Genomic DNA, 113,316 nt, shown 5'->3' with positions numbered 1-113,316 from the left:
CCCACCGGGGTAGTAGGTAGCGACAAAAAGACCCTCGCGGGTCTTGATTGTCGGTTAGCCCTGCTACCGCTAGGTTAACGCAAAGTCAGTTAATCACTCTCTGGGAATTCCCACCAAAATTTAAGATGGCAAACGGCAGTTTGGTTTATACTGAACTGTCGTTCTTTTTTCATCCTTCGCCGAACCCCTCAAAAGTTAACCCAAGGCTCCAACAGGCCGATCGTCCATCTTCTCACACGCTGTACTCGATCCTCATGCCCGTTTTGTCCCCCGAACTGCAACAACGCCTCTCGACTCCCTTAAAAATTGGCTCCGTTGAAGTCACCAGTCGCGTCCTGCAATCACCTCTTTCCGGCGTCACCGACCTGGTATTCCGGCGCCTGGTGCGTCGCTACGCCCCGGAATCGATGCTCTACACCGAAATGGTTCACGCAAGCGGCTTGAAATACGCCCGGGAGTTGCCGAAAATCATGGAAGTCGATCCCCGAGAACGGCCCATCAGCGTGCAGTTGTTCGACTGTCGCCCCCATTTTTTAGCGGAGGCGGCGGTGATGGCGGTGGCGGAGGGCGCCGATACGATCGATATCAATATGGGCTGTCCGGTGAATAAAATCACTAAAAATGGCGGCGGTTCGTCCCTGTTGCGCGACCCGGACACGGCGGCGGCGATCGTGCGGGAGGTCTCCCAAGCTGTTTCTGTCCCGGTCACGGTGAAAACCCGGATCGGTTGGTCCGACGACGAGATTAATATTCTCGATTTTGCCCGCCGTTTGGAAGATGCGGGGGCCCGAATGCTGACCCTGCACGGTCGCACTCGCGCTCAAGGGTATAACGGTCAGGCAAATTGGGAGTGGATTGCTAAGGTGAAGGAGATCCTCTCGATTCCCGTGATTGCCAACGGCGATATTTTTTCTGTAGAGGCGGCGGTACGCTGCTTGCAGTTGACTGGGGCCGATGGGGTGATGTGTTCGCGCGCGACGTTGGGTTATCCGTTTTTGGTCGGGGAAATCGACTATTTTTTAAAAACAGGTCGCGAACGTCCCGCGCCGACGTCGATCGAACGGCTGCAATGTGCGAAAGAGCATTTAATCGCACTAGGAGAGTATAAAGGTGAGCGCGGCGTCTACCAAGCGCGCAAGCACATGACCTGGTATTGCAAGGGCTTTCCCCATTCGGGCCCATTGCGCGATCGCCTCGCCCGGATTGATAGTGTAGAGGAAGGGTGCGCCCTCCTCGACGGCGCGATCGCCCAGTTGCAAGAACGGGGGCGAACGGGGGCGATCGCCAGTTAAGGGAATAACCCGTGGCGCGGGCATCTTGCCCGCTTTTAGAGCATAACTGCCAATCTAAAATCTAACATTTAAAATCCCTTGCGAGTCATCTTAATTCATTTATTCGTCTATTTTTTCATTAATTTGTTCATCTTCAACCATCGCGAAGTTCATGAGTGAATCCGAACGATCGACCGATGCCATCATTGCTCGAAACTCAAATCAAACCGCCAATAAAAAAGATGCCGGATTGGCTTCTTTAGTGCTTACCCTGGTCGAACTGATTCGCCAGTTGATGGAAGCTCAAATTATCCGCAGAATGGATGAAGATTTACTCACCGAAGAAGAACTCGATCGCGCGGGAACGAGCTTGCAAAAACTCGAAGAGCAAATTCTCAATCTCTGTGAAATTTTTGAAATTGACCCCCAAGATTTAAACTTAGACTTGAACGAATTGGGAACTTTATTACCAAAAGAAGGAGGCTATTATCCCGGACAAAAAAGCGATAATCCTTCTATTTTAGAAGTTTTAGACCGCTTACTTTATAAAGGAGTTGTCCTCGAAGGAAGTGTCGATCTCGGTTTGGCCGATTTAGACTTAATCCAGGCAAAATTACGCCTCGTCCTCACCTCGCGATCGCTGTCGGGTCACTCTTAAACACGGGGCTTAATCCTCTGTAACGCCGTAGTCTACCTCATAAAATGGTTCGTCAGATTCCAAACAGTTTCTGAGAATTTCGGGTTCCGATTCTGGGATTTCATAATCCGCTTTGTAGGACAGTGAACTACCGCTATTGAATCAAAGATTACAATAGCGGCTTCCCTCTTCACTGGGGACTGCGCTAGATAGAACTGAAGTTCTACCACCTCGTCTTACATCCCCTCCAAGGGCAGTAGAGCGAGTTCCTAACTCTAATATCCGTAAGCCTTCATTTTTGAGATTGATGGCGGCATTGATATCCCTGTCATGATGGGTTTGGCAATGTTCGCAAGTCCAGCTTCTCGCATCAAGAGACAAGCTTTTGATTTGATTGAGACATACATGGCAGGTTTTAGAAGAAGGAAAAAATCGATCGACTTCTAGATAAACTTTTCCTTCTGATTCAGCCTTGTACTTTAACATCGTACAAAACATTCCCCAACCGACATCACTAATCGCTTTGGCGAGTTTGTGATGGCGAACCATGCCTTTAACATTGAGATTCTCGACCACAATCACTTGGTTTTCGTTCACTATCTTACGGGATAGCTTGTGGAGAAAATCTTCACGACAGCGACTTATTTTGGCGTGAATCTTGGCAACTTTTACCCGCGATTTATTGCGGTTGTTGCTGCCTTTCCTTTTTCGAGCGTGTTTTTGCTGTTTTCTTTTGAGGTTTCGCGCGTGTTTATTAAAATGCTTGGGATTATTATATTTCGACCCCTCACTGGTAATCGCAAAATCGGTCAGCCCTAAATCAATGCCAATGGCTTTTCCTTCAGTTGAGAGAAGGGGAGGTTCTTTTTTACCCTCTACCAAAACTGAAGCATAATATTTACCATCTGGATTTTTGGAGAGGGTTACAGTTTTGATTTTTCCCTCAAAACTTCGATGCTGACGACAACGCACTAACCCAACTTTAGGCAGTTTGATGTAATTTCCCTCAACCTTAACATTTTGAGGATAACTGATAGATTGCCTTCCCTGCTTGGATTTGAATCGGGGTAATTTTGCCCGGTTCTCAAAGAAGTTTCGATAAGCGGTTGATAAGTTCAACGCCACGACTTGCAAGCATTGGGAATAGACATCTTCTTTAAGCCAAGGGTATTCCTTTTTGAGGGCAGGTAATAATCCCTGAAGATAACCCCTCGATCGACCTTTTCCGGTCGATCGATAAGTCTCTTGGCACAAATTTAACGCATAGTTCCAATACCAACGACAGCAACCAAAGCTCTTGGCTAAAGTCGCTTGTTGCTCGTGGGTTGGATAGATGCGGTATTTGTACGCCTTGAACATTATCGCCGATATAGCCAGACGATCGGATTATAACTGATTTGCCGAAGAGTCGCTTTCATCCCACGATTCACCTTCGGTAGAATCGGGGAATTCCCGCTCCCATTGTTAAATTATCCGGCATTCCGAATAATAAGGTTTCCGAATCTGGCTGACTGACGACAATTCCTTGAAAACCATTGACGCGATAAAACCCTTCTCGGGTCGAATCCGGTTCGAGGGAAGCCACTGCGGAACCATTGGAGGAAGACCCCATATAACAGGCGCGATCGCCGCGAACGGTAATTTGGATATAACGAGAACCGCCACCCCAATACAACCCATCTTGTAATGGAATCGTTCCTAATGATTTAGGGATGAATGTAAGCGTACCGAGTAGGGTCATTGCGAACGTGAAACTTATACGCAAGAAGCGATCGCCTTTCATCGTCGAAACTCCTTAGATAAACTCAAATGAACTCAAGAAAATGAACTCAAAACGATCGATTGAGAACCGATCGCCCCTTTAGAAATCAAAGTAGATATACGGCAAACTTCCTTCGGGGGCAAACAACCAAACTACGTACAAACAGACCGGAACCAAAGCAATTTTAAGCGGCCAATTAATTTGCAAGCGCAAACCACGTTCGATAAAATAACTTAAGAACATCAACAGCCACAAACTACCGAGAACTAACGCCAATTCGAGGCGATCGATTCCCAAAGTTTCCAGATACACTTTTTCGCTAAATTGTACGTCCGGTGCATGACCCCATAAATGGGAAATTGCCCACCCCGAATCTTTCAGTTGGGGAAGACGGAAGAAAATCCAAGAGAAAAACACCATCAATTGAGTTGAGAACCAGGCGACGACGATTCCAGGGATAGTTTTCCACCATTTAGCGATCGCCCCAACCTGTTTTGATAGGGATTCACTCAAGCGATGCACCACCAAAGCTGCCCCATGCAATCCCCCCCAAACGATAAAGCCCCAGGCGGCGCCGTGCCAAATTCCGGCGACTAACATCACGATCGCCAAATTCAAACAAGTACGCGCCAAACCGACCCGAGAACCGCCGAGAGGGAAATACAAATAATTGCGTAACCAGTCTCCTAAAGACATGTGCCAGCGACGCCAAAAATCGGCAATACTGGTACTTAAATAAGGAAAATTAAAATTAGGAGGCAAGTTAAACCCGAGAAGCACGGCACTGCCTCGGGCAATATCGACATAACCGCTAAAATCTAAATAAAGTTGCAAACCGTAGGCGATCGTTGCCAACCATAAATCCTCGCTTCCGGCGCGTTGTAAGTTTTGAAAACTTAAATCGACATAAATCCCGAGGCGATCGGCGATTAAGCCTTTTTTAACAGCCCCACAAGCAATCCACCACAACCCCTCAACCCATTGGTGTGCTTGGGGAAAAATTAAGGTTTTCAGTTGTTTTGCAAATTGATGGTAGCGGGTAATCGGTCCGGAAATCAGTTTTGGAAAAAATAACTTATAAGTGGTGAATTGTAATAACTTTTGGCTGGCAGGTGCGCCGCGATATACGTCAACGAGATAAGCAATACATTCAAAACTAAAAAAGCTCAAACCCAAGGGGGCGGCAATGTTGGAAGCTACCCAGGTTGCAGCTTCTCCCGCTTGTTGGATCCCGAACAGATCGCGGACGATCGTTAAGAAAAAGGGAATATATTTAAAGCTGAGTAATAAAAAGACATTAAAGATAATGCCGATCGCCAATAAGAGCGATCGCCGTTGGTTCCAATGAGTTTGAGCAAAATACTCTTGTTCCGTGGAAATTTTGACCGGCCCGATCTGAATGGGTGTGGGAGTATTTTGGGCGATCGCCAATCCCAAGCGATAGTTAATCCAAATGCCGATTAAAAGTAAAGGAATATATTGAACTTGTAAAGACGCATAGAAAATCAAACTCGCCAGAGAAAGCAGTAACAAGCGCGATCGTTGTTTGTTCGCCGTCCAATAAATCGCCAAAAGGCTCGATAAAAATAGGGCGTAAACAATGGAGATGAAAGTCATCTGATTTTAGAGTTTAGATTTTAGAGTTTAGATTTTACAGCACTCGGGCGTCTGATGAGGTACAGTGCCGATCGCTCTATCCCCCCCAACCCCCCTTTGAAAGGGGGGTTGGGGGGATTTCGGGGGGAACGAGCAAAGTAGGGGTTTGGTCACCAAACCCCTACCTGGCGAGGGGGATTTAGAGGGATCTAAATGTCTTACATAGCAGAGGAAAATGCTGTAGATTGAAACCACTAAAAAAGCCTGTAGGGCGGGCAAACTAACATCTAAATGCCCGCCTCCAGGGAACCCCTTCAACTGCCCTCTCCCAAGGACCTAAAACGACTGAATTTGTGCGTCCAAAGTCTTATCAATACGGGCGCGGGTTTCTTGTAAATGCGCTTTGCTAGCCGTCTCTAAATGTTTGCCGCGTTTGTCCAGAGTTCGATCGATCGCCTCGCGCAGTTGTTGTAACTGATACCAGGCTAACGTCCGGGCCTCTTCGGGAACGGGCGATCGCCGCAACACCATATTCATCAACAAACCGAGATCCTCCCGTTGTAACGAACGGCGCACGCTCGAAATTTCCGTCAAACCGTCGCGATTGTCAAGCACTTCCGTCCAAATCCCCCGTTGGAGGGTATCGAACAACTCCGTTAACGTCAGGATTTCTCCCGGTTGCGCCTTCAACTCCAAATCGTGCAGGCGCGTCAGGCGTTGGTCGGACAGCAGAGCCCGCAAAACCAGACGCTGCAACAGCAAAATTCGTTGGTGAATCGGGTAATCCAGGGGGAACACAATCGGCAGACTGCCCCAGTGATACCAGCGATCGGGGGCTAATTTATTGAGCAATTGGGGCGGAAATTGGAGGGCGTTGTCGTCAAAGACGTATTCTTGCAGCAATGCCAAACTTTCTCGTTGTTTTTCGATCGCCACAGGTTCAAAAGGCAAGCGTCCTTCCCGATCCCCCGCGTGGTTGCGATTGAACCACTGACCGCCGACGTACAAAGTCGCATTCATGACATTGCGGATGTAGAAAAAATACACCATGTCAAAAATTTCGCGCACCTCGCTGTAACTTTCCCCGGAGACCGGATAGCGCTTGTCCAGACGTTCCCACATCTCGCGGGCGTTGTCGAGTTGCCATCGGGAAAATTGCAGCATATCGCCACTCATGTCGAACAAATTCGCCCCCGGATTGAGGATATCCATCGTATCCTCATCCGGTGCGTAAGCGAGTTCCGGGTCGCCAGCGCGACGGGCGATCGCCTCTAAATCCCGGCGTTCTAACGCCGTAGACATCGCCTCAAGCGGCTTGTAACCGTATTCGATCGCCCATTCGTCGTAAGGTCCGACCACCACCGGATAAAAATCCCCTTGTTCCACCCCCGGCGGCGCCAAATTCACCGGAACGTAATCCATCACCGAAGCGACCAAGCCTTTGCTGCGGGTAATGCTCAGATCGTGCAACTGTTCCGGCGCCAGCATCGTACTGCCGTGGAAATTATGCCGCAATCCCAACGTATGACCGACCTCGTGGGCCACCAAAAAGGTCAGGTACTGATTGAGATACGTTTCCATTTCCGGGCCACTGGGTAAGGCATTGTGGAACATCGACAGCCCCAGGGACCCGATCGCGAACTGCTGGGGCGCTTCCATGCCGTAGCACAAATCGTAACGCTCCATCATGTCGGCGACAAAAGCTTTGAGAGGCGTGGGAACCGGCGTAGCGCGGCGATCGGTTGCCCCCTCACCCGTCGCGATCTCCATATCCCCGGTAATTCCGGGCAAACAAAGCAGGTCGTTGCCCAACGTTTTACCTAAAAACTGGGTGCTGGCGGTCGGTTCTTCCCCGACCCAATTGCGAAATTCTTTCTGAATCAAGCGGATAATATTGCCGTCAATTAAAATATCCGCATCTAAAATCTCTCCCGTGAGTGGATTGACCCGAGACGGGCCGATTCCGGCAAACCACGGATCGAACGAATTCATCCAGCGAATCGTGTTATAGCGCACGTCGGCGGGGTTCCATTCCGCATCGTCGGGCATTTCCCGCGCTTCGATCGCATCGATAAATCCCGCTTTTTCAAATGCTTTATTCCACGCCAAAATCCCCTCGCGGATCGCGTCGCGATATTCCACGGGAACCGTATTCTCGATCCAGAAGACGATCGGTTGTTTGGGAGGGGAAAGGGGGGCATCGGGATTTTGTTTTTCTAAATGCCAGCGATTGATATAGCGGGTAAAGGCTTCTTTACGGTTTTCGTCGGCGTAATCGCGATAGGCGGTGATGAAATAACCGATGCGATTGTCGGCGAGGCGGGGACGGTAGCCGTTGTTTTCCGGTAAGGCGGAAATACTGTAGTTGAGGCGCAGGGTAAAGCCGCGATTGTCGGGGAGGGCTTCTAAGTTGGTAAAGCTATCTTCACCGCCTGTATAGCCGTAAACGGTTTCGATTTCGACATTGAGGGGAAAGGTTTGCACCCGGGAGAAGCGGGACTGTTCCGGGTCGCGGACGTAGGACCCGCGCAGCATAAACGGAATCATCGCACTCAACCCACTGAGGTCGCGACCGTCTAAGAGGAGGGTGTTTAAGTCAACGAGGAGGCTTTGGCGGTCGGGATGAATGCTTTTGATGGGGAGAACGGCGAGAACGGAATCGCTGAAGGAGCGATCGATCGATCGCGCCATCGGATCGCCGGGACGGGTGCGAAAGTAAACGTTACGCACGACAAATTCGATTTTGTCGTTGACCCGATGGAAGTAAAAGAGCAAGTTTTGCAAGGGCATCCCGTCGAACAATCCCCGTTCGCCAATTCCGGACGCCAGGGAGATCGCGCAGAGGAAGTTTTTATCGAGTTGTTGGGGTTGGAGTTCGAGGAAGAGGGCGTTTTTCTTGTCGTTGCGATACAGGGAAAACAATCCTTCTTGTGGTTCGGTATCGGCGATCGCCTCGTCGAATTTTTCGAGGTTGTCTTCTAGGTCGTTAGTTTCGGAATCGTCGTCGGCGGCGGATTCCGGGCTTTCTACGGTTGGGGGTTCGGTCTCGGTCTGTCCGGTGACTTTAAAGGGAACCAAACTCCAGGCGATCGGTAGGATAACAAAGGCCAAAAATAAAAGTAGAAATTGCCTGAATCGATGTGGCCATCGAGACTGGACCGGGGTGCGATCGCGCGGGCGAATCCCCCGGACAAACTTTCGTAAGTATGCGAAATAAGACCCCAATGTTCTGATCATTTGCGGTTTGAGTATACAAATAGCTTTTCGATCGCTCGTTGGTGGTTTCGACCCCTCGGGGGCGATCGGACGGCAACGAGCGATCGAACGACGAGGGAAAGATATCACTTAAAACCAAAAAGAGGATGACCTGTCGAAATGTGTTAAACATTATCCCCTCAACGGATCCTCGCAGGGCGAAATCTTTCAGTTCGAGGAAGGCGACGCACCCGAGCTAGCAAACCTCGATTTTCTTAACCTTATTGTAAAGATTTTCGGAGGCGATCGCCCGTCCCTCGTCCGATCCTACTGAGTTCGCGGCCAGGGAATCATCGGATCTTGCGACAGGTGAACCGAGACTTCGTAAGCGCCGTAGCGGTTGAGGTGACTCGGATCGGAAAAATGCTCGTTTTGTGACGGCCACAAATCGCTCAAGTCCCGGAAGCTAAACCCTTGATTTTCAATCGACAAGCGCAGCATGTAGGTTTGAAATTGGTCTTCGTATTCCTGGCGCACCGGATCGAGATATTCCTCGGTGAGGGGTAAATTAATAAAGACCACGGGAATTTGTTGCGCTTGGGTTAACTCCAGCAAATTTTTCAGCGCTGCGGTTTGAATCCCGTTGAGTTGGAACGATTCGTAATCCGCATCGTAATCCCCAGAGACCCGAGCGTGTTTTTCGTAATAGGTATTGGGATCGAAGCGAATCGATAAGGGTAAAAAGCCGTTGGGTTGGGTACCGAGTAACAAGTCCGAACTCGATCGCGCCAAGGCTTGACGCCGTTCTGGGTCGATCTCGTCCCCGGCGGCTATTTCCGGCGTTTCCGCCACCGTCGCGGCGGCGCCGTCGTCGTTCGAGGGGGCGGCGAGGTGGGAAAGCATCTCGGTAGCGGCGGCGTGGAGGCGATCGCGTCGGGCGTAAATGGCCGATCGCCGCGCCAGGGCTTCGTTCAGCCAGTCGTTCAAGTTCTCGTAACTATGTTTGAGTGAGAGTTGGCCTTTGGCCGTCGCCGCCAGGGCCTCACTGAGGGACGCCAGGGAGCGATCGCCGCGATCGTCCGCACTTTCGGGCATGGCGGGACGGACCCCGCGCTGGATTTCCCGGTAACCTTCGGAAGCGACGATTGCCTCGAAGGTGCGATCGTCCCGTCCGCTATTAAACGCCCGGGCGCCGTCGGCCCATAAAATTAATTTCGGTAACTGTTCCACGGGAATCAATTCGCGCACGATGAAATCCACCACTTGCGCCGTGGCGCCGTTGACGCCGAAATTAAACACTTTCAAGTCGGGATAGCGATCGGCCAATTCTTTTTCTAAATTCACCGGATCCACCCCGCGCAAGGCGCGCGAACTGCCCACGATCAACACGTCCGGCGTTCCTTCCCGGGCGACAAATTCTAAATAACTGGCGATTTGTCGGTCTAACTGGTCGCTATTGAACGAGGGAAACTCGTAACTGAAGCCCTCATCTGTCACCGTTTGCGCGCGGGTAAACCCGGACTCGTCGAAGACCGCATTCTCGGCGTTGGCGTCGGTTCCGGCGGGGGAGGCTTCCGGCGAGCTGACCTCGAGAGATCGCCCCTCCGTCGCTTCTCCCTCGGTTTGGGTCAGGGCGATCGCGCCGTCGCTGCTTTCCGGTTGCGGCCACGACTGGCGCCCGAGGAAGCGGTCCGCTTGTACCACCAACAGCAAGCCCAAGGCGCCCCAAACCAGGGCGATCGGCGTCCGGTTGGTATTTCCCGTGGGAATTGCCTTTTGGGTGACGAACAGGCCCGTTTTCAGCAGCGCCCGCGCCAGACCCTTGCGTTTCGATCGCGGTTTGCCGCTCGCGGGGGTGGGGGTTTTAGTCAGGCAGGCTTGCAAGTCGTCTTGGGTAAAGTCCGGATGCAGGATCAGCCCGCCGGGTTCCGGGAGCAAGTCATTACTGTCGGTTTCGCTGACGGCAAACTCCGGCGCTGTTTCGGTTCCAGCCGATCCGGCGCTGAAGTCGGTAGCGTGGCGCCATTGGGGGTGTTTTTGTCCGGCGCGGCGTCCGTAGAGGCGCACTCCGGCGATCGCCGCGATATCGAGTTGGCGCAGGAACTTGGCAATTTTCGGGGCCAATTCGCTTTGTTGCGGACAAATCGGAGCGTCGAGCATCACGTGGAGGATGTCCCCTTTTTGGCGCAGGGAAACGCGAATGCCTCCGGTGGCCAATTTGCTATCGAGATCCGGGTTGAGCAGGCGATCGAGTAAAAATTGGAGGGCGTCGATATTGCCCTGACGGGCCAGTTCCATCGACGAGAGGGACAAGTCGGGATCCCGAGCTGCCCCGATCTCGATCCAGTCCACCCACAGGGGCGGAGCTTGGGAGTGCTGCGCACTTTGCAAGGGGTCGCGACAGCCGTAGAGAGTCGCGGCGTGGATGCCTTGGGGGGCGATCGCCTCCAGCACGGGAGTAATGGCGGCGATCGTCGTTTCTTTGTGAGTTTTGAGGCTTTGCGAGTCGAAATTCTCGACCTGGTCGGAATTGGCGTAACCGCAGAACAAGTGCAAGGTGGACTCTTTGAGGACGCCGGAGACCCGTCCCCCAGTTTTGAGCAAGGCGCGATCGAGCAGTCGGGCGATCGCCTGCACGTCCCCCCATTTTGCCCAGGATTGCAACATCGTCGTCGCCGGAGTCAGATCCACGCGCAGGATCCATTCCGGCGTGTTTTCGCCACGGACTTGTCCGAGAATCACCGCATCTTGGAAGCCGTCGAGTTCCAGGTCGCGCACTTGTTCCGCCACGGGTTCGGCGAGCAGGGACGGCTCGGGAATGTACGCCGACTGACAGAAGATCCAGAGGCGTTGGGGCGCCCGCGCCGCTTCCGGGGCTTCGGACTTGCGGGTTTTCACGTCCGAGATCGTGACTTTGACCGAGACGCCGAAGACGCTGAGGGTTTCGCTCAAATAGCGTTCGACCACCTGCACCAAGGCTTCGCGCCCGTCACGATCGCCCCGGCGAGAAAGTTGGCGCGCCCAACGTTGGAGGCGATCCGGGGCGGGTGGCGCTCCTGCCTCTTCCGAGGGCGGTGTGGGGGTGGCGCTGGGGTCGTCCACGCGATCGCGGACTTCCGGATTTTGGGGATCCAGACGCACGGTCCACAGGGGTCGTTTTTGGCCGAAAGCGCGCCCGTAGAGAAAGACCTCGTAAATTTGGGGTCGGTCCGGAGGCAGCAACGTTTGAAGCGCAGTCGTTTGCAACCCCCGAGCGAAATTCGACTCGACGATCGCCCTCGGCGGACAAACCGGGCCTTCACAGAGTAGGTGTAAATTGTTGCCGCGAATTTGCACCTGAAGCTTTAAGCCCGGAAGCCCCAAGGTTTTAGCGGCCCATTGGATTAACATTGACCGACTGTGTGTTTCCACCCCTTCGTGAGTCTTTAACATTGTCGGTGTCGATTCCCCGATCTGCATCATCTGCTCCTTAGAGATAGCATATCTCAGACCGAAGTTGACAGCGAAGGCGGGGTCAGCCCGGCGATCGATCTTCTACAGCACAGAAGCGATCGCCACCGGGAAAATTCGACCGGAAATTTACTCGGAATTGACTCAGTTGTATCGGAGGTCACTTCGAGAGGACAACCTGCCAATTTTACAATGAGATCGGTACCTTTCTAGAAGCTGCCCGCACTCGACGATCGGGCGATCGCCCGTCTCTCTATATTAGATGTAAAGGCCGTCGCGATCGCGACGGGCGCTTTTGCCCCTTCGACCTCATTTATTGGTTAGGACTTTTTTCATGAGCGAGACTCCACCCCCCTCTCCCTTCGATCCCGTAGCAGATCTTCCCGGCGTCGAATTATCTTCCTCGGTTCTCGTCAGTCTGGCCACCCCATCGGTTTTGTTGGCCATTTTGGGAACCCAGGCGATCGGCGAAATGTTACAATCCCTCGGTCAAGCCAGTGAAGAAATCTTTCGCGGCGATCGTCTGCCCGTGCTTCACTTTCCCCCGCGAAACTCGGAAAACTCCTGATGTTTTGCGACCCTTTATTGCTTTTTAAGCCTGATGCTTCCTCTTTGTGGTTGGGGATTGCACCGTTTCGCCCTCGCCCTCAGATGGCCGATCGAGGAGTTGAGTTCAATTTGTCAACAAACCCAGGTTTTTTCTGTTCCAAATCGCAAAAAACGGGCCGGATTTTGACCCGACAATGCCCGCCCCTTTATCCATCAAAAACGATTTACCGCATCATCGCTCGGCCTCAATCCACTGGGGCCAAGCTTCAAAAACATCGTGAATTCCGCCTAAAATTGTGGAATCTCCTCCCTCATCTGGCATAGGATCTAGACTCATGCGACTCCAATCCTCAAACCCACTCATGACGGTCAATTCATCCGACCTATTTCTGCGCCATCGCCTCAAAGTAGTGGAGGACTTATGGGAGTCCGTACTCTGCTCGGAGTGCGGTCAGGAATTGGTGGATTTACTTGGCAAACTACGTTTGCTCTCTTCCCCTGAAGGACAAGCGCCCGATTCGTCGGAATCGGCGGCGATCAAACTGATCGAACGACTGGAAATTAATGATGCGATTCGAGCTGCGCGGGCCTTTGCTCTCTATTTCCAACTAATTAATATCGTCGAGCAACATTACGAACAGCGCAATCAATTGCTCGGCTTTGTCCCCAGTCTCTCGACGACCGAAACCAACGGCAATCGCTCGTCTCAAGCGAGTTTCGATCGCGCCGCTTCGGCTACCCTGAGTGCGCCCCCCGCGCCGACCTCGGAGGGTTCGCGACGGGATTCGGCGACCTTCGAGGGGCTGTTTCCCAAATTGCGCCGTCTCAACGTCCCGCCGCAACAAATCCAGAGGTTGATGGAAAATCTGGATATTCGGTTGGTGTTTACGGCCCACCCGACGGAAATCGTGCGCCATACCCTGCGCTCCAAACAACGGCGGGTAGCCAAAATCCTGCAACAACTCGATTACGTCGAACAGCGCCTCCATGCGGGGGGACTCGAATCGTCCTGGGAATCGGAAGCGCTCACCGCTCAACTGACCGAAGAAATTCGTCTTTGGTGGCGCACCGACGAGCTGCACCAGTTCAAACCGAGCGTTCTCGACGAAGTAGACTATACCCTGCACTATTTTAAAGAAGTGCTCTTCGATGCGGTGCCGGAACTGTACAAACGGCTGACGCGATCGCTCCATCACTCTTTCACCCATCTACAAGCCCCCAATAAAAATTTCTGCAAGTTCGGTTCTTGGGTCGGCGCCGACCGCGACGGCAACCCCTCGTGTACTCCGGACGTCACCTGGAAAACCGCTTGCTACCAGCGCCATCTGGTTTTGGAAAAATACATTACTTCGATCCAAAACCTGATTTCGATTCTCAGTTTGTCCTTACATTGGAGTGACGTCCTGCCGGAGTTGCTCGAATCGTTGGAACAGGACCGCTTGCAAATGGGCGGTCTTTACGAACAACTGGCGATCCGCTACCGTCACGAACCCTACCGCTTGAAACTGTCCTACGTCCTCAAGCGTCTGGAAAATACCCGCGATCGCAACTGGCAACTCTACGAAGAGGAAGACTGGCAACGCCACCTCCCCGAAGTTAAAACGGCGGCGATGTACACCTCCGGCGGCCAATTCCTCGACGAACTGCGCCTGATCGAGCGCAACTTAGCCGCGACGGGGTTTAGTTGCACCGAACTAGAAAAACTGATCTGCCAAGTTGAAATCTACGGCTTTAATTTAGCCCATCTCGACATCCGTCAGGAATCCTCCCGTCACAGCGATACCGTCGGTGAAATTGCAGATTACTTGCAGGTTTTACCCAAGCCCTACGACGAACTCAGCGAAGAGGAACGGGTCGAGTGGTTGGTCTCCGAACTGCAAACCCGACGGCCTCTGATTCCGGCAAAATTGCAATTTTCCGAAAAAACCTGCGAGACGATCGCCACCTTGCGGATGGTGCGCACCTTGCAAGAAGAATTCGGCCCGGAAATCTGCCAGACTTACGTGATCAGCATGAGCCACGAAGTCAGCGACTTGCTCGAAGTGCTGCTACTAGCCAAAGAAGCGGGATTGTACGACCCGGGAAGTGGCATCGGCACCGTGCAAGTGGTTCCCCTCTTTGAAACCGTCGAAGACCTCAAACGCGCTCCCCGGGTGATGGAATCCTTATTCTCCCTCCCCCTGTATCGAGTCATGCTCGAAGGCGGCTATCAGGCGAGCGAGTTGCTCGCGGCGGCCCAAGAACGGGAGAACGGCGATCGCCCCGGTCGCGGCAATCTCAAAAGCGACGCCCACGTGCTCAAATTACAGGAAGTCATGCTCGGCTACTCCGACAGCAACAAAGATTCCGGCTTCCTCAGCAGCAACTGGGAAATTCACAAAGCCCAAAAAGCCCTGCAAAAAATTGCCGAAGCTCACGGGGTCACCTTGCGGATCTTCCACGGTCGCGGCGGTTCCGTCGGTCGCGGCGGCGGTCCGGCTTACGAGGCGATTTTGGCCCAACCGGGGCGCAGTATCAACGGACGCATTAAAATCACCGAGCAAGGGGAAGTGCTCGCGAGTAAGTACACCCTGCCGGAATTGGCCTTGTTTAATTTAGAAACAATTTCGACGGCGGTGATCGAGTCGAGTTTGCTCGGTACCGGATTCGACAATATCGAACCGTGGAATCAGATCATGGAAGAACTGGCGGTGCGATCGCGCAAGCACTACCGTTCCCTGATCTACGAACAACCGGACTTTCTCGATTTCTTCCTCGAAATTACCCCGATCGACGAAATCAGCAAACTGCAAATCTCCTCCCGTCCGGCGCGCCGCAGTTCTGGCAAGCGCGATTTAAGCTCCCTACGGGCCATTCCCTGGGTGTTTAGCTGGACTCAAACCCGCTTCCTCCTCCCGGCGTGGTACGGGGTGGGAACGGCCCTGCAAGAGTTCTTACAACAAGAACCGGAAGAACATCTCAAGCTGTTCCGCTATTTCTATCTGAAATGGCCGTTTTTCAAAATGGTGATTTCTAAGGTGGAAATGACCCTTTCCAAGGTGGATTTGGAAATCGCCCACCATTACGTGCGCGAACTGAGTCAACCCCAGAACCGCGATCGCTTTGAGGCGGTATTCGACCAAATCGCCAACGAATACGCTCTCACCCGGAATTTGGTCTTGCAAATTACCGAACACCAACGCCTGCTAGACGGCGATCCGGATTTGCAACGGTCGGTGCAGTTACGCAACGGCACGATCGTTCCCCTCGGCTTTTTGCAAGTCTCCTTACTCAAGCGCCTGCGCGAACACCAAACGCATTCGGTTCCCGGGGTGATTCACTCGCGCTACAGTAAGGGTGAACTGCTGCGCGGGGCGTTGTTAACCATCAACGGAATCGCTGCGGGAATGCGAAACACGGGTTAATCCCGTTCTCGACGTGGTGGCTTGTCGCCCGATCGCCCCGGAGAGGGGCTTAACACCATGAGCGAACACGGTAACGGCGATCGCCCCGGTCCGGTCAAACACCGGGTTTGGATCTGTACGGCGATCGCCCTCATTTCCGGTCTGTTCGGCGCCTATGTGGGCGGTCAGATGACCTGGCTGGCGCGGACTCAAACCTGCGGCGATCGCCCGGAAGCCCTCAGCGCCCTCTGTCGCGCCTGGATGACGCCGGGATCGGTGTGGGAGGGCAGTATCGCGGGCTTGTGGACCGGAACGATTTCCGGCGCCTTTTTCGCCGGACTGGCGACCCGCCGCCGTTCGCCCTCCCCACCGGAGGGCTCCGCAGCCGACCCCGGGGCCGACGAACAACTGCGCCGGGTGCATCAGCTCGTCGATGCTTTAGCTAAATCCACTCAACTGACCGACGCCGACGCCGACGCGCGCCCCCTGTCCCTGCCCCAACTGCTCTACGGGATCGGCGTCGTCGTGGCGGATTCCCCCGATAGCCCTCGGTTCAACCGCGATCGCGTCCTCGAACTGTGCCGCGCCTCGGGCTATCCTCCCGAAACCGTCGAGGCGGCGTGGCGCGCGATCGGCGATCGGGATTCGGCAGTCCTTCCCCCCTCCCCGTCGGAATCGAGTTCCGAAAATTTCTAACCTTGCTTATTATGATTGAAAAATAGGGTCGAACCGTCGGTTCGCCCCGATCTCGATTCCGGGATTCCACTCCAGCCCGCCGCCGGCTGAGAGGTCTAACTCCTTTCCCGGAGTTTTCGTATCTCCGAGATCGGGCAGCATCTTCGTCAGTCTGGGGAATATATTTATTTTTTTGTTACGGCCTGCCTAAATTCCCAAACCACCTGGATATGTATAGCGCCACCCAACTCCTGATTGCCGACTTCGTTGAAAAACTCCGCGAGGCTTACCATCGCATGTACGGAGGGCTTAAGCCCGACTACGCCGACATTTTAGCCTGGGCGGGGGGTATGGCTTTAGAAAATATCGCCAACAGTGACGCCCTCTACCACAACGTCGAACATACGATCCTCGTTACCCTCGTCGGTCAAGAAATTCTGCGCGGCAAACACATTCGCGAAGGCGGCGTTTCCTGTGAAGATTGGCTACACTTTATTATTTCCCTCCTCTGTCACGATATCGGTTACGTTAAAGGGGTCTGCCGCGACGATGGCAAGGGCTGGTACGCTACGGGAATGGATGGAACGAAGGTCTCTCTTCCCATCGGTCGCACCGATGCCAGTCTGACTCCCTATCACGTCGATCGCGGTAAATTGTTCATCGAGGAACGCTTCGGCGGTCACAAGCTGATCGACGCCGAACAAATCAAGCGCAATATCGAACTCACCCGCTTCCCGGTTCCCAGCGCCGCCGACCATCAAGATACGATTCATTATCCCGGCTTAGTGCGCGCGGCGGATCTGATCGGACAGTTGAGCGACCCGCGTTATTTAAAGAAAATTGCCGCTTTATTCTACGAATTTGAAGAAACCGGATTCAATCAAAAAGTCGGCTATAAAGACCCCGGCGACCTGCGCAAAAACTATCCTACGTTTTATTGGACTGGGGTTTTCCCCTACATAAAAGATGCCTTGGTTTATTTGGAGTTGACCCAACAAGGCAAACAGGCGATCGCCAATCTCTACGCTAATGTCTTTGTGGTCGAACACGAAATCCCCGACGACACCTGTACTCCCTCGGCAGTCTCGTCGTGACCGTTTAGATTTTGACGCGATCGCGTCGCGACAATTGCGTATAATCGGGTGATGTCCGCCTCAGAATGACTCCCACTGGCCGTCATTTTTGAGGATTTTTACGCTCGTTTTCTCCAACGTCTTATGTCTAGAAACGTCACTCATGCTTTGCGCGAAGGACTTCAGGAAATTTTGCATCGAGGAGTGACGGTTCCCGTCGGCGATCGCCCCATTCGTGAAGTGCGATCGTACTCCTTTCACCTCACCCATCCCGGCGAACGGGTCGGCGCGATCGCCGTTTCTCCCCCTTCCATTTTTGCCGATCTGGTGCAAACTATCGGGGCAATTTCCGGACGCCAAGACGATCGCCTCGTCCGCCACTATCGGAGTTCGGAAACTACGACCCGTCCCCTTGCTTTTCCCTCTATCAGTTTGCGCGATCGCGACGGGATCGATCCGCTTAAAGACGTTCTTTTAAAATTGAATCACCCGGAAGATGGCGATCGCGCGACGGCGATCGCTCTCAACTCCACGACGCCCATTTTACAGGGGTTAATTCGCGACGATCGCCTGCATTTTAATCTCTTTGTAGACCGCGCCGATCTCTCCAGTTCCTCCCTCCCTTCGTTCCACTTCACTTGTAGCGTTTTGCAAGGGGCGATCGCCGCCTGGACTGACACCGAAATTGGAGAGTGTTATTATTCGATCGGTTCGGCATTTATTGAGGAAAGCAAGACCGAATCGATCCGCCATAATTTGACTCATTTTAAAACAAAAACCGTTTATGAATTCGGTTTAAAACCCTCTCAACTGACCGCTGAATTTAGCCAACTCGATCGCCATTTAGATCGATGGTTTATCCTCGAAGAAAAGATGAGATCCGGCGATCTCGACCTGGACGGAGAGCTTCTCGACTTTCCCGATCCCTTCCTCTCCGAAAGTTTGCAACTGCTTTACATTTACAACCGCTACCGCCACGGCGACGGCGATCGCGCGATCGCCCGACGACTCGAAACCTTACCCACAACTGATTTAAAAATAGCGGCGATCGACTATTTCAGCCAGATCTTTCAAGGGCAAGATCGATGGGAAAAGAGCTTAAATTTCACTGCCCGAGAACGAGAATATTTTGAATATCTCTGGAAACCGGAACCCGCCGTCGAAACCTATTCTTTTGCGGATATTTTTAACTTGCTCGGCATTCTCCATTACAAAAAAACCCTGGTTTATAAAAATAGCTGGAAAAAACACGGGGAAGCCCTCGGCGTATTTGCGGGAATTTCGCGAAAATACGATCGCCTCGAAACTATGTTCACGGAGAATGTCAAACCGACCGCCGACGAATCCATTTTAGATACATTTGCCGATTTGGCGGTCTATTCCACTAAATATTTAACCTATTTGGCGGAACATTATCCCGAGATTTTCCGAGGCTTTCTCCAGCCTTACGAAAAGGCCGAACCTTTAGAAACCTATTGGTATAATGAAGGCTTCGATCCGATGCAGCAAATTTTGATCGAACGTTACGGGCGATCGCCGGAAATTCGTTCGCTAGAAACCTATCGAGACTGTTACGAACGGATTAAAATAGCCTATCAAGAACTCGAAAACATGTTTGTCAATCGAGATTGGCGCGTCGGCGACCCGCGTAAGTGTAGTTTAGCCGCCGATTTAGCGATGACTTCGATTCACTATTTAGTATTAGCCTCCCATCGAGAACCGGAGAGTATGGCTCAATTTGCAATGGCGATCGAAAATTTATAGCAGTCCTAAGAAACTGTCGATCGAAAAAACATAAAATCTAGTAGGGGTTTGGTTCCCAAACCCAAAAGTTACCCAACCCGAGACAAGTAGGGGTTTGGTTCCCAAACCCAAAAGTTACTGTCGATCGAAAAAACATAAAATCTAGTAGGGGTTTGGTTCCCAAACCCAAAAGTTACCCAACCCGAGACAAGTAGGGGTTTGGTTTCCAAACCCAAAAGTTACCCAACCCGAGACAAGTAGGGGTTTGGTTCCCAAACCCAAAAGTCACCCAACCTGAGACAAGTAGGGGTTTGGTTCCCAAACCCAAAAGTCACCCAACCCGAGACTTACCCAACTCTAGAGTTACTCCGGTGATTGCCTCCTCTCAAACAGGACTGTTCATGTTTATTTGATAAACAATCTCTCAATTGAATCTGAGATCGACCTAGTCAAGTCACCACATCCCCGCAAGGACACGGCAATACCTCGTCCCTACAAACCACGAATTTTATAACAAGATTGAGGAGAGCTTTAATACGATCGCCGCCGTGTGGAAAGTAGCCTCGGATACAGCGAGATCCTGTCAGATTTCGCGAAATTTTCTATACTGACGGGTGTTTGAAACTAACCTGTTTACCCGATTTCTTAACTTATGGAGTTCCTCCACGACACCGTGGCACTCTCGCGGATGCAATTCGCGTTGACTGCCATTTTTCACATGCTGTGGCCCGTTCTGACTACCGGAATGGCCATTTATCTCGTCGTCGTCGAGGGATTGTGGCTGAAAACCCGCAATCCCGACTACTACCACCACGCCCGATTTTGGGCGAAACTCTACGTCCTCAACTTCGGGATTGGCGTAGCTTCCGGCGTTCCGATGGAATTTCAATTCGGTACGAACTGGGCTCCATTTTCCGAAGCGGTGGGCGACTTTTTCGGCAGCGTCCTCGGGTTTGAAGCATCGATGGCGTTCATGTTAGAAGCCGGATTTCTGGGGATCATGCTGTTCGGTTGGGAACGAGTTCCCCCCGTGGTCCACTATATTGCGACGATTTTAGTGGCATTCGGCGCAAATTTGTCCACGTTCTGGATTTTAACCGCCAATTCTTGGCTGCAAACCCCTGCAGGCGGCGAGTTGGTCGATGGGAAATTCATCGTCAGCGATTATTTCGAGGCGATTTTCAATCCGTTCATGGTCAACAGCGTCATGCACATGTTCCTGGCGACGTTGGAAACTTCGTTATTCGTAATTGGCGGGATTGCGGCGTGGTACATTCTCAATAAGCGCCATAGTGCCTTTTTCGCTAAAGCGTTAAAAATTGTCCTGGCGGTGGCGATCGCAGTGGCGCCCCTGCAAATCTACGTGGGACACCTCAGTGGCGAGCAAGTGTACCACCACCAACCCGCGAAACTCGCCGCAATGGAGGCGCAGTGGGAAACCATTCCCGCCGGACAACCTGCGGATTGGAGTTTGGTAGCGCTTCCCAATGACGAATTGGAACAAAATGACTGGGAATTGAAGATCCCGAACGGATTGGGTTACATTCTCGAACTCAAACCGATCTTGTCCGAACCCGTGCTCGGGTTGAAAGAGTGGAAACCGGAAGATCGCCCGCATTTATTGGGGTTAATTTACTATTCTTTCCGGGTGATGGTCGCGATTGGCTTTTTCTTCGCCGGGTTGATGCTGTGGACTGTGCTGCAGTGGGTACGGGGTAAGTTATCGGATAAGGAAATTGACCGTCAGCGATGGTTGATGCGCGCTTGGATTTTCGCGGCGCCTCTCGGTTACATCGCGGTAGAGGCGGGTTGGATCGTGCGATGTGTGGGGCGCCAGCCGTGGACGTTGTACGGACAAATTCGTACCGCCGATGCGGCAAGTTCGCTTCCTCCCGAGGACGTGTTGGTGTCTTTGTGTGGATTTGCGATCGTTTATAGTTTGCTGTTCTTGTGTGCCCTTTATTTCGGCAGTCGAATTATTCGCAAAGGACCCGATCTCGACATTCCGGTGCCGATTTTCGATCGCGCCACCAGCCTCCCGGTGAAGCATTCTCCGGATCGCCGTCCTCTGGAAACCTAAGCCGCAAGAGGTCTCATGGAAAGTTTACAGTATTTTTTGCCTCAAGTTTGGTTTGCGATTCTCGCCTTATTTCTGTTCCTGTACGTGATGCTCGACGGATTCGATCTCGGCGTGGGGATTTTGTCGATTACCTCATCCGACGAGGAACGCCGAGGGATTTTGATGACGAGTTTGAGCAATGTTTGGGATGCCAACGAAACTTGGTTGGTGTTGATGGGGGGTGCGTTGTTCGGTGCGTTTCCGTTGGCGTACAGCACGATTCTCAATGCTTTGTACATCCCGATTTTTATGATGATTTTCGGGTTTATTTTTCGTGCGGTAGCCTTCGAGTTTCGCGAACATTCCAATCGTAAGTTTTTCTGGAATTATGCGTTTGGGGTCGGTAGTTTTCTCGCCGCTTTAGGTCAGGGATTTGCCCTCGGTGGCGTTTTGGCGGGGATTAAAGTCGATGAAAGCGGCCATTTTATCGGTTCGACGTTGGACTGGTTGAATTTGCCGTCGCTGTTAGTGGCGTTGACGTTGATTCAGGGGTACGTGTTAATCGGTTCGACGTATTTGATTATGAAGACCGAGGGGGAGTTGCAAAAAACCCACTATCGCACGGCGAAACTGGCGGCGGCGACGACATTGTTGGGGGCGATTTTGATTACGATCGCCACTCCGATTTTTTACGAGTCGGCGCGATCGCGTTTGTTTGACGTGCCGCAAGTGTACTTTTTTAGCGCCCTGCCTCTAGTGGGGGTGTTGCTGGTCGGCTTGTTGTGGCGCAGTCTCTCCCGGGAGGAAGAACGGGGGCCGTTTATTTGGACGATCGGGATTTTTTTGCTAACTTTTTTGGGGTTGGCGGCGATCGTTTTCCCGTATATTATTCCGATGCAGATCACGATTTATGAGGGTTCGGCTTCGGCGAGTTCTCTGGTGTTTATGTTGGTGTTTATCGGGTTTTTAATTCCGATTATGCTGGCGTACAATATCTATCAGTATGTGGTCTTCCGAGGGAAGGTAACGGGGGATGGTTACGGTTAAGTTGGGTTGAGGGGGAGGCGATCGTCCGTGAAGGGCGATCGGGTGACCTCTTTTTACCCTGTAGGGACACAGCAGTGCTGTGTCCTTATTTATTGTTGTAAGTTCAATGAATACCGACAACGGGATTGAAACTCCTGTATCTTCGATTCCCAACCCAGCACCCCATTGCCGCCACTTCAATCTATCCGGGCAACGGGATCGAAACAAAATGCTCAATAATAGAGACGGTCCTCTCTATCGTCCGCATCCAACACCGATGAGCGAAAGGCACGATCGCCACGAATCCAACCGACCCGAGGCCGAACCGTCAAAATCCCTCGGGAAAGACTCCCTCAACCGCCTCAGCAGCCTCTGGAACCAAGCCACGGCGCGGCTGAAGCAGTCCCTGCCGATCGATCGCGCCGCCCAAACCGTGGTCAATTGGTTTAACGTCAGCGACGATCGCGTGGCGGAAATTTTAGAAGCGGTTCGCGCCGAACTCCCCACCACCGAAGCCCTGTTAATCGGCAAACCCCAAGCGGGTAAAAGCTCGATCGTGCGGGGTCTGACCGGGGTTTCGGCGGCGATCGTCGGCCAGGGGTTTCGCCCCCACACCCAAAATACCCAACGCTACGCCTATCCTTCCGAAGACCTGCCCTTACTGATTTTTACCGATACCGTCGGACTCGGCGACGCCAATCGAGACACCCAGGCGATCGTCGAGGAGTTGGCCGCCGACCTGCAAAAGGAGCAAGGACGCGCCAAAATCTTGATTTTGACGGTGAAAATTAACGATTTCGCCACGGAAACCCTGCGAACGGTGGCGCAACAACTGCGATCGCGCTATCCGGATGTTCCTTGCTTGCTGGCGGTTACTTGCTTGCACGAGGTTTACCCGCCCCACACCGCCGACCACCCGGACTATCCCCCCCATTTCGAGGAGCTCAAACGGGCGTTCGAGCAGTTACAAGGGGCATTCGCGCCGTTGTGCGATCGGGCCGTGGCGATCGACTTCACCTTAGAAGAAGATGACTATACTCCCGTGTTCTACGGCCTGGAAACATTGCGAGATACCCTGGCCGAACTGCTCCCGGAAGCGGAAGCCCGCGCCATTTACGAATTACTCGACGAAAAAGCCGGAAAACAACTGGGTGATTTATACAGAGATGTGGGACGTCGTTATATTTTAGCCTTCGCGATCGCAGCGGCGACCTTGGCGGCGGTTCCCCTGCCCTTCGCCACGATGCCCGTCCTGACCGCCTTACAGGTGTCGATGGTCGGACTCCTGGGGCGTTTGTACGGCCAAACCCTCAGCCCTTCCCAAGCGGGGGGCGTGGTCAGCGCGATCGCGGGGGGCTTTCTCGCACAAGTCATCGGACGCGAATTGATCAAATTTATCCCCATTCTGGGCAGCGCGATCGCCGCCTCCTGGGCCGCCGCTTATACATGGGCTCTCGGCGAAGGCGCTTGCGTCTATTTCGGCGATCTCATGGGCGGTAAAAAACCCGACCCCGAAAAAATTCAAGCTGCCATGAAAGAAGCTTTTGAAGCCGCCAAAGAACGATTTAAAGGCATCGAACGCTAAAGATCGGCCAATTTGTTTCTGATTTTCAAGATTGCGGCGATTGAAATTACCCGTTATACTTAAACTTTTTAATCAACAAAACTCAACCGGAACTCAACCAGCATTAACAAAACCGATGATTCACAGCTTGCTCGATACGAGGACAACAAACTTTGGCGATCTAATAAGCAATGGTAAAATCTACCGAGTTCCTCCATTTCAAAGAGATTACTCGTGGAATGAAGAAAATTGGGAGGATCTTTGGCAAGATATAGAAAGTTTATTAACCGAACAAACCCCCATTCATTATATGGGCGCGATCGTCCTTCAAAGCTCTCTAGAATCGGATAAATATTTTACAATTATTGACGGTCAACAACGTTTGGCCACTCTGAGTATTTTAACCACGGTTGTCATCGATCGATTAGAGACATTAATTGCCAACAATATCGATCCGGAACCCAATCGAGAAAGACAAGAAATTTTAAGACGAACTTATTTAGGAGATAAAGATCCTCGTTCTCTCCGCTATTCTAGTAAACTCATTTTAAACAACAACAATAATGATTTTTATAAAAGTAATTTAATTAACCTAAGAGAACCTCGAAATATTCGTAAACTTACAAAATCCAATCAACTATTGTGGAAAGCTTTTGAATATTTCCGCGATCGCCTCAACTCGTTGACGGATATCATTCAGTTTGGCGATCGCCTTGCAGAATTTTTAGCCGATACGATCGCCCGAAAACTTCTTTTTATTCAAATCACCGTTGAAGACGAATTCAATGCGTATACTGTTTTTGAAACCTTAAATGCTAGAGGAATTGAATTAACCTCGACAGATTTGTTGAAGAACTATTTGTTTTCATTATTTCAAGGTCCAGATGATTTAGAAAGCGCTCAATCCCAATGGAATCGGATTATTAATACAGTTCGCATGGAAAAATTCCCTGAATTTCTCCGTTATTATCTTAGTTTAAAATATCGAAGAGTACGTCGAGAACGACTATTTAAACGAATTAAAGAATCGGTTAATAATGCGGAAGATGCTTTTAACCTGCTGGATAGTTTAGAAAGTTATAGCGATTTATTTTTAGCTCTGGGAGATCCTAACGATGACTTCTGGAGCGATCGTCACGAAACGAGAATTTACATCCTAGAACTCAATTTATTTCGGGTAAAACAAGCATATCCGGCGCTCTTTGCTGCATATTTTTGCTTTTCTAAAGAAAACTTTGTCAAAATGCTAAAATTAACGACAACCATCGCCTTTCGCTATACGGTTGTCGGTCATTTAAATCCTAATGAATTAGAAAGGATTTACAATCAAGTTGCCATTGATATCGCTTCAGAACAAATCGATCGCCCCCGAGAAGTTTTTGAGAGATTACGCTCGGTTTATGTGAGTGATGAAAAATTTGAACGTGATTTTTCTGTATTGAAGATTGAAACTAAGGGACAAAAGAAAAAGCTAGTTCGCTATATTTTGGCAAAGCTTGAAAATCATGTATCGGGCAAACCCATTAATGAGGAAACTCCATCCATAGAACATATTTTACCAGAATCACCCGATCGTCAATGGGAACAAGAGTTTACAAATGAACAGATGGCTGATATGCGTTATCGCCTCGGCAATCTAACTTTTTTGGAGCCTTCTTTTAATCGAGAAATTGGGCAAAAAAAATACAATATAAAACGCCAAAAATACCAAGAAAGTAGTTATATTTTGACGCAACAAATTACTAATGATGATTGGACTCCCGATTCGATCGCGCGCCGCCAACAGGAGTTAGCTAAACAAGCCGTTCGTGTTTGGAGATCGGATTTTGTATGATTGCGAACAGAGATCGAGAGGTTTGCTGTTCTAAAGTATAGTATTCTTAAATGAGTTGAATCTGAGATCGATCTTGGAAAGTTGCCAAATCCCCGTACGGACAAGGCATTCCCGTGTCCATAGAATCCCTAAATTTTACAACCGATTAAAGATGGCTATATAGTCATCATTAATTTTTTCAAATATCTAAACTGCGCTAAATAAAAAATATATCCATTACTTCCCCAATTATGAAATTTAACTTAGGGTGTCAACTCAGCTATCAAGTAGACTCTTGGAGTACCTTTATCTTTAACTTGCGGGTGGTGGAAACCAACTATCAAAAACTCCTCAACGAGTTACTGGAAATTTCACCGGATATCGAGATCGACGAATACTATTCTCCCTTTTCAGAAAATCGCTATTTTCGCCTCAACGTTCCGGCAAATACGCACTTGCAATTGTCCTACTGGGCGAAGGTAGAAATGTCTCATTATTATGGCGATCCGGGAACGATCGCCGAAGTCGCCCCGGCGGATTTGCCTGTAGAAATGCTGCACTATCTCTATCCGAGTCGTTACTGTCAGTCCGATCGCCTCTTGCGGTTAGCCGATTCCGAGTTCGGGCATTTAGAACCGGGATACTCGCGGGTGACGGCAATTTGTAACTGGATTTACGAGAAAGTGATCTATCTTTACGGGTCGAGTAACCCCCATACTTCTGCTTACGATACGGCGACGGAACGCCAAGGAGTCTGTCGGGATTTTGCTCATTTGGGGATTGCCTTTTGTCGCGCCCTCAATATTCCGGCGCGGTTCGTTTCCGCTTACGCCTACGGGTTGGAACCGCCGGACTTTCATGCATGTTTTGAAGCCTATTTAGGCGATCGCTGGTACTTGTTCGACGCGACCCGCCGCGCCCCCCAAAATGGCTTAATCCGGATTGGAACCGGACAAGACGCCTCCGATGTCTCTCTCGCAACGATTTTCGGGGCGGTTCAGATGCAGGAAATGAAAGTATTTGTAGAATACCTGCCCGCATCGACGGCGACCTCCGACGAAATCCCGCAATTGACGACCAAGGCGATCGCGATTTCCTGAATCTCTATTTGTGAACTCCCTCGGCGACCGGGCGCGAACGAATAGGGGGTTTTGCCCCTCACTCGATAGAAAAACGTGGCATACTCGAAAAGAAGCGCGCGATCGCCGCCTTGCGGTTGAAAAAGCGATGGCGCGATCGCGTGCTGGCGACGAGTTCGACGCCGCCGCGATCGCGCCGACAGGGGGGAATTTTTCGAGACAGCATCCCGTTAGGAGCGATCGATCTATGGTGCAAAATAGAAAATGGACGATCCAAAAACATCCCTGCACGCCCGCCAGTTCATCCATCACGTTCGCAACGCCGGAACATTCAACCGTTTTAGGAGATTCGTGTTTTCTAACTTGTGGAAGCGAATTAGCAAACAATTGCCGGACTTAACGCCGATGGGCGTCGTGGCGATTGCCGCCCTGTGTACTACGAGTCTCCTCGTCGGCGTGCGATCGCTCGGTGCCTTACAACGTTGGGAACTGCTAGTTTTCGATTGGATGATTCGCCTGCGTCCCGACGATCCCCCAGACCCGCGCTTGCTAGTGGTCGGCATTACCGAAGACGACCTCAGTCGTTTCGGCTGGCCCTTGAGCGATCGTACCTTAGCCCAAGCCTTAAACCAACTGCAACAGCACGATCCGGCGGCGATCGGTCTCGATCTTTACCGTAACTTGTCCCAACCTCCCGGTTACGACGAACTGGTCGCCGAACTGAACGCCCCCAACCTGATCGGGATCGAAAACGACAACGTAGATCCGCCGCCGACCCTTCCCGCAGACCGCATCGGCTTTAACGATTTAGTCAGCGACCCAGACGGTCCGATTCGCCGCAACTTGATGACCTTCGAGATCGAGGGTCAAACCCGCTATTCGTTCTCCTTGCGCCTCGCCTTGCATTACCTCCAACTCAAAGGCTTCGCGCCGGAAGTGAGTCCGACCGGGGCGATCGTCTGGGGCAAAGCGGTGTTTGAACCGCTCACTTCGACCTCTGGCGGCTACGCCACGATCGACGCCAAAGGCTATCAAATCTTACTCAACTATCGTGCTGAAGATCGAGCGGTCGAAACGGTCACCCTGTCCCAAGTATTGGATCGTCAAGTACCGCCGGAGTGGATCGAAGATAAAATCATCTCGATCGGCACGATCGCCCCGAGTATCGGCGACGTACACTATACTCCCTACAGCTCCACCAGCAGCCATCCCTTCATGGCGGGGGTCGTGATTCACGCCCAGATGCTCAGTCAACTCCTCAGTGCGGTTATCGACGGGCGACCCTTGTTCTGGTTTTGGTCGGAAGGGGCGGAAATCGCTTGGATCCTGGCGTGGACCGTCGGTGGCGGGGCGATCGCCTGGTGCTGTCGCCATCCGTTTCTGTTAGTCGCGGTCAGCGCCGGAGGCATCGGGGTCTTAGCTTTAACCACCTGGGGCATTTTCCTAGCGGCGGGTTGGGTGCCGTTCGTGGCCCCGGTATTGGGGTGGGCGATCGCCGGATCGGGAGTGGTCGCCTACCGCGCCTACCAGTCCGGACGCCAGCAGCAAATCGTGATGAAACTGCTCGGACAAAGTACCTCGCCGGAAGTCGCCGATGCCTTGTGGAGTAGTCGAGACCACTTGCTCAAAAATGGCAAACTCCCCGGTAAAAAGCTGGTTGCGACGATGTTGTTTACCGACCTCAAAGACTTCAGCACGATTTCGGAGCAAATGCCCCCGGAAGCCCTGCTCGAATGGCTTAACGAATATTTAGAAATGCTTACCCAAGTGGTGCAAGAGCATCACGGGATTATTAATAAGTTTACCGGGGATGGGATTATGGCGGCGTTTGGGGTGCCGATCGCCCGCCAGCAACCCGAAGAAATTGCCGAAGATGCCTATAATGCGGTGTCTTGCGGCTTGACGATGAGCGATCGCCTGCAACTCCTCAATCGCGAGTGGCAACAGCGCGGGTTGCCCGTGATTCAGATGCGCGTCGGCATTTATACCGGACCGATCGTCGCCGGAAGTTTGGGGGGGAAAGAACGGCTCGAATACGGCATGATCGGCGATAGCGTCAACATCGCCTCGCGGTTGGAAAGTTGCGAAAAAGATCGTCAGTCGAGTATTTGCCGGGTATTGATCGCCCGGGAAACTTTGACCCTGATTCGCGAGCAGTTTGTGGTGGAACATTGGGGACCGCTCGCCTTGAAAGGGAAACATCAGATGGTTGACGTTTACCGGGTTTTGGCCCGCCAGCAGAAAACTGGGGAAGTCTCGGTCGAACCTCCGGTGGATTTTCCCCAACCGAAGCGGTAACCGACGATCGCCGCCGGGGATCCGTATCGCGATCGCACGAAAGTAGTGGCCGCGATCGCACCGACCTGCCCCAAGTTCAGGTTAACAATAAAGTGGTGCGTTCCGTTCCCCCCACCCTCGGGCCACCCGTTCCGCCGACGGCTCAAGATCGATCCCGAGCGGGACAAGCTGGCGTGGCGAAGGCTTCGCGAAAGTCCCCGGGGCGATCGCCGACATCGGAAACGAGGCGACCGTCATCTACTCTATCTCCCAAGGAGAACGTCATCATGTGTTGCCAACCGATCGTTAAACTATCGATCCTAGCGGTCTCGATCGCCGGTTTGAGTGCGGTGGGAGCTGCCTTTCCCGTCCGGGCAGTAGAATTCAATCCCCCGGATGTGGGAACCCCGGAACGCCGGGTCGGAGGCGGAACCCGCAGTGGGTCGTCTTCGGAAATCGACACTCAAGTCGGTATTTTTCAACCGCGCCAACCCGGCGCCCCCGATCGCCGCATCGGTGGAGGCAGTCGCGGCTGTAGCGTCGGCGATAACGGCGCTGCCAGTCTACCCCTGACGGCGATCGTGCCGGAAAGTTTGGTCAGCTTGACCGTTTCCCAAGCCCCTACCTTTTTCTGGTACGTCCCCGAACACGACGCCCCGGCGGTCGAATTTGCCTTGCTCGACGAAGAACGAAAAGCCGTCATTTACGAAAGCATCTTTCAAACTCGGGGACAAGCGGGATTGATTAGCCTGCAACTCCCGGAAAATGCCAATTTAATTCCCTTGGAACTCAATAAAAAATATCGCTGGTATTTTTCGATCGTCTGCGATCCTGAAGATCGGGCCGGAGATATTGCCGTCGAAGGGTGGATTCAACGGGTCGAACCGAGTGCGCAACTGCAAGAGCGACTCGCCGCCGCCCAATCGGACGGCGATCGCGCCGCCATCTACGCCCAAGAAGGGATCTGGCACGAAACGATCGCCTTACTCGTCCAACAGCGTCTCGCCGATCCCGACAATCCCCAGCTAGAACGGGAGTGGAATCAACTTTTACAATCGATCGGCCTCGACCATCTCGCCCAACTGTCTCTCTGGGAAATCTCCGAGGCGCGCCTTCCCTAACTCAGAGCAGTACGAGACCGTCGCGATCGCTTCGCGACGCCAACGGCGTATCGCGACTTCGGCTTTTTTGTTGACAAATTTATAAAAATATGATACTAAGCCGAGGGAGCGCGAACGGCTGACCCTCGACCTTCCCTGACTTAACGAAGCTCTTCGAGCAGAGCATCGACTTTTTCGACTCCTTCGCTCGTCCCTTGGGCTTCGTAAAGAGAGCGAGCTTTCGTCAAGATTTCGATCGCCTCGGCGCCGCGATCGCGTCCCTGGAGGGCGACGGCTAAATAATAGTAATAATCGGGATTATCCCCATCGAGTTCGGTCAACTGACGGTAAGCGACGATCGCTTGCAGAAAATCTTTTTCCGCCAAATGAATCGCGGCGATCGCCTCGTGAGCTTCCGTCAGTTGCGGGTCGATGCTTACCGCCCGTTGGTAGCTTTGGAACGCCTCGTCCATTTGCTCGCGATCGCGTAAAATCCGAGCGATCTGCAAGTGAATTTGAGCGTTGCGCGGTTCGAGTTGCGCGGCAGTTTTAAACCGCTCCAACGCCTCATCCACCTTACCCTGAGCCAGGAACGCCGCCGCCAAATTAATCTGAACGCTGCTCTTGCGCGGCGCCAACGACTCCGCCTGTTCGAGGGCTTCCATCGCTTCCTCAATGCGTCCTTGCTGCAGCAGCGCCGCCCCAATCGACTCGTAAGCCTGCCAGTAGCGCGCATCTCGTGTAGTCACCTGCTGGTAAGCGCGCAAAGCCCCTTCGTAGTCTCCCTCGCGCAACAGCACCACCCCCAGCCCGATATAGGCATTCAAATTCTCCGGATCCAACTGGGCCGCGCGACGATAGGCCAGTTGGGCGCCTTCATTATCTCCTAAATGAGCCAGAGAAAATCCCAACGCATATTGAAAATCCGCGTTATTCGGTTCCAACGCCACCGCCTGACGGTACGCATTCGCCGCCGCTTGGTAATTTTCCCGGCGAGCTTGTAAATAGCCGATCCCCGAAAAAATACGGGGATTTTCCCGGTCTAAGACCACCGCTTCTTGATAGATAGCCAGCGCCCTTTCAAACTCCCCAGAATCGACCAACTCTCGACCCTGACGCAACAGTTCTTTGAGTTTTTGGTTATTTTGGGTATTGTTTTGTGCGATGTTCACCCCGTCGTCAGCGCGGACAACGGCGGGATTGACAGTAGCAAGACCTCCTAATAACAGGAGACTGACGACAAACAAGGTCTGCTTTTGCACGGCCTATTTTCTCTCGTGTTGCTATGATTGCTCAGTATTACAGTTGAGGTGTGCTGACAACCGGGAAAGCCCGGATTTGAAAGCACCTCGTCGATCGCAGTGGCACGGATCCGTTGACTGATCGCCATCAATGTATGGCAACTTCACTGCGATCCGAGCGGGTGGCAAAACGCCAGTAGGGGAGTGGATGGGAGGAGCGGACTTCCACGAGTTTTCCCCCGACCGACAAGGGGAGACGATCGCGTCTCGATCCTTCTCGGTGATGCCAAGCAACCGCTATCCCCTGCAACCCAGCTATTTGGTTGACTTAAGCCTCTAGGTTTTGGCCTCCCCTCTAAAAAAGGGCGGCGAAAACGGCTTGAGTTAACTTGTCCTCTCCAGACTGAAGTCTGGGGGTTTGCAAGCTTACAGAGGTTCTCATGATTTTATCAACAACTGACGTGATTCAAGGGGCCGTCGTCAAATCTTATTTGGGAGTGGTCACCGCCGAAGTGGTGTATGGGAGTAACGCCCTGCGTGACTTTTTTGCGGGCATTCGCGATATGATTGGCGGACGCACGGGCAGCTATGAAAAAGTCTTCAAACAGGGTCAAGAAGAAGCGATCGCCGAACTCGAACAACGGGCGCGCGCTTTGGGCGCCAATGCGGTGATCGGTATTGAAATCGATACGGGAACGATTAATATCGACGATCGCGGCGCCTTACTGCTGATTACGGCTTCGGGGACGGCGGTTTCCCTCGAACAGTGAATCCGTGGGTGTTTAGCGCTGGCGCGCGTACCGTCCGACCAGTTCCGCCTCGGCTAAAATATGGCCGTCGATCGCCTGAAGCAGTTGAGCTTTCGTGGCGCCCGGTTTGAGGTCGAGGACGCGATCGAGGGCGTAAAGCTTGAAAAAATAACGGTGGGTTCCACTGGGGGGACAAGGCCCACCATAACCGATTTTGCCAAAATCATTTTTGCCCTGAACCCCCCCAGAAGCGAGCCGATCTCCGAGGGGAACCCCTTCCGGGAGGTCGCGCGTTTCCGGGGGTAAATTGTACGCCACCCAGTGAACGAAGGTGCGCCCCGGGGCGTCGGGGTCGTCGGTAACGATCGCAAAACTGCGCGTTTCCGGTGGCGGGTCGTCCCAAGATAACGGCGGCGAGACATCGACCCCGTCACAGGTATATCGAGGGGGAATCGAGGCGTTCGCTTCAAACGCACGACTTTGAAATTTCATGATTTTATCCTTTTTCAAATTAGATTTGAATGAATGGGGGGCGGGGCGACAACCCTCGATCGGTAACAGATTGACCCCAATAACGATCGCCGCCCCCCCGCAAAAGCTTCGACGATTCACGAGCAGTTCCTCTGTGGTGGCGATCGCCTTCGATTGTAGCGTTCGGGTCGTGGTGCGAGTGAGGTTTACCCCGTCGGCGTCGTTCTCGGCGCTGCTCGACGGTGGACCGCTCCGACGGCGCTGTTATTTTAGATTTTAGAGGAAGTTTCGATCGAGATGGCTCGTAGGATTCGCGATCGCGTTCCCTCGAACTTCCGCGTCGTGACCCCCATCCCCCAACTGCGATCGCCAGGGTAGCTGCTACATCGGGCTGAATGCATCTTAATTGAGAGGAAGATATGTCGCCATTAAATCCGATTGAGGAAGTGGTCCGCGATTTAGAACGCGATCCGAATTTAATCCGCATTAAAAAATTATTGGTTTGTGTTTGTGAGGGAAAATGGGAAAACAATCGCGAAACCCTCGACGATCTCGATCTGGTCGAACTGCTCGAAACCGTGAAAGATCGCGCGCCCAATTTAGTCCAACTGCGCTCGATCCTGGGGGAAATTGTCCGTAAACTCAACAAACCCAAACCTTACAGCGTTTTGGCGCAAGCGCTGATTAAAAAGGTGGGAAAAATCTATCCGGACTCTCCCGACGACGAGCGATCGCGCGATCCCCAACAGGAACTCAAACCCGACTTGTTCAAAGACGGAGATACCGGACAGCGTAGCGACTTCAATCGTACCCTCGACAGCGATCGCAAAATTGCCCCGGAAACCCTGTACAACCTCAAATATAAAATTGTCCGGCATACCAGCCCCCTACGCGCCAAAATCCTGATTTTCTCCACCCTTTACCATCCTTTCAGTTTCAGCGATCGCGACTGGATCGCCCTCAAACAAAAACCCCTCGACCTGCTCTTAACTCAATTATTTGCGAGTTGTAAAAACCTCACCGAACTCGAAGCCGAACTCTACATTACCGCCCGGGCGATCGATAATTCCGACGAAAACTTGCAAACCGCCAGCGTCATCGTTCAATATCTCATTCCCCTCTACGACGACCTCCCCGACACCGACGAAGACGATTCCGGCGTACTCGACGGTGAAGACCTCTCCGCAGCCACCAACGGAGACGGCGATGACGACTGTCTCGAACTGCAAGCCTCTCGCCTGATGACCCCCACAGGGCCTTCAGAGCCGCTAGAAGCCCGCGATCGCCCCGAAGACTCCGAGACGAACCCCGAAGCGCCGCCGACGCCTACTCCCGAGCCTATCAGTGCCTCCTCAGCGCCCTCGGAAAGCGTACCTGCACCCCCCGCCCCGGTCGAAGCGATCGCCCCGACCCCAGGCGATCGTCCGGCGGAAGACCCAAACAGCAGCAGTCCGGGTAAATTTTCCCTTCAAAACTTAGACGGCGATGACCCCTCCGAACTGCATAAAAAACGGGTCGCCGAACAAATTCAAAGAATGGTGACTTACAGCGTCAATGATGTCACCAGCTTTATCGAAAATCAATTACACCAATTAGAATTAAAATTAGAAACCCGCTTGCTCGGTCGGGATTTAGAAGAATCCCTTTCCTTAAAATACGAAGCGTTAGGAGATTTTATCGTTCGCGTCAAATCCAGCACCCTACAGTTTTTAGAAGTTTTAAGTCAACTAGAAGAAGGGGAAAGAAAGCAATTTCTCGATCGCGTTTCCGACTCAAATAAGCGCGAACAGCCCTGACGACGCTATTTTCCGAGTCAGACAAAGACAGGCACAATAGGATCGGGCGTTTTAGGGGAAAATAGACCACAATGGATGCTGAGGAAATTCTCAGGCGATACAATGCAGGCGAAACGGACTTTAGAGGCGCCAACCTGCGATCGGCTCATCTCCAAGGCGCGGATCTCATTGGCGCGAACCTCCGCAGTGCCGACCTTCAGGGGGCTAATTTAATTCTCGCTTACCTCAGTCGCGTCAACTTGAGTGCGGCTTATCTCGTTACTACCCGATTGTGCGGCGCCATTCTCAATCAAGCCAACCTCATCGGGGCGAACTTGAGCGATGTAGACCTGCACGGGGCCAGCTTGCAAGGGGCGGACTTGCGCCGCGCCAATCTCACTTTAGCCAATTTACTCGATGCCAACCTCAGCGATGCGGACCTTCGCAGCAGCAACCTCAGTGGGGCTTGTCTGCGCGGCGCCTGTTTGCGCGGGGCGAACTTACGCCACGAAAAACGAATTTACGATCCGGCGAACTTGCGCGGGGCCGACCTGTCCGGCGCCGACCTGCGCGGGGTTAATTTGGTGGGGGCGGATTTGACTAAAGCGGATTTATCTTATGCCAATTTGACGGAAACGAACTTGCGCGGGGTCAATTTAAACCAGGCGAATTTGTATAGCAGTTTGCTCAAAGGGGCGATCTTGTCCGATGCCAATCTCGCCGAAGCGAATTTGCGCTGTGCAGATCTCACTCACGGTAAACTCGAACGGGTTCACCTGACCCGAGCGGATTTGAGTGGGGCCGTGGTGACGATGGCGATTTTAGCCGATGCTCGTCTGGATAAGGCCAATTTGCAAGGATGTAACCTGACGGCGGTCAATTTCACCCGGGCAGACCTCAGCCGCAGCGACTTGTCGTTTGCGACTTTGGAAGAGGCGAATTTATGTGAGGCGTATTTGGCGCGCACGAATTTGACGGCGGCGAATTTGACCCGGGCGAATTTGATTCGGGCGGAAATGAGCAGTGCGAATTTAACCGGGGTGAATTTTAAGGGAACGACGATGCCGGACGGGGAAGTGCGATCGCGCTAAACTGGCTAAACTGCTGGATATTGGGGTTAGGGCGGGGCAGAACCTCGTAAATTCCCGGTAAAGATAAACTAAAAAGATAGATAGTGAGCAGAGGGAGATGTGTGACTGAGTACGAGGCGATCGCGATTGGCAGTGGGATCGGTGGTTTGGTTGCCGCGGCCTTGCTGTCGCACTACGGCAAGCGGGTGTTAGTGTGTGAGAGTCACTCGATTCCCGGCGGGGCCGCTCACAGTTTTCAGCGCCAGGGGTTTGAGTTCGATAGCGGACCGTCGTTTTACTGCGGTTTGAAGGCGGCGGACAGTCTCAATCCGTTGCAACAAGTGCTGACCCGATTGGGGGAATCGGTGGAGACGATCGCCTACGACCCCCTGGGCCATTATTATTTCGGCGATCGCGTCCTCCCGGTTTATGCCAGCAGCGAGGCGTATTTGGCCGAAATCGCGCGGATAACGCCGACGGGGGCGAAACAACTCGAACGGTTTCAACGGCGCTTGCTGGGGCTGTACGACGGGCTGAAGGGGATTCCGGCGATCGCCTTAAGCGCCGATTGGCGGGTGATTCCGGCTTTATTGCGCTATCCCGGGGCTTTGCTCAACTTGTTGCCTCACGTCGGGACGATTTCGGGTTCCGTCGGTCGCCTGCTCGATTGCGATGTGAGCGATCCTTTCGTGCGTCGGCTGGTAGAGTTGGAATGTTTCTTACTGTCGGGATTGAGTGCCCACGAGACGATCGCGGCGGAAGTGGCGTTTATGTTTGGCGAGCGCGATCGCACGGCGATCGAATATCCGGTGGGGGGCAGTGGGGCGATCGTGGCGGCGCTGGTACGCGGTTTGCAGCGCTGGGGGGGTGAATTGCGGCTGAATGCCCATGTAGATAAGATTTTAGTCGAAAATCGGCGAGTTTGCGGAGTACGCTTGCGCGGTGGCGAGGAGATCGCGGCGCCGATTGTTATCTCGAATGCGACGATTTGGGATACGTACACGCAGTTACTCGACCCCGGAGATTTGCCGGAAGCGGATCGCCGAGAAGCCTTGCAAACTCCGGCGATCGCCAGTTTTATGCACTTACACTTGGGCATTCGAGCCGACGGACTCGACCCCTTGACGGGACATCACGTGGTGGTGGCGGACGGCGATCGCGATCTGGCGGAACCGGGGAACACCTGCATGATTTCGATTCCGACGGTATGGGATCCGAGTTTAGCCCCGTCGGGACATCATGCCATTCATGCTTATACATTGGAGCCGTATTTGGGGTGGAAGAAAGGTAACTTATATAAAAAACGTAAGCGATCGCGGGCGGAAAGCTTGTATCGGGCGTTAGAGAGAGTGATTCCGGACGTGCGATCCCGGGTCGTCGTCGAGGCGATCGGAACCCCCCTCACTCATGCCCGCTTTTTGCGTCGATATCGCGGAACTTACGGTCCGGCGATCGCCGTCGAAGAGCGATCGTTCCCGAGTACCTACACCCCCATTCGCGGGCTGTATCGGGTCGGCGACAGTACCTTACCCGGCATTGGCGTGCCTGCCGTCGCCGCCTCCGGAATCTTATGTGCGAATAGTTTGCGTTGAAACCACAGGCAAGAAAGGGAGAAAATTGATTTAAAATCAAACAGTATAACTCAGACCTCATCGCACCTTCTTGTCCCCCCCCGTCGCCGTCGGCAAAGCGGCGGGCGCCGTCACCTGTGGATGCGCAACCCCCATCGCCGTCCCCTCCAACCGGGGATGCACCACCACCAGCAACCCAAAAACCATCAGAGACAGCAAAACCGGACACTGGCGCCGCCCGTCTCCCCGTTCCTGCTGCCAAGACAGCAACAACAGCAACAGACTCAATCCAAAACCTAAATAAGCATTGCCCAAACCCAGCACATTGGGGATGAGACAATCCAGCAATTGATACAGTTTGTCCTTATTTAAGGTGAATTTTTGAGATGTCATCGTACTCATCCAAACCTTTGACATCTCCATTAATAATTAGAACAAAAATTAGTGAAAATAGCCCTAAAATACTTATTTTATAAACCTAATATTCAAGCAAAATTAAAAATCATTAAAAATTTCATAACATCAAATAAAATTATCCACAATAAACACAAAAAATCTAAAATAAATCAAAATAATGATCCTCTTTCTTTGAGGATTATAATTGTAAGCAAACCGCATATAGCATGACCAAATTAGATGATTGAAGATTGCCCCCCGACCCCTTTGGGAGTCGGAGGATCTTGCTCCCTAATTGGATTACAAATCATTTAAAATTGCTATATCCATCTTCAATGCCTTTCCTATCAAAAGCCCCCCTTACCAAGGGGGGTTGGGGGGATCCTCCACCCCCTTACCAACCGCTCGAAAGCCCCCCTTACCAAGGGGAATTGGGGGGATCCTCCACCCCCTTACCAACCGCTCGAAAGCCCCCCTTACCAAGGGGGGTTGGGGGGATCCTCCACCCTCTTCACCCCGGCGCCCACAGACCATTTATCCCTAACTCCTAATGCTACCTTAAACAAAGTCAGACCCCTCAACTCAACCCTCTATTTCCCTCAAAAAAGAACATGAACAACACAATCTCTTTCCCGCAAAACAACACCGGACAACCACAAACCTTACAAGAAGTCTTTTTGCAAGACTTTATCGACACCGTTTTATGGCAAGGCAACAGCGAAAACCAATATTGGTGTTGTCAGCTTCGCTATCACCCCAAAAACGTGAAGCAGACAAATACTCAAATCGCCAACCAGATGAACAAACAAGTCAACGGCGGCTTTCCCGTCACGAATATGCCCGGAACCCTCCAGGGTAAGCTCATCTAATTTTGTAGCCAATTTACTTGACAAAAACAACAAAATGTCCATCAAGCTGGATTAAATGAATTTGGTTAAGATCGAGATGCATCGAAATTGAGAGTGTTTTGAATTCAAGATTATGGCTAAAGGTTTTGCCCCCACGGTTGAAGCGAAAAACAAAAAGACCGGGAGTCAAGTTCAATCCATCCCCTCTATCTCTGAAGTACAAGACAATTTATTGAGTTATGTGGAAGAAATTAAAGACCCTCACTCACCCCGAACTCAAAAACATTTATTGAAAGATATTTTAGCGATCGCGATTTTAGCCGTTATTGCGGGTGCGGAAGGATGGGAAGACATGGAAAATTACGGGCTGAGCAAATATGTTTGGTTAAAAGAGTTCTTAGCCTTACCCAATGGCATTCCTTCTGATGATACGTTCCGGCGAGTTTTTGAACGAATAAACCCCCTGGAGTTAGAGCGAATATTAGCCCGATGGCTTCAAAGTATTATGGGGTCTTTAGTGGGAGAAGTCGTCTCGATAGATGGGAAATGTCTGCGAGGCTCTTATGACCGAGAAAAGGGGATTAAAGCGTTAAGTTTACTGACCGCTTGGGCGGGGAAACAACAACTAATTTTAGGACAAGTCAAGGTAGAGGATAAGTCCAATGAAATTCCGGCAATTCCCACTTTGTTAAAGTTATTAGATCTTCAAGGAGCTGTCGTCACGATTGATGCTCTAGGGACTCAAGTTAAAATTGTTCAACAAATTCAAGCCCAAAAAGCTGATTATGTCCTCGCCTTAAAAAAGAATCATTCCACCCTTTACACCCAAATTGAAGAAGAGTTTGAATCCTTAAGAAAATCTCCGAGCAACTCCAGTGAAGTGAGCTACGAACAACGCCTTGAAAAAGGACATCATCGGGTTGAGAAACGACGAGTTTGGGCGATTCCCATTTCCCAATTTACCCATCTTCATCATCAAGAACAATGGTGCGGAGTTCAAACAATTGTTGTGGTCGAACGAATTCGTCATCTCTCGAATAAAACGACTCGGGAAGTTCAGTTTTATCTGTCTTCTCTTCCAGCTAATGCTTCCCTTTTAGGCAAGATTATTCGACAGCACTGGGGAATTGAGAACCAAGTTCATTGGGTTTTAGATGTGACTTTTAATGAAGATTCCTGTCGGATTCGTTCCGGTCATAGTCCTCACAATTTATCTTTACTCCGGCGCTGGGCTTTGAATGTTCTTCGTCAAGAAACCACTCTTCGGCTTTGCGACAAAAACAGAAACGAGCCGCGATGAATAACGACTACATGACCACTGTTCTCAAAGCCTTTTGTCAAGCCTGATTGAGATGCTCTTACCCTGGGAAAGTGCCGGATATTCCGACAGCAATTTTAATGGAAAGATTCTATCAGAATTTGTTACAGACTCAACGGGGTCGCGCGGAATGTTTACAGGAGGCGCAAGATTTTTTAAAAACTCTAACGATTGGTGACATCCGCGACGAGTGGCTGACGAGGGGGAGGTTCGCACAGGTCGAGCGAGTGAGTAAGGCGAGTGCTTTTTTTCTCAAGAGATTGAAACATAAGGCGGATGAGTTCATGCCTTTTTCTGCGCCGTTTTACTGGGCGGCGTTTATCTGCATCGGCGACCCCCGCCCGATGAAATGGAATGTAGAAGATCCCCCTAAATCTCCCTTGGAAAGGGGGACTTTCAGAGATGGTACGATCTAGGTTTGTTGAAGTTGATGGAGGGGGGAGATCCCCCTAAATTCCCCTTGCGAAGGGGGACTTTCAAGAGATGATTTATAGTTTTTTTTGAGTAAGGATTGGTATAAAAAGGAGGGGGATAAAATGGGGGATGATTTGCTTATTCATTAGCAATCAAATTAACATAAAAATCATTTATATAGCATTCCCAAATCAGTCGAGTGAGGAATGCTATAGGATTGCTATAGTAGGGGTTTGGTTTCCAAACCCCTACAGGACACAATAGAAATGTCGAGAGAGTGGGGGTAAGCAGATGGCTGCTATTTGTATGTTTATTTTATAAACAGTCTCTTCATCAAATTGTTGCGTAACGGGTGAATTAATGCAGAAAATTGTGGTATCTTAAATAGGTTTGTCGATCGCAGGTACTTTTGAGGATTGCATGGATAAATTTAGAGTCGAAGTCATTACGAAAACACCTCAACCGCAGCAAACGATTTATGCTGCCATGCATCAAGATTATAGCGAAAATTTCGTGATAGACGATCGCGAGAAATGGTTGGATGAAACGAAAGCTGGGGAAACGGTGGTCAAGCGTTTGTTGGCGGGGGAACGCGGGCATTATGGCCCCTTAGAACACGTGTCAATCGTGTTTAATTGTGGCTTTTTTCCCCACAGTGTCATGCAGCAAGTCAGAACACATCGTGTGGGGATTTCCTTTGACGTGCAATGTCTGGCTGGAAATACTGAGGTGACATTTGTCAATGCTAGGGGCAGTTTACGCAAAATCAAAATTGCGGAACTTTACGAGTTGTGGACAAACGGGGAAAAAGCGATTCGCCAACGATTAAAAAGAGGCAGAAAAAAAGAACTTCCTGGGGACTATTGTCTCGATGGCAAAAGTCGCATCAAAAAAATGCGGTTAAGGGTTCTGAATGAAACCAATGGTTTTTTTGAGGTCGGACAGATTAAGGATGTAATGGCTAAAGGGATTCAACCTGTTTATCGCCTAACTTTGGAAGATGGTAAAACTTTAGATTGTACGACCAATCACCGCTTATTGACTTCAGAAGGCTGGCAAACAATGGGAGAAGCGGTTGGTTTAGTTACCGCCGATAACGGAGCAGGTCAGGTAATGAAGATGACTAAAAATTGCTCGGTCTTATGTAATGGGATGGCAGTGGCAGGCAATAGACTTTATAGAAATAAAGAGTTTCTAGAACAAAACAATAATAAAGAGGCGGAGTTTGCCAAACAGGATTCTCCTCCACAGATGCTACGCGAACGGGATAAAGAGGCAGCTCAACCGAAATCATTAGGGAATAAACTACGAACGCATCCAGTTAAAGTAAAAGGGGTGGAATTCTTGGGACTTGCAATGACCTATGACCTCGAAGTAGAAGGGCCTTGGCATAATTTTGTGGCGAATGGTATGGTGGTGCATAATTCTAACCGCTATACAGGAGCGAGAATCGTACAGGCGGCGGAAGGAAAGCGGAATCTCGAAGATGTTTTTTATCTGCGTCCGGTGGGCTTTTATCACGATCGCCAGGGCAAGCGTTACGAGTATAGCCAACAACAGCGCGATCGGGATTTAGCTTGGTGTTTGGAAGCGGCGAAACGGTACGCCCAATTCATCGAAGAAGGGGCGGCGGAGGAACACGCCCGGGGGATTATTCCCTTTGACGTTCGCCAGCATTGGGTAATGTCTTTGAATGGGCGATCGCTGATGCATTTATTAGATTTACGCTTTAAATCTGACGCTCAATTAGAATGTCAAAAACTCTGCGAGAAAATCTGGCCGCATTTTCAAGAATGGATGCCGGAAATTGCAGCGTGGTATGAGAAAACACGCTTGAAAAAAGCGCGATTGTCGCCGTAGGGAACAGGCGAAAAATAAGAGGGGGCGGGTATTTTGCCCGCCGCCAGGATTACACCCCCGTGGAACCGAAACCGCCGTTTCCTCGGGTGGTTTCGACTAATTCTCCCCGGAAAACTTCGATGGGGGGACGAACGACGGGGGCGATGACCATTTGAGCAATTCGCATTCCTTTGGTGACGTCGAAGGGTTGCGAAGAATGATTGATGAGGATGACTTTAATTTCTCCTTGATACCCTTCGTCAATCGTCCCGGGACTATTGAGAACGGTGATGCCGTGTTTGGAGGCTAAGCCGCTACGGGGGCGGATTTGGGCTTCAGTTAAGGGGGATAATTCGATCGCAATTCCCGTTCCGATTAACCGCCATTCCCCGGGAGGGATGAGGGCGTCTTCATGGGAGATCAAATCCATGCCGGAATCGGTCTCGTGGGCGTAGGTGGGCAGGGTGGAATCGGGATAGAGTAGGCGAATTTTCATCGAAAACTATCGAGTGAGCAAAGCTCCGATCCTATCAGACAAAAGCCCTTCACAGATCGCCGCGATCGCCTCAGAATGGAAACTGCACCTTTAGCCGCAATCAAACCCCGTGAATGAGAGCCATAACCCCGACGAGGGGGTAATCCGACCGAGTTGGGATGAATATTTCCTAATGTTAGCCAAATTGGCGGCGACGCGATCGACCTGTTTGGCGTTTCCGGTGGGGGCGACGATTGTCAAAAATAAACAAGTGTTGGCGACGGGATATAACGGACCGCCTGCGGGGTCGCCTCACTGCACCGAGCAAGGATACTGCTATCCGGGGGTCGTCAGTTGTAGCGAGAGTGACTTACCCTCGCGGGCGGTTCATGCGGAAGCGAATGCGATCGCCCAAGCGGCGAAACACGGGATCGCCACGGACGGGGCCTCGATTTACGTCACCTTAGAACCGTGTTTGTCTTGTTTGAAACTGATTATTTCGGCGGGAATTCGGGAAGTTTTTTACGAAACGCCGTTTAAAAGCAAACAGAATAAATGCGTGCGCGATTCCTTCGTCGAGGAAGGTCTGGTCACCTTAAAACAAATTCAACTCTCCGAGGCGATCGCCCGACAAGCATCTGATTTTCTCTTAAATCCGACCTCGATCGCCCGCCAAACTTCTAAAAAATAAACTCTCGGCGAGGGTCAAACACGGGACATTCCCAACAGCGTAGTTTAGGATCGGATCGGGTCATAAAAAGTCACTCGGTCATTCGCCCGCTTCATTTGGGGGATCGCCATTGTCAACGATCCAGTGCACAAGCGTTACACAGGGGACAAATGCGCCTGGAAGTCAATTAGAGTGCTTGGCATCGCGTATACATGAACTGCCATTTCCTCCCCTACCTTCACGGTTTCTCGGTGGCGGGGACACTCCTACTCGGGAGTAGCTTCGCCACAGCTCAGATCGTGCCGGACGATACGTTACCCCAACCTAGCCGGGTCGATCTCCAAGGAGATCGGCTCACGATCGACGGGGGAACGCGCCAGGGAACTAACCTTTTTCACAGTTTTGACAAATTTTCCGTTCCCACGGGAATGCAAGCCTCGTTCGACAATCCGGGGGCGATCGAGAACATCATCACCCGGGTGACCGGAGCCGAAATCTCGGAAATCGACGGCTTAATTCGCGCCAACGGGAGCGCTAACTTATTTTTCCTCAATCCCAACGGGATCGAATTCGGGCCGAATGCGCGCTTGCAATTGGGGGGCAGCTTTTTCGCCTCCACCGCCGACGCGATCGCCCTGTCCGACGGCAGTCTCTACAGTGCTACCGAACCGCAAGCCCCTTCCTTACTTACCGTTAGCGTTCCCGTGGGTTTGCAATTCGATCGCGTTGGGTCTGCGCCTGAGAATCCCCCGCCCGGGGCGATCGCGGAGCCTCTCCAAAGGAGAATCGTCGTGCGCGGGTCCGGTCACCGCCTCAGTACCGCCGACTCCCTGTTGAGTCCCTTATTCAAAACCGGGATCGAAAATGCCTTGCAAGTCAATCCCGGTCGAACCCTCGCCCTGATCGGCAGTCCGGTCGCTCTCGAAGGCGGCGTTGTAATCGCCGAAGGCGGTCAGATCGAACTCGGCGGCGTCAGCGAGGGTCGCGTCACCTGGCAGAACACCCCAGAAGGCTGGAGCTTCGATTACACCGACGCCACCGAATTTGCCGATTTATCCCTATCCCGCCAATCCCTCCTCGACGCCAGTGGGGCGATCGCGGGGGAGATCGCCCTAGTCGGTCGTCGTCTCACCTTGACCGAGGGGTCCCTCGCCTGGGTGCAAAATCGCGGCTCTCAAGCCAGTGGCGGCATTCGCGCCCGAGCGAGGGAGTCGCTGATCGTCAACGGAGCGAGTTCGGACGCCACCGTTTCTAGTGGCTTCTTCTCGGAAACGATCGATCGCGGATCCGGAGGCGACCTGGAGATCTCCGCCCAATCGATCGCCCTGTCCGGCGGCGGTCGTCTGTTCAGCCGCAGTTTCGGGGACGGTCCGGGCGGTCACCTGAGTTTGCGCGTCACCGATTCGATCCAGTTAACCCAAGTCGGCACGATCTCGCCCAATCTATTTACCTCCATTTACGCCTATACCCTCGGCTCCGGACGGGCAGGCGATCTTTCCCTAGTGACCCGACATCTGAGCTTAATTGACGGGACGGCGATTTCCTCGGGAACCCAAGGGCCGGGAAATGGCGGCAATCTCGTCATCGAAGCCGCCGAATCGATCTCCGTGAGCGGCGTGCTGCCGATTTTACTGGTTCCCAGTTCGATCAACACCGTGACCACCGGATCGGGCAATGCAGGGGCGGCGATCGTCGAAACGGGAACTCTGAGTATTCGTCAGGGCGGTCGCATCGGTTCGACGGCCTTGGGAAGTGGCGCGGCGGGCAGGGTGCAGATCGAGGCGACGGAGGAAATTACCATCAGCGATCGGGTTCCCGGTGCTTTGGGACGCAGCACGATCGCGTCGAGTGCGAATATCGTCGATCTGGTCTTGCAAGAAGCCTTTGGCTTTCCGGCGCGACCGTCCGGCGGTTCGGGCAATATCACGATCGCCGCTCCCCTGGTGCGGGTTCTCGACGGCGCCGAAATTGCAGTGGAAAACGAAGGGGTTGGCGACGGCGGCAGCTTGTTCGTGCGCGCCGATTCAGTGATCCTCGATCGCGGCGGACGACTGAATGCGGCGACGACTTCGGGAACCGGGGGCAATATTACCTTACAAGTGCGCAATCAGCTCTCGGCCCGAGGGGGCAGCCAAATTAACGCCCAAGGGGGCGAAACGGGGAACGGGGGCAACATCCGCCTCGATGTCAATACGATTGTGGCCTTGGAAAATAGCGATTTAGTCGCCAATGCGGTACGGGGACAGGGCGGCAATATCGAAATCCGCACTCAGGGGATTTTCGGGCCGCAATTCCGCGATCGCCTCACCCCGGACAGCGATATTACGGCGAGTTCTCAATTTGGCGTCAACGGCATCGTCAACATCAAAAGTCCCGAAATTGACGCCAGTTCGGCCCTATCTCAGTTATCCGTCGAGCTGGCCGACCCGAGCACCCAAATCGTTACCGGATGTTCGACCGACGAGCGCAGCAGCTTCGCCCTCGTCGGTCGCGGCGGCTTGCCGACCGGGCCGAGTACCCGCCTGAGAAGTCAGCGCCTCTGGGAAGACTTGCGGGACTTGTCCCCCTTCCGGTCTGCCAACGGAGACGGAGAATCGCGCAGGGTCTCCCGAGGAGAATCCCACGGCGTCTCTCCCGCAGAAAAGCCCGTCTCTAACTCACAAAGTTCTGTCCCCGTCGAGGCGGAGGGCTGGCGGACGACGGCGGCAGGTGAGATCGAATTGGTCGGACCGTCGGCAGTGCCGGAACAATGGGCGGCAAATCGGCCCGAGGATTGCAACCTGCTCGGTTCGGTTCGAGAGTGGTGAGGTGGACGATGGCGAAGGGACTCGCGAGATTTAACTTTGGCCTGTGGGCGGCGATCGCGGTGTCGCTGGCGATTCTGCTTGGGCGACGCTTCGCGATCGCCGCGCCGGATCTCGCCCAGACGAACCCCATCCCTAACTTGCTGCGCTCCGTTCCTGCATGGCGGCAGCGCCAAGGGGAAAATTCCCTCGATCGCGGTCGCCGACTCTATCGCGCCGGATATTTTGCCGACGCTGCCGAAGCCTGGGAACGCGCTGCCGCCGAAGCGGGCGATCGCGGCGATCGGGCCAGCCAAGCCCTGAGCTGGAGTTACCGCTCCCTCGCCTACCAACGGCTCAGCCAGTGGGACCGCGCCCGAGACGCCAGCGATCGCGCCCTCACCTTACTCGCCAACTCCCCCGACCGCGAGCCGATTTTCCTCGCCCAAGCTACCAATACCCAAGCCAACTTACTGCTAGCCACGGGACAACCCCGCGCCGCTCTCGAAACCTGGGAACGAGCCGAACGACTGTACCGACAAGGGGGCGACGACATCGGCGCGATCGGCAGCCAGATCGACCAAGCCTATGCCTTGCAACATTTGGGCTTTTACCGTCAGGCGCGCGATCGCCTGGAAAAACTCAACCGACAACTCGGCACCCTCGACCAAGGCGGACTCAAAGTTCAAGCCTTGCACGCCTTGGGAATTGGCTTGCAACTGGTCGGGGATTTAGACGCCAGTCGCGAGGTGCTCGAACGCTGTTTGGCGATCGCCCGCCAACAGCGCGACCTGGACGAAATCGGCGCCATTTATCTGAGTATGGGCAATACCGCCGTTAATTTAGAAGATTTCGACAGCGCCGCCTTCTACTTTGCCAAAGCGGAAACTACGGCTCAATCGGACCTCGAACGCCTCGACGCCCGCCTCAACCAGCTCGACGTTGCCGTGCGATCGCGCCAGTGGCACCAAGCCACCGCTCTCGTCGAACCCCTCTACCACGAATTACGCCAAATTGCGCCGTCTCGCGCTTGGATTTACAGCGTCCTCAACTTTACCGACGCCGGAATCAAACTCGACGACCGCCAGAAAAATGTCAGCCTCGCCCAAATTAACGAATTACTCGCCCAGGCGGTCGCGGCGGCGCGATCGCTGCGCGACCCGCGCGCCGAAGCTCACGCCTTAGTCCGTTGGGGGCGCCTGTACGAGCGCAACCAACAACTCGAGATCGCCCAGCGCCTCACCCGAGACGCCCTCCAAATCGCTCAAGGGATCGTTGCCACGGATATCGTCTCTCAAGGCGCTTGGCAACTCGGGCGGATTTTGAGGAGCCAAGGCGATCGCAGAGGGGCGATCGCCGCTTATCGAGAAGCGGTCAAAGCCCTCGAATCCCTCCGCATCGACCTGGTGGCGATCGATCGCGAAGTTCAATTTTCCTTCCGCGACAGCATCGAACCCGTCTATCGAGAATTGGTGAGTTTGTTGCTCGACGGCGACCCGAGTCCCCCTCGCTTACTCGAAGCGCGCCAGTTAATCGAAGCCCTCCAATTAGCCGAACTCGATAACTTTTTACGCGAAGCCTGTCTCGACATGCAGCCCGTCAAAATTGAGGAGATCGACCCGGAGGCGGCAGTGATTTATCCGATCGTCCTCGAAGACCGTCTGGCGACGATTGTCTCCTCTCCAGGCCATCCCCTGCGCTATTACGACATTCCCATCCCCCAAACCTTTGTCAATCAAACTGTCGAGGAATTATTACAAGCCCTCAGTCCCGCTTACGACAATTTGGAACGCTTGCGCCTGTCGAAAATTCTCTACAACTGGTTAGTTTTACCCGCCCGCAGCGACGGCACCTTAGAGGGGGTAAAAACGTTAGTTTTCGTCCTCGATGGAGCTTTGAGAAACGTACCGATGGCGGCGTTGTACGACGGGGATAACTATCTGGTGGAAGATTACAATATCGCTTTTTCTCAAGGGTTGCAGTTGCTGCCGGGGCGACCGTTGCGCAAGGGACGTTTGCAGGCGATCGCGGCGGGCTTGAGCGAAGCGCGTCAGGGGTTTAATTCCTTACCTGCGGTCAAGTCGGAACTCGATCGCCTCAGCGAAGAATTTCCCACGGCGGTGTTGCTCGACGAAGGGTTTACAACGGCGAGTTTGGAGCGTAAAGTCAATCAAAATTCTGCCGAAGTCATTCACTTGGCCACTCACGGTCAGTTCAGTTCCAAACTCGAAGATACTTTTTTATTGACTTGGGACGGACGACTGGGGATCGACGAATTAGACCGCTTGCTCGCGGAGCAATCGATCCGAGGAGAAACGGCGATCGAGTTGTTAGTTTTGAGTGCGTGCGAAACGGCGGTCGGCGACGATCGCGCCGCCTTGGGATTGGCGGGTCTGGCGCTCAAATCCGGCGCCAGAGCGACCTTGGCGACCTTATGGACCGTGCGCGATCGCTCGACGGCTATTTTCATGAGCGAGTTTTACACTCAGCTCGGAAAACCGGGGGTTTCTAAAGCCCAAGCGGTCCGTCAAGCCCAGCTCAAATTATTGGCGGATCCGGCGACCGACGATCCGTTCTTTTGGGCGCCATTCGTGTTAGTCGGTAACTGGTTGTAGGAGGTGGAAGACGCAAAAGTTAACCGTCACGACTGACGGATTCAAATTTAACTCGAACCGAGTAAAAATCGGAGAATCTAGAAGCTAAATTCAGCATCGGACGAGAAAAACTATTGATTGTTAAGTTCGTCGAAATCGATCGATGCCTGGAAGTCGTGCGATCGCCCTTGTTTCTAGTGCAGTTTTCGCTTTGAAGTTCTCGAAAAAACCACAGTAATACCCGCGACAAACTGGAGAAAAAGGCTCATCAAATCTTTAAAAATTTAGATATTGTTTTTAATGAAATTTTATTAGTTTTACAACCGTTCGTTGATAAAATCATTGCATCCCCTGAATCTTTGACAGGAGAAGACTATCGATGCTAAGCCAACGTTTATTAGCGGCGATCGCCACGATCGCCATGACCACTGGGGTAAGTGCGATCGCCGTCAGTCCGGCGAAAGCGGTCACCTTCACCCCCCCGAGTGACAACCAAGCCCCTCGGGAAAGTACCGGAGGCGCCTCCCGGGGTCAAACCGTGTTCACCCCCCCGGCAGATGGAGCCGCACCCCAACGCACCAGTGGCGGGGCGTCTCGGGGAGAGGCGACCTTTACGCCGCCGACGGACGCCCAAGCGCCCCAGCGCAGTAGTGGCGGGGCGTCCCGTCACGGGGAAAGTGGACTGGCTCTCACCAGCGACTCGCCAACGGCGATCGCCAACGGAATCGCGGGGTTGATTCCCCAGAGCAACTACGGACTGACCCTCTCCGAACGCCCGACAATTTTGGTTTACCTGCCCCAAACCGGAGTTAACCAAGCCTTTTTTAGTATTAAAGACGAAGAGAAAAACCTGCATTATCAAACCACGATCCCGATTTCGCCCAATGGCGGCATCGTGGCGATCGCCCTGCCGGAAGATGCGCCGCCCTTACAAAGCGATCGCCCCTATCAATGGTTTTTCGCCCTCAAATTAGACGAGAAACTGCGCCCCAGTTCGCCGTTAATCGACGGTTGGATTAAACGGGTCGAACCCGACAGCCTCGATTTAGCCGACCTCGAACCGGGAGACCGGATCGAGAACGTCTCCGCCTTAGCCTCTGCCGGAGTCTGGTACGACAGCGCCGCGATCTTGTGGCGAATGAGACGCCAAGATCCCCAAAACGCCCAACTGAGCCAACATTGGCACGAACTCCTCGGTTCGGTGGGATTGGGCGAACTCGCCGACGCGACGCTGCCTTAATCTCCTCGAACCCTTTTTGTTTGGGATCTGCTGAAAGTCACTCAATCGAGCCATGCCGGAGGCTACCACCCACCCAATGACTCAATGGCGCAGTATGTTATCGATCTCGGGGATCGTGACGGTGGCGATCGCGACAGGGAGCTTTTTCGGCTGGTTCAAATTTCTGGAATGGGCCGTGCGCGACGAATTTTTTCGCCTGCGCCCGCGAGAATCCCGCGAAGAGCGGATCGTCCTGGTGACTATCGACGAAGATGATATTACGGCGGTCGGTGCCTGGCCGATTCCCGACCGGGTTTTAGCCGAACTGATCGAAAAGATCGACGCCCAACAACCGCGCGCCATCGGTTTAGATATTTATCGCAATTTTCCTGAAGAACCCGGTTACGATCGCCGGGTCGAAGTCTTTCGGGAAACGCCTAATTTAATCGGCGTTGAAAAAATTATCGGCGATCGCGTGGCGCCGCCTCCCATTCTCAAGGCGAGCGATCGCGTCGCCCTGGCGGATCTGATCCTCGACAGAGATCGCACGGTTCGCCGGGGTCTGCTTTCCGCTACCGACTTTCAGGATGGCAACACGATCAAACTCGGGCTGGGCGTTCGCCTGGCCCTGAGTTATCTCGAAAGCGAGGGCATCCACTTGGAGGCGATCGACCCCGAACGGCAAATCTTCCACTTAGGAAACGCCGTCTTCAAACCCTTGCGCCCCCGAGAAGCGGGCTACAGCAACAGCGACGACCTCGGCGGCTATCAAATTTTGATGAACTGGCGGGGCAAAGAAATGACGTTCCCGCAAATCTCGATGAGCGAAGTGTTGCGCGGCGAGATTCCCCCGGAGTTGATGCGCGATCGCATCGTGGCGATCGGTTCGACCGCCACCAGCACCAACGACTTTTTCGAGACCCCCTACAGTCGTTCCTGGATCGACGACGATCCGCCGATGGCGGGGGTCGCCATTCACGCCAATTTAGCCAGTCAAATTCTCAATGCAGCCCTACACGGACGCCCGCTTCTACAAGCCTGGGCCTCCATCGAGGAGTGGCTGTGGATTTTTCTGTGGGCCAGCATCGGAACTGGGGGCAGTTGGTTTCTGCAACGGGCTGGCGAGCGATCGTCTGCCCTTCCCGGCGGTCTGACCCTATGGGGCATCGGCGCCGGGGGACTCGTCCTGATCGGCGGCAGTTATCTCGCCTTTATCGCAGGTTGGGTGATTCCCGTCGTCTCTCCGTTTCTGGCGATGGGAGTCGCGGCGATCTCCACGACCAATCACTACAAACAATGGCAACTCGCCCAAACCAACCGCCAACTGGAAACCGCCAACAGCCAACTGCGCGATTATTCCCAAACCCTGGAACTGCGCGTCGAGGAACGCACCCAAGAATTAGAACGGGCTAAAGTTGCCGCCGACGCCGCCAATCAAGCCAAAAGCGAATTTTTGGCCAATATGAGCCACGAATTGCGAACCCCCCTCAACGGCATTCTCGGTTACGCTCAAATTCTCCAACAGTCTCCCTCTTTATCGAACAAAGATCGCAAAGGTATCGAGATTATCTATCAATGCGGCTCTCATTTACTGACCTTAATTAACGACGTTCTCGACTTATCAAAAATCGAAGCGCGCAAGTTAGAACTGTATAATAGCGATTTTCATTTCCCCTCTTTCTTGACCGGAGTCGCCGAAATTTGTCGCATTAAAGCGGAACAGAAAGGGATTGGCTTCGATTTCGCGATCGCCAGCGATTTGCCCCCGGGAGTTCGCAGCGACGAAAAACGCTTGCGACAAGTGTTAATTAATTTACTCGGTAATGCGATTAAGTTTACCGATCGCGGTCGCGTGACGTTTAAGGTGACCTCCCTCGGCGATACTCAAGGGAGAAAAACCGTTCGTTTTGAGATTGAAGATACGGGAATTGGCATGAGTCCCGACCAATTAGAAAAGATTTTTCAGCCGTTCGAGCAAGTGGGAGACAACCACCGCAAAGCCGAAGGAACCGGGCTGGGATTGGCGATCGGCCAGCAAATTGTCAATCTGATGGGCGCTCAATTACAGGTAAAAAGTCAGTTGGGAACGGGAACGATCTTTTGGTTCGATCTCGACCTAGAAATTGCCCGGGATTGGGTGGAACGGCGATCGACTGCGCAGTTCGGTAAAATTATTGGCATTAAACATAAAAAACCGACGATCGAGATCGTGGACGATCGCCCGGAAAATCGCGGGGTTTTAGTGATGGTTCTCGAAGCGATCGGCTGTCAGGCGATCGAAGCCAATTGCGGACGCGACGGACTCGATCTCGCCCGCAAACATTCGCCGGATTTAATTATTACCGATTTAACGATGCCGACGGTCGATGGGTTTGAATTGATTCGCGAACTGCGCGCCGATTCAAACTTAAAGAAAATTCCGATCGTCGTCGCCAGCGCCAGTGTTTTTGAACGCGATCGCGCCAAGAGTTTTGAAATGGGCGCCGATGAGTTTTTACCCAAGCCCGTCGAAATGGATCGCCTCTTCGAGATTTTGCAAAACTATTTGGAATTGGAGTGGATTTATGAAACAGTAGACGCCGCCAGTCCCGCTCCCGAGGAGGACTCCGGCACCCCTTCGGTCGTACCGGATAGCGCACAGCTCGAACAGCTTTACGATTTAGCCATGATGGGCAATTTACAAGGTATTGAAGAGGCGATCGAGCAATTGGTGAGCGACGATCGCGCCCTCGAACCCTTTGCCCGCGAAATTTTGCAATTAACCGAAAGCTTTCAGGTCAAAAAAGTCAAAGAACTCCTGCGATCGTTCCTCCCAGAAAACCGATCGGCTTAGTCGATCCGAACTTGTTTTATTTTTCTCCTGCAAACTCAGATTCTGGGTTACAATTAACTTCATCCATCCAATCAAAATCTATTTTTTTGACAGCTTCGTTTGGGTTTTTAGATACAGTTAACAAGCAAACATCACACAAAAATGATACTCGATCCGATTGGGGAATCCGCTCGTATTTTAATCGTCGATGATAATCCCACCAATTTAAAAGTTTTATGCGACTCGATTAAAGGTTCGGGATGGACGATTCTGGTCGCAACCGATGGCGAAACCGCGATCGAGCAGACCGAATATGCCAGTCCCGATCTGATTTTACTCGATGTCATGATGCCGGGAATTGATGGTTTTGAAACCTGCAAGCGGTTAAAAGCCAATCCAAATACTGCCGAAATTCCGATTATTTTTATGACCGCTTTAGCGGATACCGTCGATAAAGTCAAAGGCTTGGAACTCGGCGCCGTAGACTATATTACCAAACCTTTTCAAACGGAAGAAGCGATCGCCCGGGTTAAGGTTCATTTAAAATTACGCTGGCTCAGTCAAACCTTAGAAGAACAAGTCAAACAACGCACCTTAGAGCTTCAAAATGCTTTGGAAGAACTCAAGACATCCCAACTGCAATTAGTTCACAGTGAAAAGATGTCTACTTTGGGTCAACTGGTCGCCGGAGTCGCTCACGAAATTAATAACCCCATTAATTTTATTGACGGCAATCTGCGCTACATTCAAGATTATGGGAAAGTCTTAATCGAACATTTGCAATTGTATCGAGAAACTTTTCCCAATCCGGGAGACGGGATCGCCGACCACGCCGAAAACATTGATTTACCCTATATTTTAGAAGATTTTCCCAAAACAATTCAGTCGATGAAACTCGGAAGCGAACGCATCCGCAGCATCAGCCGTTCCCTCACGACTTTTTCGCGCAATGACTTATCAAATCGCGTTTTATTTGACATTCATTCCGGGATTGACAGTACCTTAGTGATTCTCAGACATCGGCTGAAAGGTAATCCCGATCGCCCGGAAATTAAAATTATTAAAAATTACGGCAATATCCCTGAAGTAAGCTGTTATCCGAGCCAACTCAATCAAGTTTTTATGAATATTTTATCTAACGCGATCGATGCCTTGGAAGAAGGCGATCGCGATCGCAGCTACGAAGACATCGAAGCCAATCCCAACGAAATTCGCATTTACACCGCTTGCAAAGATGGCTATATTTCCGTGTCGTTTAAAGATAACGGCGTCGGAATGCCGCAAGAGGTGCAAACTTGTGTCTTTGACTATTTATTTACGACCAAACCCGTCGGCAAAGGGACGGGTTTGGGACTGTCAATTAGTCGGACAATTGTTGAGGAAAAACATCGAGGACGATTGTGTTGTTATAGTTCTCCCGGTTGCGGGACGGAGTTTACCGTAGAAATTCCGATTTCCGAACCGGAATAAGCCCGTTTAAGGGGCGAAAAATGCCTCTAATTGAGGGGCGATCGCCGCCGTCGTGTCGATGCTTCTCACGTAAGCTCGCTCCCGTTCGGTAAAAGATTCTGCCGCTTGCTGCTGACTGGCGAGTAAATCGGCGGTCGCGTCGGCGATATCTCCTCGACGCTGGTGCAGGCGATCGCGCAAGACCTCCATCGGCGCCGTGCAGTGGGCGATCGTTAACGGAATCTCGCGTTTTTCGGCGACGGCGATCGCCGCTTCGCGATGGTTCCGAGTGTCGTATTTCGCATCTAAAATGACGGTAAACCCTTGCAACACCAGCAGTTCGCCCAATTCCAACAGGCGCCCGTAGGTTTTGCGGCTCATTTCGGGGGTGTAAATGGCGTCAGTCCCGCGATCGTGCAAGGCAATTCCCGCTAAATGCTTGCGAACCGCATCGGAACGAATGTGAATCGCCCCCGTCGGTTTCGCCAACTGTCGCGCTACCGTGCTTTTCCCCGATCCCGACAACCCGGACATCAAAATTAGGCGCCCGCGATCGCGCCGCGCGTACTGCCACGCCAACTCGTAATAATGGGCCGCCGTGTCGCGCGCCCGTTCTTTCTCCGTCTCGTCCACCGTCGGATCGTCGAGCAGAAAAGAGGTAACTTTTGCTCTCACGTAAGCTTGCCGACTCAGGTATAAGGGTAGCACTTGCACCCCTTCCCAGTCCCCCGTTCGTTCCAAATACTCGTTTAAAAACACCGTCGCCAGGACGTGACTCCCCCGCGATTCCAAATCCATCACCGCAAAGGCGATATCGTACATGACATCGACAAAGCGAAAAGATTCGTTAAATTCGATGCAGTCAAATAGAATGATGCGATCGTCGTAGAGGGCGATATTTCTTAAGTGCAGGTCGCCGTGACATTCGCGAATTTTTTCTCGTTCGATCCGGGTCTTAAATAAGTCTTTGTGTTCGGCAAAAAAGCGATCGCTGTAAGCTTTCGTTTCTTCAAACTGCTGGCGCGTTTGCGGTCCGCCGATGTATTTTTCGGTTTGGTGGTAATTTTCATCGATCGCCTGCCGGATTTGTGCGATTTCTCCAAATTTGAGAATGCGATCGTCAGTTTCCGTTTTTCCGTGAAATTCGGCAACGACGCGCCCTAATTCTTTCATGCGATCTTCGCTCAATTCTCCCGCTTGAAATAAGGAACTAAACAAGCACTCTTGCGGAAATTGTCGCATTTTAACCGCATATTCTATCGGGTCGCCCGTTCCGTCGAATTCGAGGCGATCGCGTAGAGTCACTCCAGGACTATCCCCCGTTTCGGTCAGCGCGACAACCCCTAAGTAAATTTCCGGCGCGCTGCGTCGATTCATGCGGACTTCTTCTTGGCAAAAATGCCGCCGTTTCTCTAAGGTCGAATAGTCGAGAAAGCCAAAATTGACGCTTTTTTTGATTTTATAAACGTAATCCCCAGTTAGCAATACGAATGAAGCATGGGTTTGAATCAGTTGGATCGGTTCTTTAACTGGGTGGGGATAAATGTTTGGATCTAGTAAAGCTTGGATGGGTTTTGGTAATTGATGTTCGGTCATGGCTTTGTTATTGATGGTTTACCAAAAAGGAGATCGAAGTTTGGATGAATAGGAAATAAGATAGCGGTTTGACAATTAATATTGTATTGAATGAGATTTGCTAGAAAAATTATAGCGGTTTTGAGGGGGCGATCGCTGTAGTGCAGGCAACGCGATCGGTTTGATTTGCTCTGGCTCATTTCTACGAACGATTAACAGGGAAGGGATGGTTATTTTTTCGAGGGATTAATATATTTGGGTAAAAGTTGTTCAAAAACAAAGCAAAATTCTTTCAGTTGGCCAGTCGAACGATCCGGTTGACCAAGTTTTCCTAAAATATTTTTGGCTTCTTTCTTTGTCAGTGGTTTTTTCGATCCAAAACCAAAGAAGCCCTTAATTGCCTTTCTACGTCGCTCTCTTAAACGCCGTGCGTCGAGTCCTAAGTTTTCAATAGTTGTCATCGCCGCGCGATCGTTTTCATCCGTAGGACAGATCTTTCCACTCCATTGATAAGAAAATTTTCGTTCGCAATCTTCCTGACAAGGCGAAATAAATTCTTCTTCATCCCACCATCCGGCCTTGATGGGTGCACCATAACCGTAAGAGGTATCTCCACCATCTTTTGGGAAGCAAGCAACCATATTGCGATACTCGACATCTTCTAAATAGTCAAAATTCCCGGGATTGGGGACATTTCTACAAAGCGATTGAGGCTTTAAATGTTCGATGTGGGATTCTTCCACTGATATTGAAATTCCCGTATAAGCACACAAATATCCTTGTTCTTTGAGAAGATGAAGTTTCAACGCCGAGTGAGCCTCTTTTCCTTGAAGCGCGCCGTAGCTACAGTCTAAACCTTTATTCACTTGAAGCCAGTCTAAAAATTCTTTGGGTGGATGGGTTTTTCTAATCCGTCTCATCTTGTTTTAAAAGTTCTAGTCGATCTAAAAATGAAGTGGCCTCCTGTAGATCGGGAAAATCTCCAACTTTATTGTGTAGATTTTCGATCGCTTGTCTGGCTTCAGAATAGTTCTCTCGATCGATTTCATCGAATATTTTATCGAGATCGGCTTCGATGTTAATATCTCTTGCATCTGCTCCCATAAGATTTTGCAAAATCCAGGAGCTATCCATTCCCCAAGATTGTGGAGGGGTAATAACGTGCGGCGTACCTTCCCTATCTTCATAAAGAATCCGAAGGTTTTTTGCTTGAATTTGGCCGATGACTTGAGGGGAATGAGTCGTACAAACAAATTGGATTGAGGGGAATGTACTTTTTAAATCGTCGATAACGCGCCGTTGCCATTTAGGATGTAAGTGAACGTCTATTTCATCGATCAAAACTAAACCGGGTGTTTTCTCTAAGATGGAGGGTAATAAGGTTGGATCGGGATCGATGAATTCTGGTAAAAACCTTGCATTTTGAGTCACTGATTTAATCGCTATATCGGCGATCGAAGCAACCATCATTTTTTGTCCTGCACTGAGGTTGCTAAAAGGAATTACGTAACCTTCAATAGAGATTGCTATTTCGGCGCGATCTGCATCGAACCAGAGATTATCGGCACCGGGAATACATCGTAAAATTGCCCATTTGACAACCTCATAAGTCGAGCGTGTTTTGCCGTTTCGCTGGAGCGTTGCCAGTGCTTCTTTTTGGAACCAAGTTTGCAGATCCGAGAGGCGGATACGCTCTTCAAAACAATCATAAAAAGCATTCCAACGCCTAGAAAGATCGCGATCTAATTTTGCTTTCTTGTGACTTGCATTAGAAGGTAGCCAAGTTCGACCTGCTCCATAATATGCAAGAACAGGAAACCAAATCTTTTCTCCTTGTCGATCGCGGTTAAAAAGTTCGGTAATACAGGCGATCGCTTCTTTGGCATCTGTATTAGAGGTTCTGGAGCCATTTAAAGAGATTTTTCGGCACCAGGTATAATATTGACGATCGATCCAACCTTCAGCTCGAATTTCAACGGGCTTACATTCTCTAAACTGCGTAATTCCCGATGAATTGACAGCTTCTAGACGAATTTCACTTGTTAAAATATTGCGCTTGCTAGTAGAAAGGCTACTATCGGGTTCGTTGACAAGCCATACCCCGGCGCTAATTGCCAGTGCATCGAGTAGAGTCGTTTTACCTGTACTGTTATCACCGATGAGTAAGGTAAATTGAGGATCTAAGTCTAGATGATATTCTGAAAATTTCTTAAAATTTTTAAGAGTAAGAGAATCAATTCTCATAAGAGGATATTTATTATTGATACGATTGCAATTATATTTTATATTAAACGATCGATTTGTTGCTCAATCTAGAATCTAGATTTGTGAATACTTATAGAACTAAAAACGATCGGATAATATAGCCAAATTATAAATATATTCTAAATGACGATCGCCAAAAAAACCAGAGACAAAAATCTCTGGTTTTCTCGATTGAGAATAAGAGGCGATCGCCTCTTATTTTATGGGTCTTTAACTTAACAGGGCTTTGGTTTCTTCCGCCGACAGTCGCGGACCGTAGGAGGTGACGATCTTGGATGCGGCGCGAGAGGCGAGATGACCCGCTTTCTCGTAACTCATGCCGTGAGTGATGCCGTAGAGGAAGGCTCCGGCGTACATATCTCCGGCGCCGACGGTATCGATCGCCTCGACTTTTTGGGCGGGAATTTCGAGCAGTTGTTCGCCGTCGAAAATGACGGAACCTTTGGGACCGATGGTGATCGCAAAGCCTTTAGCTAAGGTTTTGAAATGGGCGATCGCCCCTTGCAAATTATCGGTATCGGCCATTTGCAACGCTTCACTTTCGTTGGCAAAAATGAAATCTAAACCGGAGCCGATTACTTCGATCAAACCTTCTTTAAAAAACTTGACCATGTTGGGATCGGAGAGGGAAAGAGCGGTTTTAACCCCCGCTTTTTGGGCGATATCGCGAGCGACGATCGCCGCTTCTTTGCCGTTCGTATCCCCGAGTAAATAACCTTCGATGTAGAGATATTGGGAATCTTCGATCGCGTGGGGAACCAGTTCGTCTTTAGAAAAAGTAGCGCTGACCCCGAGATAAGTATTCATGGTGCGATCGGCATCGGGGGTCACGAAAACCAAACATTTTCCGGTAATCCCTTCGCCGGGTTCGTGGTGTTGCAAGTTGGTTTCGATCCCGCAACTGACCAGATCTTTCATGTAAAATTCGCCACTTTCATCGTCGGCGACCTTACAAGAATAGAAGCATTTGCCGCCCAATTGCCCGATCGCGACGAGGGTGTTAGCGGCGGACCCTCCCGAAATCATTTTAGACGGGCGATCGCTCAGTGTTTCGATCAGTTCTCGTTCTCGTGATTCGTCGATTAACGTCATGACGCCTTTATCGATACTGAGCTGTTGTAGCAACTCTGGGGAAAGTTGAAATTCCATGTCCACCAAAGCATTGCCAATCCCGTAAACGTGATATTTGCTCATTAACTTGTCTCTTCTGTTTCGTCTTCACTGCGAGACCGTGGCGCGAACAGGCGTCAAGTCCGCTACGCTACGGTCCTCGGCCTATATCCTAACCCATGTTGGCTCGGGGTAAAAACGGGCGAGGACGGTGGAGGCGAGAAGCTTTTCCCGTGGCAGATGTGGGAATTTCGAGACTTAAATTTCCAATTTGGTACTAAAATGCAGCAACAGTTCTGCAAAGATCTGCAAAAATCCGGGAAACATTCGGGTCGATCGCAGGCCAGACGAGCATATCAGAGGAAAGGAGAGGTCGCATGGGAGATTCAACACGAGTCAAAGTTGGTATTGTCGGGGCATCCGGTTACGGAGGCGTGCAGTTAGTTCGTTTGATTGCCGACCATCCCCACTTGGAGTTAGTTTACGTGGGTGGAGAAAGCAGCGCGGGGAAAGCTTTTTCGGATTTATACCCTCACATGGATCTCGCCACGAATTTAACGATTGAAACGGTCGATCCCGAGACCGTCGGCGATCGCTGTGACGTGGTTTTTCTCTCGTTACCGAACGGATTGGCGTGGAAGATGACGCCGACCTTGCTGGATAAAGGCTGCAAGGTTCTCGATTTGTCCGCCGATTACCGTTTTAGCAATTTAGATACTTATCAAGCCTGGTATGGGGGCGATCGCACCGATAAAGAGGTGGCGGCGACGGCGGTTTACGGCTTGCCGGAATTGTACCGCGATCGCATTAAAGAAGCCCAACTCGTCGGCTGTCCCGGTTGCTATCCCACCGCCAGTTTGCTCGCTCTGGCGCCCTTGCTCAAACAAGGGATGATCGTGCCGGAAAGTGCCATTATTGACGCGAAATCGGGAACCTCTGGCGGCGGTCGCCAAGCGAAAGTGAATTTGTTATTAGCGGAAGCCGATAATTCTTTTGCCGCTTACGGCGTTGCCAGCCACCGCCACACGCCGGAAATCGAGCAAATTTGCAGCGATTTGGCCGGACACGAGGTTTTAGTTCAGTTTACACCCCACTTAATCCCGATGGTGCGGGGGATTTTGTCCACGGTCTACGCCAATTTACGCGATCCCGGCTTGGTTCGGGAGGATTTGGTGACGATTTACACGGCGTTTTACCGCAATTGCCCGTGGGTGAAGGTGCTTCCGGCGGGAGTTTATCCGCAGACCAAATGGGCGATGGGCAGTAATATGTGTTACATCGGCGTCGAAATCGACCAACGCACCGATCGCGCGATCGTCATGTCAGCGATTGATAACTTGCTCAAAGGTCAAGCGGGGCAGGCGATTCAATGTCTCAATTTGATGATGGATTGGGACGAAACCCTCGGGTTGCCGCAGTTGGGCTTTTATCCGTAGGACGGGCGATCGTCTCCTCTCTACCGCCATTATTTATATATAACACCTTGTTTGGCAGGGACACGGCATTGCCGTGTCCCTCCGCAGGTTCGAGATGCTGGCGCTACGAATTCCTAACGACGCGGACCTAAGCCGATCGTCCCGGCGTAGACCGCGCGATCTCCCAACTCGTCCTCGATCCGCAGTAAGCGATTGTACTTCGCCACCCGTTCGCTACGGCAGAGGGAACCCGTTTTAATTTGTCCGGCGCGAGTCGCGACGGCCAGATCGGCGATCGTCGTATCTTCCGTTTCGCCGGAACGGTGGCTGATCACCGAAGTATAACCGTTGCGGTTTGCCATATCGATCGTGTCGAGGGTTTCGGTTAGGGAACCGATTTGATTGAGTTTGATCAAGATCGAATTCCCCGCCTTGCTGTCAATCCCTTTCTTCAAGCGGATGGGATTGGTCACGAATAAATCGTCGCCGACTAACTGCACCTTGTCGCCCAATTTCTGGGTCAACAGTTGCCAGTTGGGCCAATCTTCCTCGTGTAAACCGTCTTCAATCGAAACGATCGGGTATTCGGCGACCAAGCGTTCCAAATAGGCGATCGCCTCCGCCGGAGAGTGGGCGCTGCCTTCGTAAATATACTGACCGTCCTTATAAAATTCACTCGCCGCCACGTCTAACGCCAACGCCACTTGTTCGCCGGGTTTGTAACCCGCCTTAGAAATGGCTGCCATCAAGATTTCGAGCGCTTCTTGGTTGGAACCGAGGTTCGGCGCAAAACCGCCCTCGTCGCCGACCCCGGTGAGCAACCCTTTCTCGTCGAGAACCGTACTCAAAGAGGCGAACACTTCCGCCCCCCAGCGCAAGGCTTCGCGGAACGTCGGCGCCCCGACCGGAACGATCATAAATTCTTGAAAATCGATATTGTTGGCGGCGTGGGCGCCCCCGTTAATCACGTTCATCAACGGAACGGGCAGCACGTTAGAGATCGGACCGCCTAAGTAACGGTAGAGCGGAATTCCCAGGGCGTCCGCGCCCGCTTTCGCCGTGGCCAGAGACACGGCTAAAATCGCATTGGCGCCGAGATTAGCTTTGTTGGGGGAACCGTCGAGGGCGATCGCCGTATGGTCTACCGTGGCTTGATCTAAACCGTCCAACCCTTCGAGATTAGGGGCGAGTTTGTGGATGACATTATCCACCGCCGTTTGAACCCCTTTACCGCCATAACGATTTTTGTCGCCGTCGCGCAGTTCGTGAGCTTCAAACGAGCCCGTGGAAGCGCCGCTAGGAACTTGAGCTAGACCCCGGGCGCCATTGGCCAAGATTACCTCGGCTTCAATGGTCGGACGTCCGCGAGAATCGAGAATTTCGCGGGCGTTAATCATGTCAATCGCCGTATTATCTAACATACTGATGATTCCCTCTTCTGCTTGCAGGATTTGGAGTGCAACTCGCCAATCGTGGACTGTTCGAGCGATCGCCCCTCCCCATAGCCGGACAGGACCGGAGGGGCGATCGAGGCAAACTCTCAAACAAACTCTCAAAAGTTTACCGGATTTACTTCCCCGATAGCGTTAGCCTAGCTACGATGCGCTAACCCAGTCCCCAACGCGATCGAAATCTAAACTCCAAACTCTAAACTCCAAACTCCAAACTCCCCAAAACCCCTCCCTTTACAATAAAAAAGAAATTCGCAACAGGAGGGTCTCGATGCGACTGTTACACACCATGCTGCGCGTCGGCAATTTAGACAAATCCCTAGATTTTTACTGCAACATCCTCGGGATGAACTTGCTGCGCCAAAAAGACTATCCCGGCGGTGAATTCACCCTCGCCTTCGTCGGATACGGCGACGAGTCCGAAACTGCCGTCATCGAGTTGACCTATAACTGGGGGAAAGACCATTACGACCTCGGCGACGGTTACGGTCACATCGCCCTCGGCGTAGATGACATTTACGGCGTTTGCGAACAAATCAAAGCCAAAGGCGGCACCGTCACCCGCGAACCCGGACCGATGAAACACGGATCTACCGTGATCGCTTTCGTCCAAGATCCCGACGGCTATAAAATCGAGTTAATTCAACTGGGAACCCAGGGATCGGCCACGGAAAAAGAGAAAGCGACTGCAGCGAGTTAAATCAGGCTCGACGGCGGGCGTCGGTACGCCCGCCTCGATCGCGACAGCAAAGCCGTTCGGGCGAAAATCTGAGATAGACTACAGGTGTTCGTTTCCCGTGATTTTGAGTTTCAATAGAAACGAACTGTCGGCCTAACGACCCAGCACCTTTTGGAGGCACCGAGCATTTAAAACATGCAGCCCACTGACGCCAGTAAGTTTACCGATCGCGCTTGGGAAGCGATTGTCAAATCCCAAGATGTCGCGCGCCGTTACCAACACCAACAGCTCGAAGTCGAACACGTGGCGATCGCCTTGCTCGAACAAGACGGACTCGCCAGTCGGATCCTGCCGCGCGCCGGGATCCTGCCCGAAAAACTCCTGCAACAACTCAATGCATTTGCGGCCCGTCAGGCGAAAGTCGCCAACACGAGCCAGCTTTATCTCGGGCGCGGTTTGGACTTGCTACTCGACAAAGCCGAAGCTGCCCGCGAATCCTGGCAAGATAGTTATATCTCCATCGAGCATTTACTGATCGCCTTGTGGGACGACGAGCGCGTGGGTCGTCGCGTCATCAAAGCATCCACCGCCGACCCGCGCACGCCGTTCGACCCGCAACTATTGGAAACGGCGATTAAGGAAACGCGCGGTAAAGCCAAAGTCCAAGACCAAAACCCGGAAAGTCAGTACGAAGCGTTAGAAAAATACGGACGCGACCTCACCGAACAGGCGAAAGCCGGAAAGTTAGACCCGGTGATCGGTCGCGATGAAGAAATTCGCCGGGTGATCCAAGTGCTATCGCGGCGCACCAAAAACAATCCCGTTTTAATCGGGGAACCGGGGGTCGGTAAAACGGCGATCGCCGAAGGACTCGCCCAGCGCATCGTCAACGGCGACGTGCCCGAATCGCTCAAAAACCGCCAGCTCATCTCCCTGGACATGGGCAGTTTGATCGCCGGAGCCAAATTCCGAGGTGAATTTGAAGAACGCTTGCGGGCCGTCTTGCGCGAAGTCACCCAATCGGAAGGTCAAATCGTCCTGTTTATCGACGAACTGCATACGGTCGTCGGGACGGGCGCCGGACAGGGAACGATGGATGCGGGCAATTTACTCAAACCGATGCTCGCCCGAGGTGAGCTACGGTGTATCGGCGCCACGACTTTAGACGAGTTTCGCAAGCATATCGAAAAAGATGCGGCCCTAGAGCGGCGTTTTCAACAGGTTCTCGTCGATCAGCCGACGGTGGACGATACGATTTCGATTTTACGCGGCTTGAAAGAGCGCTACGAAGTTCACCACGGGGTTAAAATTCTCGATTCGGCCCTGGTGGCGGCGGCGAATTTGTCTCACCGCTACATCAGCGATCGCTTCCTCCCGGATAAGGCGATCGACTTGGTAGACGAAGCCGCCGCGAAATTAAAAATGGAGATTACCTCCAAACCCGACGAACTCGAAGATGTAGAACGCCGGGTCATGCAGTTGGAGATGGAAAAACTCTCCCTGGAAGGGGAAGGCAATACGAGCGTTCCCCTCCCGACCGGAAGCGCCTACAGTTCTTCAAAGGAGCGCTTGGAGCGGATCGAAGCGGAAATTAAGGAGTTAAAAGGGCAACAGCAGACCCTCAGCGATCGCTGGAAAGCGGAGAAGCAGTTACTCGACGCTATCAATACCCTCAAAGAGGAAGAAGACCAACTGCGGGTTAAAATCGAGCGCGCCGAGCGTCATTACGACCTCAACACTGCCGCTCAGTTAAAATACGGACGCTTGGAAGTGGTCCAGCGCGATCGTGAAGCGAAAGAAGCGGAACTGGTCAAACTGCAATCCCAAGGCTCCTCTCTCCTGCGCGAACAAGTCACCGACGCCGACATCGCCGAAATCGTCGCCAAATGGACCGGAATTCCCCTCAATCGGCTGTTGGAATCCGAGCGCCAAAAATTGCTCAAACTCGAATCTTACCTGCACCAGCGCGTGATCGGCCAAGAAGAGGCAGTTTCCGCCGTCGCTGCCGCCATTCGTCGCGCTCGCGCCGGAATGAAAGACCCCGGGCGACCGATCGGCTCGTTCCTGTTTATGGGACCGACGGGAGTGGGGAAAACTGAGCTGGCGCGCACCTTAGCGGCGGCCCTGTTCGACACCGAAGACGCCCTCGTGCGCATCGACATGTCCGAGTATATGGAGAAACACTCGGTCTCGCGCTTGGTCGGCGCCCCTCCCGGTTATGTCGGCTACGACCAAGGCGGACAACTCTCCGAAAGCGTCCGCCGTCATCCTTACGCGGTGATTCTGTTCGACGAAGTGGAGAAGGCTCACCCCGACGTATTTAACATTTTGTTGCAAGTGCTTGACGACGGGCGGATCACCGATGCCCAAGGTCGCGGGATCGATTTTAGAAATACGGCGATCGTCATGACTAGCAATATCGGCAGCGATTACATTCTCGACGTCGCTGGAGATGACAGCCAATATGAAGAAATGCGAAAACGGGTGGTCAACGCCCTGCGATCGCATTTCCGCCCGGAATTTCTCAACCGCGTGGACGATATCATCCTCTTCCACCCGCTTTCTCGCTCCGAACTGCGCCAAATCGTCGGGATTCAACTCAAGCGCATCGAACGCCTACTCGCCGACCAGAAAATCCGCCTGGAAATGACCCCGCAAGCGCAAGACTATATCGCCGAAGTGGGTTACGATCCGGTCTATGGGGCCAGACCCCTGAAACGGGCCATCCAACGGGAATTAGAAAACCCCCTGGCTACGTTATTATTGGAGCAGAAGTTTGTCAGTGGCGACACGGTTTATATCGATCGCGCCGAAAGCACTTTAGTTTTCGACAACCAACCCCTGACTGAAGCAGCATCATCGAGCCGCCATGGGGAAAAAGAGCCGATTTCTAAAGCTAAGGTGGAGGAAGCTTCGATGACCGAAGAACTCCAACCAGTGAAAGAAGAAATTGAAGGCGAATCCAAACAAGAACCGGAACGAGAACTCAAAGATGCATGGCGAAATGAGGGAGAAGAAGCGCAAACGCGCCGGGAAGTTTCTACCTTCAGCAGCGAACCGACCATCGATATTACGGGAGAGGAAGTGAATTAAGCTAAAGGACGGCGATCGTCAAATTTACTAACTAAAACGACAAAACCAAAACGAGGCGGGTTATGGTCGATTTTACAGTAGCTATCTGTACCTACAATGGTGCAAATCGCTTGCCCGAAGTGTTGGAAAGCTTGAAAAAACAAGTCAATACCGAGGGCTTTTCGTGGGAAGTTATTGTCATCGATAATAACAGCAATGACGATACGCCCCAGGCAATCGCGATCGCCCGAGAAACCTGGCCCGCCTCGATTCCCTTCTACGCCTATTTTGAAAGTCAACAAGGGGCAGGGTTCGCCCGTAAAAAAGCGATTTGCGAAGCGCGATCGCCGTTAATTGGCTTTCTCGACGACGACAATTTACCCGAACCCAATTGGGTCGCGGCGGCGGTACAATTTGCCCGCGAACACCCGCAAGCTGGAGCCTACGGCAGTCAAATTCACGGCGCTTTTGAAGCCGAACCGCCGCCAAATTTCAGACGCATTCAATCGTTATTTGCCATTATCGAACGAGGATCGCAACCGCTTTGTTACGATCCCAAAAGTAATTTACTGCCCCCTTCGGCGGGATTAGTCGTTCGTAAGCAAGCATGGCTCGATAACGTTCCCGAACGCTGCATTTTAAGTGGCAGAATTCCCGGCAGTATGCTCACCAGTGAAGATTTAGAAGTGTTATCCTACATTCAAAAATCGGACTGGGAAATTTGGTACAACCCGGCGATGGAGATTTATCATAAAATCGGGCGATCGCGTCTCCAACGAGCCTATTTATTGCCCTTTTTACGCGGAATTGGCTTAAGTCGCTACGTCACCCGCATGGTTCGCATTCCGCCATCGTTGAGACCGCTAGCGGCGATCGTCTACATGGTCAACGACCTGCGAAAAATCTTCCAATACTTATTAAAATACCGCACTAAAATCAAAAATGATTTAATAACAGAGGGCGAATTTGAGTTATTGACGAGTAGTTTTATCAGTCCTTTTTATCTCTGGAAACATGGTTATTTAAAGAAGGAATCAAGCATCCCGTAGCGTGCAGACTTTGCCCGCGTTTTAATCCGGAATCAAGGGATTTAACCGTTTACCTATTCCCCCCTCATCATGCTAGATTTTACCGTCGCGATTCCCACTTATAATGGAGCTGAAAGACTCCCACAAGTTTTGGAGAAGGTGCGATCGCAAATCCAAACTGAATCGCTCAAGTGGGAAGTTATTGTAATCGACAACAATAGCAGCGACAACACCGAAGAAATTATCGAAAACTATCAAGAAACCTGGCCGCGATCGATTCCATTAAGATATTGGTTTGAAAAAAAACAAGGACTTGCCTTTGCAAGACAACGAGCGATTCAAGAAGCACGAGGAACTTATGTTGCCTTTCTCGATGACGATAACTTACCCAACTCCGACTGGGTAAAATCTGCCCATTCTTTTGCCGAACAACATCCCCATGCTGGCGCCATTAGCGGTCAAATTCACGCCCAATTTGAAGTAGAACCCCCAGCAGATTTTAAAAGAATTCAAGCCTTTCTTGCCATTCGAGAACATGGATCGCAACCCTTTCTCTTTAAACCGCAAGATTTAAGACTTCCTCCCGGTGCTGGATTAGTCATCCGCAAGCAAGCATGGATTGAAAGTGTTCCTAAAAATCCTGGAGTAATTGGTAATACAGGTCAATCGTTAGCCCGAGGAGATGATTACGAACCCTTACTCTACATGCACAAGGAAGGTTGGGAAATTTGGTACAATCCTGACATGCATTTAGATCATGTCATTCCTCACTGGCGACTTGAAAAAGACTATTTATTTTCTCTCGCTCGCTGCTGTGGATTGGCGACCTGCAAACTCCTAATGATTAATGCCAAACCCTGGCAAAAACCATGGCTTATTACTCGAACAATTTTAGGGAATTCACACCGAATTGTCCGACATTTATGGAAATACAAAGGTCAGCTTAAAACTGATTTAATTCCAGCTTTTGAGTATCAATTTTATTGGGCAAGTTTGAATAGTCCTTTCTTGTTATTTTCTGGCTCTAAAACAAAATCATAAATATTGTATTTGTATTATCTTTACGGTTTATATACATTTTATATAAGTTTTGACATTTATTGAACAGTAGCGATCCCTTAGCGATCGTTTTTCTCAATGAACTCACTCAACCTGTCATTCCCGTGGAAACGGGAATCCACCCAGCGACCTCGGAATTTAAACACTGTAGAATTGGATTGCAATACTATTCTCTTAAGATTCTAATTGATTTAGGATGACTATATAGAAATTAATAAAAATATTAACATGCCCAAAATATCAGTCGTTATTCCAGTCTATAATGCCACAACAACAATTCAAGAAACCATTAGCTCAGTCCTCAATCAAAGCTTTACGGATTACGAATTAATTATTGTTAATGACGGATCTACAGACGAAACTTTAGAAAAAATTGAAAGCTTTAAAGATCCTCGAATTCGTGTATTTTCTTATACTAACGCTGGTGCAGCCATCAGCCGAAATCGAGGGTTATCTCAAGCAAAAGGCGAATACATCGCCTTTTTAGATGCTGACGATCTGTGGACTCCAGATAAACTTGAAGCACAATTAGCTATCCTCGAAAAAAATCCTCAAGCCTCTATAGCTTATAGCTGGAGTGATTGCATTGATGAATCCAGTCAGTTTTTGCGGCGTGGAGGTCATATCAGTGTTAATGGTAATGTTTACGATCGCCTCTTACTCGTCGATTTTTTAGAAAATGGTTCTAATCCCTTGATTCGTCGCCATGCTTTGATAGAAATTGGAGGTTTTGACGAATCCTTACCCGCCGGACAAGATTGGGATTTGTATTTACGTTTAGCGGAGAAAAGTAATTTTGTTGTAGTCGAAAAATCACAAATCCGCTATCGAATTTCTGCAAATTCTTTATCGAGTAATATCTTTAAATTAGAATCGGCTTGCTTGCACGTGTTGAATCGTGCTTTCGATCGCGCTCCGCAATCCTTGCAATACCTCAAACGCCACAGTTTTGGCAATCTCTATAAATATTTAATTGTGAAAGCCTTAGAAGGAGAACCAGAACCCAAAAAAGGACGAGCAGCATTGCGTTTTTTAACCCGCGCGATCGCCTACGATCCGTCATTATTACAACATCGATTAATTGTTAAAATTTTACTCAAAGGAATGGCGATCGCCGTCTTTTCACCGGAAATAATTAAAGAGACGATCGGCAATCTCAAATTTTTCAAAAACATCAGTGCCGTACTGATGTACTTAAAAATAGAACCTTAAACTTTATGATTTTTTAGTGTTAATTTTACCATGGCTCTCATTTCAGTAATCATTCCAGCTTACAATGCTGAAAATACGATTCAAGAAACTCTGAAATCGGTTTTCAAGCAGACATTTACAGACTTTGAAGTTATTGTCATTGATGATGGTTCTCAGGATGCAACTGTCGAGCTTATTTCTAACATTAACGATCCGCGTTTTCGATTTTTTTCTTATTCAAATTCAGGACAGGGAGCCAGTCGCAATCGCGGACTTTCTCATGCTAACGGGGAATATATCGCCTTTTTAGATGCCGATGACTTGTGGACTTACGATAAACTCGAAGCTCAATTAGCCGCACTTCAAGCGCACCCAGAAGCTGGAGTCGCTTATAGTTGGAGTGATTGTATTGATGAAAACAGCGAATTTTTACGGCGTGGCGGACATTTAACCGTTAATGGTAATGTTTATACTAATCTTTTACTGGTTAACTTTTTAGAGAATGGTTCAAATCCCTTAATTCGTAGATCGGCGATCGATGAAGTCGGTGATTTTGATGAATCTTTGCCTCCGGCTGAAGATTGGGATTTGTATTTACGTTTAGCGGCTCGTTATTCATTTGTTGCTGTCGATCGTCCTCAAGTCTTATATCGAGTCAGCGATCGTTCGATGTCTGCCAACGTTAAAAAACTAGAAAAAGTCAGTCTGCAAGTTTTAGATCGTGCCTTTAATTGTGCGCCATCTTCTCTCCAATATCTTAAAAACTTTAGTCTGGGAAATGTTTACAAGTATTTAACTTTTAAAGCATTAGAAGGGAAACCCGAACGTCATCAAGCTTTGATTGCACTTCGTTTGTTTGGACTTGCTTTAAAATACGACAAGAATTTATTGAAAACCCGAGTATTTTGGAAAGTTTTATATAAAATTGCAATCTTATCTACCTTATCAAAACACTCTATTAATTCTATAGAAAAGCACTTTTTAAACCTACAGAGCTTAACTCCTTTATTAGGATACATTACTACAGATATTCCAAATCCTCAAAACTCCTATCTAAAAATATGAGCTTTTTCAAGCCTTTATTGCTATGCCTTTAATTTCTGTAATCATTCCAATTTATAATGGTCAAAAGACCATTCAAGAAACAATAACATCTGTTATTAATCAAACCTTTAAGGATTTTGACATTTTAATTATTAACGACGGTTCGCAAGATTCAACCTTAGATATTCTCTCTGAAATAGATGACCCACGCCTTCATGTCTTTTCTTATCCCAATGCAGGTTTGGCGGTCAGTCGTAATCGAGGGATTGAGAAAGCTCAAGGAAAATTCATCGCCTTTTTAGATGCAGACGATCTGTGGACAGCAGATAAATTAGAGAAACAACTTGCTGCGTTGCAAGAGCATCCAGATGCAGCAGCGGCATATAGTTGGACAGATTATATTGATGAATCTAGCCAATTTTTATATCCCGGCAGTCATTTGAGTGAAAATGGTAAAATTCACGACAAATTATTCGTTAGAAACTTTATAGAAAATGGTTCAAATCCTTTAATTCGTCGGCAAGCATTAACAGAAATCGGCAGTTTCGACCCAGAAATGGAAAGTGCAGCCGATTGGGATATGTGGTTACGTCTCGCCAATCGCTATTCCTTTATTTGTATCCCTGAGGTACAAGTTTTATATCGCATTACAGTGAACTCGATGTCCGCTAATATTCTTCGTCAAGAAGCGGATTGTTTGAAAGCGATCGATCGCGCATCTCAGCAACTCCCTAAAAATCAAGAATATTTGCGAAAAAAAAGCTTGAGCAATGTTTATCAATATCTAATGTTTCGTTCTCTGGAAAGCCATCCCAGGCGATCGGAATATTTCCAAACCTTGCGCTGTTTTTGGTATGCAATTTATAACGACCCTTCTCTTTTACTCAAAAGACATAAATTAATGTCGATTGCTTTTCTAAAAGTCATGGCTGGCCTTTTGTTACCACGATCGGTAATGGGGAACGCTTAGAGTCTTTTTTAAAACGATAAAACCATAAATCATCTAAATTAAGAGTTAGATCTTTTAGCTTTATGTCAGTCAGTTTTATTAGGGGTTTATTCGGTCTTTTTATTGTTTCAGTCTTTCTCGTTATTCCGGGTTCGCGATCGATGTCTATTAAACTTTTCATTCTTGCCGGACAATCGAATATGGTCGGCTATCAATCCAATATCAAAGAGTTACCCGATCGCCTCAAACAACCTCAAAATAATGTGTTTTGGTACAGTCGCGAACGACAATGGCTTCCGTTAACGCCTCCCACCGAACCCTTACCATCAACTAATTGGATGCCGCATCAAGTTGGTTTCGGACCTGAAATCACCTTGGGTCGAGAAATTGCAGAAACGCTTAACAATCGCGTCGCCTTAGTCAAATATGCAGTCAACGGCAGTAATTTAGCCGAAGATTGGAATCCAGAAAATAACGGATCCCTTTACTATAAAATGCGCGATCGCGTCAGTCAGGCGATCGCCGCTTTAGAGACGTCAGGATATCTCGTCGATTTAGCTGGTTTTTTCTGGATGCAAGGAGAAGGAGATGCCAGCCACGAAAAGTTAGCACCCCATTACGAAGCGAATTTAATCCAATTTATCCAAAAAGTTAGGGATGATTTCAATTATCAAAAATTACCATTTATTTATGGAATGGTTCACTTTGGCAATAATCATTCTAAACCCAACGGGATCGCCAACTGTTGCGGTAACATTGTCAGAGAAGCGCAAATGAGAGTCAGCGAAAAAGTCGCTTTTACTCGTCCTGTAGAAACCAAATTACTCCCTCTCGATCGTGATTTATTACACTTTAACTCCCAAGGATTAATTCAACTCGGTCAACTATTTGCGCAAAGCTGGATCGATCTTTATCAAAGCCATTCACCTTAAATTTCTAGAGTGCGATCGCTCTCAAAAGTATAGAAATTAAATTTTATGGAAACGGATCCCTAATAATTGGGGTTACGATCGCGTGTCTTCAATTTTTCAAGAGACTGCAATTATCATTATTTCTTTAAATCTTCAACCATTTTAACCCATTCAGGATTATCTTTAGCCCATTGTTCTCGTTGCGATCGCATCTCCATCAAATGGCGATCGATATTATCCTCAGTCACCCAGACTCCAAAACCTTGAGGAACTTCTTCGATATTCACTTCAAACATCCGGTTCAATACTAAATCGCCTACTTCTTTTCGATAATGAGAACTATCAAAATAGTTCTTCATCTTTCTACTAATCGGTTCGGATGTAATGCTGTTATAGCCAGAAAAATCCCAAACCGGAGTAATTTCAACCACTTCTCGTTTCCACTCTTCAAAGGTAGCCCACATTCCACCGACTCGGATTGATTCCCACTGCGTTACATGGGAAGGTGAAATAAAAACCGTACAATCTATTTTATTAATTTTGCAGCTTTCAATGAGTTCAGAAAAAGCCTGCAAAAAATCATCCGAGAGATCGTAAACTTTCTCGGAGTCATTGGGACTTAAAAAATCGTTCCTTCTTAAAACTGTTCTAAATAAATCTTTTCCTGAAGCACTTTGATAAATCTGTTTTATATAAAAATCGGCGTTTCGTCTACCATCAGCATAGAAATAACCCACTTCATTGGGATTTTCTGAACTAGTTTTAATCGTATTAATACTTTCCTGAAAATTATTGATAGAGAATAAAATATTGACCCAATCAGTCGGTATAATATAGTCTTTTTCTAACCTTTCTTCTCGAAAATCCTGAGCATTTTTTTTGAGGGTATTAAACATAAAAAAATCAATCCCTATAACCGCTTTTTCGAGTTCGGGATTCAACGCTAAAGCGTGGTCAAAATAACGCTTTGCTTCATACATATTCGCCCCCGTGATAGCCAAGTTATATGCAGGTCTGCTACGGTTAAAAATTTCATGACTCGGATCGATCCCGAATTCAGTTCTAGAAGATCCGACAACGATCGCCCTCGGTTGTATTTGAGCAACAGCAACAGTTTTAAATAATCTAACTTGCTTTTCTTTAGCCGTTTTAACATTATTAACTCCCTCAATCGTCGAACTGGTCGTCACTCCCGCCGGATCGATAAACCAGTTAAATAGAGAAATCCCCAAACCTTCAAACAGTAACAGGATGAAAAACGAAACAATGTAGCGTCGATAATCTTTCATAGAAACTCTAAAACTGGAAATAAAGAAACTCAGAGACTCGATTGAGAGATAAGAGCGAGAAAATTGCTACAGCACTCACCAATCCAGCCACCCACCATTTAGGCTGGAATTTATTCATGAGTTCTTGAGTATTCGGGAAGAAAATTACAACTCCGAGTAAACCGAATAACACTAAAATTGAGTTTTTTCCACCAATCTCGGGTAAATAAATTAGTTCTTTCCATCCTTGGAACAGTCCACCAATGGGTAACTCTCCCAAAATTCCTTGAAAAGAATCGGGTAACCAAATTCCTTTAAACCCTAACATCGCTTGGACGATCGCGATCGCATCCGACCAGGTACTTGCTCTAAATAAAACCCAACCAAATACGACGCCGATAAACGTAATTCCCCAAGCGATAATCTTCGGTAACTTCATCCCCAAATTACGCCAAAGTTGATGAATCACTAAAAAGATGCCGTGTAATCCGCCCCAAAATACATAAGTCCAGCCAGCTCCATGCCACAATCCACCTAACAACATTGTCACCAGTAAATTGATATAGCGACGGAGTTTCCCTAAACGATTCCCACCCAATGGAATGTAGAGATAGTCTCTCAAAAAGTTAGATAAAGTAATATGCCACCGTCGCCAAAAATCGGTAATTGAAACAGCTTTATAAGGCGAATTAAAATTGATCGGCAAATTAATATTTGTCATCCATCCCAAACCGATCGCCATATCCGAGTAACCAGAAAAATCAAAATACAATTGAAAGGTATAACTCAACGACCCGATCCAAGCTTCTAAAAAGGTGACGGAATCTGCGTGATTGAAAACCGCAGACACCCACGGAGATAGATTATCCGCAATTAGAACCTTTTTGGCTAAACCCAGGAAAAATAAGCTCAGTCCTAGGGCAAAATTTTGGTGTGAAAAGTGAAAAATACGAGCTTGACGAAGTTGGGGAATCAATTCGTCATGTCTTAAGATCGGTCCAGCAATAAGTTGGGGGAAAAATGAAACAAATAGGGTGTAAGTGGGTAAATCGTAATTGGTTTCTTTGGTTTCTCCGCGATAGGCATCTACGAGATAGGCAATTTGGGTAAAAGTATAAAAAGAAATCGCCAGAGGTAAAATAACATTAGGAACTGGAAAATGAGTTCCTGTAAATTGATTGATAGAAGTTGTAAAAAAACGGGCGTACTTGTAATAACCCAATACAATTAAGTTAAAGCCAACTCCTAATATTAATAAAAGTTGAGAGCGGCGACTCTTAAGTGGAGCAAACTCGATCTGCTTACCAACATAAAAATTGACTCCAATTGAAAGTAATAATAGAAATAAATAGACGAACTTCCAATAGGCGTAAAAGAATAAAGAAGCGAGGCTCATCCAGAAAATCGCCGATCGCGCCGATCGCCACTTCGCCAAGGCAAAAAAAAGACCCAGGGCGATCGGGAGAAATACAAAAATAAAGATATAAGAGTTGAATAACACGAACGTTCTTTGTGTTAAGTGCAAATCCAGCTTAACTTCAAGATCGACGAAGTAGGGAAATCCGAATCCCCATCGGGGGGTCATCCCGGATCCGAGATCGCCCAAATTCTCGCAGAATCTATACTTGAGAGTCTAAGCCAAATTAAACTAACCACCATGACTGTACTCGAAAAAGGCACGATCGCCATCCATACTGAAAATATTTTTCCCATTATCAAGAAATCTCTCTACTCCGACCACGAAGTATTTTTCCGCGAACTGATCTCCAACGCCGTAGACGCCATCTCCAAACTCAAAATGGTCTCCCTCTCCGGCGAAATCAACGGCGAACTCGGCGACCCCGAAATCGTCATCAGCGTCGATAAAGACAAAAAAACCCTCTCCATCTCCGACAACGGCATCGGCATGACCGCCGACGAGATCAAAAAATACATCAACCAAGTCGCCTTCTCCAGCGCCGAAGAATTCATCGAAAAATACAAAAGCGCCTCCGACAACCAAATCATCGGACACTTCGGACTCGGTTTTTACTCCTCCTTCATGGTCGCCAGCCAAGTCGAAATCGATACCCTCTCCTACCAAGAAGGCGCCCAAGCCATCCACTGGACCTGCGACGGTTCCCCCGAATTTCAACTCGAAGACTCCTCTCGAACCACCCGAGGCACCACCATCATCCTCACCCTACCCGACGAAGAAAAAGAATATCTCGAAACCCCCCGCCTCAAACAACTCATCAAAACCTATTGCGACTTCATGCCCGTTCCCATCAAACTCGATGGCGAAGTCGTCAACCGCCAAAAAGCCCTCTGGCGCGAATCTCCCAGCAACCTCAAAGACGAAGACTACCTCGAACTCTACCGCTACCTCTACCCCTTCCAAGACGAACCCCTCCTCTGGGTTCACCTCAAAACCGACTACCCCTTCCTCGTCAACGGCATCCTCTACTTCCCCAAACTGCGCCCGGACGTCGATGTCAGCAAAGGCAACATCAAACTATTCTGTAACCAAGTCTTCGTCAGCGACCACTGCGAAGAAATCATCCCGAAATTCCTGCTGCCGATGCGTGGCATCCTCGACAGCCCCGATATTCCCCTCAACGTTTCCCGCAGTGCCCTACAGATGGACCGCACCGTGCGGAAAATTGCCGACTTCATCGCCAAAAAAGTAGGCGATCGCCTCAAAGCACTCTACAACGAAAACCGCCAAGAATACATCCGGTGCTGGAAAGACCTCGGCACCTTCGTTAAATTCGGCTGCCTCAACGACGACAAATTTAAAAAACAAGTCGAAGATCTCGTCATTTACCGTACCACCGCCGACCTCAGCCCCGCCCAACCCGACACCCCCGCCGTCGAAGTCCAAGGCGAAGAAGGCGACGCCTGGAAAGAAATTCAAAGCGACAGCACACCCGAAGGCCCCTCCTACACCACCCTCGACGAATACCTCCAACGCAACCAAGACCGTCACGAAAATCGCGTCTTCTACTGCACCGACGAAGTCTCCCAAGCCACCTACGTCCAACTGCACAAAAGTCAGGGCTTAGAAGTCCTCTTTATGGACTCCTTCATCGACCCCCACTTCATCAGCTTCCTCGAACGCGAACATCAAGACGTTAAATTCTCCCGCGTTGACGCCGAAATCGACGAAAAACTGCTCGACAAAGACAAAAGCACCGAAATCGTCGATCCGACCACCAACAAAACCCGAGGGGAGCAAATCAAAGAACTCTTCCAAAACGCCCTCAACAAACCCAAACTCAACATCCGCACCGAAGCCCTCAAAGGCGAAGACGCCAAAGCCACACCCCCCGCAATGGTATTGCTGCCCGAATTCCTACGCCGCCTGCGCGACATGAACGCCCTCGTCGCCCAAGAAAACGTCGAATTCCCCGAAGAACACATCTTACTCGTTAACACCGCCCATCCCTTAATTCAGAACTTGGCGCAAATGACCCAAGGCAACATCATTCAACCCGGCGACGCCCAATCCCCCTCCGCCGAACTTGCCGAACAAATTTGCCGCCACGTCTACGACCTCGCCCTCATGGCGCAAAAAGGCTTCGACGCCGACGGGATGAAATCCTTCGTCGAACGGTCCAATGACATATTGACCAACTTGACTCAAAAAGCCTTCGGGAGTTAGGGAATCCGTAGCGCGGGCATCTTGCCCGCCAGCATTGTTGCCCACTGTTGCCCACTCCCCCTATTCCCCGATCCGAACCAAAACTAGGTACAATTAGAGATCGTGTCTGAAATAGCGAAACCGTACCGGGAGAAATCTTATGTCGCGTAAATGCCAATTGACCGGGAAAAAGGCGAATAACGCCATGTCCGTTTCCCACTCGCACCGCCGCACCCACCGCCTGCAACACGCCAACATCCAAGATAAAAGAGTCTGGTGGCCCCAAGGGAATCGCTGGGTGAAATTGCGTCTGTCTACCAAAGCAATTAAAACTTTGGATCGTAAAGGCTTGCAAGCTTTCGCCAAAGAAGCCGGGATTGACCTCAACAAACTCTAAACAAAATTGCCTGAATTTGATTAAATTCGGTCAAAAAAAGGGAGACTAGCCGTTTGCTAGCCTCCTCTTTTTTATTCTTTTTGATGTTATCGCAGCTTTTATCGATCCTTCAGTTTTCACCAATTTTTGAGAAAGCAACGATCGCTCCCGTCGCGACTCCCGACTCCCCCCTCCCAACTCCCCGCTCCCGAAATTTCCACCAGCAATTGATAACTTTTCGAGCCAACCTGGGTATGCTTGAACTTAGATATTACGCTAGTTCTACTGGTTTGTCCGGAAATGTACCGATTGTCAAGTGCCGGACAAATAAGTTAACACGGAAACGAAAGTCTATCTTATCCATCCGTCAGATCGCCACCTAGGGAGCAGCTATGCCTCAGCAACGCAAAATCCAAAAGGCTCTAAATCGGCTCGTCCAGTCGATGACCCGTTGCGTCCAACAGGCCACTAGCCGAGAAGCCTACCAACTGATGCGCGCCGCCTTACTCAGCAAGCGGCAGTCGCAATCTGGCTTTGTCTTGCCTACCACCACTTTGCTCATTGTGGTCATGCTTTTGGTAGCGGGGGCGCTGATTTTCCGATCTTACCAGCGATCGACCGACGTGATTGGTGACTATCAGCAACAGAGTGTCCAAAATGCCGCGACTCCGGCGATCGAACGCGCAAAAGCGAAGCTAGAGTTATTATTTAGCGATCTTGGACCCCAAGAGCTAGCTGAAAATAATATAGAAGGAAAATTAGCCGATCCCGATATTTATGACTTTACCGATGAAACACGCATTACCATACCCGATGTAGTGGGTGATGCAATTCCCAATCTAGCATGGACTTATCAAACAGATACGGATGGAAATGACACCCCAGATACAACCACCGTCTACTCTATTGTTTTAAGAAGTACGATTGGTGAAGAAGGGAGTCAGAAGACTATCGATCCAGAATTACCCAATGCCGACCTGATCACCAAAGATAAAGACAAAGCCAATTATCTGTTAGTTCGCAATGGGCCTATTATCGAACAGCGTGACTCTAGCGACAATCAAATTTGTAGAGTTACGGTCGATCCGGATTCTACAGGGGTTTTAGGTTGGTTTCCAATTGGAACCGCATTATTTAGGAAAAACTTTCAAGTTTATGCACTGACTGTCCCGAATTCCGTGCTTCAGGGAACGGGCGGGAACTTTTCACTCTCCACACTTCAATATCAGCAAGATAGAACCTTTGAAGGGTTAAACAAGTGGGGAGCATGGTTCCGGACGGACTTAGAAGTCACCCCTGGACCTGCATTTAATTGGAATGGGGCAATCCATACTGAAGGAAACTTATTCGCAGCACCAGAAAATTCCTTCAGATCCTATTTGATCAGTGATGAAGAGTCTTGTTTTTATAAGCCCGAACTCAACTCCGAGTTAAGTGCATGGGGTCATTTGGTCTATGGGTCAATTGCTAATACTAGCGCAAGTACGGTAAAAATTGACACCTATGACGAGCATAACAACCCGCCTCAACTGAACGGCAATACCGATTCCTTTAACGATGGAGCCGATCTAATTGATATTACCCTCGACCCAACAGAAGTTTTAACAAGAAATGCCTCCATTCCTAGAGGTGCAGATCTGGATAATATCGAGGATATCAATGGGTTAGAAGACGATCCGTGGGATGGTAGTCAGGGGTGGGCTAACGGCCCGATCTCTACACGAGTCAATCGCGGGCAAAGCCAAGCCCCACCCTATGTGGACGATACTTATCGGGCGGATAATATTTACGGTCCGAAACCTGGATATCAACCTCCAGAAATCGATCAAGCAACAGGTCTCTACCAAGTCAACCCAGTTTGTCCCGTGGGTGAGGATATTGTAGATGGCGGAAACTGCGACGTCAGCAGTCTTGACGATCTGACAAAAAATGAACCTTCCAATCCCTCTATCGATCCAAATGATTATGGTTTGGATGGGTATTGGGAACGTCGTGCAACTGGACAAGGCTTGCGAATCATTGTCGGTCAGCGTCTGGAACTCGGTAATCCATTTGGGTGGGTCAGAGATGCAGATAGAAACGGTACTTATCTGAACAACCCCAATGATAAGAATTATGGCGAAGATCCCCTCAATCCCCAAGATTTAGGTTTTACAACGCCGACTCAAAAAGGATCTCATGAGTTTCGGCAACAGAAAACCTTACGAGACAATTTGGCTGCCGTGCAAGCAACCGCCGTTTATCACCATAGTCAAGCGAATGGTTTAACCCCGGTGGCTTGTGTGGCAACGACCGTTCACCCCGGAACTGTTGAAACGCTTAAAAACAGTGCAACGTTTCGAGAGTTAGCAATTAATGGGGATAATACCTTAATCACTGATTTCTTTTACGGCCACGGAACCAATGGCTGGGAATTCAACGTCCCCGATCCTGAAAATGCAGAATTGAGAAAAGCGTTGGCGAATTTAGCCAATTTTGCAGGAGATCCTGACGGTGCTTTTCCACCCAAACAAGAGGCTGGGATAGTTCATCCCAATCCTTTACTGACGATGTGGGGCAATTTTTCTAACTTACTGCGCGCTAATGGCAGTTTAGCTGACAACACGACTCGGCAAACCGCCGCTTGTACGTTAGGGATGCTGGCTTACAATCTCAACTATCTCCAGCAATATGATTATACCAACAGTGGTAGTCAAAGCCAATTAACCGCTCTCGATGCTGACCTGCAAGCACTCTCAGATGGCGGCGATGGCAATGGTGAAATCCGACTGGATGGCAGTGAGATCAAAATCTTTGATAGCAATGGCTCTGAAATTGCACAGATGCCGACGAATCAGATTTTACCCCCCGATGCCTATATTGCAGCGCTACCAGAAGAACGGCAAAGTTTGGCGCGCTTGCTGCACTTGAAAGAGCAGGTGAAACGCGATCGCAAGTATGGTTTTGAACAATCGCCAATCGCCGGAAGCAACGCTAAGTATACTTATAACGTTCAGTTTGCTGATTTTGACTATGCTGGTAAAAGCTATGCAGTAAACGATCCTATAGAAATTGGGTGTGACTTCAGCGACAGTACGGGGAATGATTACTTTGGTTTTGGAGAGCCACAAGATGCTGATGACGAACAGAAATTTATTCGCCTCACCAAACTAATCTGTTCCCCAGATCCAAAATTTCCTGCTTTGTATTACATTTTCCCCGCAGACAATCACCCACATGATGGAACGGGTGGGGTGGAACAGCCCGAGGATGAACCTTATATCGATGAACTAAATGTTACCTATAGCTATCAAGCACTGAGTGAAAACGATATCGAAGCCATTGCCAATCTCTCCAAACCGAAAGCCAAGGCAGACTGGGCATTACCGCAAACTACCCCGGACAGCTCTACCTTCAATGCAACTGCTGCTCCCAATAATAGCCGACAAGAGTTAGTCAAATATGTAGATAGCGGCGGTGATGAGCAGGATATTCGGGTCGCGATTAAGGATTCAGCTCTTTTCAATCCCCGCGAACAAATGAACGTGCGGGTCTTGAATTTAGACCTTGACTTACTGAGAAGTAATAGTGCGGCGGGTGCTGAAAGTTGGTTGTCGGAGAGTGGCATTGTTTATGCTTTCCGGGAAGATGCACTACGTGAAGACGGAATTGCCCGACCTTCGGGGCCTCAAATGAATGCGTTTACGCCAAGCGATCCCAACTTAATCAATGGCATTAGTCCAAAACCTGTAGACTACTACGCCGATCCCGATCGCCGTCCCCATGCGTTCCGCCTCAAAAATGGCGCAGATATCAGTCGCGAAGAAACGATTCGAGGCATGACATTTGTTTCCGACCAACCCGTCTACAGTCAAGGAAACTTCAATTTACATGGCAATGACAATGCAATTGAAGAGTTTACCACCGCACTGAATGACGATTTTGGTAACTTCTACAATCGCAATAATCTCAATCCTAATTTTGCCAACCCCGACAACGATACCTGGCGTCCTGTAGAAGTCTTGGCTGATGCCATTACCATTCTTTCTGGAAATTTCTGTGATGGCAGTCTTGAAGATGGATTTGTAAATGAAAATGTTGGCAACCCCAATATCAATACTGCCAATGAATATGGCTGTCCTAACGGGATTCGCTATACCTCTTACATCAACCAAAACCGTCCTAAAAATAATAATGATGTGAATTGGGCCAGGGAAAATCCGTTCGATGGGGGCAGTCCGGTTCTCATTTCCCATAATGCGGAGCCTATGGTCGCTACAGGCAACGCGGGCGTTCCTCCCACTTCGTACAATGGGAGTTACTACCGATTCAATGCTTTACCTTGGAATGACGGACGCAAGCAGATTCCAGCACCCGATAAAACCTGGGTCAATATGGTCATGGTGAACGGTGTCGTTCCCCTACGGCAAGGTCAAAGTAATGGGGGTTTGCATAACTTCCCGCGATTGATTGAAGCCTGGAATGGCAAAAATCTCTACATTCGTGGATCGTTTATTCAGTTAAACTTCAGCACTTATGCAACTGGGCCTTACGAACACGATGCTTGGGAACCGGGAACCCCAGCCAAAACCGGAAAAACAAGTAACTATACTAGTAATAATGGCGAACAAGAGAATATTTTCTACTACTGGGCACCCAACCGACTCTGGGGTTACGATGTAGGACTTCAGTATATGCCGCCCGGTCCGGCATCGAGTCGGATGAGCGAGCTGAGTAACGAACGTAATGAGTTCTACCGCGAGCCAAAAGCGGACGATCCTTATATTTGCAAGCTGCGCGCGGCACTCTCTGACGACTTAGCCTGTAGTGAGTAATCGATGGAGGTCGGTATCAATGCGACGATCTAAGCCAACTAAATTTTCAGAGCAAGGATTGACCCTGGTCGAATCCCTGGCAGCTATTGTCATTTTTGGTATTGCCATTACTGCGATTACACCTCCGTTGATGTTAGCAATGGCGGCGAGGGTGAAAGCGTATCGGGTCGAGCAAGCGATGCAATTAGCAGAGGGAGAAATCGATCGCGTCCGCTTGGTTGTAGACCGTGATTTTACTGAAGCTGACTATCTCAGCACAATTCCCCCCTCTGCTGATAGTGAGGAACCGAAAGATGTGGCCGTTCCTACAGGATCTGTATCTTGTTCGGATACGGATCCACCGTCTTTGATTAGCAAAGCACCTCCGGATGCCGAAACAGCGTGCAACATTGATATCGATGGCGATGAAAAGATTGATTTTGTAGTTCAGACCTTCCGGACTAACGATTATTCGCCGGATGGTGGGGATCCTCTTGCGTTTCGCATGGGCGTTCGGGTCTATACCAAAGCATCTCTCGACTCGGGTCAAACACTTCAAACGGAACCGATCTCATTGGCTTTTTCGGCTATTACGACTAGTGGACCTTCACCACTCGCCGTCATGTATGCCCCGATTGTTAGAAGTGACATTCCTAATGCAGCCGAAGCCTATAACGAGATCCTGAAAGAGTAAGAATAAAGATTTTTATGAAAATTGCTCTGATGCTCTGATGCTCTAATGCTCTGATGATATTGCAGTCCCTAAAGATTGCTCGATGTTCTCGCCTTTATGTGTTTGGCATTTGGTGGGAATAGTACTGAACTGTTAGACGATTTTTTAAAAGCAATGACTAGCAAAGCTGCTCGATTTATCCTTAAGAAATATCTGGCTCATTCCCGCCAGAGTCAGACGGCTGGGATTACCCTGCTAGAGTTGTTAATGGCGATCTCCATTACTTCAATCATACTCTACTCCATGCTCTCTTTAGTTGTTAGCTTACTCAATACTGAGAAAAAAGAAACAGCTAAAACGCAAGTTCAGCAAGAAATGTCCGCCGCAATGGACTACATTGCTTCCGAACTGAAAGAAGCGGTTTACATTTATAATGGAAATTGTATTTCCGGAGCCGATCCTAGTTGTGTGGGCTTAGCCAATGCAGGGGTTCAAATTCCGGCGGAAGTCACCCCTACATTAGCATTTTGGAAGCTCAAAGCGATAGAAATGCCAGGCGATGGTGAAGGACCTTTCGATCCATCTAGCTGTACTACAGATGATTGCCGTAACCTGCTAACCACTCTCAATACTTATACCTTAGTGGTTTACGGTGTAGAAGAAAACAACGCCGATATTTGGGAAGGTCCGGCACAGATCAGACGGTTTGAATTGCCGCAGTATCCAAGCATAGAAGATGCTGTTGATGGGACCCCCTCATTTGATGAGGATCCGAGAACCACAGCCTTTGTGGGGTGGAACCCGAGTTCTATTAATACGGATAATACATTTCAAGTCCTCGTCGATTTTGTCGATCGCAATCGCAAATTAGAGAATCAACAACCTTGTCCGGGGAACTATGTCGCTTCACCCTCTAGCGGTGCAAATGCTCAAGAACCGGGGAATTGGAATTTTTATGCCTGTGTCCAACCTTCAGGAAATGGTGTGATGCAAGATGCGATCGTCTTTTTGCGCGGCAATGCTGCTGAGAAAGCCGGACAAGATACCAATTCAGTCAATCCAGTTTATTTGCCGAGCATCCAGAGACGAGTTCAAGCGCGCAGTGTCTTTAACTACGATCCGAGTAGTCGTAATTGAGTCGGGTGAGTAATTCGATCGCGAGTTATATTCGTACAAGTTATATTGATATCAATTACTATTATGCAACTCTCTAGTAATAACTTCCCCAACTTAAAACACCAGCAATATTTTCGACTGGGAACCCCACGCCAGTCGGAGTCAGCTCCCGGATTTACTTTGCTCGAACTGCTGGTCGTCACGATTATGCTGGCAATTCTCGCCGCTATGGGAATTCCGAGTTGGCTGGCGCTGGCGAATAACACGCGGCTGAAAAAGGCGATCGTTCCGGCAGAAGCTGCGATTAAAGAAGCACAAGGCAAAGCCAAACAACGCAAAGAAACTTGGGAAGCTAAGTTTAGAGAAGACAACGGCCAAATTCAATGGTCGGTTCACTCCTATATGGGAGAGGCAGGGGGCAACGAAAATTGGCAAACCATCGATGTGGATGGCGTTCAGTTCGATCTCGACAATTCAGATCTCGACGATGATTTGGCCATTCAGTTTGATAATAGAGGAACGGTTGTCAATACAGCAGATGTCGAGGGCAAAATCACACTCGCCATGAACTCTAACACGAGTAAAAAGCGCTGCGTAAAAGTGACGACGATTTTAGGTTCTACTCGTATCCTTCAGAATAATGAATGTCTGACACCTTAACTGATAGAACGGATTCGATCGCCGTACGCAGTCATATAAAGAAATATAAATAAATCTTAAACTCCTACTTGTCTCACACCTCATTTGGCGTTAAGCTAGTGGCGTGAGATTTTTTAAATTTTAATGTAGGGGTGCATCCTCATGAACCTTGTCGCTCGATTTCAGCGATCGCGCGGGCGATCGCACCTCGATGGCTTTACTCTGTTAGAAGTTTTACTCGTTACCATCAGCTTAGGTATTTTAGCGGCGATCGCCCTACCGAGTTGGCTATCCCTGGTCGAAAATACCCGGCTCAATAACGCACAAAACGAGATTTATATGGCCATGCGCCAAGCGCAACGCAAAGCAAAACAGAGAAAAAGCACGTACCAAGTTAGTTTTCGACAAAATGACACGATTGCTCAGTGGGTCATCCACAAAAAAGATACAGTTCCCCCAGAATCCACCTGGAATAACTTAGATCCGACCATTCAAATCGACGCCGACGAAACCACCCTCTACCAAAATAATACAACCGGGGATTGGCGAGTGCAGTTCAACCACAAAGGGCATACCAACGGACAACTCGGGCGCATTACCGTTTCCCCGATTAAAAATGGAGGCAAAAAACGCTGTGTTTTTGCCTCCACTTTATTAGGAGCCTTACGCAAAGCGCGGGAAAACCCCAAGCCTAAAAATGGCCGCTATTGTTATTGACACGATCCCAAAATTCAACCGAGTTACCGCGATCGCGCTTCTCCTATAAGTCCTCTCTCTTCGCCGACGGTAACGACTTGGGGGCGGCTTCCGTCTTCTCCTTATCCAACTTGAACACCAACACCGCCAACGGGGGCAAGCAGAGATCTAACGAATAGGGACGACCGTGGAACCACCATTCATCGGCCCATTTACCGCCGAGGTTGCCCATATTGCTGCCGCCATACTTACCGGAATCGCTGTTAAACAACTCCGTATAAAAACCGTGAACGGGAACGCCGACACGATAGTGACTGTGGGGTTGCGGGGTGAAATTACAGACCACCACGACGAACTCGTCGGATAACTTATCCCGACGCAGGAACGAAACGACGCTGTGGCGGTTGTCGGAACAGTCAATCCACTCAAATCCCGGCTCTTCAAAGTCCTGGGTGTATAACGACGGCTCAGTCTTGTAAAGCTGGTTGAGATCCCCCATGAACTGCTTGAGCTGGGCGTGGGGTTCGTATTGCAACAATTGCCATTCTAAGTCTGCCCAGACGTTCCACTCGCTCCACTGGGCGAATTCCATGCTCATAAACAAGGTTTTCTTGCCGGGATGGGCGAACATGTAGGTAAACAAGCAGCGCACGTTGGCGAACTTCTGCCAGCGATCGCCCGGCATTTTGCCGATGATATTGCTCTTGCCGTGAACCACTTCATCGTGAGACAGAGCTAGCATGAAATTCTCACTATGGTGATACCACATGCTAAACGTAATATTATTTTGATGGAACTGGCGGAACCACGGATCCATGCTGAAATAATCGAGCATGTCGTGCATCCACCCCATATTCCACTTGAGGTTAAAGCCCAAACCGCCCACGTAAGTCGGCCAAGACACCATCGGCCACGAGGTCGATTCTTCGGCAATGGAAAGTACCCCCGGGAAGTAAGAGAATAACAGGTGATTCACTTGCCGCAGAAAATCTGCCGCTTCGATATTCTCCCGTCCGCCGTAATCGTTGGTCACCCACTCGCCTTCCTTGCGGCAGTAGTCCAAATACAACATCGAGGCGACCGCATCCACGCGCATCCCGTCGATATGATATTTGTCGAACCAAAATAGGGCATTCGCCACTAAGAAATTACGAACTTCGTGGCGGTTGTAGTTAAAGACCAACGTTCCCCATTCTTTATGCTCGCCTTTACGGGGGTCGGAATGCTCGTAAAGGTGGGTGCCGTCAAAAAAGGCGAGTCCGTGTCCGTCTTTGGGGAAATGTCCGGGTACCCAGTCCACGATTACGCCGATGCCGTTTTGGTGGCACTGGTCTACAAAGTACATGAAGTCTTCCGGGGTGCCGAAACGGGAGGTGGGGGCGTAGTATCCGGTGACTTGATACCCCCAGGAGCCGTCAAACGGGTGTTCGGCGATCGGCAATAATTCGATATGGGTAAAACCCAAGTCTTTGACGTAGGGGATTAATTTTTCGGCGAGTTCCCGGTAGGTGAGGAAACGCGCCTCGGATTTGAGTTCGGAAACGACGACGACGGGTTCGGTTTCACCGTTCGGCAATTGAGCGGGTTCGGAGGCGGCGGCGTGCAGCCAGGAGCCTAAATGACATTCGTAGACAGAAATCGGCTGGCTGAGGGCTTCGGTGTTGCGTCGCCGTTCCATCCACTGCTCATCGTTCCAGGTGTAATCGTCGAGGTTGGTGACGATGGAGGCCGTTTTGGGGCGGACTTCGGACTGGAAGCCGTAGGGGTCACTTTTTTCGTAGATGTGACCGTCTTGGTTTTTGACTTCGTATTTGTAGTGTTCGCCGACGTCTAAATCGGGGATAAATAATTCCCAAACGCCATTACCGCGCTTGGCCATTTGGTGTTTGCGACCGTCCCAGTAGTTGAAATCGCCGAGGATGGAGACGTTGCGGGCGTTGGGCGCCCAGACGGCGAAGTAGACCCCTTTGACGCCGTTGACCTCCATGAAGTGGGCGCCGAGTTTTTCGTAGATGCGGTGGTGGTTGCCTTCTGCAAACAGGTGAATGTCAAAATCCGTTAACTTGGGGGAACGAAAGGCGTAGGGATCGTAAATCACCCGCTCGCGATCGCCTTCTTCGATCCGAAACTGGTAGTTAGCCAGTTCTTTAGTTTCGATGATGCATTCAAAGAAATTAGGATGATGTACCGACTGCATCGGGATTTCTTTGCGTTCTTGCGGAACGAGAGCCCAAACCGCTTTGGCAGTCGGTTGGTAGGTTCTGACGACCCATTTAGTGCTATTGCCATTTTCCCCGTCTAGGGGATGTGCGCCGAGAATTTCAAACGGATCCTGATGCTGGTTGGCAACAATGCGTTCTACTTGCTCTGGGGCGATGCTTGCTGTCATGAAATTACCTACCTAATTTATGCGGCTGTTGAAGATCTTTAAAGTACAACTCTCGTTATGTTGTTTTTCTCATCCCCATTGTAGGGCTTGACCCTTCTCGAAGGGTGGGAAATCGACAAGCCTGGGGGGTCTGTGGATCCCGATGTTCATCCCTGGGAATAGAATGCGGGATTTTATAAAAATACACCACAAGTATTAAGTATTGTAAATAGCTAAAAAGGCGATCGCCCTCTCGATGGATTCGCGGGTGGGGGTTGCCCGATGCTTGGGTAATAGTGGGGAGTGGGCGGAGTCTGGAGGGATTTTAGAAGGGAAAAATCGATCGCAGGATCTCGCGCACGGGCAATTGTTCGACAATGGGTTCGGGAGCGATCGCGTCCGGCGGTTCGGCTCTGGTCGTTCGGGGGCGTTCTCGACCAAATCTGGCAGTTTGCACGGGGTTTTCCACGGTAGCATACTCGCTCGGCGTCAGGGGTCGCCCGTCTACGGGCGATCGCGCTTCGGTGATAATTTCCGTGCGTAAAATTTCTTCGGGTAAGTCTTCCGGAGGGGGCAAAGCGCTAGCCGGATCGGCGATCGCGGCGATCGAAACAGCCGAGGCGATCGCCCTCGCCATCGCTCTGAAAACCCGGTTTTTTGACCCGTGGAGCTGTTCCATCCCTTGCCATGCCTCAAACGCGACCGAGGACAACCAACCGCACCTCAACCCCGGTCAGTGCGCTTGCGCCCCTGTGCCATTGTAACCGCTCCACTCGGGGCGATCGCCCCCGAAAAGCAACCCCCCAGAGGGGAAACCTCGGAGGCTTCCTCTACCGGGGGAAAGTCAAAGAAAACGGACAATTGTGAGAGGGAGAAAGAGATCGAGCTAGACGATCTCCTTACCCTCTCCGATAGGACGGTCTCGCTTTTACTGAGCGCCTTCAGCCGGGGGTTCGGCAGCGTCCGGAGTCCCTTCAGCCGGAGTTTCCATCGCTTCAGATGCCCCCTCAGCCGGAGTTTCCATCGCTCCCGGAGTGGCTTCGGTCGCCGGAGTTTCAGTCTCTCCCGGAGCCGTCTCAGCCGGAGCGCCAGTCTCTCCCGGAGCCGTCTCAGCCGGAGCGCCAGTCTCTGCGGGAGTGGTTTCCGTCGGAACGGCAGTCTCTGCCGGAGGAGAGTCCGTACCCGTGTCCGTAGGGGTGCTGCAAGCCGATAACACGGTGGCTAAAGTCAACACCGCAGCCAAACTCAAGAATTTCTTCGTCATTTTCCCTCGCTTCTACTAAATTAGGTCTAAGTTGTCAACGTGCTGAATGAATAGAATAAAGCATTCATCCAAAAATTTCACGCTATCTTAATCCGACTTAGGTTGTATGACAACCCTAACCGGGAAAAATTGACTCAAATAGTTGCTATAAGCCAAACTAGGCATTAAAATTCTTTTCCCCAAAAATAAGCGGGATAGGCAGTTGGCAGAGTGAAACAACAGGGGGGAACAAAAAAGCCTTCCAGCCGATCGAGCGAATGACCTGCAAACCCTACGAACCCTCAACTCGGGTTGACCTGTTTAAACTCCGTCGGCGCTCCTGTAGGGGAGCGGACGGGTCGAGTAGATCGGTGACCGAGGGGCGGCGATTCTGCTTTGCAGATGCTTCGCGATCGCCATTGAAGGCTTTGTCAACAGGCACGGCGAGCAAGTCCGTGGCGCGCGGCGCTGGGGCGATCGCCACGAAACCGCCGAAGGGCTAGGGATTGCCACCCCATACCGAGATCCCGGTAGCCCGGTGTTAGGATGGATGCGAGCGCTTTTTACTGACAATTTAGCCAATAAAAATCGCTTTATATTTTCTTGGGAATTGAGGCGCGATCGCCCCCGGCAATTCCCTATAAGTTGACCTATTTACGATTGGTAAGCATTATGACTGTTGCCCTAAGATCTCCTCATTCTCCTGAGAAAGTTCGCCCTCGCCAGGATATCCCTCGCCGTGGAAATAAAGTCACCTCTCTGGCGAAGCACCAGCGAACGCCCACCTGGTTGAAAACCCTCTTCCAAGTGCATTCCCTTTGTTCGGTGACGACCTTTGTTTTAGCTTTCGTCGCCTTAACCCTTTACGGAAATACCGTTTATTCTCAGCAGCAGTGGGGTCAACAATACCGACAACTGGAAAAATTAAGACATCAAGAACGGCAACTGATGGCCGCTCGCGAAGCGCTCAAAAATCAAATAGCGCGACAAGCAGAAGATCCCTCAAGCGGCTTAGTCCCGCCGAGCGCCGAATTAACCCTAGTTCTCGAACCCACCCCGAAACGGGACGCCCTCGCGCCGCAACCGACCCAAGCGGACGCGCAACGCGAACAGACCTCCTCGAAACCCGTCGGCTACTGAGAGGAGCTTGTTTTATACTTTTGGGGACTGCTGTTGAGTTCCGGATTTTCCAGTTCACGCCGTTTCATCTCGATCGCGCAATGGCATCTCGCATTCCCGACCATCCCACTCGCTTCAAACGTGCTTCACGGGAGCGCTCCGCTCGTGCCTCCCGACGACGAGACCCGCGATCGCCGCGACGCCGCCAACGAGTGCAAGTACGACGGGCGATCGCCTCCAAGCCAGCGAAGCGTAACGGCTTGAGCCATTTCCTCCGCACGGCGATCGCCGCCCTGGCCGTGTCCCCCTCGACCCCCAGCCGAGCTCCTGTCCCGTCGTCCCGCCACCGGAGGGGGCGCCCGCCCCTGGGTCCTTCCGCCATCTGGGATCGCCCCAGAGTTCGCTTATCCCTCGTATGGGGCCTGTTGCTCCTGAGCAGTGTCGGACTGCTCGCCAACTTATATCGCCTCCAAGTTATTTCCGGCGGCAACTTGCGCCAACAAGCTCGACAGCAGCAAAATATTACCCTCAAACCCTTCGTTCCCCGACGCCCGATCGTCGATCGCGCCGGGAACGTCCTCGCCATCGATCGCCCGGTCTACAAACTCTACGCCCACCCCAAACTCTTTACCGAATCCGCCGAAACCATCGCCCGATCCCTCTCCCCGATTCTCGAACGCCCCTTTGCCGAAATTTGGGAACTCCTCGATCGCGGAGAAAGCGGTCTGGTCGTCGCCACCTCAATTAGCGAAGACGCCGCCGACCGGATCCGCCAACTCTACCTCGACGGACTCGAACTCGAAGAACGACAACAGCGCTTGTATCCTTACGACCAACTCGCCGCCGATATCGTCGGCTACGTCAACGACGAACGCACGGGTCAAGCCGGGATCGAATACAGCCGACAAGAATCCCTCGTCCCGGCGCCGCCGCTCGTCGAGAGCGATCGCAGCCTCGGCGGCGCCTTGATCCCCGATCCGGTACCGGGAGACTTCTACCGTTTTGACGACTTGCGCCTCCAATTGACCGTAGACCTGCGATTGCAACGGGCCGCTCACCAGGCGTTGGCCGCTCAAATGAAGCAGTGGGAAGCCAAACGGGGAACCGTCATCGTCATGGATGCCCGCGACGGCTCCATTCTCGCCCTCGCCAACCAACCGACCTACAACCCCAATCAGTTTTACGAATTCGACCTGGAACTGTTTAAAAATTGGGCTCTGACCGACCTTTACGAACCCGGCTCGACCTTCAAACCGATCGCCGTCGCCATCGCCCTCCAAGCTGGAGCGATCGCACCGGACAGCACCTTTTACGACGAAGGGCGGATCTACGTCGATAGCTGGCCGATTTCTAACTACGATTATTCCTACGCCGGAGCGCGCGGAACCGTCAACGTGCGCGAGATCCTACGTCATTCCAGCAATGTCGGCATGGTTCGCGTCGTCGAACAAATGGAATTGCGCGTCTTCTACAGTTGGCTCCAACGTCTGGGAATTGGCGATGTCACTCATGCGGATTTGCCCTTTGAAGTCGCCAGCCAACTGCGATCGCGTCAGGAATTTGTCGCCTCCCCGGTTCACGCCGCTACCGCCTCCTTCGGTCAGGGATTTTCCCTGACGCCGTTGCAATTGACCCAAATTCACGGGGCGCTGGCCAATGGCGGACGCTTGGTGACGCCTCACGTCGTCAAAGGATTGTATAATGCCGACGGTCGGCTCTATTGGCAACCGCAACGACCCCGCAGCCGCCAGGTCTTTTCCCCGGAAACGACCCGTGCGGTGGTCAGCATGATGGAAGATGTGGTCGCCGAGGGAACGGGGAAAAATGCTCAAATTTCCGGTTATCGCATTGCTGGGAAAACCGGAACCTCCCAGAAAGCCACGGCGACGGGAGGCTATTCCGATTACGCCAAAATTGCGAGCTTTGTGGGGATCGTCCCCGCCGACAATCCCCGTTACGTCGTTTTGGCCGCGATTGACGAACCCAAAGGCGGCAGTGGGGGCTTGACAGCCGCTCCCGTGGTCAAGTCCACGATCGAAGCCCTGATTCAGGTGGAAGGTATCCCGCCGAGTGAGGCGATCGCCCCAGAATAGGGATCGCTACGCCCGCGATCGAAACAGGTGTAGACCGAGTGGATCGAATGTGCGATGCGGCGATCGCCGCCACCCCGGCCAGGATCCCAGCGACTCCAGCCAGAGCGACCCGAGTAACGATTCCAGCGAAAACAGACGGCGTTCCCGGAAAACCTGTGAGTGAAGAGTCCATTTCCGCGCGATCGCCCCAGTGAAGCCCTCGATCCCCTCAGTGATAACCCTTGGGGGGTTAAAATTTGGGTACCCTTAATCTCTGTAGGGAATTGTTTTGAGACGTATTTATTTATGGATGCTGCTGCACACTGGCAACGCTATCAGGACTGGCTATATTACCACGAAGGTTTAGAATTTTACCTCGATATCAGTCGCATGGGCTTTGACGATGCCTTCGTCAGCCAAATGCAACCGAAATTCGAGAAAGCCTTCGCCGACATGGAAGCCCTAGAAAACGGGGCGATCGCCAATCCCGACGAAAACCGGATGGTCGGTCACTACTGGCTTCGCAACCCCGAGATCGCGCCTCGGGACGAACTCAAGCAAGAAATCCTCGAAAATATAGAGCGGATCGAAAACTTCGCTCGCAAAATTCACGGCGGGGAAATTCATCCCCCAAAAGCCTCCAAATTTACCGACGTTCTCTCGATTGGCATTGGCGGGTCTGCCCTCGGGCCGCAATTCGTCTCGGAAGCCCTCTCGCCGGACTTCCCGCCGATGAACCTGCACTTCATCGACAATACCGATCCGGCGGGGATCGATTCTCTCCTCGCTCGGATTCGAGACCGCCTCTCGACCACCTTGGTCTTAGTCATTTCCAAATCCGGCGGCACCCCAGATACCCGCAACGGGGCGATCGAAGTTCAAAAAGCATTCGAGGCGAACGGACTCGACTTTTCCGGTCACGCCGTCGCCATTACGGGTCACGAGAGCGCCTTAGAAAAACAAGCCCTATCGGAAGGCTGGGTCGCCACGTTCCCGATGCACGATTGGGTCGGCGGACGAACCTCGGCAATGTCTGCCGTCGGCTTAGTTCCCGCCGCCTTACAAGGGATCGACATCCACGCTTTGCTCGCCGGGGCGAAAGCCATGGACGAAGCCACCCGTCGGTGGGCGTTAAAAGAGAATCCCGCCGCCTTGCTGGCGCTCTCGTGGCACTACGCCGGAAATGGGCGCGGCGAGAAAGATATGGTGATTTTGCCGTATAAAGACAGTCTGCTGCTGTTCAGTCGCTACCTCCAGCAATTGGTGATGGAGTCGTTGGGGAAAGAAAAAGACCTCGACGGCAATACGGTTTATCAAGGCATTGCCGTTTATGGGAATAAGGGATCTACGGACCAACACGCTTACGTGCAGCAATTGCGCGAAGGGGTGCCGAATTTCTTCGCAACCTTTATTGAGGTGTTGGAAGAGCGCCGGGGAGCGTCGCCGGAAGTCGAGCCGGGAGTAACCACGGGAGATTATTTATTTGGGTTTCTCTACGGAACCCGAGAAGCGCTTTACGAGAACCAGCGCGATTCGATTACGCTGACGGTTCCCCAGGTCGATGCGCGGACCGTGGGCGCGTTAATTGCGCTCTACGATCGCGCCGTCGGCTTCTATGCCAGTTTGGTGAATATCAACGCCTATCACCAACCGGGGGTGGAAGCAGGGAAAAAGGCGGCGGCGCAAGTGTTACAGTTGCAAAAACAAGTGGTGGAGATTCTCCAAAAAAGCGGACAACCCCTGTCATTAGAGGAGTTGGCGGTTCGTGCGGGGGTCGGCGATCGCGTGGAGATGATTTATAAGATCGTGCGCCATCTCGATGCCAACGGACGGGCAGTGAAAATAGAAGGGAATCCGAGAACCCCTTCGAGTTTGCACATTTCCGCCCGTTGACCGCTTGCTTGGTTTCCCTCGCCAGACGCTGCGATTTGGCGGGGGGTCGCTCCCGGGGTTCGGGAGAAGACGGAGCGCAAGATCGCGCGATCGCGTTGGGAAGGGAGTGTAGTTCGCTAATCTAGAGAGTATAGATGCTACGATCCCGCCTCAACGTTACTCTTCGATCGGAGGGGAGGGGGGATCTGCATTACACTGGGACGCTCTCCGTGAAATCATGCTCTTGACAATTTTAGTAGTCGATGACGATCCGGGTACTCGCCTGGCGATCGGCGAATATTTGGAAATGTCTGGCTATATGGCGATCGCGGCTGCCAACGGTCGGGAAGCGTTGACGATGGTGGAGCGACATCAACCGCATTTGATGGTGACGGATATCGTGATGCCCCAGATGGACGGTTACGAGTTAGTGCGGCAAATTCGCAAAAAGCCTGCATTTCGCTTGTTGCCCGTGATTTTTCTGACGGCGCGCACCAATACCCGAGAGCGGATCTTGGGCTATCAACTCGGCTGCGACGTTTATTTAGCCAAACCGTTTGAATTGGAAGAACTCGGGGCGGTGATTCGCAATCTGTTGGAGCGAGCTTCCTCGATCGCCCAAGCCACCTGGAGAGCGCAAGAGACATTGAGTTCTCCCGTGATCGAGGCGGAGTGGCGCTTTGCTTACAAACCCAGTCCCGAGACCGGGGGAGCGGCGGCGTATTTGTCCCCAGAAGGGGATCCGCCCTCGGACGGGCGGCGATCGCGTGCCTCGGCGGCGAGCTGGAAAGATCGAGACGGCGACGGCGAGGCTGAAATTGTGTTGAGCGATCGCGAACGGCAGGTGTTGAGTTTGCTGACCGAGGGGCTGTCAAACGCTCAAATCGGCGATCGCCTCCACCTCAGTCCGCGCACGATCGAAAAATACGTCAGCAGCTTGTTAAGAAAAACGGCGACCAAAAATCGGGCGCAGTTGGTGGGGGTGGCGATCGAACGGGCCTTGCTGTGAGCGGGGGTTCTCGGTGGGTCGTCCCGCCCCGGATTAGTGCGATCGTGGCGTCGTCGAGGGATCGAGCCTTTCCCTCGCGATTTCCTCTAGCAAGCCTTCACAGGCATCGAGCAGCAAGTCGATAACGCGATTGAAGCCCTCGGGACCGCCGTAGTAGGGATCCGGGACTTCTTTGAGGGAGTGATGGCGGCAAAAGTCGCACATCATCCGGACTTTATGGTGGTATTCGCCCTTGCGATCTAAGGCGAGGATATCGGCGTAGTTGTCCCGATCCATTGCTAAGATCAGGTCAAATTTTTCAAAATCGGCGGGTTCGAACCGACGAGCCCGACCGCTAAAGGTCATTCCCCGGGCTTTTGCCGCTTCGACCATGCGACGGTCCGGGGGACTGCCACTGTGGTAGCTGATGGTTCCGGCAGAGTCGCAGGTAATTTGACCGTCGAGGTTCTGCTGTTGCAGTAAGTAGTTAGTGATATTTTCGGCTGCGGGAGAGCGACAGATATTTCCCAGGCAGACGAACAGGAGTTTGTAGGGCATGGGTACGATCGGGATGGTCGCAGGGAAAGCGGGGCGATCGCCGCCAGAGGGCTGCGCGATCGACAAAAACGACCCCGGATAGCCGAACCGAGGTTTCGACCTCGAAGGGGTCGAAATCGGTTGGGAGTTCGGGAGCCGTTGGCGTAGGAAGGGGGTCGGTTACAGACCGGGGAGGTTCAAGCCTCCGGTCAGTTCTTCCATCCGTTCGCGCATGGTGGCGGTGGAGTTGTTGTAGGCGTCTTTCATCGCTGCGGTGACTAATTCGGAAACCACGTCGGCTCCTTCGCCGAGAGCATCCGGGGAAATCTCTACGCGACGCGGTTCTTGGTTGCCACTGAGAATGACTTTAACCAAACCTCCCCCGGCTTGGCCTTCGATTTCCATTTGGTCTAATTCTTCTTGGAGCTTTTTGGCACCTTCTTGCACCTGCTGAGCTTTTTTGAAAGCTTCAGTCAGTTCTTTCATTTTGCCGAGACTGAAGCCAAATCCCTGTCCTTTTGACATAACTGGTTGACTCTATTGTTTGATGGATTAGGTGAACAGCGACGATCGCTTTTCTGATGTTGAAGTTGTCCCTCAGTGTAGCGCGATCGGTATTTTCGATCCAACTCGATCGCGCCGTCGTCCCCCGAAGCGACCCCGACCCCCGGGGGGGATTGCCGGGCGGGCGATCGTTAGAATTCGCCGAGAATGCGAACTTCCGGTTCTAAATCCAAGGACCAATGTTGGGATACTTGGGTTTGAACGTGACGGATCAGCTCAAAAATTTGGCTCGCCGTCGCCCCCCCACAGTTGAGAATAAAATTGGCATGGCGTTCGGCAACTTGGGCTTGACCGACTTGATAGCCTTTGAGTCCGCTTTGTTCGATCAGCCACCCGGCCCCGGGAGACCCCTGGGGATTGCGGAAGACGCTGCCACAACTGGGCAAGTGGTAAGGCTGGGTGGATTTGCGAAGTTGGAGTTGTTCCCCGGTCGTGGCCAGGACTTTTTCCGGATCGGCGCCGGGATTGAGGGCGAAGGTCGCTTCGACCACGAGCAAATCGCTCCCTTGGAGGATCGAGGTTCGATAAGCATAACCGAGTCGATCCGGGGTCAGCACGCGGACGTTGCCCTGGGGATCCATGACGTGGGCGTTGACGAGGACGTTGGCGCAACAACTGCCGTGCGCTCCGGCATTCATGACCACGGCGCCGCCGACGGTGCCGGGAATACCGACCGCCCACTCGAACCCTTCCCAACCGAGTTGGGCCGCTTGCCATGCCAAGCGGGCTAGGGATTGGCCTGCGGCGACCCGCACGCGCCCGTTTTCCGGATCGAAGTGAGTTTTTCTTAAATGGCGAGTGGCGATCGTCAGACCCGACAGGCCGCGATCGCTGACGAGCAAGTTAGACCCCGCCCCCAAGAGGGTGATGGGTAGCCCTCGCTCCCGAGCCCAAGAAAAACTGGCTTTGATATCGTCGAGGGATCTGGGAGTGACAAACCACTCTGCCGGACCGCCTACGCGAAATGAAGTATAACTTGCCAAAGAAACATTTGCCTTTATCTCACAATTGCCACTTTCAAGTGGGATCGTGTAAGGGGAGCGTTGAGTTTCTCGCTGAAAATTCTCGGGCTTGGGGGAGACGACCGCCTCGGCTCTCGGGACGGCGCTAAGCTGCTCGTGGGAAAGTGTCATGATAGTAATGGTGCTTTTATGCTGGTAAACCTATGCCGAAAATTGGCTCAAACAGGGGTTTTGAACGCTGAAGAACTTCCCTCGTCCGTTCGCTTCCAATTTAGGCGCGATGGCGCGTAGCTTGCAAACCTTCTCGCTCCGTCTCTTGGTAGAATGCCATGACCTCCGGCACGATCTGGTTGAGATTCCCCGCTCCCAGAAACAAGACCAAATCTCCAGGAAGTAAGATTTCACACAAAAACTGACGAACTGCATCGAGGTTTTCTTGATAATGCACCCCAGGATGGTATTTGGCGATCGCCTCGGCAATTGTTACCCCATCGATCCCTTCAATTTTGGCTTCCCCCGCACTGTAAATATCAGTAACCACGACCAAATCGGCATCGCCAAACGCGGTGGCAAATTCCGATAAGAATTTCTGGGTGCGACTGTAACGGTGAGGTTGAAACACGGCAACCGTGCGTTGGCGATCGCCCGAGGACAAACTTTTGGTCTGCAGTTTAGCCGCATTGAGTGTAGCGCGGATTTCGCTGGGGTGGTGCGCGTAGTCGTCTACGAACTGAATGCTGTTATATTCGCCTTTCAACTCGAAACGACGAGCGGCTCCGGCAAACGTCGCGATCGCCGCCGCAATCTGAGAAAACTCCAATCCTAACAAACGTCCGAGCGCTACCGCCGCCAACGCATTACTCAAGTTATGGTGTCCCAACAACGGTAAGGAAAGCTGGCCGAGAATTTCACCTCGTTCCCAAACCCGAGCGGTAGTTCCGTCGGCTCGATAAGCGATACAATCGACAGTGTAATCCGCGCCCAAATCCAAATTGAGGCTGTAACTCACTGACGGTTGGAGCTGTTCGCGAACCGTCGGACAATCGATACAACCGATCGAAACCTCACAGCGCGTTTTAAACACTTTAAAAATCTCGACCACTTGATCGAGACTTTGATAGTGGTCGGGATGGTCGAGTTCGATATTAGTGACGATCCCGAATTTCGCCGACAACTTGGCCAACGAACCGTCCGATTCGTCGGCTTCGGCCACTAAATACGGGCTGTGTCCCAAGCGAGCATTCCCTTCCCACGTTTTCACTTCACCCCCGACCACAATCGTCGGATCGAGTCCGCATTGCAGGAGCAGGTGACCGATGAGCGAACTCGTCGTCGTTTTGCCGTGGGTTCCAGCAACGGCAATGCTGTCGTAATCGTCGATCAGAGCAGCTAACAAGTCAGAGCGATGGAAAATCGGACAGCCTAAATCTAAAGCGGCTCGATATTCGCTGTTGTTGGCGTCAATGGCGGTCGAACAGACAACTTGTGGCAGCAAAGAAGCCGAGTTAGACGGGGACTGACCGTTGACGGGTTGTGGGGTGGAGCGTTGACGCGCACGGTTACCCGGAATGCCCCCTCCGTTGACCCGTGCGGGTTCCGGGCGTTCTCCATTCAGTTTCTCGAAGAATAATAAATTGCTTGCATCTTGTCGCCAAAAAATATGAGCGCCATTGTCTTGCAAGCGCTGGGTGATATGACTCGATCGCAAGTCCGAGCCATATACAGGAACCTGACGCTTCGCTAAAATATAGGCGAGGGCTGACATTCCTATGCCACCAATTCCAATGAAATGGAAAGGTCTACCGCTAAAATCAACAGAACTCGGCATCTTAGCTCCTTACACACCACACCACGCCAATAACACGCGATATCATATCAAGAATTGTTTTTTCACGATACACTCGAAGGCCAAATCCCTTGCGAGCGCTCCAGAGCTTTCTGGAGATTGTAAAGTCAAATACATGGCTGTCACGGTCAATTCCTGACATTTTTTCTATCTGTGGACATTTTTTAACGCGATCGCTACCCAATTGTCCAGTAAGGCAACTTGGACTTGAATTTTTAGCTGTAGAGTCGTCCCTTTTGGGAGGCGCTCCCTGTTCCGTCGAAAGCCCTGGTAAAAAACGAATGGGTTGGCAGGCAAACGATCGGCAAAAATCGCGGCCACCAACACAAGAGTAACCCCAAAAATCAACTTCTCCCCGACTGTCCGAACGACCGTCCCTAGAGGATCTGAAATTAGTCCGCCCGAGATGGCTTTTTGACAACACTATACCCGCCAGAGGGCAGTTCGATCGCCAAAAATCAGCGACGGGTAAGAACGCTAAATCCCGGAAACAAGGGAGGCGGACAATCGAAACGTAGAGGGATTGTTTAAACTCTCGTACCGCCTTCAATCGCGATCGCCACAAATCGGGAGAATTTGTTGGAAAACAACTCATTGCCCTCTCTTGCACGGCAGCGTATCGATGCAAAAAATAGGTATTTTCGGCGGCACCTTCGATCCCGTCCATCGGGGTCACGCGATCGTGGCCGAGGCGGCATTGACGCAAGCTCAACTCGATGTAGTTCTATGGTTACCCGATCGCCGTCCGCCCCATCCGCTCAAAGTCTCGCCGTCGGCTTACGAACATCGTTGCAAGATGGTCGAATTGGCGATCGCCGATCGTCCTGAATTTGCTCTATTTTGCGATCCGAATGGGTCGAGTGCTTCCCACTCTTATGCCATTAACACCTTTCTCACCCTCTGCCGAACCTATCCGGATACCCGGTGGAGTTGGATTCTCGGCGCCGATGCTTTTGCCAAATTGCCCAAATGGTACCGCGCCCGAGACCTCGTCGATGCCTGTCGCTGGTTGGTCGCACCGCGCCCTCTCGTCCGCGATCGTGCGGAGAATTTCCCCGATCCCACCACCGATCTCGCCGAACGGGTGGCCGCCGAATTTAGCCGCCTCGGTCTGACCCTTCACTGGCAAATTTTAGACTTACCCGGAATTGCCGTTTCATCCACTGCAATTCGTCGATCGCGGCGCCAAGGGAATTGGCCGTGCGAGAGTCTGGCCGACGCCGTTAGAATCTATATTGAAAGCCAGAATCTCTACCGCCATTGAGCGATCGCCGTCGAACCACCACACTCCGACGGTCCAACCCTGAATATGAGCCAACCCTTGGAAACGAGTATCGAATCGTACAGCCTTTGCGATATGATCGGGTTCAACAATAGGCATTTTTAAGTAGACAAAGGGGCAAGACGCAGTGATTAGAGTAGCGATCAACGGTTTTGGACGCATCGGACGCAACTTCATGCGCTGCTGGCTAACCAGAACCAACAGTCAACTAGAAATAGTTGGAGTGAACGATACCTCTGACCCCAGAACGAACGCCCATCTTTTGAAATACGATTCGATGCTGGGGAAATTGGATGCTGAAATCAGTGCCGATGAAAATTCCATCACCGTAAACGGCAAGACGATTAAATGCGTTTCCGATCGCAATCCATTAAACTTGCCCTGGGCTGACTGGGGAGTTGATTTGGTGATCGAATCGACTGGCGTTTTTGTTACCGAAGAGGGAGCCTCCAAACACTTAGAGGCAGGCGCCAAAAAAGTTCTGATTACAGCTCCCGGTAAAGGGGGTAAAATTGGCACCTTTGTCATGGGAGTCAACCACGCCAATTACAAGCACGAAGATTTCAACGTCGTCAGTAATGCAAGCTGTACGACGAACTGTTTGGCTCCGGTGGTTAAAGTCATTCATGACAACTTTGGCATCATCAAAGGGACGATGACCACCACCCACAGTTACACGGGCGACCAACGCTTGCTCGATGCCAGCCACCGCGACGTGCGACGCGCTCGTGCTGCCGCGATCAACATCGTTCCGACCTCCACGGGAGCCGCTAAAGCCGTCTCTCTCGTGATTCCAGATATGGCGGGCAAACTCAATGGGATTGCCATGCGCGTTCCTACCCCCAATGTTTCCGTGGTCGATTTCGTCGCTCAAGTTGAGAAAAAGACCTTTGCCGAGCAGGTCAACGAAGTCCTGCACGAAGCGGCGAACGGTTCGCTCAACGGAATTTTGGAATACAGCGACGAACCGTTGGTCTCTTCGGACTACCGGGGACACGATGCGTCTTCGATCGTCGATTCCAGCTTGACGATGGTCATGGATGGCGATCTGGTCAAAGTTGTGGCTTGGTACGATAACGAATGGGGTTACAGCCAACGGGTGGTTGACTTGGCCGAATTAGTGGCTCAAAAGTGGAGCGCTTAAAGCTATAATCTTTTTTGAAAAGTGAGTGTTGAACTTTGAGTGATTTGCAAGAATCTTCAAGGTTCGTCACTCGCTTTTTCGTTGAAATTCTGGCTGTTGCAATTTCGATCGATGTTGCAATTTTCAGAGCTAAAAATGTTGGAATCCTCTCTTGAGGGTCAGTTCTTGTTCGCGACAGCTTCCAGGGATCCTCGTTAAGTAAACCCCAGGCTCCCGAGTGACTTCACCGACGATTCGCGCTTCGGCATCGAGACGAGAGAGGAGCGATCGCGCGATCGCCGGGGGCAGACAAAGGACGAGCTCGAAGTCTTCGCCACCGTAAAGTACCCAGTTGAGTGCCTGTTCCGGAGCCGCCAGTTGGCTGAGACTGTCGGGTTGGGGCAGTTGCGATCGCTCCAAGCGGGCGCCCGCGCCACTCGCTCGCGCAATTTGCACGATCGCATCGGCTAACCCGTCGCTGGTATCCATCGCCGCATAACTCCGGGTCTGGCTGTCGTGCTGGTTTTCGGCGATCGCCGCCCGTAAAGCTTCCCGAACGTCGAGACGCGGTTTCGGTCGCTGGTGCGCTCGAATCAAATCGGCGCGATCTTCCGCACTCAAAGCCTTTCCCCGGTCGGGATCGAGGAGCAGTTCCAAACCCGCCCGCGAGGCGCCGTGCCACCCCGTCACTACGATCGCATCCCCGGGACGGGCCGCGTCCCGCCGCCAGATCCGTGCGCCATCAGCTCGACCGAACGCCGTAATCGAGACCGTATTGACCGAGGAACGACAGACATCCCCTCCGGCGATCGCGGTTCGATAGCGATCGAGACAAGCGACCATCCCCCGATACAGTCCTTCAACCCAGCACAGACGGGTTTCTCCCGTGAGGGCGAGACCGACGGTAATCGCGATCGGAGTGGCTCCCATTGCCGCTAAATCGGATAAGTTGGCGGCGACGGCGCGCCATCCCGCATCTTCTGGGGAAGTGGTGCGATCGCTGAAATGAACCCCATCGACGAGTACGTCGGTGGTGACCACGAGGGAATCGCCCAAGTCTGGGGTCAGGGCGATCGTCGCCGCATCGTCACCGACTAAATCCGCCGGACAAAATTGATACAAACACTGTAAAATTCCTTGTTCGCCGAGATCGCGCACTCGCCGGACGCTGCGATCGTCATTCGCCATCAAACTCACCCTTGCTGTTGTTATTTTCAACCTTGATTTCGATCTTTCTTTATTCCAACGCCGAATCCGACGGACGCAATTTAGGAAAGCGATAGAACGGATCCCCATCGACATCGACTTCTAAGGTGGCTCCAAATGCTTTTGCTTGCCGTTCTAAATACGGTTTGGCGATGTCGGCATCCACTTGAGCGACGACGGACAATTGAATAGTAGAAATTCTACATTTCTCTCTTTCTAGTAGATGGTAAAATGCTTTTTCCAATCGCCGTTGATTTTCATTGGCGCGCAGGAGCGCGCTGACGATGAAAAATAGAATAGATGCGAAAATTACGAAGAAAAATAATTGAATAATGGCCATAATTTTTAAGATTATTTTAGTGTTCGTTCGCTTCGATCGCGAAATGTTGAAAACGAGGATCTATTGTTGACAATCTGTGGGGCGATCGTGCTTTCGCTTTTATTTTCAGTTTAACTTAACTTCAGTCAGTCTGCCTGGATGGCTGCGGGAGTTGGGCGATAGCTCAGGAAGCTAGCTCCACCCGTGGGAGATGACTCGAACATCCCGACCCTAAATGTAAACCCCTTATAACCCCCTATAACCCCCTATATTTCAAGATTTTTACCTACCCCAAGTTGGGAGCGCGATCGCCGATTTCATCTCTAAAATCTAAAATCTAAAATCTAAAATACCAAAAGGTCTAGACCGAAGACTGGCCCAGACCTTTTAGAGTTAAACGAAGTTAGAAAGAAATGCGCTTAGGGTTCGACCAAGTTTTCAGATCCTTCGATCGTTTTAGCTGAAATAATTTTATTTCCTTGCTTGAGTTCTTCTAAAATGTCTTCACCTTCGACGACATAACCGAAAACGGAATAACGACCGTCCAAAAGGTTGAAGCCTGGAGGAGTGAGTTCGCGATCGAACAAGAAGAAGAAGAATTGGGAAGAACCGCCATCGGGATCGATTTCCGGTCGGGCCATTGCGACGGCGCCATAAGCCGAGAAAGGTAAGACGGGATTCTCTTGATAGCGACCTGCTTGTTCTAAAGTGATGCCGTAGGTGGGTTGGTCGTCACCTCGGACTAAAATTTCTAAAGGAATATTGCGATATTCACCCGTTTTGGGATCGATAAAGCCCTCGTCGGGACCGGGGGGATCGCCCGTTTGCAGGACGTAGTTGCCTTCCGAGCGAATAAATTCGAGACCGTCGTAAAAGCCGCGTTGGACGAGATCGATAAAGTTTCCGGCGGTAACGGGGGCACTGTAGCCGTCAACGACGACGGTAATCGGACCTTTATCAGTTTCGATCGCCACGGTGGCGCGACCTTTAAGTTGGGGAAGATGGGCGTATTCTTCGGGAACTTCAAAAGGAAACCCGGTGACCATCATCTGTTCGAGTTGACCGACAGAGGCGAGGAGGCGATCGCGTGCTTCCTGAGTAGCGGGTCGATCTTTAACTTCGACAGCCGCTTCGAGGTCGCCGAGTCCCTGACGGAGTTGTTCGACCAGGGGTTTTGCTTGAGCTTGTCGGTCTTCGGGAATGCTGTCGAGGATATCCGAGGCGCGGGTATCGAGGGCCATCGAGATCCGACGGAGATCGGAGGAAATCGGCCCCCAACGTTTGCCGCGCAGTTGATAGGAAATATCTTCGAGGTTTTGTTGAATGTCGCGGATCGTATCGTTATCGATGGGTAAGGCGTAGCGCAAGAGCGCTTTCGCATCGGTGATCGCATCTCCTTGAGCGAGGCGGCTGGTGCGTCCGGAGTCGCCTCCGGATAAGTCCCACCATGCCGAACTCAGTCCGAGGGAGAGGCTGACCATCAGCAGGAGTACGACTGAGGTTTTCAGCCCAGTCCGTAGTAAATTTTTTATTTTTTTGCTCCAAAGAAGCATTGATTTATCCCTGACTCCTTGACACGGCATGAAATTATCTTGCCATATAGAGGGGTGGGTTTCTTGGACGCGCCGAGGGAGAAACCGTGGGATCTCGTGGGTTTTTGCGGACAATTAGAGGAGCGCAAGGGGTTGATGGGAGGGGCGATCGCGCGATCGCGACTCGTCGAATCGGTCGGGATCGATTTTGAATGGAAGGAGAAGACCTCCCTCGCGGTACAATTAGATGCCGATTGTTCTGCCCGAGAAAGATAGATGATTTCGAGTAATGACTTTCGCACTGGGGTCACGATTGAATTAGATGGTGCGGTCTGGCGGGTAGTTGAATTCCTTCACGTCAAACCCGGAAAAGGTTCTGCTTTCGTGCGCACGAAACTCAAAAATGTGCAAAGCGGGAGCGTTGTCGAGCGCACGTTCCGAGCTGGGGAAACCGTTCCTCAAGCGACGCTAGAAAAGCGCACGATGCAATATACCTATAAAGATGCGGATCAGTTCGTCTTTATGGATATGGAAACGTTTGAGGAAACACGCCTGCAAACCGAGCAAATCGGCGATCGCGTGAAGTATCTCAAGGAAGGGATGGACGTCAATGTCGTCCGTTGGGAAAGCCAGGTGCTGGAAGTCGAACTTCCGAATTCGGTCGTTTTGGAAGTGACCGAAACCGAACCCGGAGTTAAAGGCGATACAGCGACTGGCGGGAACAAACCCGCGATCGTCGAAACAGGCGCCCAGGTGATGGTTCCCCTGTTTATTTCGATTGGAGAACGCATCAAAATCGATACTCGCAACGACACTTATCTAGGTCGCGAATAAACCGAAGCGCCAGCTCTCCACTTCAACAGCCCCTCATGGTGACGAGTCGGGAGTGCATTACTCCCAGACGCGCTCGACGACGGGGCTTTGAATTTCTCAAGCACTGCGCGATCTTTCTCGGCGCCAACCGAGAAAGATATTTTAAAGCAGCCGAGCGATCTGCTGGGTTTGCTTTCATGCTGATTTAACGGGATCGAAAACACTGTGGTATTTGACTTCAGTCAACTGTGCGAACTGCTCGCAACGGTCGATCGGACCGATATTTCCGAACTGATTTTAAAAAGTGATGATTTTGAGCTGACCGTGCGTAAAGGCCCCCTCGGGGGAACGGTTGCCGCTTCGGGGGCACCCACTCCGGCGGTGGAGGTCTCGGGATTGGCGACGGGTGAAGGCACGCCGAGCGCTCCCGTCGCGCCCGCCCCCGCGACTCCCGCCACCCCTGCGCCCACTCCGTCGCCGACTCCCGCTTCGCCACCGCCGACGCCGAACGATCGCCAGTGGGTGGAGATTGCTTCGCCGATGGTGGGTACGTTTTATCGCGCCCCCGCACCGGACGAACCGCCGTTTGTGTCGGTGGGCGATCGCATCAGTGTCGGTCAAAGCGTCTGTATTATCGAGGCGATGAAACTGATGAACGAACTGGAAGCGGAGGTCTCCGGACAGGTGATGGAAATCTTAGTCGAAAACGGAGAATCCGTCGAATACGGTCAAGTGTTGATGCGGGTCAATCCCGAGGGCTAAACGTGGTGTCGCCCGGGGATGGGGGGATAACCCTTGAGGCTCGGGGGTTTCGTCTGGGGAGGCGATCGCCCGGTGCCACTTGTCGTTCGCTTCTCGGTACGGGCTCGATTCGGACGAGAGGCGATTCTCCTTTGGAGACCCTAGGCGATCGCCCCTGCCCGACAAGGTTTTGCTTTAATCACTCTATTGTCATAAACCTTTTAACTGTTAAGATAGTTAGATCGGTCATTTCAGGTTAATTTCCCATGAAAATCGCGCAACCTGTTCCCCAAGAAGTCGTACAGTACGTTGCGGACTACTTTAGTATCTTGAGCGAGCCGATGCGCTTAAAGCTCTTAAATCTCTTACGTGACGGTGAAAAATGCGTTCAAGAACTCGTCGAAGCGACCGATACCAGTCAGGCGAATGTCTCCAAACACCTCAAAGTGATGTTGCAAGCGGGGATCCTCAGCCGTCGGAGTGAAGGCACTTCTGCTTACTACCGCGTCGAGGATCCCCTGATTTTTGACCTGTGTAATTTGGTGTGCGATCGCCTCGCCGCCCGCATCGAAGAACAAGCCCGTCAATTCCGAGCCTTAAGTTTCACGAGCAAAAAGTAACGTCTCTGGAGAGATTGGCCTCTGTCTGGATGGGGAAACCCAAACAGATAAGCCGACTTGTCGAAAGAGAAAAAATAGTGATGTTGAGAATCCCCGTCTCTTGAGAGCGGGGAGGACGTCAAAGCGAAAACTCTCGATCGAAAATCTCCCGGGTGATCGGTTGGGGAATTTCCAATCCTTCACCGCCGAGCAGTTCTAAGGGTTCTCCGCCGACAGAAATCCACACGGGAGCATTGGGATTTAAACTGGTGGCCGTGTAAACAATTTGTCCCAAGCGACCCATCATCGAACTACTGCCGCCCCCACTGGTAAATTCAGCAGACAAATCGACGAAGACTCCGTTGTCTTTAACGCTAATGCCGAGTAACTTCGTTTCCGGCGGGATGGCGCTGAACCCTCGAACTTCACCGGATTGAGAAAATAAACGCTCGAAAGCGGCTCTCAACAAGGCGTCGGGTTCGGCAGAGGCTTCTACGGAAACCGGGGTCGATTCGAGCTGAAACTCGGTTCCCGTATCTTTGAGCAAATAAATTTCTACCTTTTGCGCTTCAGTCGTTAGGGTCGCGGGGGTCTCGGTTTGCGGTGCGACGGTGGCGGTGGGACTGGGGTCGGGGGTTGCAGAGGGTTGCGATTTGAGAACCCACCAAGCCGTAGCACCCCCTGCCGCGATCGCGACAGTGGCACCGAGGGCGACAATCCCGACGGGAATGCGGCGCGTGTTTGGTTGGTTTTGCATGATATCAATGTCTCCTTTTGGATTCGAGAATAGTCGATCTCAATCGGGCGATCGCGGGGCGAAACCCGAACCGGATAAGGTTGGGCGCGCCGTCCCCCTCGGTTGCTCGCGCTCAACCCCGTTCGCTCGGCGACTCCGAAAGAGTCAGGAGGATCGCGACGGTCGGATCTGCGATCCCCTCGACTAAAAAACAGGAATAAATCTACAAACCTGCCGATGTTGGAGGCCGTGACTGCCCCCGGGTCAACCCGGAACGGGACAAAAGCAAGATCGATATTGTCCCGGTGTTTTCGAGGTGATGCCTCGCCATGACAACCCTTTCAAAACTACAACCAATTCCCCCGAATTTCCAGAAAAGCGACGATCGCCCTCACGGCGAGACGGGTGCACTGGCATCTTGAATTTTGATAAATCCCGCGACTTCGATCGCCTCGTCGGTCATCGAAAATTTCAAAATCCGGGCGAGTAAGCCCCGGTCTTCATATTGTTGCAAGTTTGCACGTTCTCTAACCGCTTTGGCAATCAATTCGATCGCCTTCGGGGGCAATTCGCGATCGCCGAGTGAGATCTTGGGTTCGACCAGTTCGAGGCGATGTCCGGAAATTACCGCTAAACCGGAATTGACCCGAACCTGCAAACTTTCCCCATCGCGACGATCGCGGATTTCTACTTGGAAGGCGAGGCGATCGTTGCCGAGGAAGTCCAATCGCGGGTTGACGACTTCGTAGCGATCGCCCTGGGCTTCGGCGGGGGTTCCTTCGGCGATTTGTTCGCCCACGACGCCAACTTGTTCGAGAAAGGCGGGGGACTGAATAAAGCGATTGAGGTCGGCTTCCGTCAAGACCAGACGCACGGCCCCTTGAAGGGGTTCGCGCAAAAAGAGCGGTAACGATTCGCTTCCTTCTTCGCGCAGGCGATCGAGGTCTACGTTGAGGCGATCGGTTTCCAACTCTAATGTATCGATCCGCAAGTCGGGAGTGAGATACAATCCGCGCCCCGCCACCCGCAGGCGATCGATCTTGCCCCCAAACCAAAGGTAGTTAGGGGAATTGTCCATGCGAACGGTCAAATTGTCGGCAGAATGAAGGCCGGAAAGAACGGCTTTCTCGGCTGCGGTATCGAACACGGTGCCGACGGGAGAACCGAGGCCGAGCAGTCCGGCGAGTACGATCGTGAGAAATTCCATAGTTGGGGGAGGTTGTGGGACGCAGGAGTCAAGAGGGGGGAGGGGGTAGAAAGTTTGTGGTGCGGGTGTCTTGCCCGCTTTCCCAGAAACGAGTCTCTATCGAAAATTAGAAAATTAGAAAATCTGAAAATCTACAATCTACAATCCCCACTCTCCTACAATTTTTTCGGCAAACTGGCGAACTGCAGGATCGGTATCTTGGGTCTGGCGATCGCGCAAAAGTTGCACGGTTTCGGGACGATCGCCATAGCGATCGCACAAACATTCTAAAGCAGTTTGTCGGGGATTGAGTTTGCCATCTTCCGGCGATTTAAACGGGTCTTGGGTGGCGCGATCGCGCAGAAATTCAAATAATAAACCCTCGTCAGTCATGCCTCGGGCGAGATATTGAAGGGCCGCATGACGGACGAAGGAATCTTCATCTCTAATGGCCCGTTCTTTGAGAAGGGCGATGGTTTCTGGCAGTTCGATCCAGCCGCGAAACAGTTCTTTAATCGCGGCCAAACGAACGGCCCAATTTTCATCGGATCCGGCACAGTTTTTGAGGAGTGAAAATGTTTCCGAATCGTCAAACCATCCGGCAGCGAGTTCTTGCAACGCCACGATCCGCACGTCCCAATGGGGATCGGACTCGACCCGCTCTTGCAGTAAGGTGAGGGTTTCCGGGCGACCGTAATATCCGGTGGCGAGTTCGCTGAGGGCGGCCATTTTGACATCGGAACTGGGGTCTTCGACGGCCAAAGTTTCGAGGGTTTCGATGGTATCGGTTTCGCCTTTCCACCCTTTGACGAGTTCGTGAAGGGCGGCTTCGCGCACTTGCCAAGAGCGATCGCCGCTGGTGGTACGTTGCAGGAGGCTGAGGGTTTCCGGGCGATCGAACCATCCGGTGACCAGTTGCTCGACGGCGGCGATGCGCACCTGCCAATCGGCATCGGTTTGGGTGCGATCGCCCAGCCAGGGGGCGGTGTCGGGGCGATCGCACCCTTGGGCGGCCACGGCTTGCACGGCGCTGACGCGCACTTGCCAGATGTCTTCGGCGATCGCGCGCTGTTTGAGCCAGTCGAGGCGATCTCCGGGGGTGATTCTCATACGGGCGATCTCCTCGATCGCCCGTCGGCGCACGTGCCAATCGACATCGGTGGTGGCGATTTCGCGCAGTAATGTTTCGACCTTTGCTTCGGTTTCCGGTCGATTGAGCCATTCGGCGGCCAGTTCGCGGACGATGCTGCGACGCACGCGCCAATCGGCATCTTCCCGGGCGAGGGTTTGGAGGACGGACAGGGTTTCGGGGCGATCGGGGTAGGTGTGGGCGAGTTCGCGGGCCGCCGTTTCGCGCACGTCCGGTTCGCGATCGCCCGTGGCGAGGGTTTGCAGGAGGGAGAAGGTGTCGCGATCGTCTCGATAATGTTGGGCGAGGGCTTCGACGGCGGCTTCGCGTACCAACCAGTCGCGATCGTCTTTAATCAGGGTTTTGAGTAAGGGTTCGGTGGCCGAATTTTTGGGGGCGTAGGTGGCCAGTCCGCGCAGGGCACTGGCGCGGGTAATGTCGGAACCGGGGGTTTTGGCGAGGGTTTCGAGCCACTGGAGGGTGTCGGGATCGCGGTTCCAGCCTCGGGCGATTTCGTCTACGGCGCTCATGCGGATCGAGTCGTAGGCGTCGGACTGGGCGAGGGTTTGCAGCCAGTGGAGGGTGTCGGGATCTTGGGGAGAGAGGTTGGCGATCGCGCTGACGGCTTTGAGGGCGATCGGGAAGTGACGGTCGGCGTCGCGGCGATCGCGTAGGGACGCCGAAGGCAGATCGCACAACTGCCGGAGGCGATCGCGCACGGTGGCGGTGAGGGGAGCCATTTCGGCGCGATCGCCGCGACTGGCGAGGCAGGTGGCGGCGAGAAACAGGTTGAGGAAATTGGCGTTTTTGCCGTCGAGGTGGAGTAAATAGTCGATCAGTTCGCCAGCCAGTTCGCGATCGGCGATCGCCACAATTTCCACGAGGATTTCGTGCCAGGTTTCGTCAAACCAGCGTTCGCCAAAAATGCGGGTTTTGAGGGTTTCGCGGGTTAAACTGTCTTGCGCGTCGGGACTTTCGAGGCGCTGGCAGACGGATTGGGCGTAGGCGAGCGCTTTCACTTTTTGCAAGTAAGCGCGAGCCAGATCGGACCAACTCCACAGATCCGGCAACGGCGGTAAGTGCAGGTCCGCCCAGGATCGGGGAAAAATTTCGAGTTCCAGGGTCGAGCTTTGCGGCGTGAAGGCCGAGAGTAAGGTGGTTTTGACCGACGGGCGATCGAGAAATCTTTGGAACGGTTCGCGATATTGGGCGATCGCCCCCGCCTCCAGCCCCGCATCCTCTAACTCCAACTGCACTAAGTGCAGAAAAATCGTGAAAGCTGCTTTGAGATTTTCCGGTTCCTCTACCCCCACTGTCGGCGGGTCGAGGAGAGGTTGAAACGTCAAACTGACAGCGTTGGCTACTCCCTGCATCGGTGCTTACTCCGCGATCGTCCTCTGCTCATCCGAGTATAGCCCCTCGTCCCCTTCGTGTCGCTATTCGAGCCAGCCCGAACCCCGTACCCCGGACATCCTACCCACCTCCCCGACCTGCCAGTAATTCAGTCACGGGGCGATCGTGATTCCACCGCTTCCTACCTTGGCGAAAATAACCGCTTTAAAATATAGCTATCCTCTCTAAGTTGTTTCATCCAGCGATCGTCAGGAATCCCTGTAGGGACACAGAATTGCCGTATTCCTAAAACTCATCAATTTTACAACAACATTCGTGATGGCCATCTAAGAGACTTTTTATCAAGAAAATATCAAAGAATCTAGGGGTTTAGTCACCAAACCCCTACAGGACTCTCAAACATGACTTTTAATGTTTGTTTTATCGACAATCTCTAAGAGAAATACAGCATTTTCCTCTGCTCTGCAAGACATTTAGATCCCCCTAAATCCCCCTTAAAAAGGGTGACTGTCCTCGTCCTCCCTAAACCCCCCTTAAAAAGGGTGACTTTCCTCATTCCCCCTAAACCTTAAAAAGGGACACTTTCCTCATTCCCCCTAAACCTTAAAAAGGGACACTTTCCTCATTCCCCCCTTACTAAGGGGGGTTAGGGGGGATCCGCACTGTACCTTATCAGACGCCAGAGTGCTGTAACTTAAAATCACCTCAAAACAAAAATGAATACAATTACAATTGATTTAAATTCAATCACCCCAATTGATGACGAACAATTTTATCAACTTTGTCGCGCCAATCCCGAACTCAAATTTGAACGCAACGCCAATGGAGAAATCCTCATCATGTCGCCGACCGGAGGAGAAACGGGGAATTGCAATGCAGAATTATTAATCGAATTTGGCATTTGGAACCGCCAAACCCAATTAGGGAAGTTATTCGATTCTTCCACCTGTTTTAAATTGCCCAATGGCGCCAACCGTTCTCCCGATTTGGCCTGGATAAAATTAGAGCGATGGGAAGGACTGACAGCGCCAGAAAAAGAGAAATTTCCACCCCTTGCACCGGATTTTGTCTTGGAGTTGAAGTCGCCCACCGACCGCCTCAGCACTTTACAGGCTAAACTCGAAGAATATATCGAAAATGGGGTGAAATTGGCTTGGTTAATCGACCGAGAAACCCATCGCGTCGAGGTCTATCGACCGGGACAGGATAAACAAGTTTTTGAGAAACCAGCCACTTTATCTGGAGAAGAAATTTTACCCGGTTTTGTTTTATCTTTTGAGAAAATTTGGAAATAGTTATTAACTATACAGCACTCGGGTGTCTGATGAGGTATGGTTTTTATCCCCCCTAACCCCCCTTAGAAAGGGGGGAACGAGGGAGAAAAATACTGTAGTTATCCTATGCGAGTAGTGACCTTGATTTCCAACTATTTTAGGATGGCTCTATAAACCTCTAGAAAACTTACCAAAAGTTACTCTTTTAAAAGAGATTTGGGGTGATTTTCCCTCATAATGCAAGAGCGATAAGCAAGAAACCCGGTGTCTCCAGATTGTAACTGCAAGTAAGTAAAAGACCGGAAACAATCGTCATCGCAATTTGAAAAGAATCATTCATCTAACAAACGTTGTAACTCCTGTTCCGGAAATGGATTTTTCTTGTTTTCGAGGTAATAAATCCATACTTTTCGCCAGAACTGTGCTGAGTTGTCATCGGTCGAGTCGAGAAATGCTTGGAAATCTTGTATAGCCCCTTCGGTGTTGCCCGTCAGCGCTCTCGCCAAACCGCGACTATCTTTATAGTCAGCATTTTCTGGTTCTAAAGTGACTGCTGTGTCACAAGCAAACAGCACCTCAGCCGCGTGACCTCGGAGCGCACCAGAACGACAAAGGGTATTCCAAGAACTAGCCTGTTCTACATTCGGATCGAGGTTTTGAGCTTCTTTAAACAAGGCAAGTGCTTCATCGATTTTTCCCTTTTCTGCTAATGATTCGCCTTCCTTGAATTTTTCAATGGTAGCCAAGTAGCGAACAGCTATTTCGAGCTGTTTATATTGTTCATCACTGTTGTCGAAAATTAGATCGATATCCGGATTGAGGTTCTGTGCTTCTTTAAATTTGGCAATCGCTTTATCGAGTTGCCCCTCTTTCACTAATTTAGTTCCTTCTTCATGTTTTTTATCAGCCGCGAATCGCTTGGCAACTATTTCTGCATCTGTCTCTACTTTTTGGGTATACGGAATCAGATCGATATCGGGGTCGAGATTTTGGGCTTCTTTAAATGTGGCAATGGCTTCGTCGAGGTTTCCCTCGTTGGCTAACGTGGTTGCTTCCCCACGTTTTTTCACAGCAGCAAATTGATTGGCAAATTGATTGGCCACTATTTCTGCATCTGTCTCTACTTCTTCAGTATCAGGATTGAGATCGAGATTAGGGTCGAGATTTTGGGCTTCTTTAAATTTGGCAATGGCTTCATGCCTTTTTCCTTGGAGCGCCAAATTTTGCGCTTGTTTGACTAAGGCCGGCGCTGCTTTTTGGTGAGAATCGAAAGTTAATTTTGGATCCCACTGTTTTGCTCGATCGAATTTGGCAATTGCTTCCTCAAACCGACCGGATTGTACGAGTTGTTCGGCTTGCTCGACCACTGAGGGAGCCGCCTCTTTCAAGCGCTCGGGAGTCTGGCACACTCGCAACTCGCTTAGAGTATCCGGATGGCTGGTGTTGTAGTCCTCCAGCCAAGTGCAACTGTGTTCAATTAGATCTGCCAAATCGAAATTCCACAACTTCACCGTGTTGTCCCTACTGGCGGAGGCGAGGGTTTGGCCGTCGGGGCTGAAGGCCACTGCGGTAAC

At 51.2% G+C, this 113,316-nt stretch carries 87 protein-coding genes and 2 pseudogenes; 58 read left to right on the top strand and 31 right to left on the bottom strand.

Annotated features, from left to right (window positions below):
• The first annotated feature begins 254 nt into the window (after positions 1-254).
• Both dusB and JJD41_RS23630 read left to right on the top strand, forming a co-directional pair.
• Positions 255-1,292, top strand: coding sequence for a tRNA dihydrouridine synthase DusB (gene dusB / locus JJD41_RS23635; protein WP_200670204.1), 1,038 nt, complete (start codon positions 255-257; stop codon positions 1,290-1,292).
• 151 nt (positions 1,293-1,443) lie between these two features.
• Entirely contained in the window at positions 1,444-1,929 is a 486-nt protein-coding gene (locus JJD41_RS23630) for a gas vesicle protein K (protein WP_200670203.1), read from the top strand.
• 141 nt (positions 1,930-2,070) lie between these two features.
• On the opposite strand, the gene JJD41_RS23625 is transcribed toward JJD41_RS23630, so the two are convergent.
• The 5 genes from JJD41_RS23625 to JJD41_RS23605 all read right to left on the bottom strand — a co-directional run bounded on the left by JJD41_RS23625 (position 2,071) and on the right by JJD41_RS23605 (position 11,851).
• The gene (locus JJD41_RS23625) at positions 2,071-3,267 is read right to left on the bottom strand and encodes an RNA-guided endonuclease TnpB family protein (protein ID WP_200667598.1); all 1,197 of its coding nucleotides are present in this window, start codon (positions 3,265-3,267) and stop codon (positions 2,071-2,073) included.
• A gap of 67 nt (positions 3,268-3,334) precedes the next feature.
• Positions 3,335-3,649 (bottom strand): hypothetical protein, encoded by a 315-nt coding sequence (locus JJD41_RS23620; RefSeq protein WP_234489089.1) that lies wholly within the window; start codon positions 3,647-3,649, stop codon positions 3,335-3,337.
• A gap of 120 nt (positions 3,650-3,769) precedes the next feature.
• On the bottom strand, positions 3,770-5,287 hold the full coding sequence (locus JJD41_RS23615) for an MBOAT family O-acyltransferase (protein WP_200670201.1): 1,518 nt from the start codon (positions 5,285-5,287) through the stop codon (positions 3,770-3,772).
• 315 nt (positions 5,288-5,602) lie between these two features.
• A complete protein-coding gene (locus JJD41_RS23610; RefSeq protein WP_234489088.1) occupies positions 5,603-8,377 on the bottom strand; it encodes a zinc-dependent metalloprotease in 2,775 nt (924 codons plus the stop codon).
• Positions 8,378-8,788: 411 nt separating this feature from the next.
• Entirely contained in the window at positions 8,789-11,851 is a 3,063-nt protein-coding gene (locus JJD41_RS23605) for a DUF1574 domain-containing protein (RefSeq protein WP_200670198.1), read from the bottom strand.
• A gap of 394 nt (positions 11,852-12,245) precedes the next feature.
• Between JJD41_RS23605 and JJD41_RS23600 the strand changes: the two genes are divergently transcribed.
• The 10 genes from JJD41_RS23600 (at position 12,246) to JJD41_RS23555 (ending at position 26,896) form a co-directional block, all read left to right on the top strand.
• The gene (locus tag JJD41_RS23600) at positions 12,246-12,479 is read left to right on the top strand and encodes a hypothetical protein (protein WP_200670194.1); all 234 of its coding nucleotides are present in this window, start codon (positions 12,246-12,248) and stop codon (positions 12,477-12,479) included.
• Positions 12,480-12,822: 343 nt separating this feature from the next.
• The gene (locus JJD41_RS23595; protein WP_234489087.1) at positions 12,823-15,864 is read left to right on the top strand and encodes a phosphoenolpyruvate carboxylase; all 3,042 of its coding nucleotides are present in this window, start codon (positions 12,823-12,825) and stop codon (positions 15,862-15,864) included.
• A gap of 57 nt (positions 15,865-15,921) precedes the next feature.
• The gene (locus JJD41_RS23590; protein ID WP_200670189.1) at positions 15,922-16,539 is read left to right on the top strand and encodes a hypothetical protein; all 618 of its coding nucleotides are present in this window, start codon (positions 15,922-15,924) and stop codon (positions 16,537-16,539) included.
• 209 nt (positions 16,540-16,748) lie between these two features.
• Positions 16,749-17,612, top strand: a complete 864-nt coding sequence (locus JJD41_RS23585) for an Npun_R2479 family HD domain-containing metalloprotein (protein ID WP_200670186.1) — start codon at positions 16,749-16,751, stop codon at positions 17,610-17,612.
• Positions 17,613-17,735: 123 nt separating this feature from the next.
• Entirely contained in the window at positions 17,736-19,355 is a 1,620-nt protein-coding gene (locus JJD41_RS23580) for a glutathione S-transferase family protein (RefSeq protein ID WP_200670184.1), read from the top strand.
• 631 nt (positions 19,356-19,986) lie between these two features.
• Positions 19,987-21,414: a cytochrome ubiquinol oxidase subunit I gene (locus JJD41_RS23575; protein WP_200670182.1), complete on the top strand. Its 1,428-nt coding sequence runs from the start codon at positions 19,987-19,989 to the stop codon at positions 21,412-21,414.
• Positions 21,415-21,429: 15 nt separating this feature from the next.
• On the top strand, positions 21,430-22,440 hold the full coding sequence (cydB, locus tag JJD41_RS23570) for a cytochrome d ubiquinol oxidase subunit II (protein WP_200670180.1): 1,011 nt from the start codon (positions 21,430-21,432) through the stop codon (positions 22,438-22,440).
• A 256-nt stretch (positions 22,441-22,696) separates the two neighbouring features.
• On the top strand, positions 22,697-24,004 hold the full coding sequence (locus JJD41_RS23565) for a GTPase family protein (RefSeq protein ID WP_200670306.1): 1,308 nt from the start codon (positions 22,697-22,699) through the stop codon (positions 24,002-24,004).
• Positions 24,005-24,044: 40 nt separating this feature from the next.
• Positions 24,045-25,817: a DUF262 domain-containing protein gene (locus tag JJD41_RS23560; RefSeq protein ID WP_234489086.1), complete on the top strand. Its 1,773-nt coding sequence runs from the start codon at positions 24,045-24,047 to the stop codon at positions 25,815-25,817.
• A 230-nt stretch (positions 25,818-26,047) separates the two neighbouring features.
• Complete coding sequence (locus JJD41_RS23555; protein ID WP_200670178.1) at positions 26,048-26,896, top strand: transglutaminase-like domain-containing protein; 849 nt, start codon at positions 26,048-26,050, stop codon at positions 26,894-26,896.
• A gap of 58 nt (positions 26,897-26,954) precedes the next feature.
• Here JJD41_RS23555 and JJD41_RS23550 read toward each other — a convergent pair whose 3' ends face one another.
• On the bottom strand, positions 26,955-27,101 hold the full coding sequence (locus tag JJD41_RS23550; protein ID WP_200670176.1) for a hypothetical protein: 147 nt from the start codon (positions 27,099-27,101) through the stop codon (positions 26,955-26,957).
• A 38-nt stretch (positions 27,102-27,139) separates the two neighbouring features.
• Here JJD41_RS23550 and JJD41_RS23545 point away from each other — a divergent pair, with 38 nt between their 5' ends.
• Positions 27,140-29,173, top strand: coding sequence for a CHASE2 domain-containing protein (locus JJD41_RS23545; RefSeq protein ID WP_200670174.1), 2,034 nt, complete (start codon positions 27,140-27,142; stop codon positions 29,171-29,173).
• A 92-nt stretch (positions 29,174-29,265) separates the two neighbouring features.
• Positions 29,266-30,273, top strand: a complete 1,008-nt coding sequence (locus tag JJD41_RS23540; protein WP_370583937.1) for a DUF928 domain-containing protein — start codon at positions 29,266-29,268, stop codon at positions 30,271-30,273.
• A gap of 140 nt (positions 30,274-30,413) precedes the next feature.
• Here JJD41_RS23540 and JJD41_RS23535 read toward each other — a convergent pair whose 3' ends face one another.
• The gene (locus tag JJD41_RS23535) at positions 30,414-31,514 is read right to left on the bottom strand and encodes a tetratricopeptide repeat protein (RefSeq protein ID WP_200670169.1); all 1,101 of its coding nucleotides are present in this window, start codon (positions 31,512-31,514) and stop codon (positions 30,414-30,416) included.
• Positions 31,515-31,933: 419 nt separating this feature from the next.
• Here JJD41_RS23535 and JJD41_RS23530 point away from each other — a divergent pair, with 419 nt between their 5' ends.
• Positions 31,934-32,263, top strand: a complete 330-nt coding sequence (locus tag JJD41_RS23530; RefSeq protein ID WP_168571325.1) for a YbjQ family protein — start codon at positions 31,934-31,936, stop codon at positions 32,261-32,263.
• A 12-nt stretch (positions 32,264-32,275) separates the two neighbouring features.
• Here the strand turns inward: JJD41_RS23530 and JJD41_RS23525 are convergent, their stop codons facing one another.
• Positions 32,276-32,734, bottom strand: a complete 459-nt coding sequence (locus tag JJD41_RS23525; RefSeq protein ID WP_200670167.1) for a YbhB/YbcL family Raf kinase inhibitor-like protein — start codon at positions 32,732-32,734, stop codon at positions 32,276-32,278.
• Between JJD41_RS23525 and JJD41_RS23520 the strand changes: the two genes are divergently transcribed.
• The 4 genes from JJD41_RS23520 to JJD41_RS23505 all read left to right on the top strand — a co-directional run bounded on the left by JJD41_RS23520 (position 32,733) and on the right by JJD41_RS23505 (position 37,150).
• Positions 32,733-32,993 (top strand): hypothetical protein, encoded by a 261-nt coding sequence (locus JJD41_RS23520; protein WP_200670165.1) that lies wholly within the window; start codon positions 32,733-32,735, stop codon positions 32,991-32,993. The genes JJD41_RS23525 and JJD41_RS23520 overlap by 2 nt on opposite strands.
• Positions 32,994-33,132: 139 nt before the next feature.
• Entirely contained in the window at positions 33,133-34,509 is a 1,377-nt protein-coding gene (locus JJD41_RS23515; protein ID WP_200670163.1) for a hypothetical protein, read from the top strand.
• Between the two features lie 71 nt (positions 34,510-34,580).
• On the top strand, positions 34,581-35,579 hold the full coding sequence (locus tag JJD41_RS23510; protein WP_200670161.1) for a pentapeptide repeat-containing protein: 999 nt from the start codon (positions 34,581-34,583) through the stop codon (positions 35,577-35,579).
• Positions 35,580-35,680: 101 nt separating this feature from the next.
• Complete coding sequence (locus JJD41_RS23505) at positions 35,681-37,150, top strand: phytoene desaturase family protein (protein WP_200670133.1); 1,470 nt, start codon at positions 35,681-35,683, stop codon at positions 37,148-37,150.
• A gap of 57 nt (positions 37,151-37,207) precedes the next feature.
• On the opposite strand, the gene JJD41_RS23500 is transcribed toward JJD41_RS23505, so the two are convergent.
• Entirely contained in the window at positions 37,208-37,531 is a 324-nt protein-coding gene (locus JJD41_RS23500) for a hypothetical protein (protein WP_200670125.1), read from the bottom strand.
• A 605-nt stretch (positions 37,532-38,136) separates the two neighbouring features.
• Here JJD41_RS23500 and JJD41_RS23495 point away from each other — a divergent pair.
• The 4 genes and pseudogenes from JJD41_RS23495 to thyX all read left to right on the top strand — a co-directional run bounded on the left by JJD41_RS23495 (position 38,137) and on the right by thyX (position 41,965).
• Positions 38,137-38,394, top strand: a complete 258-nt coding sequence (locus JJD41_RS23495) for a hypothetical protein (RefSeq protein ID WP_200670123.1) — start codon at positions 38,137-38,139, stop codon at positions 38,392-38,394.
• Positions 38,395-38,506: 112 nt separating this feature from the next.
• Positions 38,507-39,720, top strand: a pseudogene (locus tag JJD41_RS23490) (ISAs1 family transposase).
• A gap of 24 nt (positions 39,721-39,744) precedes the next feature.
• The gene (locus tag JJD41_RS25885; RefSeq protein ID WP_370583936.1) at positions 39,745-40,107 is read left to right on the top strand and encodes a CHAT domain-containing protein; all 363 of its coding nucleotides are present in this window, start codon (positions 39,745-39,747) and stop codon (positions 40,105-40,107) included.
• Positions 40,108-40,525: 418 nt separating this feature from the next.
• Positions 40,526-41,965 carry an FAD-dependent thymidylate synthase gene (thyX, locus tag JJD41_RS23480; protein WP_200670118.1) on the top strand — a complete coding sequence of 480 codons (1,440 nt, stop codon included), beginning with the start codon at positions 40,526-40,528 and terminating at the stop codon, positions 41,963-41,965.
• Between the two features lie 49 nt (positions 41,966-42,014).
• Here thyX and dut read toward each other — a convergent pair whose 3' ends face one another.
• Complete coding sequence (gene dut, locus JJD41_RS23475) at positions 42,015-42,440, bottom strand: dUTP diphosphatase (protein WP_200670109.1); 426 nt, start codon at positions 42,438-42,440, stop codon at positions 42,015-42,017.
• A 109-nt stretch (positions 42,441-42,549) separates the two neighbouring features.
• Here dut and JJD41_RS23470 point away from each other — a divergent pair, with 109 nt between their 5' ends.
• From JJD41_RS23470 to JJD41_RS23445, 6 genes are all read left to right on the top strand, one after another.
• Positions 42,550-43,110 carry a deoxycytidylate deaminase gene (locus JJD41_RS23470; RefSeq protein WP_370583935.1) on the top strand — a complete coding sequence of 187 codons (561 nt, stop codon included), beginning with the start codon at positions 42,550-42,552 and terminating at the stop codon, positions 43,108-43,110.
• Between the two features lie 191 nt (positions 43,111-43,301).
• Positions 43,302-45,896 (top strand): beta strand repeat-containing protein, encoded by a 2,595-nt coding sequence (locus JJD41_RS23465; RefSeq protein WP_200670107.1) that lies wholly within the window; start codon positions 43,302-43,304, stop codon positions 45,894-45,896.
• 8 nt (positions 45,897-45,904) lie between these two features.
• Positions 45,905-48,487 carry a CHAT domain-containing protein gene (locus JJD41_RS23460; RefSeq protein ID WP_200670106.1) on the top strand — a complete coding sequence of 861 codons (2,583 nt, stop codon included), beginning with the start codon at positions 45,905-45,907 and terminating at the stop codon, positions 48,485-48,487.
• 358 nt (positions 48,488-48,845) lie between these two features.
• Positions 48,846-49,706 (top strand): DUF928 domain-containing protein, encoded by an 861-nt coding sequence (locus JJD41_RS23455; protein WP_200670104.1) that lies wholly within the window; start codon positions 48,846-48,848, stop codon positions 49,704-49,706.
• 94 nt (positions 49,707-49,800) lie between these two features.
• Complete coding sequence (locus JJD41_RS23450; RefSeq protein ID WP_234489085.1) at positions 49,801-52,518, top strand: CHASE2 domain-containing protein; 2,718 nt, start codon at positions 49,801-49,803, stop codon at positions 52,516-52,518.
• A gap of 141 nt (positions 52,519-52,659) precedes the next feature.
• Positions 52,660-53,967 carry a hybrid sensor histidine kinase/response regulator gene (locus JJD41_RS23445; RefSeq protein ID WP_200670100.1) on the top strand — a complete coding sequence of 436 codons (1,308 nt, stop codon included), beginning with the start codon at positions 52,660-52,662 and terminating at the stop codon, positions 53,965-53,967.
• A 6-nt stretch (positions 53,968-53,973) separates the two neighbouring features.
• On the opposite strand, the gene JJD41_RS23440 is transcribed toward JJD41_RS23445, so the two are convergent.
• The 4 genes from JJD41_RS23440 to JJD41_RS23425 all read right to left on the bottom strand — a co-directional run bounded on the left by JJD41_RS23440 (position 53,974) and on the right by JJD41_RS23425 (position 58,980).
• On the bottom strand, positions 53,974-55,542 hold the full coding sequence (locus tag JJD41_RS23440) for a bifunctional aminoglycoside phosphotransferase/ATP-binding protein (protein WP_200670098.1): 1,569 nt from the start codon (positions 55,540-55,542) through the stop codon (positions 53,974-53,976).
• Between the two features lie 209 nt (positions 55,543-55,751).
• Positions 55,752-56,441, bottom strand: coding sequence for a retron system putative HNH endonuclease (locus JJD41_RS23435; RefSeq protein WP_200670096.1), 690 nt, complete (start codon positions 56,439-56,441; stop codon positions 55,752-55,754).
• Positions 56,428-57,765, bottom strand: a complete 1,338-nt coding sequence (locus JJD41_RS23430) for an AAA family ATPase (RefSeq protein WP_200670094.1) — start codon at positions 57,763-57,765, stop codon at positions 56,428-56,430. Before JJD41_RS23430 ends, JJD41_RS23435 begins: the two co-directional genes overlap by 14 nt.
• Before the next feature lie 231 nt (positions 57,766-57,996).
• Complete coding sequence (locus tag JJD41_RS23425; RefSeq protein ID WP_200670092.1) at positions 57,997-58,980, bottom strand: adenosine kinase; 984 nt, start codon at positions 58,978-58,980, stop codon at positions 57,997-57,999.
• A gap of 293 nt (positions 58,981-59,273) precedes the next feature.
• On the opposite strand from JJD41_RS23425, the gene argC reads away from it, so the two are divergent.
• Complete coding sequence (gene argC, locus JJD41_RS23420; protein ID WP_200670090.1) at positions 59,274-60,332, top strand: N-acetyl-gamma-glutamyl-phosphate reductase; 1,059 nt, start codon at positions 59,274-59,276, stop codon at positions 60,330-60,332.
• 113 nt (positions 60,333-60,445) lie between these two features.
• Here the strand turns inward: argC and eno are convergent, their stop codons facing one another.
• Positions 60,446-61,732, bottom strand: a complete 1,287-nt coding sequence (eno, locus tag JJD41_RS23415) for a phosphopyruvate hydratase (RefSeq protein WP_200670295.1) — start codon at positions 61,730-61,732, stop codon at positions 60,446-60,448.
• A 301-nt stretch (positions 61,733-62,033) separates the two neighbouring features.
• On the opposite strand from eno, the gene gloA reads away from it, so the two are divergent.
• The 8 genes from gloA (at position 62,034) to JJD41_RS23375 (ending at position 71,716) form a co-directional block, all read left to right on the top strand.
• The gene (gene gloA, locus JJD41_RS23410) at positions 62,034-62,462 is read left to right on the top strand and encodes a lactoylglutathione lyase (RefSeq protein ID WP_168571105.1); all 429 of its coding nucleotides are present in this window, start codon (positions 62,034-62,036) and stop codon (positions 62,460-62,462) included.
• Positions 62,463-62,636: 174 nt separating this feature from the next.
• Positions 62,637-65,534 (top strand): ATP-dependent chaperone ClpB, encoded by a 2,898-nt coding sequence (gene clpB, locus JJD41_RS23405; protein WP_200670088.1) that lies wholly within the window; start codon positions 62,637-62,639, stop codon positions 65,532-65,534.
• A gap of 62 nt (positions 65,535-65,596) precedes the next feature.
• The gene (hpsE, locus tag JJD41_RS23400; protein WP_200670086.1) at positions 65,597-66,562 is read left to right on the top strand and encodes a hormogonium polysaccharide biosynthesis glycosyltransferase HpsE; all 966 of its coding nucleotides are present in this window, start codon (positions 65,597-65,599) and stop codon (positions 66,560-66,562) included.
• A gap of 69 nt (positions 66,563-66,631) precedes the next feature.
• The gene (gene hpsE, locus JJD41_RS23395) at positions 66,632-67,582 is read left to right on the top strand and encodes a hormogonium polysaccharide biosynthesis glycosyltransferase HpsE (RefSeq protein ID WP_200670084.1); all 951 of its coding nucleotides are present in this window, start codon (positions 66,632-66,634) and stop codon (positions 67,580-67,582) included.
• A 246-nt stretch (positions 67,583-67,828) separates the two neighbouring features.
• Positions 67,829-68,812 carry a glycosyltransferase gene (locus JJD41_RS23390; RefSeq protein ID WP_200670082.1) on the top strand — a complete coding sequence of 328 codons (984 nt, stop codon included), beginning with the start codon at positions 67,829-67,831 and terminating at the stop codon, positions 68,810-68,812.
• 30 nt (positions 68,813-68,842) lie between these two features.
• Positions 68,843-69,856 (top strand): glycosyltransferase, encoded by a 1,014-nt coding sequence (locus tag JJD41_RS23385; protein WP_200670080.1) that lies wholly within the window; start codon positions 68,843-68,845, stop codon positions 69,854-69,856.
• 22 nt (positions 69,857-69,878) lie between these two features.
• Positions 69,879-70,805, top strand: a complete 927-nt coding sequence (locus JJD41_RS23380; RefSeq protein WP_200670078.1) for a glycosyltransferase — start codon at positions 69,879-69,881, stop codon at positions 70,803-70,805.
• Between the two features lie 140 nt (positions 70,806-70,945).
• Positions 70,946-71,716, top strand: a complete 771-nt coding sequence (locus tag JJD41_RS23375; RefSeq protein ID WP_200670076.1) for a sialate O-acetylesterase — start codon at positions 70,946-70,948, stop codon at positions 71,714-71,716.
• A 116-nt stretch (positions 71,717-71,832) separates the two neighbouring features.
• Here the strand turns inward: JJD41_RS23375 and JJD41_RS23370 are convergent, their stop codons facing one another.
• Together JJD41_RS23370 and JJD41_RS23365 are read right to left on the bottom strand one after the other, a co-directional pair.
• Entirely contained in the window at positions 71,833-72,984 is a 1,152-nt protein-coding gene (locus JJD41_RS23370) for a hypothetical protein (protein WP_200670074.1), read from the bottom strand.
• Positions 72,985-72,991: 7 nt separating this feature from the next.
• On the bottom strand, positions 72,992-74,359 hold the full coding sequence (locus JJD41_RS23365) for an MBOAT family O-acyltransferase (protein WP_234489084.1): 1,368 nt from the start codon (positions 74,357-74,359) through the stop codon (positions 72,992-72,994).
• Between the two features lie 261 nt (positions 74,360-74,620).
• Between JJD41_RS23365 and htpG the strand changes: the two genes are divergently transcribed.
• The 7 genes from htpG to JJD41_RS23330 all read left to right on the top strand — a co-directional run bounded on the left by htpG (position 74,621) and on the right by JJD41_RS23330 (position 84,899).
• On the top strand, positions 74,621-76,606 hold the full coding sequence (gene htpG, locus JJD41_RS23360) for a molecular chaperone HtpG (protein ID WP_200670071.1): 1,986 nt from the start codon (positions 74,621-74,623) through the stop codon (positions 76,604-76,606).
• Positions 76,607-76,745: 139 nt separating this feature from the next.
• On the top strand, positions 76,746-76,982 hold the full coding sequence (rpmB, locus tag JJD41_RS23355; RefSeq protein ID WP_200670069.1) for a 50S ribosomal protein L28: 237 nt from the start codon (positions 76,746-76,748) through the stop codon (positions 76,980-76,982).
• Between the two features lie 371 nt (positions 76,983-77,353).
• A complete protein-coding gene (gene hpsA, locus JJD41_RS23350; RefSeq protein WP_200670067.1) occupies positions 77,354-81,775 on the top strand; it encodes a hormogonium polysaccharide biosynthesis protein HpsA in 4,422 nt (1,473 codons plus the stop codon).
• A gap of 19 nt (positions 81,776-81,794) precedes the next feature.
• Positions 81,795-82,448, top strand: a complete 654-nt coding sequence (locus JJD41_RS23345; RefSeq protein ID WP_200670065.1) for a type II secretion system protein — start codon at positions 81,795-81,797, stop codon at positions 82,446-82,448.
• 153 nt (positions 82,449-82,601) lie between these two features.
• A complete protein-coding gene (locus tag JJD41_RS23340; RefSeq protein ID WP_234489082.1) occupies positions 82,602-83,564 on the top strand; it encodes a hypothetical protein in 963 nt (320 codons plus the stop codon).
• Between the two features lie 63 nt (positions 83,565-83,627).
• The gene (locus tag JJD41_RS23335) at positions 83,628-84,203 is read left to right on the top strand and encodes a pilus assembly FimT family protein (protein ID WP_200670061.1); all 576 of its coding nucleotides are present in this window, start codon (positions 83,628-83,630) and stop codon (positions 84,201-84,203) included.
• A 141-nt stretch (positions 84,204-84,344) separates the two neighbouring features.
• Positions 84,345-84,899 carry a GspH/FimT family pseudopilin gene (locus tag JJD41_RS23330; protein ID WP_200670059.1) on the top strand — a complete coding sequence of 185 codons (555 nt, stop codon included), beginning with the start codon at positions 84,345-84,347 and terminating at the stop codon, positions 84,897-84,899.
• Between the two features lie 43 nt (positions 84,900-84,942).
• Here JJD41_RS23330 and glgB read toward each other — a convergent pair whose 3' ends face one another.
• The 3 genes from glgB to JJD41_RS23315 all read right to left on the bottom strand — a co-directional run bounded on the left by glgB (position 84,943) and on the right by JJD41_RS23315 (position 88,510).
• Positions 84,943-87,267 (bottom strand): 1,4-alpha-glucan branching enzyme, encoded by a 2,325-nt coding sequence (glgB, locus tag JJD41_RS23325; RefSeq protein WP_200670057.1) that lies wholly within the window; start codon positions 87,265-87,267, stop codon positions 84,943-84,945.
• A 304-nt stretch (positions 87,268-87,571) separates the two neighbouring features.
• A complete protein-coding gene (locus JJD41_RS23320) occupies positions 87,572-87,958 on the bottom strand; it encodes a hypothetical protein (protein WP_200670047.1) in 387 nt (128 codons plus the stop codon).
• Positions 87,959-88,174: 216 nt separating this feature from the next.
• The gene (locus tag JJD41_RS23315) at positions 88,175-88,510 is read right to left on the bottom strand and encodes a hypothetical protein (RefSeq protein WP_200670045.1); all 336 of its coding nucleotides are present in this window, start codon (positions 88,508-88,510) and stop codon (positions 88,175-88,177) included.
• Between the two features lie 257 nt (positions 88,511-88,767).
• Between JJD41_RS23315 and JJD41_RS23310 the strand changes: the two genes are divergently transcribed.
• The 5 genes from JJD41_RS23310 to JJD41_RS23290 all read left to right on the top strand — a co-directional run bounded on the left by JJD41_RS23310 (position 88,768) and on the right by JJD41_RS23290 (position 94,561).
• On the top strand, positions 88,768-88,992 hold the full coding sequence (locus JJD41_RS23310; protein WP_200670043.1) for a hypothetical protein: 225 nt from the start codon (positions 88,768-88,770) through the stop codon (positions 88,990-88,992).
• A 169-nt stretch (positions 88,993-89,161) separates the two neighbouring features.
• The gene (locus JJD41_RS23305) at positions 89,162-89,629 is read left to right on the top strand and encodes a hypothetical protein (RefSeq protein ID WP_200670041.1); all 468 of its coding nucleotides are present in this window, start codon (positions 89,162-89,164) and stop codon (positions 89,627-89,629) included.
• Between the two features lie 80 nt (positions 89,630-89,709).
• A complete protein-coding gene (locus JJD41_RS23300; RefSeq protein WP_200670293.1) occupies positions 89,710-91,701 on the top strand; it encodes a peptidoglycan D,D-transpeptidase FtsI family protein in 1,992 nt (663 codons plus the stop codon).
• Positions 91,702-91,986: 285 nt separating this feature from the next.
• Positions 91,987-93,573 (top strand): glucose-6-phosphate isomerase, encoded by a 1,587-nt coding sequence (locus JJD41_RS23295; protein WP_200670291.1) that lies wholly within the window; start codon positions 91,987-91,989, stop codon positions 93,571-93,573.
• Between the two features lie 217 nt (positions 93,574-93,790).
• Positions 93,791-94,561, top strand: coding sequence for a response regulator transcription factor (locus JJD41_RS23290; protein ID WP_200670039.1), 771 nt, complete (start codon positions 93,791-93,793; stop codon positions 94,559-94,561).
• A 33-nt stretch (positions 94,562-94,594) separates the two neighbouring features.
• On the opposite strand, the gene JJD41_RS23285 is transcribed toward JJD41_RS23290, so the two are convergent.
• Positions 94,595-95,098, bottom strand: coding sequence for a low molecular weight protein-tyrosine-phosphatase (locus JJD41_RS23285; protein WP_200670037.1), 504 nt, complete (start codon positions 95,096-95,098; stop codon positions 94,595-94,597).
• 159 nt (positions 95,099-95,257) lie between these two features.
• Complete coding sequence (locus JJD41_RS23280) at positions 95,258-95,602, bottom strand: YbaB/EbfC family nucleoid-associated protein (RefSeq protein ID WP_200670035.1); 345 nt, start codon at positions 95,600-95,602, stop codon at positions 95,258-95,260.
• A 56-nt stretch (positions 95,603-95,658) separates the two neighbouring features.
• Here JJD41_RS23280 and JJD41_RS23275 point away from each other — a divergent pair, with 56 nt between their 5' ends.
• On the top strand, positions 95,659-95,808 hold the full coding sequence (locus JJD41_RS23275) for a hypothetical protein (protein WP_200670033.1): 150 nt from the start codon (positions 95,659-95,661) through the stop codon (positions 95,806-95,808).
• On the opposite strand, the gene murB is transcribed toward JJD41_RS23275, so the two are convergent.
• The gene (murB, locus tag JJD41_RS23270) at positions 95,773-96,774 is read right to left on the bottom strand and encodes a UDP-N-acetylmuramate dehydrogenase (protein WP_200670031.1); all 1,002 of its coding nucleotides are present in this window, start codon (positions 96,772-96,774) and stop codon (positions 95,773-95,775) included. The genes JJD41_RS23275 and murB overlap by 36 nt on opposite strands.
• A gap of 100 nt (positions 96,775-96,874) precedes the next feature.
• Entirely contained in the window at positions 96,875-98,431 is a 1,557-nt protein-coding gene (gene murC, locus JJD41_RS23265; protein WP_200670029.1) for a UDP-N-acetylmuramate--L-alanine ligase, read from the bottom strand.
• A gap of 640 nt (positions 98,432-99,071) precedes the next feature.
• Here murC and nadD point away from each other — a divergent pair.
• Positions 99,072-99,713 (top strand): nicotinate (nicotinamide) nucleotide adenylyltransferase, encoded by a 642-nt coding sequence (gene nadD, locus JJD41_RS23260; RefSeq protein WP_200670027.1) that lies wholly within the window; start codon positions 99,072-99,074, stop codon positions 99,711-99,713.
• 145 nt (positions 99,714-99,858) lie between these two features.
• Entirely contained in the window at positions 99,859-100,875 is a 1,017-nt protein-coding gene (locus tag JJD41_RS23255) for a type I glyceraldehyde-3-phosphate dehydrogenase (RefSeq protein ID WP_200670025.1), read from the top strand.
• Positions 100,876-101,004: 129 nt separating this feature from the next.
• Here the strand turns inward: JJD41_RS23255 and thiL are convergent, their stop codons facing one another.
• From thiL to JJD41_RS23240, 3 genes are all read right to left on the bottom strand, one after another.
• Positions 101,005-102,042, bottom strand: a complete 1,038-nt coding sequence (gene thiL, locus JJD41_RS23250) for a thiamine-phosphate kinase (protein ID WP_200670289.1) — start codon at positions 102,040-102,042, stop codon at positions 101,005-101,007.
• Between the two features lie 49 nt (positions 102,043-102,091).
• Positions 102,092-102,400, bottom strand: a complete 309-nt coding sequence (locus tag JJD41_RS23245) for a hypothetical protein (protein WP_200670017.1) — start codon at positions 102,398-102,400, stop codon at positions 102,092-102,094.
• Between the two features lie 398 nt (positions 102,401-102,798).
• The gene (locus JJD41_RS23240; protein WP_200670015.1) at positions 102,799-103,932 is read right to left on the bottom strand and encodes a peptidylprolyl isomerase; all 1,134 of its coding nucleotides are present in this window, start codon (positions 103,930-103,932) and stop codon (positions 102,799-102,801) included.
• 39 nt (positions 103,933-103,971) lie between these two features.
• Between JJD41_RS23240 and JJD41_RS23235 the strand changes: the two genes are divergently transcribed.
• The 4 genes from JJD41_RS23235 (at position 103,972) to JJD41_RS23220 (ending at position 106,085) form a co-directional block, all read left to right on the top strand.
• A complete protein-coding gene (locus tag JJD41_RS23235) occupies positions 103,972-104,187 on the top strand; it encodes a hypothetical protein (protein WP_234489081.1) in 216 nt (71 codons plus the stop codon).
• The gene (gene efp, locus JJD41_RS23230) at positions 104,188-104,745 is read left to right on the top strand and encodes an elongation factor P (RefSeq protein WP_168571139.1); all 558 of its coding nucleotides are present in this window, start codon (positions 104,188-104,190) and stop codon (positions 104,743-104,745) included.
• 204 nt (positions 104,746-104,949) lie between these two features.
• Positions 104,950-105,486 (top strand): acetyl-CoA carboxylase biotin carboxyl carrier protein, encoded by a 537-nt coding sequence (gene accB / locus JJD41_RS23225; protein ID WP_200669999.1) that lies wholly within the window; start codon positions 104,950-104,952, stop codon positions 105,484-105,486.
• Between the two features lie 245 nt (positions 105,487-105,731).
• Positions 105,732-106,085: an ArsR/SmtB family transcription factor gene (locus tag JJD41_RS23220; protein WP_168571143.1), complete on the top strand. Its 354-nt coding sequence runs from the start codon at positions 105,732-105,734 to the stop codon at positions 106,083-106,085.
• Between the two features lie 118 nt (positions 106,086-106,203).
• On the opposite strand, the gene JJD41_RS23215 is transcribed toward JJD41_RS23220, so the two are convergent.
• From JJD41_RS23215 to JJD41_RS23205, 3 genes are all read right to left on the bottom strand, one after another.
• Positions 106,204-106,821, bottom strand: coding sequence for a GerMN domain-containing protein (locus tag JJD41_RS23215; RefSeq protein WP_200669997.1), 618 nt, complete (start codon positions 106,819-106,821; stop codon positions 106,204-106,206).
• A gap of 370 nt (positions 106,822-107,191) precedes the next feature.
• Positions 107,192-108,007 carry an LmeA family phospholipid-binding protein gene (locus tag JJD41_RS23210; RefSeq protein WP_200669995.1) on the bottom strand — a complete coding sequence of 272 codons (816 nt, stop codon included), beginning with the start codon at positions 108,005-108,007 and terminating at the stop codon, positions 107,192-107,194.
• Between the two features lie 138 nt (positions 108,008-108,145).
• Entirely contained in the window at positions 108,146-110,488 is a 2,343-nt protein-coding gene (locus tag JJD41_RS23205; protein WP_200669993.1) for a HEAT repeat domain-containing protein, read from the bottom strand.
• A 696-nt stretch (positions 110,489-111,184) separates the two neighbouring features.
• Between JJD41_RS23205 and JJD41_RS23200 the strand changes: the two genes are divergently transcribed.
• Complete coding sequence (locus JJD41_RS23200; protein ID WP_200669991.1) at positions 111,185-111,763, top strand: Uma2 family endonuclease; 579 nt, start codon at positions 111,185-111,187, stop codon at positions 111,761-111,763.
• 311 nt (positions 111,764-112,074) lie between these two features.
• On the opposite strand, the pseudogene JJD41_RS23195 reads toward JJD41_RS23200, so the two are convergent.
• A pseudogene (locus JJD41_RS23195) lies at positions 112,075-113,316 on the bottom strand (hypothetical protein); the annotation flags it as partial.

This window comes from Oxynema mangrovii CENA135, from assembly GCF_016632315.1.
In the GTDB taxonomy this organism is placed as follows: Bacteria; Cyanobacteriota; Cyanobacteriia; order Cyanobacteriales; family Laspinemataceae; genus Oxynema; species Oxynema aestuarii.
Note: the sequence above shows the minus strand (reverse complement) of the source record. Positions and strands in the feature narration are given on the sequence as shown.

Bases quoted from the DNA above. Each gene is read 5' to 3' on its own strand.
- murC (WP_200670029.1), bottom strand. From the start codon at position 98,431: ATGCCGAGTTCTGTTGATTTTAGCGGTAGACCTTTCCATTTCATTGGA.
- eno (WP_200670295.1), bottom strand. From the start codon at position 61,732: ATGTTAGATAATACGGCGATTGACATGATTAACGCCCGCGAAATTCTC.
- JJD41_RS23280 (WP_200670035.1), bottom strand. From the start codon at position 95,602: ATGTCAAAAGGACAGGGATTTGGCTTCAGTCTCGGCAAAATGAAAGAA.
- JJD41_RS23460 (WP_200670106.1), top strand. From the start codon at position 45,905: ATGGCGAAGGGACTCGCGAGATTTAACTTTGGCCTGTGGGCGGCGATC.
- JJD41_RS23390 (WP_200670082.1), top strand. From the start codon at position 67,829: ATGCCCAAAATATCAGTCGTTATTCCAGTCTATAATGCCACAACAACA.
- JJD41_RS23630 (WP_200670203.1), top strand. From the start codon at position 1,444: ATGAGTGAATCCGAACGATCGACCGATGCCATCATTGCTCGAAACTCA.
- JJD41_RS23625 (WP_200667598.1), bottom strand. From the start codon at position 3,267: ATGTTCAAGGCGTACAAATACCGCATCTATCCAACCCACGAGCAACAA.
- JJD41_RS23620 (WP_234489089.1), bottom strand. From the start codon at position 3,649: ATGACCCTACTCGGTACGCTTACATTCATCCCTAAATCATTAGGAACG.
- JJD41_RS23575 (WP_200670182.1), top strand. From the start codon at position 19,987: ATGGAGTTCCTCCACGACACCGTGGCACTCTCGCGGATGCAATTCGCG.
- JJD41_RS23200 (WP_200669991.1), top strand. From the start codon at position 111,185: ATGAATACAATTACAATTGATTTAAATTCAATCACCCCAATTGATGAC.
- JJD41_RS23440 (WP_200670098.1), bottom strand. From the start codon at position 55,542: ATGACCGAACATCAATTACCAAAACCCATCCAAGCTTTACTAGATCCA.
- JJD41_RS23310 (WP_200670043.1), top strand. From the start codon at position 88,768: ATGACCTGCAAACCCTACGAACCCTCAACTCGGGTTGACCTGTTTAAA.
- argC (WP_200670090.1), top strand. From the start codon at position 59,274: ATGGGAGATTCAACACGAGTCAAAGTTGGTATTGTCGGGGCATCCGGT.
- JJD41_RS23335 (WP_200670061.1), top strand. From the start codon at position 83,628: ATGCAACTCTCTAGTAATAACTTCCCCAACTTAAAACACCAGCAATAT.
- rpmB (WP_200670069.1), top strand. From the start codon at position 76,746: ATGTCGCGTAAATGCCAATTGACCGGGAAAAAGGCGAATAACGCCATG.
- JJD41_RS23445 (WP_200670100.1), top strand. From the start codon at position 52,660: ATGATACTCGATCCGATTGGGGAATCCGCTCGTATTTTAATCGTCGAT.
- JJD41_RS23380 (WP_200670078.1), top strand. From the start codon at position 69,879: ATGCCTTTAATTTCTGTAATCATTCCAATTTATAATGGTCAAAAGACC.
- JJD41_RS23495 (WP_200670123.1), top strand. From the start codon at position 38,137: ATGAACAACACAATCTCTTTCCCGCAAAACAACACCGGACAACCACAA.
- JJD41_RS23300 (WP_200670293.1), top strand. From the start codon at position 89,710: ATGGCATCTCGCATTCCCGACCATCCCACTCGCTTCAAACGTGCTTCA.
- JJD41_RS23590 (WP_200670189.1), top strand. From the start codon at position 15,922: ATGAGCGAACACGGTAACGGCGATCGCCCCGGTCCGGTCAAACACCGG.
- JJD41_RS23240 (WP_200670015.1), bottom strand. From the start codon at position 103,932: ATGCTTCTTTGGAGCAAAAAAATAAAAAATTTACTACGGACTGGGCTG.
- JJD41_RS23595 (WP_234489087.1), top strand. From the start codon at position 12,823: ATGACGGTCAATTCATCCGACCTATTTCTGCGCCATCGCCTCAAAGTA.
- htpG (WP_200670071.1), top strand. From the start codon at position 74,621: ATGACTGTACTCGAAAAAGGCACGATCGCCATCCATACTGAAAATATT.
- JJD41_RS23330 (WP_200670059.1), top strand. From the start codon at position 84,345: ATGAACCTTGTCGCTCGATTTCAGCGATCGCGCGGGCGATCGCACCTC.
- cydB (WP_200670180.1), top strand. From the start codon at position 21,430: ATGGAAAGTTTACAGTATTTTTTGCCTCAAGTTTGGTTTGCGATTCTC.
- JJD41_RS23205 (WP_200669993.1), bottom strand. From the start codon at position 110,488: ATGCAGGGAGTAGCCAACGCTGTCAGTTTGACGTTTCAACCTCTCCTC.
- JJD41_RS23215 (WP_200669997.1), bottom strand. From the start codon at position 106,821: ATGCAAAACCAACCAAACACGCGCCGCATTCCCGTCGGGATTGTCGCC.
- JJD41_RS23220 (WP_168571143.1), top strand. From the start codon at position 105,732: ATGAAAATCGCGCAACCTGTTCCCCAAGAAGTCGTACAGTACGTTGCG.
- JJD41_RS23510 (WP_200670161.1), top strand. From the start codon at position 34,581: ATGGATGCTGAGGAAATTCTCAGGCGATACAATGCAGGCGAAACGGAC.
- JJD41_RS23365 (WP_234489084.1), bottom strand. From the start codon at position 74,359: ATGAGCCTCGCTTCTTTATTCTTTTACGCCTATTGGAAGTTCGTCTAT.
- JJD41_RS23340 (WP_234489082.1), top strand. From the start codon at position 82,602: ATGACTAGCAAAGCTGCTCGATTTATCCTTAAGAAATATCTGGCTCAT.
- JJD41_RS23615 (WP_200670201.1), bottom strand. From the start codon at position 5,287: ATGACTTTCATCTCCATTGTTTACGCCCTATTTTTATCGAGCCTTTTG.
- murB (WP_200670031.1), bottom strand. From the start codon at position 96,774: ATGACACTTTCCCACGAGCAGCTTAGCGCCGTCCCGAGAGCCGAGGCG.
- JJD41_RS23275 (WP_200670033.1), top strand. From the start codon at position 95,659: ATGTTGAAGTTGTCCCTCAGTGTAGCGCGATCGGTATTTTCGATCCAA.
- JJD41_RS23450 (WP_234489085.1), top strand. From the start codon at position 49,801: ATGTTATCGATCTCGGGGATCGTGACGGTGGCGATCGCGACAGGGAGC.
- JJD41_RS23515 (WP_200670163.1), top strand. From the start codon at position 33,133: ATGTCGCCATTAAATCCGATTGAGGAAGTGGTCCGCGATTTAGAACGC.
- JJD41_RS23605 (WP_200670198.1), bottom strand. From the start codon at position 11,851: ATGTTAATCCAATGGGCCGCTAAAACCTTGGGGCTTCCGGGCTTAAAG.
- JJD41_RS23520 (WP_200670165.1), top strand. From the start codon at position 32,733: ATGATTTTATCCTTTTTCAAATTAGATTTGAATGAATGGGGGGCGGGG.
- JJD41_RS23425 (WP_200670092.1), bottom strand. From the start codon at position 58,980: ATGAGCAAATATCACGTTTACGGGATTGGCAATGCTTTGGTGGACATG.
- JJD41_RS23245 (WP_200670017.1), bottom strand. From the start codon at position 102,400: ATGGCCATTATTCAATTATTTTTCTTCGTAATTTTCGCATCTATTCTA.
- nadD (WP_200670027.1), top strand. From the start codon at position 99,072: ATGCAAAAAATAGGTATTTTCGGCGGCACCTTCGATCCCGTCCATCGG.
- thiL (WP_200670289.1), bottom strand. From the start codon at position 102,042: ATGGCGAATGACGATCGCAGCGTCCGGCGAGTGCGCGATCTCGGCGAA.
- JJD41_RS23315 (WP_200670045.1), bottom strand. From the start codon at position 88,510: ATGACGAAGAAATTCTTGAGTTTGGCTGCGGTGTTGACTTTAGCCACC.
- dusB (WP_200670204.1), top strand. From the start codon at position 255: ATGCCCGTTTTGTCCCCCGAACTGCAACAACGCCTCTCGACTCCCTTA.
- JJD41_RS23210 (WP_200669995.1), bottom strand. From the start codon at position 108,007: ATGGAATTTCTCACGATCGTACTCGCCGGACTGCTCGGCCTCGGTTCT.
- JJD41_RS23455 (WP_200670104.1), top strand. From the start codon at position 48,846: ATGCTAAGCCAACGTTTATTAGCGGCGATCGCCACGATCGCCATGACC.
- hpsE (WP_200670084.1), top strand. From the start codon at position 66,632: ATGCTAGATTTTACCGTCGCGATTCCCACTTATAATGGAGCTGAAAGA.
- JJD41_RS23345 (WP_200670065.1), top strand. From the start codon at position 81,795: ATGCGACGATCTAAGCCAACTAAATTTTCAGAGCAAGGATTGACCCTG.
- JJD41_RS23525 (WP_200670167.1), bottom strand. From the start codon at position 32,734: ATGAAATTTCAAAGTCGTGCGTTTGAAGCGAACGCCTCGATTCCCCCT.
- JJD41_RS23285 (WP_200670037.1), bottom strand. From the start codon at position 95,098: ATGCCCTACAAACTCCTGTTCGTCTGCCTGGGAAATATCTGTCGCTCT.
- thyX (WP_200670118.1), top strand. From the start codon at position 40,526: ATGGATAAATTTAGAGTCGAAGTCATTACGAAAACACCTCAACCGCAG.
- JJD41_RS23585 (WP_200670186.1), top strand. From the start codon at position 16,749: ATGTATAGCGCCACCCAACTCCTGATTGCCGACTTCGTTGAAAAACTC.
- clpB (WP_200670088.1), top strand. From the start codon at position 62,637: ATGCAGCCCACTGACGCCAGTAAGTTTACCGATCGCGCTTGGGAAGCG.
- gloA (WP_168571105.1), top strand. From the start codon at position 62,034: ATGCGACTGTTACACACCATGCTGCGCGTCGGCAATTTAGACAAATCC.
- dut (WP_200670109.1), bottom strand. From the start codon at position 42,440: ATGAAAATTCGCCTACTCTATCCCGATTCCACCCTGCCCACCTACGCC.
- hpsA (WP_200670067.1), top strand. From the start codon at position 77,354: ATGCCTCAGCAACGCAAAATCCAAAAGGCTCTAAATCGGCTCGTCCAG.
- JJD41_RS23545 (WP_200670174.1), top strand. From the start codon at position 27,140: ATGGACGATCCAAAAACATCCCTGCACGCCCGCCAGTTCATCCATCAC.
- JJD41_RS23375 (WP_200670076.1), top strand. From the start codon at position 70,946: ATGTCTATTAAACTTTTCATTCTTGCCGGACAATCGAATATGGTCGGC.
- glgB (WP_200670057.1), bottom strand. From the start codon at position 87,267: ATGACAGCAAGCATCGCCCCAGAGCAAGTAGAACGCATTGTTGCCAAC.
- JJD41_RS23290 (WP_200670039.1), top strand. From the start codon at position 93,791: ATGCTCTTGACAATTTTAGTAGTCGATGACGATCCGGGTACTCGCCTG.
- JJD41_RS23305 (WP_200670041.1), top strand. From the start codon at position 89,162: ATGACTGTTGCCCTAAGATCTCCTCATTCTCCTGAGAAAGTTCGCCCT.
- JJD41_RS23565 (WP_200670306.1), top strand. From the start codon at position 22,697: ATGAGCGAAAGGCACGATCGCCACGAATCCAACCGACCCGAGGCCGAA.
- efp (WP_168571139.1), top strand. From the start codon at position 104,188: ATGATTTCGAGTAATGACTTTCGCACTGGGGTCACGATTGAATTAGAT.
- JJD41_RS23555 (WP_200670178.1), top strand. From the start codon at position 26,048: ATGAAATTTAACTTAGGGTGTCAACTCAGCTATCAAGTAGACTCTTGG.
- JJD41_RS23600 (WP_200670194.1), top strand. From the start codon at position 12,246: ATGAGCGAGACTCCACCCCCCTCTCCCTTCGATCCCGTAGCAGATCTT.
- JJD41_RS23550 (WP_200670176.1), bottom strand. From the start codon at position 27,101: ATGCTGTCTCGAAAAATTCCCCCCTGTCGGCGCGATCGCGGCGGCGTC.
- JJD41_RS23435 (WP_200670096.1), bottom strand. From the start codon at position 56,441: ATGAGACGGATTAGAAAAACCCATCCACCCAAAGAATTTTTAGACTGG.
- JJD41_RS23580 (WP_200670184.1), top strand. From the start codon at position 17,736: ATGTCTAGAAACGTCACTCATGCTTTGCGCGAAGGACTTCAGGAAATT.
- JJD41_RS23430 (WP_200670094.1), bottom strand. From the start codon at position 57,765: ATGAGAATTGATTCTCTTACTCTTAAAAATTTTAAGAAATTTTCAGAA.
- JJD41_RS23465 (WP_200670107.1), top strand. From the start codon at position 43,302: ATGAACTGCCATTTCCTCCCCTACCTTCACGGTTTCTCGGTGGCGGGG.
- JJD41_RS23500 (WP_200670125.1), bottom strand. From the start codon at position 37,531: ATGAGTACGATGACATCTCAAAAATTCACCTTAAATAAGGACAAACTG.
- JJD41_RS23295 (WP_200670291.1), top strand. From the start codon at position 91,987: ATGGATGCTGCTGCACACTGGCAACGCTATCAGGACTGGCTATATTAC.
- hpsE (WP_200670086.1), top strand. From the start codon at position 65,597: ATGGTCGATTTTACAGTAGCTATCTGTACCTACAATGGTGCAAATCGC.
- JJD41_RS23385 (WP_200670080.1), top strand. From the start codon at position 68,843: ATGGCTCTCATTTCAGTAATCATTCCAGCTTACAATGCTGAAAATACG.
- JJD41_RS23530 (WP_168571325.1), top strand. From the start codon at position 31,934: ATGATTTTATCAACAACTGACGTGATTCAAGGGGCCGTCGTCAAATCT.
- JJD41_RS23370 (WP_200670074.1), bottom strand. From the start codon at position 72,984: ATGAAAGATTATCGACGCTACATTGTTTCGTTTTTCATCCTGTTACTG.